The organism is Aromatoleum sp., from assembly GCF_036675785.1.
In the GTDB taxonomy this organism is placed as follows: Bacteria; Pseudomonadota; Gammaproteobacteria; order Burkholderiales; family Rhodocyclaceae; genus Aromatoleum.
The window spans coordinates 1-87,935 of record NZ_JAKFEF010000054.1 but is presented as its reverse complement, the minus strand read 5'-3'; the positions used below and the strand labels follow the sequence as shown (position 1 = coordinate 87,935).

Here is an 87,935-nt window from a genome sequence, read left to right as displayed (position 1 = left end):
GAACGTCTCGCGGGTGGCGGCGACGACGACGGGGACGTTGCGGTGATGGGCGTAGGCGATCGCGAGGACGAGGTTGGTCGCGGCGGTGCCGGCGCGAAGCTCGCCGAGCAGTGCTGCAGTGTCGAAGCTGTGCTCGAGAAACGGCTTGGCGGGGAGCGTCTCGGTCATCGCCTGGGCGAGCGGTCCGAGGCGTCGGCTCGCCTCGGCGCTGCCCTGGCCGGCGTCGTGGATCACGTAGCCGAGGGCGGCCGGTTCCAGGCCGCCGCGCTTCGCCGCATCGGCGAACGCCCCGCGCCATGCGGCCGCCGCACCGGCGTCGCCCACCGGCACGCGGCTCGCGCGGTGGATCCACGCGAGCGGCTCGCGCCCGGTTTCGTAGTCGGGATGTGCGAGCACGAGCAGCGCGCCGGTCTCGTTGAGCTGCTCATCCTTTGGAAACGACGGCGCATCGAACGCGACCACCCAGACGGTCTCGTTGGGGTGGGTTTCGAGATAGTCGAGTGCGGCTTCGAGCGACGCGAAGCCGGCTGCGGGGCCGCCCTGATGCACGCGCACGTCAGGGGGCGTGCCGCTGGGGGAAAACTTCGGGTCGTCGGTGCCGAAGTACCAGACAATTTGCCTGCGAGCGAAGTATGCGCTCTCGTCGGCCGCGAGCTCGTGGGGCAGGCTCAGCTCGACGCGGATGCCGGCGACGTCGCGCCGCGGCTTCCGACCTTGCGCGACTGAGTAGAAGTAGTGTGGGCTCATGAAGTAGCGCTCCCAGAGCTTGCGGAATGTGCCGCAGATATAGTCCTCGTAATAGCCCTCGAAAGTTTGTTTGCCGCGTGTGTTGAATGCGAGACCGCTGACCGGGCCGACTTTGGAATATTTGGCTGGATTTCTCGGAACGATGTCGTCATCCGCGTTGGGTTTGGCGAGGCCGAGGGTCCACAGCGCCTGCCATTCGGTCGGGTAGTCGCGGCGTTGCAACGGGTTGAGCCACTGCAGTCCGACGACCTGGGCGGCGAAGCGCTGGCGTGTGGCGTCGGTCTGCTGCTGCCGGGCCCGCGCGGCGTCGGCCGCCCGCGCCTGCTGCTGCCGTTCGAGTTGGGCGTCGAAGGCCCACGCGATGCTGCCGGCGAGCGCGCCAATCAGTAGCAGTGCGCTCCATTTGATCCAGTTCATTGACGGGTCTCCGAAGTCGAAAAAGGCGGTGGGCGAAGCGGATGGGGCGTCGGTGTGGGGCCAGAGGAGCCAGGCCGCTGCGACGAGCGCCGCGGCCAGCACGACGCCCAATGCGAGGATTCGACGGCGGCTCACAGCAACGCTCCCGGATGCAAGCCCGGCCGGTTCTCACGTTCATCGACGATGCCCGGCGGCAGGGCCGAGGGGTCGTGATTCGCCTTGAACTGTGGATGCTCGTGCAGCGGCTCGAGCGTTTCGCCGTGCTGCCATCGTCCGGTGTCGAAATAGACCCCGAACCGTCTGTGCGGGTGGCCCTGTTCGAGGTCGCGCCACAGTTGCCAGTCCGCCGCGACCCGCAACTCATGCCAGTCCTCGGCCGTGAGCCGGCTCACGCCGACCGGGACATCCCAGGCGAGCACTTTTTCGATATTCGCCGCGCAGGTCATGATCGTGCTGTGGTCGGTCGCATGCTGGTCGATGCTCTCCTTCAGAAAGCTCGTGATCTGTTCGCGCGACCACGCCACCCACTCCGGGGCGGCCTGCTCGTCGGGCAGGTCCGAGGCCGCGGCGTCGCCACCGCGGCGCCGGTCCTTCATGCGCAGGCGCGCGCGATGCTCGTAGCGCAGCCGGGCTTCGGTGTGCTCGTCGCTGCGTGGGGCGTCGGCTGCCGGACTCGCGCGGAACGGCTCGTACGGGTCGTCAGAGTTGGATGGCGTGGCCTCGCCCTTGGCGTGCAAGAGGTCGCGCTCCGGATCCCGATCCTGGTCGAACGCGGTCGGCCGGCCGAGGCGTTCGGCCTGCGGCACGTGCTTCGTCTTCAGCGCCGGCGCGGTGATCGGGATCTCCCAGTTCGCCTCCGGGTCCGCGTTGATCTTGGAGCGCCCCAAGGCGCCGGCGACGCGCAAGACGGCCCAGACGGCAGGGGCGGTCAGCGTCGTGAAGAATTTCGCGACCGCGCTCTCTCCGGCTTCGAGCCCGCGCACGAGATCGAATCGGGCTGCGTGCGGCTCCGGATGCCAGAAGCTCTGGCCGGCTTTGACGTAGGAATAGGAATAGCCGCTGTTCCCGACTTCGTGTCCCTGCGCCCACACGCGCTGCCCCAGCACGCCCGCGGCGCCGGTCGCCTCGATTTCGGCCGCCGACATCCCGCGCCAGCCGATCCCCTGGATGGTCTGCCCGGAGATCACGCGATCGTGCGGATTGCAGTAGAGCGTCACGTACCCTTTCCTCGCGCCTTCGTCCTGCGGGAACCGGTAGGCGGGGCTGCCATCGCGGGGCGAGCCGTTGCCGACCCAGCGCTCGACGTCGTCGGCCGGCTGATCGGATCCTTGGCGCGCCCGGATCAGCGCGAAGAAGTTCGCAAGCGTCCTGCGGCGCGCCTCTCCGGTCTGCCGCCCGCTCTGGCCGTGGGCGTTCGTGGTCTTCCGTTGCGCCCAGTTGTCCATGCCCAGGGCCTCGACGAGGCTGTAGGGCGCATTCGCGAGCACGTAGTTGTCGGCGATCGCGGGGGCGCGTTTGCCATGGCCGTCGGTCACCTCGCCGATTCGCGCGCCATAGAAGGCCGCCGCGAGGCCGATCATGTTGCCCTGGCTGTGGCAAACGAGCGTGATCGGCACGTCGGCCTGCTTCTCGCGGATGCGCCGAACGAGCTCCGTGAGCCGCCAGGCGGCGAACGCGTAGTAGTGCCGCGGCGGGCAGCCGTAGACGTCGCGGCCGGGCTCCGGATTCAGGTGCTGGGCGGTGAGCCACAGGAACAGGCGGTCGTCGAGGCCGTCGCTCCACAGGTCGGCGAGTGCCGTGCAGCCGTTCGCGAACGGCCCGCCGCCCCAGTAGTTGTGCTCGTTGAGCCAGACGTTGGGACCGAAGTCGGAGAGATCGTCGCGGTGCGCCTTGTAGCCCCAGCGGAAGCGGATCACCGGCGAATGGTGCGGCCTGTCGGTGATGAAGCGCCGGCTATCGCGATCCGGGTCCACAAAGCCGCTATCGGTCAGCTCGCGTGCGTAAGTCGCCGGCGTGAGCTGACCGCCGGGGACGCCCTTCGTGTGCATCTGCTCGTCGCGCCGTCCGAGCCGCGTATTGAGGCCGGCGCACAGGCCCCGCTCGGTCGCGTCGAACCACTCGCCGTCGGAGTTGACGCCGTGCACCAGGATGATGACGCCGGGCAGCGCGAGCGGCGCGGTCGCCTCGTGGCAGTCCTTCGCTGGCTGCAGCAGCGCCTCGGCCTGGGCAATCGATCGGAAGAAGGTCATGGTGTTCAGGCCTCGGGCGGCAAGCCGAATTCGACGCGGGCGATGTCGAAGCGGTCGCTCTCGAGCAGCTCGGTTTCGCCGGCGGCGTTCGTCGTGCCTTCGCGGAGGCTGCCGTCGGCGAGAGTGATCCGGTAAGGGAGGTTGCCGAGCGGGCCGCCGTCGGTCGGGCGGAGCAGCCGGAACTTGCGGCCGAGTTCGCCCTCCGCGAAGCGCGGCAGGTCGGTGCCGATCGATCCCGCCCCCTCGAAGCTGTGGGTCGCGGCTTTCACGCTGAAGCGGCCCGGGCAGATCAATTCGATGTTCGCGCCCTTGAGCCGCAGGCCCGCGCCGCCTTCGACGGCGAGCAGAATCTCGTCGTGCGCGAAGGCGATCGTCTTGCCGCGGCTCGCGGTCAGCTTGATGTTGTCGCTCGCGGCGATCTCGGTGTCGCCATGCTGGCTGTGCAGCTGCAGCTTGTCGTGATGCGCGATCGCCTTGAGACCGTCCGCGTGCGAGAAGAGCGAAATGCCGCGGCCGGCGTTCAGACTGAAGCGCTGTCCCGCGGTGAGCTGCAGGTGCTGCTGGGCGACCTGATCGAGGTTCTTGCCGGCATAGCTCAATGACGATTCCGGCGTCGTAAAGGACAATCCGGCCGGCGCGCTGACTCCGATCACCGCCGCGCCGCCCGCTGGTGTTGCGCCGGACGCGGTGTTGCTGCCGTGTTCCCAGTTGCGGAAGGCGTCCTTGAGTTGCGCCTGGGGCGCCGCGTCGACCGGCAGGGCCTGGTGCTCGGCTCCATACGCCCCGAACTGCTTGAACAGATCGAGGCAGGTTTCCATCAGCGACAGCGTTTCGTCGCGCGAAAGCTGCGAGCCGGCGGCGTCGAGGCGTTGCCAGGCGGTCAGTAGCAGGCCCTTGGCCGCACGCAGCGCGCCGGCCTCGTCGGTGCGCAGCTCGAATCCTTCGCCGCGCGGCGCACCGCGCCCGTCGCTGCGCGGGTGCACCAGGTATCCCTGGTTGAGCTGGGTCTTGCCGTGTTCGGACGACAGCTTCGCGCGGATCTCGCCCGTCGTGTCGTCGAAGAGCAGTTCGTTGAAGCGCCGGCCCTTGTGTTCCTTGGATTTGTGCCCCGACAGCGTCTTGTTCGCGGGCAGTTCGCCTGCCCCGGAAAAGGCGGGCGGGCGATGGGTGCCGTTGTAGAGGACGCCGGTGACGAGCGGGCGGTCGATGTCGCCTTCGAGGAACGTGACGACGCACTCCTGGCCCACTCGCGGAATGTATTGTGAACCCCACCCGGCTCCCGCGCTCGGCAGCGCGACCCGCACCCATGTCGAGGAGCGGTCGTCGAAATCCGCGCCGCCGGCGGGATGGTCCTGTTTGCGTTGCCAGTGAAACTGCACCTTGATGCGCCCGTGCTCGTCGGTGAAGATATCTTCACCGTCCGGGCCGACGACGACGGCGGTCGTCGCGACGGGGGCGGTCGGTTTCTGGTGCCGCGTGTCCTCGTACGCCGGCACGACCGGGATGTGGCGGCGCACGGCGGTGAACGTGTTGCGGTACGGAGCGTTCTCAACCGTGACGCCATCCGCGCCCGCCGCGGTGTGCAGTCGCTCGCGTTCCTCCGGCAGCAGGTTGTTGTGCGCCTCGAAAGTCAGGCCCGTGACGAGAAATTGCCGGTCCTCGACCTCGTCCTGGTCGTGCGCCGAATGGTCCTGCAGCTCGAACCAGGTGCCGACCTCGAGCGCTCGCGCGCTTCCGGCGCCGGAAAACGTCTTGTTCGCCAGATCCCGCGCCTGCTGCCGCAGGTCGGCGTAGCGCCCGATTTCGTCGTTGTTTCGCCCGTAGTACGGGCCCTGCGGATCGTAGCTTTCGAGCGTGCGGGTGAGATCGACCCCGGCCTCGCCGTGCCGAATGCGCTGTTCCTGCGCGCCCCGGTAGATGTCGACGGTCTTGTAATCGTAGGAGGATAGGCTCGACCGGCCGGCCGCGAGCTGCCGCCTGCCCTCCCAGCGGTCGATCGCGTCGTCGCTTTCCGTGCCATCGGTGCGGTGGAAGCGGATCGCGGCGGCGTGACCTTGTGGGGGCGCGTAACCCGCGTCGAACAGCACGAGCGTATGCAGGGGGATCTCGCTCCCGACCCCGCCCTGCACCGAGGTGCCGCTGTCGGGGCCGTGGACATGGCGGTAGACGATGCCTTCCTCGAAGAGGAGCCGCTCGATGAATGCGAGATCGCTCTCGCGGTATTGCACGCAGTACGACCGCTTCGGGTAGCTTTGGTCGAGGCGGAGCTCGTAGTTGAAGCTCGCTGCAAGCACGGCGTTGGCCGTGAGATGCTCGTCGAGGATCGACGCGACGATCTCCGGCGCGCTCTTGTCGCTGAACACGCGGCTGTTGTTGCGATGCGCGAGGGCGGCGAGCGCGGGTTCGACTTTGAACCGGTAGCGGGCGAAACCGCCGTCCGCGCCGAGCGCGCGGGCCTCGGTCACGAGACCGGTCAGAAGGCGTTCCCCGCCGTCGGCGAGCCGTAGCGCGATCTCGATCGGCTGGCCGAAAAGGCACTTCAGTTCGACGGACGCGTCGGGACTGAGACAGTCGAGTTCGTAACGGAAGCACGCCGAGAGCCGTTCTTCGCCGCGAATCGTCAGTGGCAGCAGGAGGTCGGGATCGAGGCTGGCGGATTCGGCGAGGCGCAATTTGAGCAGCCGGCGATCGTGGCGGAAGATCGCGGCGCCCAGGGTCCGCAGGTCGGCAAGGATTGAAGATCCCATGAAGAATGCGCGCGGGGTTAGGAGGCGGCATTTTCAATAGGACGACGACATATGTCAAACGCGATGAGCGGGTGCTCGCGTTTGCGGCGCGCTCATGCCGAAGACGTCGCGAAGCCCTTGCAAGGCGGATCGCGCGCCGCGCTGCGCAAGTCTTTCGCCTTGGCACGCCGGTGCGGATTCCCTAGAATCGCCGTCTTGCCGAGGAGCGCTGCGACCCGTGGATTGCCCGGGCCAGGCTCGGCAACCGAACAACGGCGCTCGCAAACCACCACCGGGGTTTGCCGCGCCGTTTGCTTTTGCGCGCGCTTGCGGCCTCCTCCGGTGCCTGAACCGAACGACCGAGGTAGACCATGCAAGCCGACCGCAGCCAAGAACTCCGCGACCTTCTCGCCCGCCGCATCCTGATCCTCGACGGCGCGATGGGAACGATGATCCAGCAGCACAAGCTCGGCGAGTCGGACTACCGTGGCGAGCGCTTCAAGTCCCATCCGAAGGACCTCAAGGGCAACAACGACCTGCTCGTGCTGACGCGCCCCGACGTCGTCGCCGGCATCCACCGCGCCTACCTCGACGCCGGCGCGGACATCATCGAGACGAACACCTTCAACGGCACGCGGGTGTCGCAGGCCGAGTACGGGCTCGCCGAGCTCGCGTACGAGATCAACGTCGAAGGCGCCCGTCTCGTGCGCGAGCTGTGCGACGAATACACCGCGAAAAATCCGGCGAAGCCGCGTTACTGCGCGGGCGTGCTCGGGCCGACGTCGCGCACGCTGTCGATCTCGCCGGACGTGAACGATCCGGGTTTCCGCAACGTCACGTTCGACGCGCTCGTCGACGACTATTTCGAGTCGGCGCGCGGCCTGCTCGAAGGCGGCGCGGACCTGCTGTTGATCGAGACGATCTTCGACACGCTGAACGCGAAGGCGGCGGTGTTCGCGATCGAGAAGCTGTTCGGCGAGCTGGGCCGACGCGTGCCGGTGATGGTCTCGGGCACGATCACCGACGCGTCCGGCCGTACCTTGTCGGGCCAGACCGCGGAAGCGTTCTGGAACTCGCTTGCGCATGCGCGGCCGATCTCGTTCGGACTGAACTGCGCGCTCGGCGCGAAGGAGCTGCGCCAGTACGTCGAGGATCTCGCGCACGTCTGCGACACCCGCGTGTCCGCGCACCCGAACGCCGGCCTGCCGAACCCGCTGTCGCCGACCGGCTACGACGAGACGCCCGAGGCGCTCGCGGCGGCGATCCGCGAGTGGGCGGAAGCGGGCCTCGTGAACATTGTCGGCGGCTGCTGCGGCACGACGCCGGCGCATATCGCGGCGATCGCGGCAGCGGTCGCGGACGTCGCGCCGCGCCAAGTGCCGGACGTCGAGAAGAAGCTGCGCCTGTCCGGCCTCGAACCCTTCAACGTCGGCGCCGACAGCCTGTTCGTCAACGTCGGCGAACGCACCAACGTCACCGGTTCCAAGGCCTTCGCGCGCATGATCCTCGAGGGCCGCTTCGACGACGCGCTCGCGGTCGCGCGCCAGCAGGTCGACAATGGCGCCCAGGTCATCGACATCAACATGGACGAGGCGATGCTCGATTCGCTCGCCGCGATGGAGCGTTTCTGCAAGCTCATCGCGTCCGAGCCGGACATCTCTCGCGTGCCGATCATGCTCGACTCGTCGAAGTGGAGCGTCATCGAGGCGGGCCTGAAGTGCATCCAGGGCAAGGGCGTCGTCAACTCGATCTCGATGAAGGAGGGCGAGGCCGAATTCCTGCGCCAGGCGCGGCTGTGCCGGCAGTACGGGGCAGCGGTGATCGTGATGGCGTTCGACGAGCAGGGCCAGGCCGATACGTTCGAGCGCAAGACCGGAATCTGCAAGCGCGCGTACGAGCTGCTGACCGGCGTCGGCTTTCCGCCCGAGGACATCATCTTCGACCCGAACATCTTCGCGATCGCGACCGGCATCGAGGAGCACGACAACTACGCCGTCGACTTCATCAACGCGGTCGCCTGGATCAAGGAGAACCTGCCTTTTGCCAAGACGTCCGGCGGTGTGTCGAACGTCTCGTTCAGCTTCCGCGGCAACGATCCGGTGCGCGAGGCGATCCACACGGTGTTCCTGTACCACGCGATCCGGGCGGGCCTGTCGATGGGCATCGTCAACGCGGGCCAGCTCGGCGTCTATGACGAGCTCGAGCCGGCATTGCGCGACAAGGTCGAGGACGTCGTGCTGAACCGCGCCGTGGCCAACCCCGGCGGCGCGGGCGAGGCACTGGTCGAATTCGCGCAGAGCGTCAAGGAAGGCAAGGCGAAGAACACCGGGCCGGACCTCGCGTGGCGTGCGCTGCCGGTCGAGGAGCGGCTGTCGCACGCGCTCGTGAAAGGCATCACCGATTTCGTCGTCGCCGACACCGAGGAAGTGCGCGCGAAGCTCGAAGCCGAAGGCCGGCCGCCGCTCGCGGTCATCGAAGGGCCGCTGATGGCCGGCATGAACGTCGTCGGCGACCTCTTCGGTGCCGGCAAGATGTTCCTGCCGCAGGTCGTCAAGTCCGCGCGCGTGATGAAGCAGGCGGTCGCGCACCTGATCCCGTTCATCGAGGCCGAGAAGCTGCGCACCGGCGCGACGTCGAAAGGCCGCATCGTCGTCGCGACGGTGAAGGGCGACGTGCACGACATCGGCAAGAACATCGTCGGCGTCGTGCTCGGCTGCAACGGCTACGAAGTCATCGACCTCGGCGTGATGGTGCCGGCCGAGAAGATCCTGAACGCCGCGCGCGAGCACGGCGCGCAGGCGATCGGTCTGTCCGGACTGATCACGCCGTCGCTCGAGGAGATGAGCCACGTCGCGGCCGAAATGCAGCGCCAGGGCTTCGCCGACGAGGCGCCGCTGCCGCTCTTGATCGGGGGCGCGACGACGAGTCGCGCGCACACCGCGATCAAGATCGCGCCGCACTACACCGGCCCGGTGGTCTACGTGCCGGACGCGTCGCGCGCGGTCGGCGTCGTCACCGCGCTGCTGTCCGAAGGCGGTGCCGAGGATTTCAAGACGCAGCTCGCCGCCGATTACGACAAGATCCGCGCGCAGCACGCGAACAAGAAGGGCGTGCAGCTCGTGAGCCTGGCGGCGGCGCGCGCGAACGCGTTCCGCACCGACTGGGCCGCCGCTCCCGTGGCCGTGTGCAGCAACAGCCACCAGGCCGGGTACCGGCCGTATGTGCCGCCGAAACCGAATGTTCTCGGCGTGCACGCGCTCGACGTGCCGCTCGCCGATCTCGTCCCGTTCATCGACTGGGGCCCGTTCTTCCAGACCTGGGACCTCGCGGGCCGCTACCCGAAGATCCTCGACGACGAAGTCGTCGGCGAAGCCGCGCGCAACGTCTTCCATGACGCGAAGGCGATGCTCGATCGCGTGATCGCCGAAGGCTGGCTCGAGGCGCGCGCGGTGTTCGGCCTCTTCCCGGCGAACAGCCTCGGCGACGACATCGCGTTCTACGGCGACGAGACGCGCTCGGCGGCGCTGATGGTCTGGCACGGCCTGCGCCAGCAGCACGAGCGGCCGAGCGGCAAGCCGCACTATTGCCTCGCGGACTTCGTCGCGCCGAAGGACTCGGGCGTCGCCGACTACGCCGGCGCGTTCGCGGTCACCGCCGGCCTCGGCATCGAGAAGAAGCTCGCCGAGTTCGCGGCCGCGCACGACGACTACCGCGCGATCATGCTGAAGAGCCTCGCCGACCGCCTCGCCGAAGCCTGCGCGGAGTGGCTGCACGCGCGGGTGCGGAAGGAATACTGGGGCTACGCGGCGGACGAGGCGCTCGACAACGACGCGCTGATCGGCGAGGCCTACCGCGGCATCCGTCCCGCGCCGGGCTATCCGGCGTGCCCCGATCACACCGCGAAGGGCGCGCTCTTTGAACTCCTCGACGCCCCGCACAACGCCGGCATGATGCTGACCGAGTCGTTCGCGATGGCGCCGGCGGCGGCCGTCAGCGGCTTCTACCTCGCGCATCCCGACGCGCGCTATTTCGCGATACCGAAGATCGGCCGCGACCAGCTCGAGGACTGGGCGGCGCGCACCGGGACGACCGTCGACGAGGCGGCGCGGTGGCTGGCGCCGCTGCTGTGACCGGGCGGGTGGGACAGGCGGGCCGCTTACGCCTTCTTACCCAGCTTGGGGTGCCCGAGGGAAACAGGGAACGGCGGAAATAGGGAACAGACGGCCGGGGGGAATGAGGGGCAGACCACGAGTTCGTGCAGGAAATCGTGGCCGGTCCCCTATTTCTCCCTATTTCCTTTTTATTCGAACAGCGCTCCGACGCTCTCGCCCGTGTGGATGCGCTCGATCGCGGCGGCGAACAGCGGGGCGACGGTGAGCTGCGTGATCTTCGGCAGGTGCTTGCCGGGCGGCATATGGACGGTGTTCGTGACGACGATCGATTCGATCGGCGCGTCGCGCAGCCGGTCGATCGCCGGCCCGCAGAGCACCGCGTGTGCCGCGCCGGCGTGGATCGAGCGCACGCCGGCTTCGCGCAGCGTGTCGATCGTCGCGAGCAGCGTGCCGCCGGTCGAGATCTCGTCCTCGAAGATCACCGCGTCGCGCCCGGCGACTTCGCCGACGACGCGGCCCTGCTTGACGTCCGTGTCGCTGACGCGCCGCTTGTCGATGATCGCCATCGGGATGCCGAGGCGCTCCGAAAAGCGCCCGACACGTTTCGCGCCGCCGGCGTCGGTCGCGACCGCGACCATCCGCGACAGGTCGTGGTTCTGCCGGAAATGTTCGGCGATCGTCGGGATCGCGGTGAGGTGGTCGACCGGGATGCTGAAGAAGCCATGCACCTGGTCGGCGTGCAGGTCCATCGTCAGCACGCGGTTCGCGCCGGCGGTCGCGAGCATGTCGGCGATCAGCCGGCCGGTGATCGAGATCCGCGGCGCGTCCTTCTTGTCGGAACGCGCGTACGAGTAGTACGGAATCACCGCGGTGACGCGCCGCGCCGACGCGCTCCTCAGCGCATCGAGCGTGATCAGCAGCTCCAGGATGTGCTCGCTGACCGGCTCGGTGAAGGACTGGATCACAAACACGTCGCGCTCGCGCACATTGTCGAGAACCTGCACGCGCAGGTTGTCGTTCGAGAAGCGCGAGATGTGGAGCGGGCTGAGCTGCATGCCGAGCCGCTCGCAGATCTCCTCGGCGAGGGAGCGATTCGAGTTGCAGGCGAAGATGCGGAGGGCGTCTTTCATCGCGTTTGCTCCTGTCGCGTCGATCGAAGGGATCGCCGGCGGAAACGACCGCACCGCCGTCGGGGGAAGAGTCAGCAGCTGCCGATGGCCGATGGCACTCGTCGCGTGAACGCCGGTATTTCCCCGGTAGCGCGATTCGTCGCGGACGCCGGCGTTTCGCTATCCGTGGCGAGCCGCATCGGGTAGAGTTCGGCGCCGATTGTAGGCCTTTCCGTTATCGCCGCAATAACCCGTAACGATGCCGGCCGGGTCGAACGGGCGTTGCGCGCCGTATCCCGAGTCGGCGCGCTTTCCGGCCGCCGGCAGGCGGCGGGACGAAGGGGTCAGCGATACAGCAGGAAAGGCTCGCGCTCCTGCAGCCAGGCCGCTTCGTCGGGTCGCGCGAGCGCGTCGAGATCGGCCGGGCTCGCCACCGGGTCGTCGACCCATTCGCGCAGCAGCTCGCTGCCGTTGATCAGGTCGATCGCGAGGCGGTCGTGCTCGTATTCGTACGCGAAGTCGCGCCACAGCGGGTAGTCGGGCCGCAAGAGGCGCAGCGCCTTGAACGCGAGCGCCTGCAGCCGCCACGGCCGAAACGCGTCGTGGCCGTAATGCGCCGGGTCCTCGACGTGGATCTGCAGGCCGCTGCACAGCTTGCCGGCGTGCTTGTGGAACGTCGGTTCGAACCAGCACTCGCGCAGCACGCAGCCGCCGAGCCAGTCGGGCGCGAGCGCGCGCATCGCGGCAAGCAGCGCGCGCGCGTCGAGGTCCGGCGCGCCGAAGAGTTCGAGCGGGCGCGTCGTGCCGCGGCCTTCGGACAGCGTCGTGCCTTCGAGCATCACCGTGCCGGCGTATGCGCGCGCCATCGACAGGTTCGGTGCGTTCGGGCTCGGGTTGATCCAGCTGCGCTCGCCGAGCGGCCAGCCGTAGCCCGGCGCGGCCTCCGGTGCCCAGCCTTGCATCGCGACGACGTCGCAGTCGACGTCGAGCTTCAGCGTCGCGATGAACCAGCGTGCGAGCTCGCCCATCGTCAGACCGTGGCGCATCGGCAGCGGCCCGGCGCCGACGAAGCTTTCCCAGCTCGACTGCAGGCGCAGTCCTTCGACCGGTCGTCCGACCGGGTTCGGGCGGTCGAGCACCCACACCGCTTTGCCGTGCGCCGCGGCGGCTTCGAGCACGTAGCGCAGCGTCGTGATGAAGGTGTAGATGCGGCAGCCGAGGTCCTGGAGGTCGACGAGCAGCACGTCGAAGCTGTCCATCATCGCGTCGGTCGGCCGGCGCACGTCGCCGTACAGGCTGAACACCGGGATGCGGTGTTGCGGATCGGCGTAGTCCGGCGACTCGACCATGTTGTCCTGCTTGTCGCCGCGCAGTCCGTGCTGCGGGCCGAACGCGGCGGCGAGCCGCAGGTCCGGCAGCGCCGCGAGCGCGTCGAGCGAATGGACGAGGGCGCGGGTCACGGAGGCCGGGTGGGCGAGCAGCGCGACGCGACGCCCGGCGAGCGGGCGGCGCAGCGCGGCGTCTTCGAGCAGGCGGTCGAGGCCGAACTGGATCGGGGCGGTCATGGTTTCCTCGCGGCCGAAAGGCGAAAGGCTTCGTGGCCGGGCGCCAGCACGAAACCGTCGCGGTCGTGAAAATCCGGACGTGCGCCGGGGTGGTGCAGCGCCCAGTACGAAAGTCTGCCGTCGACGGTCTCGACGACGGCGGTCAGGCCGAGCCGCAGCGCGGCGGTCGCGACCGGCGGCAAGCGTCGGGACGGAACGAAGGCTTCGACTTCGAGCCACGCCGCGCCGGATCCGGTCGCGATGCGCGGCGGTTCGACGTCGGCGGGAAGCTCGTACCCGGCATCGCGCTCGCGGTAGCCGCGGAAGTCATAGGCGGCCCATTCGCCCGACGGCGAGAAGTTGAATTCTCGGTAGCGCGCGGAGCCCGCGTCGCCGACGAAGAGTTCGAAGCAGGTATGCGCCCACAGCCCGTCTTTCGGCGCGGGCGGTTGCGGCGCGGGAATGCGCAGGCCGGCAAGCCCACCTTCGATCCGGTAGCGGACCGCGAGCCCGTCCGCCGCCTCCCGGAGCGACGCGAGCACGCGCCAGGCCGGCGCGGAGGCGAGCGGATGCGGGTGCAGGAAGTGGGCCATCACTCGAGCGCGACCGACGCGGTGAAGTACACCGCGTGCGTCGCGAAGTTCGCCGGATGCTCCCGGTGCGCCGGCAGCGCCTGCTCGGTGCGGTCGGCGATCTCCTGATGCTCGTCGCCCAGGTTCAGGGCGGTGACGGCGAAGGTCAGCGGGTTGCCGCGCAGGCGCGTCGCGTAGCGGATGCTCGCATCGACGGTCGTATACGGCTGCGCGACGTAGCGGAAGCGGGGGACGTAGCCGTCGCCGCCGGCGAGCGGGCCGATGCGCAGGACGCTCAGCATGCTCGTCCAGCCGCGGCCGTAGTCCTGCAGCCAGCTGACGCTGGCGGTGTAGGGCGCGCTGCGGTCATCGATGTCCTGCTCGCCGGCGCGGCGGTCGATCAGGCTGTGCGCGACGCGCCATTCGGTGCCGGAGCGCGGTCGGGTGACGAGCTGGTACTCGATGCCGCGCAACGTGATCGGCCGGTCGAGATTCTCGTAGCGGGTCGATCCGAGGAAACCGGACAGCAGCGGCGCCGGATCCGGGTCCGGTTGCGGCACACGCACGATGAAGTCGCGGATGCGTTCGTTGAAGGCCCGTACGTCGAGCGTCGTGTTCCAGGTTTCGAAGCGCCCGAGATAGCCGAGTTCGAGCGCGTCGACGCGCGTCTGGCGCAAGTCCGGGTTCGGCAGGAAGGGCCGCACGAGGGTCGCGCCGCTTGCGGGGTCCGAGGCTCGCACGTCGCCGAAGAGCTCGAACGGAATGCGCTGCCGCCACGCGCGCGAATGGCCGAGGCGCAGCGTGTCGTCCGGCGTCGCCTGCCAGTTCGCGAACGCGCGCGGGCTGAAACGGCCGGGTTCGCCCGAGTATTTTTCGTGCGCGCTGCCGAGGTTCAGCGTCAGCGGCGCGAGCACGCGCCATTCGACGTTGCCGAACAGGCGGTAGAGGTATTGCGGATCCGGGTTGCCGGAGAAGAACAGGAAGGGCGAGTCGACGCGGTCGCGCCGCGCTTCGGCGCCCCATACGAGTTGCAGTGTCGGCGACGGCGTGCTGCGGTGCTGCAGTTCGAGATCGTCACGCTCGCTTTCGCGGTTGCGATCGAGCGGCACCATCGGAAAGAGCGGAGGCGCGCTCGCGGCCCATTCGTCGGTGATGCGTTCGTGATTGCGGTAGTAGTTCACCCGCCACTCGTCGCCCGCGTCCGGGCTGCGCCGCCATTGCAGGTGCACCGTATGGGCGTCGGTGTCGGTGTCGCGCGGCGCGTTGTTTCCGAAGATCGAATCCGCATACCCTTCGCCGCGCCGTCCCGTCGCCGCGGCCGCGCGCAGCAGCAGCGAGTCCTGCGGCGACGGCTGCCAGTCGCCGCGCACGGTCGCCTTGGCGACGCGGCGGCGGTCGTGCAGGTCGTCGAAACCGTCGTCGCGCTGGCTTTCCGCGCCGACCCGCAACGACAGGCGATCTTCGCCGCCGCTCCAGCCGGCCGCCGCGTCACGCACGCCGCGGCTGCCCGCCCGCACGAGGCCGCTCCCCCGCGCGCCGTCGGCGCTGTGGCGCGTGATGATGTTGATGACGCCGAGAAACGCGTTCGCGCCGAAGCTGCTGGCGTTGGTGCCCCGGACGATCTCGATGCGGTCGATCTCGTCGAGCGTCAGCGGCAGCGCGCTCCAGTCAACGCCGCCGAATGCGCTCGCCGTGATCACCGAGCGGCCGTCGATCAAGACCTGCATCTCGGTCGGATTGTCGTTCGACAGGCCGTGATAGGTCACCCACTGCGCATGGCCGCGTTCCTGCCCGACCTGCATCCCGGGGACGAGCCGGAACACGCGGGCGAGGTCGCGGTAGCCGGTCGCGAGGATCATTTCGCGATCGATGACCGTCACCGCGCCGGGCGCTTCGTGCAGCGGCTGCGGCAGGCGCGACGCGGTCAGCACCTGCGGCAGATCTTCGAGATACGGCAGTTCGCCGCTCATTGCTGCCGCGCAGGACGCGGCGAACGCGGCGAGCAGGCCGCCGAAGCTGCGGATCGGGCGAAAGTTCATCGGAGAAGACCTTCCCGTGAAGGCCGGTACTGGAAAACGCCGCGAAGGATAACCGTTCACTACGCCGAACGGGTTATTTCCCGCCGGTGCCGGTATACGGCACCGACGGCGCAGTCGCCTTGCCGTCGCCGCGGCTTTCCGGGCGCTTGCCGTAGGCCTTCGCGCGGCGGTTCGCCGGGTCGCGTTGTAAGCGGCGATGTCGTGCAGGGCCGCCGGGATCGGGATCCGCCGTGCGCGGCTGAAGGTGCACGGCGTTTCTCCCGGCCCCGCGCCCCGACAAATCTCGTAACCAGTCGCCGCGTCGGTATGGAACATCACGTTCCTCGCGGACGTCGGACTTATGAGCCCCCGGATGTTCGCGTTCACGCGGTCGCTCCCGGCGGGCGAGGAGGTCATCATGAACATCAGGACTTGTATTTCCGGTCTCGTGCTGGCCGTCGCGGCCGGCGGTTGCGCAACGTGGGACGGCATGTCGTCGCGAGAAAAAAGTACCGTGATCGGCGCCGGGGTCGGCGGCGCCGCGGGAGCGGTCGCGACCGATGGCGGGGTGCTCGGCACCGTCGGGGGCGCGGCGGTCGGCGGCGTGATCGGCGACCAGGTCGGCAAGCGCAGACGCTGAACTGCCGCGTGGGGTTAATCGACCGCGGGTGCCCGGAAGGGCCCCGCGGTTCGGTTTTTAAAGGGGCCATGTTATATAGGCGGACCCTCATTTCTCGCTGACACCATGCTCGAACTCCTGACCGACCCGCAACTGATCGTCGCCTTCCTGACCTTGACCGCGCTCGAGCTCGTGCTCGGCATCGACAACATCATCTTCATCTCGATCCTCGTCGACAAGCTGCCGCCGGAGCGGCGCGCGTTCGCCCGCCGACTGGGCCTGTTTCTCGCGATGTTCATGCGACTTGCGCTGCTGTCGATCCTCGCGTGGCTCGCCGGGCTGAACAAGGCGCTGTTCGAAATCATGGGCCAGGGGTTTTCGGCCCGCGACATCATCCTGTTGCTCGGCGGCCTGTTCCTCGTGTGGAAGAGCACCGGCGAGATCCACCAGCTGCTCGAAGGCGAGGAAGGCGAGGCGTCGTCGACCGTCAAGGCGACCTTCGCCGCGGTGATCATGCAGATCATCGTGATCGACCTGGTGTTCTCGCTCGACTCGATCATCACCGCGATCGGCATGGTCAATAACCTTGCGGTGATGGTCGCCGCGGTCGTCGCGTCGGTCGGCCTGATGATGGTCGCGTCGGCGCCGATCGGCGAGTTCGTCTCGCGCCACCCGACAGTCAAGATGCTCGCGCTGTCGTTCCTGATGGTCGTCGGCGTCGTGCTGATTGCCGAAGGTTTCGGCCACCACGTGCCGAAGGGCTACATTTACTCCGCGATGGCGTTCTCGGTCATCGTCGAGATGCTCAACATCCGGATGCGCAAGCGCGCGGCGAAGCCGGTCGACCTGCACGAGCCGTACATTCCGCAGAAGGCGGCCGAGCGCGTCTGACCGCGCGGCGCGTCCGGGTCGTCCCCGGCGCGCCCGCCGGCCACCCTCGGCCACCCTCGGCCGCGGCGGTCGCCGGTTATTTGCCGTCGCCCCCCTGTTCGCGTTCCTCGCGCGCGACCGCGGACAGGTCGCGCAAGTACCACGCCGCGTACCCCAAGCCCGCGGCCGCGACCAGCGCGGTGAACACCAGCGTCCCTTCGAACGGCAAGCCGGCGGCGAGGTTCGCGACGACGACGTAGCCGAGATAGCCGGCCGCGACGAGGCCGCCGAGGATGCGGGTGAGGGCGAAAATCTTGCGCTGGCGCAGCGTCGGCGTGGCTTTCGGCATGATGGGGGTGTGTGGTTTCGGACGGCCCGCATCATCGCAGATTTTCCCGCCCTTGCCGCGGCCGCGCGGGATTCTCCCGCGGCCGTCCCTAATTACTTGATAGAATTGGCCTTGTCCCGCCCGGCCACTCGGCTCGGCGGCTTTGTTTTTTTGCGATCCGACGATGTCCGACACCTCCCCCGACACGCCTTTCCCGCCCGAACTGCTGCGCGACGTCGAACGCCGCCGCACCTTCGGCATCATCTCCCACCCCGACGCGGGCAAGACGACGCTGACCGAGAAGCTGCTGCTGTTCGGCGGCGCGATCCAGCTCGCCGGCACGGTGAAGGCGCGGAAGAGCGCACGGCACGCGACTTCCGACTGGATGGAAGTCGAGAAGCAGCGCGGCATCTCGGTGAGCAGCTCGGTGATGCAGTTCGACTACGCCGGGCACACGATCAACCTGCTCGACACGCCGGGCCACCAGGACTTCTCCGAGGACACTTACCGCGTGCTGACCGCGGTCGACGCGGCGGTGATGGTGATCGACGCGGCGAAGGGCGTCGAGACGCAGACGATCAAGCTGCTCGAAGTATGCCGCCTGCGCAACACGCCGATCATCACCTTCGTCAACAAGATGGACCGCGAGGTGCGCGACCCCTTCGACCTGCTGTCGGAGATCGAGGAGGTGCTGAAGATCGACTGCGCGCCGATCACGTGGCCGATCGGCATGGGCAAGACTTTCCGCGGCGTCTATCACCTGCTCGAGGACCGCGTGCTGCGCTTCACACCGGGCGAGGAGAAGCGCAGCGAGGCCGAGGTCATCAAGGGCGTCGCGAACGCACAGCTCGACGCGCTGTTCCCGCTCGAAGTCGGCAAGCTGCGCGACGACGTCGAACTGATCCAGGGCGCGTCGCACCCGTTCTCGCTCGGCGATTTCCTCGCCGGCCGCCAGACGCCGGTGTTCTTCGGCTCCGGCATCAACAACTTCGGCGTGCAGGAGATCCTGCAGGCGCTGCTCGACTGGGCGCCGCCGCCGCAGCCGCGCGTGGCCGGGGTCAATGCGGCCGGCGTCAATGCGGACGACGAGCGCCTCGTGATGCCGGCCGAGGCGCCGTTCTCCGGCTTCGTGTTCAAGATCCAGGCGAACATGGACCCGAAGCACCGCGACCGCATCGCGTTCTTCCGCATCTGCTCGGGGCGCTACAGCTCGGGGATGAAGGTCAGGCACGTGCGCATGGGGCGCGAGATGAAGCTCGCGAACGCGCTGACCTTCATGGCGAACGAACGCGTGCTGAAGGAAGATGGCGTCGCCGGCGACATCATCGGCATCCACAACCACGGCCAGCTGCACATCGGCGACACGCTGACCGAAGGCGAGGCGCTCGGCTACAAGGGCATTCCGTATTTTTCGCCGGAACTCTTCAGCGCGGCGCGGTTGCGCGACCCGCTGAAGTCCAAGCAATTGCAGAAAGGCCTGCAGGAGCTCGGCGAGGAAGGCGCGATCCAGGTGTTCGAGCAGGAAGGCGGCAACATGCTGCTCGGCGCGGTCGGCCAACTGCAGTTCGAAGTCGTCGCGCAGCGGCTGAAGGACGAGTACAAGGTCGACGCGATCTTCGAATCGGCCGACATCCACACCGCGCGCTGGCTGACGTTTCCCGACGAGGTCACGCGCCGCAACTTCGAGCGCGAGCAGGGGATCCGCGTCGGCAAGGACGTCGACGGCAACCCGGTCTATCTCGCGACGAGCCGCTACAACCTAGAAGTGACGATGGAGAAGTGGCCGAAGGTCGGCTTCCACGCGACCCGGGAACACGGGCAGCGACTCGTCTGAGCCTTCGCGGCGCGGGATCGTGCGCACTTCGTCGCGACTTCAGCGCCCGGCCGTCATGCACGCGGCGACGCCGGTCGCGATTTCGCCTGCCATCAGCGCCTGCCGCCGCGCGTCGCGCAGCAGCAGTTCCTCCTCGCGGTGCTTGATCACGCCGGCTTCGAACAGCACCGCGGGCTGCAGCGCGCGGTACAGCACGACCAGATCGTCGTAGTAGTGGACCGCGTGCCGGCGGTCGGCGTAGTCGCGGCGGCGGCTGTTCTTGTGGGTTGGCTCGAAGCCCGCACGCTGAAGCCGCGCGCCGATCGCCGTCGCGCACAGTGCGCTGCGCTCGGGATCGGGGTTGCGCCGTGACACGAACAGCGAATGGCCGGCCCAGCGGTCGTTGTAGCTTTCGGTCCGCCCGTTCCACTCCCAGAAGTCCAGTTCCGACTCGCCGACGGAGTCGTGATGGATCGACAGGAAGAAATCCGCATCGGTCACCTGCGCCGGTCGCGCCGCGAGCGACCCGATCCGGCCGTCGAGGTTGATCACGCGCGTCTTCACGTCGAGGCGATCGAGCGCCGCGAGCACCCGGAGCGCGAGGTCGCGATTGAACTCGAACTCGGTGCGGCCGCGGGCGCTTCGCGCGCCGGAAGCAGAGAGCGTGTGGCCGATGTCGACGGCGACGGTTGCGGGCTCGGCGGGCACGGCGGGCGAAGCGGCCGCAAATACCATCGCCGCGGCGAGGCGAACGATCGCGCGCCCAAGGCCGTCAAGACGAAAGGCGGTCGGCGCGCTGCCGGCGCGACGGCGGCGGCCGATCCTATGGTCCGAGCAGTCTTTCATCGATTCGAGTCAACTTCGCGCTTTTCCGGGTGGAGACGTCAGCCTTGCGCAAAGACCGCCGGAGCGCGCCCGCGAGCAACGGCCGCGTCCGGTCGAACAACGTCGCCTCGCGATTGCTGTTTCTGCGGTCGCTGCAAAACCCGCCGCCCGCGAGGCGGGGCGAGCCTCTCGCGTCCGCGGCCGTTCCGCGCGCCAGTTTGCCGCTAAGCTGAACGGAATGGAACGCAGGAGACGATGGAGATGGACATTCTCTTCCACATGCACGGCGAAGACGCCGAACGCTGGCGCCACGAACTCGCCCGCCGCCTCCCCGACGCGCGGTTCCGCGTCTGGCAGGCGGGCGACGACGCGCCGGCGGACTACGCGCTGGTATGGCGACCACCGGCCGAGCTGCTTCGTGGACGGCACGGACTGAAAGCGGTCTTCAATCTCGGCGCCGGCGTCGATGCGCTGCTCGCGCTGCTGCGCGACGACCCCGACATGCTGGCGCCGGACGTGCCGGTGTTCAAGCTCGACGACGCGGGGATGAGCGAGCAGATGGTGCATTACGCGGCGTATGCGGTATTGCGCCACTTCCGCTCCTTCGACGAATACGCGCGCCAGCAGCAGCGTGCCTGCTGGACGCAACTGCCGACCCGCGAGGCCGCGGTTTTCCCGGTCGGCGTGATGGGTCTCGGCGCGCTCGGTGCGGAGGTGGCGCAGGCGCTCGTCGCGCTCGGCTTTCCGGTGCGCGGCTGGGCGCGCAGCGTGAAGCGCGTCGAAGGCGTGCGCTGCTTCGCCGGCGAACACGAATTCGACGACTTCCTTGCGGGGCTCGAGGTCGTCGTCAATCTGCTGCCGCTGACGGCGGAAACGGAAGGCATCCTCGACCGTCGCCTGTTCGCCCGGCTCGCGCGCGGCGCCCGCGTCGTCAACATCGCCCGCGGCGGCCATCTCGTCGAGGCCGACCTCCTCGCCGCACTCGATGCCGGGCAGCTTTCCGGGGCGTCGCTCGACGTGTTCCGCGACGAGCCGCTGCCGCCGGACCATCCGTTCTGGCGCGACCCGCGCATCGACGTCACGCCGCACGTCGCCGCGCGGACGACGGTCGCCGCGAGCATCGGCCAGATCGCCGAGAGGATCCGCAGCCTGGAACTCGGGCATGCCGTGGGCGGCAAGATCGATCTCGGCCGCGGCTACTAGCGGGGGCGCGCTTCCACGCCTGTTGAAGCCGGCGACGCGTGCACCGCGAGCCACACGGTGTTCATCCCGGTCGACTCGACGCGATGCCGGCAGCGGGCGGGAATCGCGACCCAGTCGCCGCTGCGCAGCGCGAGGTTTCGGCCGTCGGCGAACGCGAGCACGGCTTCGCCCTGCACGATGACGACCCATTCGTCGTGCGGCTGGTCGTACCAGAAGCCTTCCGCGCTCGCGTGGCCGTGCGACACGATGCGCTCGATGCGCACTGCGGGATTCGCGAACAGCGTCTCGAACGCTTCCGCATCCGCCGCGGGCGGCAGGTGTTCGGTCAGGTTTCCGTGGTCGGGCATCGCGGCGTCGCGGGGCGCATCGGGAGCGGGGCGCTTACGTGCCCCGTTTCAGGTCGACGAGCGGCACGATGCCCGGGGGCAGATCGAAGCTCGGGCGGTCCGCCTCGGCTTCGGCGAGCGGATCGCAGCGCTTGAGCGTCGCGAGGCTGCGCACCGTCAGCTCGTGATAGCAGCGCGTGCCGTCGACTTTCCATTCGAGCTCCTGCGCGGTCAGCTCGCGCACGAGCTTCGCGGGCATCCCGGCGGCGAGCATCCGCGGCGGGACGTCCATGCCGGCCTTGACGAACGCGCACGCGGCGACGACCGCGGAGTCGCCGACGATCGCGTTGTCCATGACGACCGCGTTCATGCCGACGAGCGCATTGCGCCCGATGCGGCAACCGTGCAGCACCGCCGCGTGGCCGATGTGGCCATCCTCGCCGACCACGGTGTCGATGTTCGGAAAGCCGTGCATCACGCAGTTGTCCTGGAGGTTCGAGCCCGCCTCGAGCACGATGCGGCCGAAGTCGCCGCGCAGGCTCGCGAGCGGCGCGACGTAGCAGCGCGCGCCGACGTGCACGTCGCCGATCAGCACCGCGTCCGGGTGCACGAAGGCGGTCGGATGGACGACGGGTCGCAGTCCGTCGATCTCGTAGCAGGGCATGGACGGGACCTCGTTCGCCGACTCAGGCTCGCACGACGAGGTTGCGGCCGTTCTGTTTCGCGCGGTAGAGCGCATGGTCGGCGCGGGTGATCAGGTCGTCGGCTTCCGGCGCGCTGCGCTGCAAGGTCGCGAGACCGAAGCTCGCCGTCACTTCGATCCGCTCGTCGCCCGGCCCGATGACTGGTTCGGCCGCGATCAGCGCGCGCGTGCGCTCGGCCCAGATCGCCGCGTTGTCGAGCGTCGTCTCGGGCAGGACGACGAGGAACTCCTCGCCGCCCCAGCGGCAGAAGACGTCGATCTCGCGCAGCCCCGCTGCGACCTTCTTCGCGACCGCCTGCAGCACACGGTCGCCGCACGCGTGCCCGAAGGTGTCGTTGATCTGCTTGAAGCGGTCGAGGTCGAACAGCGCGACGGTCATCGCGTGGTTGAAGCGCAGGCTGCGGCTGATCTCGCTTTTCAGCGCCGAATCCGCGAGGCGGCGGTTGAAGATGCCGGTCAGCGAGTCGTGCGTCGCCGCCCGCGACAGCTCGTCGATCAGCCGCGCGCGCTCGGAGATGTCGCGGATCACCGCCGTCATCTCGATATGGTTGCCGACCCGGATCTTCGCGATCGAGACTTCGATCGGGAATTCGGTCCCGTCGGTACGCAGCCCGCGCACCGCGCTGCGCGACTCCATCGGGCGCGAACTCAGCGGCGAGTCGCGGAACGACGTCATGTATTCGGTGTGCTTGCCGTGGAACCGGGCCGGAATGAAGCGCGACAGCGGCGTGCCGATGACGTCCTCGCCGGCGACGCCGAAAAGGTAGCGCGCCGCCTCGTTCATCAGCTTGATCGATTGCTGCTCATCGACGGTGATCACCGCGTCGTAGCCGTTCTCGACCACCGCTTCGAAGCGCTGGCGCGCGATCTCGAGCTGCTGCTCGAGCAGCTTCCGTTCGGTGATCTCGACCAGCGTCGCGATGACGCGCTGGCGCTCGGCGTCGGCCGGCTTCAGCGGCGAGGCGACGAGCCGCCACCAGCGGCTGGTGCCCGAGCGCTCGACGACGATCTCGATTTCCTGCGGTTCCTGCTCGGCCAGGCAGTGCGCGAGGCATCCCCGCAGCGCTTTCTCGAGGTAGCGCGGCAGGAACTCCGTCAGCGGGCGTTCGATGCAGACCGCGACCGCGCGGCCGCTGATTTCTTCGAACGCCGAGTTCGCGGTGACCAGGATCGCCTGCGAGGGCGAATCCGGCGGCATTTCGAAGATCGCGAAGGCCGCGCCGATCGTTTCGAGCGATGTGGAAAGGGTGTGGTGGGTGCCGATGTTGAGCATGCGTGTGTTCGGTGTCGCCTGTCGGCGCGCAAAAATGAAAAAGGGGCGCCGGCAGCGCCCCGATCCTTCGGCCGGAGGCAGGTCAGTCGATGTGATGGCGACGCTGGACGACGCGGAAGCGGTTCGCGACGAACGCGCTGTCGCTGTAGCTCGCGTTCGCCGCTGGGTTCATGCCGACCCCATGATAGTCGGAGAACGCCGCCGACTGGTTGACGAACACAGCCCCGGTCAGGTTCATCGACAACGCGACGCCGGCGCGCATCGTCGCTTCGGTCATCGCATCGAGGACTTCCGGTTTCGTCGAATAGACGCCGACGGTGAGCGCCCCGTGGTCGCGCACGATGCGTTCGGACAGCGCGACCGCCGCCTCGCCGTCGGCGACGCGGACGACGAACGAGATCGGCCCGAAGCGCTCGACCATGTACTGCTTTTCCTCGGCAGCGTCGCAAGTCAGCAGCACCGGCGTGTGGACTTCGGCATCGGGGAATTCCGGGTGGTCGAGCTTTTTCGACGCGAGCACGACGTCGCCGTATTCGCCGGCCTCGCGGATCCGCCCGAGCGTGTCCTCTGACTGGATCGCGCCGAGCACCGCGACCGCGACGGCCGGGTCGGCGAGGGTTTTCTCGACCGCGGCGGCGAGGTCGGTCGCGACTTCGTCGAAGCTCTTGTGACCCTGGTCGGTGTCGATGCCGCCCGCCGGCACGAGGATCGCCTGCGTCGTCGTGCACATCTGACCGGAATACAGGCATAGCGTGAAGGCAAGGTTGCGCAGCATCGCCTTGTACTGGCCGGTCGACTCGATGACGACGTTGTTCACGCCGGCGAGCTCGGCGTACACCTGCGCCTGCTGCGCGTTGTCGATCAGCCACTGGCCGAACGCGTTGCCGCCGGTGAAATCGATCGACTTCACCGCCGGATCGAGCGCGAGCGCCTGCGTGTCCTCGCGCTTCGCGACGACCGCGAGGCTCACGAGGTTCGGGTCGAGTCCCTGTTCGGCGAGCACTTCGCGGATCACGCGCACCGTGATCGCTGCCGGCAGCACCGCGTTGCCGTGCGGCTTGACGATGACCGGATTGCCGGTCGCGAGCGCGGCGAAGAGGCCCGGGTAGGTGTTCCACGTCGGGAAGGTGCCGCAGCCGATCACGAGCGCGACCCCGCGGCCGACGATCTCGAACTGCTTCATCATCTTCAGCGGCGGGTTCTTGCCTTGCGGCTTCTCCCACACTGCGTCGGCCGGCACGCGGCTCATCTCGTCCCACGCGTAGGCGACCGCTTCGAGGCCGCGGTCCTGCGCGTGCGGGCCGCCCGCCTGGAACGCCATCATCCAGCCCTGGCCGGTCGTCAGCATCACCGCGTGCGCGATCTCGAAACTTCTCCGGTTGAGCCGCTCGAGGATTTCGAGGCAGATGCCGACGCGTCCTTGCGGGCCGATGCGCTGCCAGCCCGGCTGCGCCGCGGCGGCTGCCGCGACGAGCGCCTGCGGGTCGCAAACCGGGTAGCGGATGCCGAGTTCGACGCCGTAGGGCGAGCGCTCGGGCGCGAGCCAGCCGGTCTGCCCGGGCTGATCGAGCGCGAACTCCTTGCCGAGATGCGCTTCGACGGCGCGTTTGCCGTCGTGATTGGCGGTCTCGCCGTAGACCTTCGGGCTCGGCATCTCGGGAAACGGCGTCCAGTAGCCGCGCGTGCGCACGGCGTGGACGGCGGCGTCGAGCGTTGCCTGGTGCTTTTCGAATAGCGGGTGCGTCATCGGGTGTCTCCTCGCGTCGTGGTCGGTAATCCGCCGGGCCTCTGCGGGGCGTTGTTGGCGGCAATTTTCAACTGAAACAAATCGTCAAGCAGAAATCAGTTGTTTTTTGATCTGGATCAACATTACTATTGATTGACCGGTCGGTCAAATCAAGCTAAAACATATAACCCTTCCGACGTCGCTTCAGGTACGACGATGGGCGGCAGGACCGGCCGACCTGCACGACCAACAAGGAGACCTGAATGAGCAGTGAGCTTGACATGCAGGGCGAAACGGTCCGTCTCGACGTGGCCGCCGGCGTCGCGACGCTGACGCTGAACCGGCCGGACCGGCTCAACAGCTTCACGCAGCAGATGCACGAGGAAGTGCGCGCAGCGCTCGCCGCCGTCAGGGCGGGCCGCGAAACGGGCGCGGTGCGCGTGCTGGTGCTCACCGGCGCCGGCCGCGGCTTCTGCGCCGGGCAGGACCTGTCCGACCGGGCCGTGGCCCCCGGCGAGGCACCGGTCGATCTCGGCGAATCGGTCGAGAAGAACTATAAGCCGCTCGTGCTGGCGATCCGCAGCCTCGAGCTGCCGGTGATCGCGGCGGTCAACGGCGTCGCGGCCGGCGCGGGTGCGAGCCTCGCGCTCGCCTGCGACCTGGTCTTCGCCGCGCGTTCGGCGAGCTTCATCCAGTCCTTCAGCAAGCTCGGCGTCGTGCCCGACACCGGCGGCAGCTGGATCCTGCCGCGGCTCGTCGGCCCGGCGCGCGCGCTCGGCATGGCGCTGCTCGGCGAGAAGCTTCCCGCCGAGCAGGCCGAAGCCTGGGGGCTGATCTGGAAATGCGTCGATGACGACGCGCTGATGCCGACGGTTCAGGGCGTCGCCGCGGCGCTCGCGAGCGGCCCGACGTTCGGCTACGCGAAGACGAAGCAGGCGATCTGGGCGAGCTCGATGAACGACTTCGAGACGCAACTCGATCTCGAGCGCGACCTGATGTCGGTCTGCGGCCGTTCGAACGATTACCGCGAAGGCGTCGCGGCCTTCGTCGAGAAGCGCGCGCCGCGCTTCAAGGGGGACTGAGATGCGATGCATCGCAACGCATTCGTGCGACGGAGGCCGGCGATGACCGAGGCCGGCTACCGCGACCTGACGAACGGCCTCGATCCCCAGCGCCTCGCCGAGCACGTGCGCGACGGCATGTCCGAGAACGACCGCACGGTGCGCTCGCTCGGCATCCGCTTCGACGCGGTCGCGCCGGGCTACGCGAAGCTGCGCATGACGGTGCGCGACGAAATGCTGAACGGCTTCGGCATCTGCCATGGCGGCTACATCACGGTGCTCGCGGATTCGGCGTTCGCGTATGCGTGCAACAGTCACAACGAGCAGACCGTCGCGTCGGGCATCAGCGTCGATTTCATGGCGCCGGGACGCCCGGCCGACGTGCTGACCGCCGAGGCGAAGGAAGTGTTCGTCGCCGGGCGCACCGGCCTTTACGACGTCACCGTCGTCAATCAGCGCGAGGAACTCGTCGCGGTGATGCGCGGCAAGTCCTACCGGCTCAAGGGCCGGGCGGTGGTCGAACTGTGAAGAACCGATCCTGACGCGGATCGACGAGAGCGGCGCCGCCTTTGGACGGCAGGATTCCGCTCCGCGAGAAATCCGCGCAGGGTGGGACAACGAGGTGAAGGAGACAACATGCCCGTCAAGAACCCGTCGCCCGGCGAACTCGAAGCGATCGAGACCGTCGGTCGCGACGAACTGCGCGCGCTGCAGCTCGAGCGACTCAAGTGGAGCCTGCATCACGCGTACGAGAACGTCCCGCATTACCGCAAGGCCTTCGACGCGAAGGGCGTGCACCCGGAGGACCTGAAAACCCTCGCCGACCTCGCAAAGTTCCCATTCACCGCGAAGGCGGACCTGCGCGACAACTACCCGTTCGGGATGTTCGCGGTGCCGCGTCACCAGCTCGCGCGCGTGCATGCGTCGTCCGGCACGACCGGCAAGCCGACCGTCGTCGGCTACACGCTGAAGGACATCGACACCTGGGCCGGCCTCGTCGCGCGCTCGATTCGCGCGGCGGGCGGGCGGGCCGGCGACATGGTGCACATCGCGTACGGCTACGGCCTCTTCACCGGCGGGCTCGGCGCGCACTACGGCGCCGAGCGGCTCGGCTGCACCGTCGTGCCGATGTCCGGCGGCCAGACCGAGAAGCAGATCCAGCTGATCCAGGACTTCAAGCCCGACATCATCATGGTGACGCCGTCCTACATGCTGACGATCCTCGACGAGATGGAGCGCATGGGGATCGACCCGAAGTCGACGTCGCTGAAAGTCGGCATCTTCGGCGCCGAGCCCTGGACGCAGGGCATGCGCGAGGCGATGGAGGCGCGCGCCGGCCTCGAAGCGGTCGACATCTACGGCCTGTCCGAAGTGATGGGGCCCGGGGTCGCGAGCGAATGCGTCGAGTCCAAGGACGGCCCGGTCGTCTGGGAAGACCACTTCTACCCGGAGATCGTCGATCCGGTGACCGGCGAAGTGCTGCCCGACGGCGAGGAAGGCGAGCTGGTCTTCACGACGCTGACGAAGGAGGCGATGCCGGTCGTGCGCTACCGCACGCGCGACCTCACGCGGCTGCTGCCGCCGACCTCGCGCAGCATGCGGCGGATGGCGAAGATCACCGGCCGGTCGGACGACATGCTGATCATCCGCGGCGTGAACCTCTTCCCGACGCAGATCGAGGAGCTGATCTGCCACATGCCGCAGCTCGCGCCGCAATACATGCTCGAAGTCGACAAGCACGGCCACATGGACACGCTGACGGTGAAAGTCGAGCTCGATCCCGACGCCCGCGTCGGCCGCCATCCCGAACAGAAGGAGGCGATCGGCGGCGAACTCGCGCACCGCATCAAGACCTTCATCGGCGTGTCGGCGAAAGTCGTCGTCGGCGAGCCGTTCACCATCGAGCGCGTGACGGTCGGCAAGGCCCGACGCGTCGTCGACCGCCGGCCGAAAGAGTAAGAGACGAGGAACCAGCACATGTACACGCAAGCATTGGACATTCCGCAGCAGAACGCCGAGCCGAAAGGCCCGCGCACGCTCGAAAACCCCGCCTACCAGGCCGAGTTCGACGCGAAGATCGACGCCGGCGGCTACATCGAGGCGAAGGACTGGATGCCCGAGTCCTACCGCAAGACCTTGATCCGCCAGATCAGCCAGCACGCGCATTCCGAGATCGTCGGCATGCTGCCCGAAGGCAACTGGATCACGCGCGCGCCGACCCTGAAGCGCAAGGCGATCCTGCTCGCGAAAGTGCAGGACGAGGGCGGCCACGGCCTGTACCTCTACGCCGCGGCCGAGACGCTCGGCGTGTCGCGCGACGAGCTGCTCGAAGCGCTGCACTCGGGCAAGGCGAAGTACAGCTCGATCTTCAACTACCCGACGCTGACCTGGGCCGACATCGGCGTCATCGGCTGGCTCGTCGACGGCGCCGCGATCATGAACCAGATCCCGCTGTGCAAGTGCAGCTACGGCCCGTACGCGCGGGCGATGGTGCGGATCTGCAAGGAGGAATCGTTCCATCAGCGCCAGGGCTACGACCTGCTGCTGACGATGATGAAGGGCACGCCCGAGCAGCGCGAGATGGTGCAGGACGCGGTCAATCGCTGGTGGTGGCCGTCGATCATGATGTTCGGGCCGCACGACAAGGACTCGACGCATTCGGCGCAAAGCGCGCGCTGGGGCATCAAGCGCATCTCGAACGACGACCTGCGGCAGAAGTTCGTCGACGCGACCGTCGAGCAGGCGAAAGTCCTCGGCGTCACGCTGCCCGACGCGGACCTGAAATGGAACGCGGACCGTGGCCACTACGACTTCGGCGCGATCGACTGGGACGAGTTCTGGAACGTCGTCAATGGCTACGGCCAGGGCAACGTCGATCGTCTCGCAGCGCGCGTGAAAGCGTGGGACGACGGCGCATGGGTGCGCGAGGCCGCGCTCGAACACGAACGCAAGCGCGCCGCGTGCGGGCGTGATGCGGCGTGAGTGACGGAGCGAGCCGGGAATGTCGGACGTCGCTTCGCTCGGTCCGGCCTGCGTGAGCCCCGGCAGCGTGCCGGATAGGACGACAAGTAGGTCGGCGTGAGCGTAGCGAAGGCCGACGCGAATACAGGTTTGGAGAACGGCGCCGCGAATGACGGTCCCGCACAGGAGGAGAAGAAATGGAACGCAAGGAATGGCCGCTGTGGGAAGTCTTCGTGCGCAGCCGCAACGGGCTCGATCACAAGCATTGCGGCAGCGTGCACGCGTCCGACGCGAAGCTTGCGCTGCAGGTCGCGCGCGACGTGTATACGCGGCGGCAGGAAGGCGTGAGCATCTGGGTCGTGCAGGCCGACCACATCGTTGCGTCGGACCCGGACGCGAAGCCGGAGCTGTTCGACCCGGCCGAGGACAAGATCTATCGGCATCCGACGTTCTACCGGCTGCCGGACGAAGTGAACCACATGTGAGGCAGGACCCGGAGCGGCCGTCGGCACTCACCGGGCACAAACGGGCGCACCGGCTCTCGCGAGCCGCACGCCCCGCCCGCAGCGGCCACACCGCGGCCCTCCGGTCCCACGGAGACGAAAAATGACCCCGACCCCTGAACATATCGAATACGTGCTGCGCCTCGGCGACAACGCGCTGATCCTCGGCCAGCGGCTGTCGGAGTGGTGCGGCCACGCGCCGGTGCTCGAAGAGGACATGGCACTCGCGAACATGTCACTCGACCTGATTGGCCAGGCGCGGATGCTGCTGACGCACGCCGGCCGGCTCGAAGGCCGCGGCCGCGACGAAGACGGACTCGCGTTCCTGCGCACCGAGCCGCAGTACCGCAACCTGACGCTGTGCGAGCTGCCGAACGAGGACTTCGGCCGCACGATGCTGCGCAATTTCCTGTTCGCGAGCTTCCAGAAGCTGCTGTGGCAGCGCCTCACCGAGTCGGCCGACCCCGAGCTCGCGGCGATCGCGGCGAAGAGCCTGAAGGAGGCGCGCTACCACGCGCAGCATGCGGGCGACTGGGTCGTGCGCCTCGGCGACGGCACCGACGAATCGCATGCCCGCATGCAGGGGGCGCTCGACTACCTGTGGCCTTACACGGCGGAGTTCTTTGCCGCGACGCCCGTGGACGACGCGGTCGTGGCGGGCGGAGTCGGTCCGGCCTGGAGCGACTTCGAAGCCGCGTGGGAGGGGGAGATCGTGCCGGTGCTCCATGCCGCGACGCTGATCATTCCGGCGCGCACGCCGTTCAAGTCCTACGGCAAGTTCGGCCGCCACAGCGAGCATCTCGGGCATCTGCTCACGGAGATGCAGTATCTGCAGCGCACCTACCCGGGTACGCAGTGGTAAGCGTCACGGCCATGCTGACCGAAGCGCAGGCGTGGGACGTGCTCCGTGCCGTGCCCGACCCCGAGATCCCGGCGATCTCGGTGACCGAGCTCGGCATCGTGCGCGAGGTGCTGGCGCGCGAAGGGGGGCTGCACGTCGTCGTGACGCCGACCTATTCCGGCTGCCCGGCGACCGAGGTCATCTCGCAGAGCATCCACGACGCACTGGTCGGCGCCGGCGCCGGCGAAGTTTCCGTCGAGACGCGCCTCGCGCCCGCCTGGACCACGGACTGGATCGCTGAGCCGGCAAAGGAAAAGCTGCGCGCCTACGGCATCGCGCCGCCGCAGGGTGACGCCCCGGCCGGTCCGCAGCCGATCCGTTTCGTACCGAAGAAGCTCACGTGCCCGCGCTGCGGCTCGACCGACACGGTGCGCCTGTCCGAGTTCGGCGCCACTGCGTGCAAGGCGCTGTACCGCTGCCAGAGCTGCCGGGAGCCGTTCGAATATTTCAAACCGATATGAGGAGCGAGTCGCTCGAAGAAGCGATCGAGGAGACAAAACCATGACGACGACGCACAGAACACCGAAATTCCATCCGCTGAAAGTCGCCGAAGTGCGGCGCGAAACGCCCGAGGCAGTCAGCCTGCGCTTCGATGTGCCGAATGAGCTCGCCGACGACTACCGCTTCGTGCAGGGGCAGCACCTGAACCTGAAAGTGAAGATCGGCGGCGAGGAGCTGCGCCGCTCGTACTCGATCTGCGCCGGCGTCGACGACGCAGAACTGCGCGTCGCAATCAAGAAGGTCTCCGGCGGAGCGTTCTCGACCTGGGTCAACGCCGACGGGATCAAGGTCGGCGACGTCGTCGAGGTCATGACGCCCGAAGGCCGCTTCCATACGCCGCTCGACCCGGCGCACGCGAAACAGTACGTCGCGTTCGCGGCCGGCAGCGGCATCACGCCGATCCTGTCGCTGATCAAGACGACGCTGCGGGCCGAGCCGAAGAGCCGATTCACGCTCGTGTACGGCAATCGCCGCCAGTCCAGCGTGATGTTCGCCGAGGCGCTCGAAGACCTGAAGAACCGATACCTCGCGCGCTTGACGCTGTACAACCTGTTCTCCCGCGAGGAGCAGGAAGTGCCGCTGTTCAACGGCCGGCTCGACGGCGAGCGCGTCGCGGCCTTCCTCGACACGCTGATCCCGGTCGATTCGATCGACGAGGCGTTCGTCTGCGGACCGGGCGGCATGATCGACGACGTCGAAGCGGCGCTCGCACGGGCCGGTGTTTCGCCCGAGCATCTCCACGTCGAGCGGTTCGGCGTGCCCGCGAGCGCGCCGGACCACCACGTCGAGCCGGGCGACGCCGTGCAGGCGACGATCACCGTGATCGCCGACGGCCTGAAGCGCGAGATGGAGTTCCGTGCCGAAGACCCGTCGATCCTCGACGTCGCGCTCGCCGCGGGCATGGACTTGCCGTACTCATGCAAGGGCGGCGTCTGCTGCACGTGCCGCGCGAAGGTCGTCGAGGGCAAGGTGCGCATGGACAAGAACTTCACGCTCGAACAGCCCGACATTGAGGCCGGCTACATCCTGACCTGCCAGGCGCACCCGCTGACCGAGCGCGTCGTGATCTCGTTCGACGAGCGGTGACGCAGCGAGCGGCGGCGTGGAACGTAGGTCGGCGTGAGCGCAGCGAAGACCGACGCGGCGAGCATTGGAGCCGGGGACGTCGGACATCGCTGCGCTCAGTCCGACCTACGCAGTAAGCGATGACTGCCCCGGGCTGGTCGACGGCGAACCGTAGGTCGGCGTGAGCGCAGCAGAGGCGGACGCGTAGCGTGACGAGCCGGGGACGTCGGACCACGCTCCGCGGGGCCGGACCCAGGTCGCGGACGGTGGCGGAACGCAGGCGAAGTCGAGGGGGCGGAAAAATCTGGCCCCGATACTTGAAGCTGATTTAATTTAACCTTAAAGAAACGCGGCGGGCCGGTTGGCGACGACGCCCAAGCGACGGAACAGGCATGGCCAGAGGCAAGGCAGCGACATTCGAAACACAGCGCGCGGCGATTCTCGAGGCGGCGGCGGTGCTGTTCGCCCGGAGAGGCTTCCACCACGCGTCGATGGCGGCGCTCGCGGAAGCGTGCGGGGTTTCGAAGCCGCTGCTGTATCACTACTACCGCGACAAGGACCACATCCTCTTTGACCTCGCGGACAGCTACATGGATCGGTTGCTCGCGATCGTCGGCGAAGTCGAGGAGCGGAAGCTCAACGCGGAGGAGCACTTCTCCGCGCTCGTGACCTGTTTCATGGAAGAGTACGAGCATGCGTACGCACAGCACATCGTGCTGGTGCAGGATGTGAAGTTCCTGCAGCGGGAGCTGGCCGACCAGGTCGCCGGGAAGCAGCGTGCGGTCGTCGCGGCGTTCGCCCGGGCGATCGCGCGGATCGAGCCGGGCCTGACGCGTCGCAAGCTCGAACGCCCGGTAACGATGATCCTGTTCGGGATGATCAACTGGACGTTCACGTGGATGCGCGCCGACGGGCGATTGACGTTCCGCGACATGGCGCCGGTCATCACCGGCATCTTCCTGAACGGCGTCCGAGGCTACGTCGAGCAGGAAAAGCGGCTGCCGGCTTGACGGCGGCGCAGCGGGACGGTGTGCGACGGCTTCGGCGCACGAGGGTGCGGGGCGTTCCGCGGAAGTCGCCGGCCGGCGCGGCGGGCCGTTCCGGCGGGTCGGGGGCGACGGGCCTCGGGTGGCGGCGAAGTATTTTCGACCGATAAGTAAATTTTGCTCGCCAGTCACCGATTTGATACACAATAATCCGACACAGCAACAAAAAATGTTGCGCGTGGCCGAAGCACACCTCGGGGCCGGCCACCGATAAACCGAAGAGGAGGAGACATCATGAAGGCTCGCAGTTCAGTGATCGCAGCGCTCGCGCTGGTTGCCGCGTCCGCGGCGCATGCCGACATCAACGTCGGCGTGACCGTGTCGGCCACCGGCCCGGCCGCCTCGCTCGGCATCCCGGAAAAGAACACCATCGCGCTGATGCCGACGACGATCGGCGGCGAGAAGGTCAACTACATCGTGCTCGACGACGCATCCGACACGACGGCCGCGGTCAAGAACATCCGCAAGCTGATCTCCGAGGACAAGGTCGACATCGTGCTCGGTTCGACGACGTCGCCGAACTCGCTGGCGATGATCGACGTCGCCGCCGAAACCGGCACCCCGATGATCTCGATGGCCGCCTCGGCGCGCATCGTCGATCCGGTCGACGAAAAGCGGCGCTGGGTTTTCAAGACGCCGCAGAACGACGCGCAGATGTCGACGGCGATCGTCGAGCACATGACGAACAACGGCGTGAAGACGGTCGCGTTCATCGGCTTCGCCGACGCGTACGGCGAAGGCTGGTACGAGCAGTTCTCGTCGGTCGCCGAGGCGCGCAAGCTGAAGATCGTCGCGAACGAACGCTTCAACCGCAACGACACGTCGGTGACCGGCCAGGTGCTGAAGCTTGTCTCGGCGCGCCCCGACGCGATCCTGATCGCGGGCTCCGGCACGCCGGCAGCGCTGCCGCAGAAGGCGCTGAAGGAGCGCGGCTACACCGGCAAGATCTACCAGACGCACGGCGTCGCGAACAACGACTTCCTGCGCGTCTGCGGCAAGGACTGTGAGGGCACGCTGCTGCCGGCCGGCCCGGTGCTCGTCGCGAGCCAGCTCGCCGACAGCAACCCGGTGAAGAAGAGCGCGATCGACTACATCACGAAGTACGAGGCGGCGCACGGCAAGGGCAGCGTCTCGACGTTCGGCGCGCACGGCTGGGATAGCGGCATGCTGCTCGCCGCGGCCGCGCCCGAGGCGCTGAAGAAGGCGAAACCGGGGACGAAGGAGTTCCGGGTCGCCCTGCGCGACGCCCTCGAGAACCTGAAGGAAGTGCCGGCCGCGCATGGCATTTTCAGCATGAGCCCGACCGACCACCTGGGTCTCGACCAGCGCTCGCGTGTGATGGTGCAGATCCAGAACGGAACGTGGAAGCTGATGCGCTGATTCCTGCTTCGAGTCGTCGACTTCCGTCGGCGCCGCTCGCGCCGCGGAAGCCCGGCGCTCCATCCAGATAGCCCCAGGCGGCCCGCCGAGGTCGCTGGGGTAACGAGGTTCACCGATGGATTTCCAGATTGCTTTGCTGCTCGGGCAGGACGGGATCACGAACGGGGCGATCTACGCGCTGCTCGCGCTCGCCCTCGTGCTCGTGTTCGCGGTCACCCGCGTGATCTTCATTCCGCAGGGCGAGTTCGTCTCATACGGCGCATTGACCTTGGCGATGATCCAGGCCGGGGGCATCCCGGCGACGGTGTGGCTGCTGCTCGGCGCCGGCGTGCTCGCGGCCGCGCTCGACACGCGGCATGCCTTGCGCTCGCGTCAGCCCGGCCGGTTCGTCCAGCTCGTCGGCTGGAACGTCGGGTATCCGCTCGCGCTCATCGGGCTGCTGTACGCGCTGCCGGTCGCGGAGCTGCCGATGCTCGTCCAGGTCCTGTTCGCGCTCGCGGTCGTCGTGCCGATGGGGCCGCTGATGTACCGGTTGATCTTCCAGCCGATCGCGGCGGCGCCGGTGCTGATCCTGCTGATCGTGTCGGTCGCGGTGCACGTCTCGATGGTCGGCCTCGGCCTGCTGTTCTTCGGCGCAGAAGGCTCGCGCACGCCGCCGTTCTCCGAGGCACGCTTCGACGCCGGTCCGCTGATGATCTCGGGCCAGACCATTTGGGTAGTCGTGTCGTCGCTCGTGCTGATCGTCGCGCTGTACCAGTTCTTCGAGCGCACGCTGTACGGCAAGGCGCTGCGCGCGACCGCGATCAACCGCGTCGGCGCGCGGCTGATGGGTATCTCGCCGGCGCTCGCGGGGCGGCTGACGTTCTTCCTCGCGGCGCTGATCGGCGCGCTGTCCGGCGTGCTGATCGCGCCGATCACGACGATCTACTACGACACCGGCTTCCTGATCGGCCTGAAGGGCTTTGTCGGCGCGATCATCGGCGGGCTCGCGAGCTACCCGGTCGCTGCCGCGGGCGCGGTGCTCGTCGGCATCCTCGAGGCGTTCAGCTCGTTCTGGGCGAGCGCCCACAAGGAAGTCATCGTCTTCACGCTGATCATCCCGGTGCTGTTGTGGCGCTCGCTGAAGGGCCGCCACGTGGAGGAAGAGGAATGAAATCCGTGGGCACGAAAACCCTGGAAATCAAGACCGCGGAGCTCGAACCCGCGCAAACGAAGGGCGGCATTCCGCCGCGGCTCGTGCTGGGCGTCTTTCTCGCGCTGCTCGCGGCCGCGCCGCTGATGCTGTCGCCGTTCTACGTCACGCTGCTCAACTACATCGGCCTGTACGCGCTGGTCGCGCTCGGCCTCGTGCTGCTGACCGGCGTCGGTGGCCTGACGAGCTTCGGGCAGGCGGCCTTCGTCGGCCTCGGCGCCTACACGACCGCGGTGCTGACGACCGCGACCGAGCTGCCGTGGTGGCTCGCGTGGGCGGGCGGCTCGCCGTGGCTCGCGCTCGTCGTCGGCCTCGTCTTCACCGCGACGGTCGCGATCGTGCTCGGTTCGATGACGCTGCGCCTGTCCGGGCATTACCTGCCGCTCGGCACGATCGCGTGGGGCATCAGCCTGTATTTCCTGTTCGGCACGCTCGAGACGCTCGGCGGCCACACCGGTCTCAGCGGCATTCCGGCGATCAGCGTGTTCGGCTTCGAGCTCGACGAGGGCAGCGAACTCTATTACCTGATCTGGCTGTTCCTGCTCGCGGCGGTGCTGACGACGCAGAACCTGCTCGATTCCCGCGAAGGCCGCGCGATCCGCGCGTTGAAGGGCGGCATGGTGATGGCCGAGGCGATGGGCGTGAACACCGCGCGCTCGCGGATGATCATCTTCGTGATCGCCGCGCTGCACGCCTGTGCGTCGGGGTGGCTGTACGCGCACCTACAGCGCTTCGTGAACCCGACGCCGTTCGGTCTGCATATCGGCATCGAGTACCTCTTCATGGCGGTCGTCGGCGGCGCCGGCCACGTGTGGGGCGCGCTCGTCGGCGCCGGCGTGATCACCGTCGCGAAGCAGTGGCTGCAGGACATCCTGCCGCAGCTCTTCGGCCAGAGCGGCAACTTCGAGGTGATCTTCTTCGGCCTGATGATGATCGTGATCCTGCAGCGCGCGCGCGACGGCCTGTGGCCGATCCTCGCGCGCCTCGTCCCGGTCCGCGCGCAGCGGCGCGAGCTCGCGCCCGCCGAGGCGCTGTCGAGGAAGCCGCTGCCGGTGGCGGGCGAGGTGATCCTCGAAGCGAAGGACGTCACGCGGAAGTTCGGCGGACTCGTCGCCAACAACAACATGAGCCTCGAAGTGCGCGCCGGCGAGATCCTCGCGTTGATCGGCCCGAACGGCGCCGGCAAGAGCACGATGTTCAACCAGATCTCGGGGGTCGACACGCCGACCTCGGGCGAGGTGCTGTTCCTCGGCAAGCCGGTCGCCGGTCGCGACTCGCGCGAGATCGCGCGGATGGGCATGAGCCGCACGTTCCAGCATGTGAAGCTGTTGCCGAACATGAGCGTGCTCGAAAACGTCGCGATCGGGGCGCATCTGCGCGGCGACAAGGGGGTGCTCGCGTCGGCGTGGCGCCTCGACCGGCCCGAGGAAGCACGGCTTCTCAAGGAAGCCGCGCGGCAGATCGAACGCGTCGGCCTCGCCGAGCATATGTTTGAACCGGCCGGCAGCCTCGCGCTCGGCCAGCAGCGTATCCTCGAGATCGCGCGCGCGCTCGCGGCTGACCCGTGCCTCTTGCTGCTCGACGAGCCGGCGGCCGGACTGCGCTTCAAGGAAAAACAGGCGCTCGGCGAGCTGCTGAAGAAGCTGCGCGGCGAAGGGCTCGGCATCCTGCTCGTCGAGCACGACATGGACTTCGTCATGGGCCTCGTCGACCGGGTCGTCGTGATGGAATTCGGTCAGAAGATCGCCGAGGGCCTGCCGGAGGACGTGCAGAAGAACCCGGCGGTGCTCGAAGCCTACCTCGGAGGCGTCGAATGAATGCGAATATCCATATGAACCAGCTTCTCGTGAAAACCGTCCTCGAAGTGCGCGATCTCACCGTGTCGTACGGCAAGGTCGAGGCGCTGTCGAACGCGAACATCCGCGTCGGCGAAGGCCAGATCGTCACCGTGATCGGGCCCAACGGCGCGGGCAAGACGACGATGCTGTCGGCGATCATGGGCCTGCTCGATTCGAAGGGGAAGGTCGATTTCGACGGCACCGTCGAAGGTGTGCCGGCCGTCGAGCGCATGGTCGCGCGCGGCATGAACCTCGTGCCCGAGAAGCGCGAGCTGTTCGGCGAGATGAGCGTCGAGGACAACCTGCTGCTCGGCGCCTTCCAGCGCTATCGCGGCGGCAAGCGGGACCACGCACAGACGATGGAAGAGGTCTACCAGCTTTTCCCGCGGCTGAAGGAGCGGCGCACGCAGCTCGCCGGCACGCTGTCGGGCGGCGAGCGCCAGATGCTCGCGGTCGGGCGCGCGCTGATGGCGAAGCCGAAGCTCCTGATGCTCGACGAACCGAGCCTCGGCCTCGCGCCGCTGATCGTGCGCGAGATCTTCCGCATCATCACGGAGCTGCGCCGGCGCGGCGTGTCGATCCTGCTCGTCGAGCAGAACGCCCGCGCGGCGCTGCAGGTCGCCGACTACGCCTACGTACTCGAGACCGGCGCGATCGCGATGGAAGGGCCGGCGGCCCAGCTTGCCGACGACCCCCGCGTCATCGACGCTTACCTCGGACTCGGCGGCAAGCACCAGGCGATGCTCTCGACCTGACGCGAGGCGCAAACGCGGATCTCCGACGTCCTGCGGGGAGCGGCGGCAGTCCGTCGGATTTCCGCCGCTGTTGCGCAGGATTTCATCAGCCGTCCGGTTGCACCGCGCGATGCTCTTGGCACAATGACGGCTCGCTTGCGCGGGCGCGTTTTGCGCCCGTCGTCCTTACGATCCCAGGAGACTGCATGACTTCCCGACTGCTTGCGCCCGTCCGCCTCGGCGCGCTCGAACTGCCGAACCGTGTCGTCATGGCCCCGCTGACGCGTTGCCGCGCGGACAACCCCGACTTCGCGCCGACCGAATCGATGGCGCGCTATTACGCGCAGCGTGCGAGTGCCGGCCTGATCGTGTCGGAAGGAACGATCGTTTCGCCGCAGGCGCGGGGCTACCCTTTTACGCCGGGCATCTGGTCCGAGGCACAGGTCGTCGGCTGGCGCCGGGTCACGGACGCGGTGCACGAAGCGGGCGGGCGCATAGTCTGCCAGTTGTGGCATTGCGGGCGCCTGTCCTTGCCCGAGTTCCACGACGGCGAACTGCCGGTCGCGCCGTCGGCGGTCAATCCCGAGTGGAAGATGTTTACGCCGGAGGGAATGAGGACGACGGTGACGCCGCACGCGCTGAGGCGCGAGGAGATCGCCGCGGTCGTCGCCGATTTCGGCCGTGCGGCCCACAATGCGGTGCTGGCCGGTTTTGACGGCGTTGAAATCCACTCGTCGAACGGCTATCTGTTTCACCAGTTCTTCTCTCCGTGCGCGAACCGGCGCGACGACGAATACGGCGGCAGCCACGAGAATCGCGCCCGCTTCTTCTTCGAGGTGCTCGACACGGTTGCCGCGGAATGGTCGCCGTCGCGGATCGGGTTCCGGCTCAATCCGATGATGAACCGCTTTCACGGCATCGCCGTCGATGAAGAAACGCTGCCGATGTTCGAGCACGTCGTCCGGCGCGCGAACGGCTACGGGCTCGCGTTCCTGCATCTCACCGAACCGTATCAACCGGGCCAGCTCGACGGTGCGACCGGCGCGATCGCCGACGTTGCCGGCCATTTCCGCGGCATCGCGACGATGCCGATCATCAGCAACGGCGGCTTCGACCGGGCGAGCGCGGAGGCGGCGCTCGCGTCGGGCTCCTGCGACGCCGTCGCGTTTGGGCGCGCCTGTATCTCGAATCCGGACCTCGTCGAACGCTTCCGCGTCAACGCACCGCTCAACGAGTGGGATGCCAGCACTTTCTATCAGGGCGGCGACCTGGGCTTCATCGATTATCCGGCCCTCGAGGCATGACGATCCGATACAGCCGAACCCCGGCATTTCTTGTTGTATCGACGCTGAAGCCCAATGCGCCAAAGGCAATGACGGTGCTAGAATCCGCCCGTAAAACCCGTATCCCGTACCACACACACACCAATCGAGGAAAAGCATGAACAAAGGTGAATTCGTCGAAGCCCTGGCCGACCGTCTGGATGTATCGCGGGCTCAGGCCGACCGCGCCCTGTCCACCGTGCTGGATATCATCGCCGAGCGCATGGCTGCGGGCGAGAAGGTTGCCTTCACCGGTTTCGGGTCTTTCGAGATTTCGGAACGCGCCGAGCGCACCGGCCGCAATCCGCAAACTGGCGCCTCGATCAAGATCGCCGCGTCCCGCGTGCCGAAGTTCACCGCCGGCGCCACGCTGAAGGGCGCAGTCAACAGCAAGTAACACCCGCGCTCCGTCACACTGGAATCGTGCCCGATGCCGCTCGGCATCGGGCTTTTTTGCATCGCCTCACGCCTTTCCCTTCCCCACGCACGCGATATCGGCTAACATAGCCGGCGTTGTGCAATGCAGCAGCCGGTTTTTACGGGTCCATGCGCGGAATCAGGATTCCGCGGACCCCGCCGCGGGACTGTATCCACAGCCCCATCGCCCCCGACCCTCCCGTCGAACTCCATTCGTTCTTCTGATCGTATGGCATCGCGAATGCCGGTTGGTGCCGATGCACGGTCGTTTTCCGTACTAGACGAGACGAAATCGACCGGCCCATAGCCCATCGCGCGCTCGCCGCCACCGCGTCCGTCCCGGACGGTGCGATGCCTTTTCATAGGTCCGATCCGCCGGACCGAATCCCGTCCCGGCTCGACCACAAGTCCCCGGGCAACAAGGAAGAACTCATGACGTTCAACGAACTCGGCCTCCACGAGGCCTTGCTGCAAGCCATTGCCACGACCGGCTACACCGTCCCGACGCCCGTCCAGCAGCAGGCGATTCCGGCCGCGCTCGGCGGGGCCGACCTGATGGTGTCCTCGCATACCGGCAGCGGCAAGACCGCCGCCTTCACGCTTCCAAGCCTGCATCGCCTGATCGACCGCAAGCTCGCACCGGGCGCCGGCCCGCGCGTGCTCGTGCTGACGCCGACACGCGAACTCGCGCTGCAGGTCGAAAAGGCGGTCAAGACGTACGCCCGCAACCTGCGCTATCTCAACACCGCGTGCCTCGTCGGCGGCGCACCGTTCTTCGCGCAAGTGAAGCAGTTGTCGCGTCCGGTCGACTTCGTCGTCGCGACCCCGGGCCGGCTGATCGACCATCTGACCCGCCGCAAGATCAAGCTGTCGGATATCGAAGTGCTGGTGCTCGACGAAGCCGACCGCATGCTCGACATGGGCTTCGTCGAAGACATCGAGACGATCGTCGCGGCCACCCCGGCGAGCCGCCAGACGCTGCTGTTCTCCGCGACGCTCGACGGCGTCGTCGGCAATCTCGCGCGCAAGCTGCAGCGCAATCCGCAGCGGATCGAGATCGCCGCGACGGTCGAGAACCGCGCGAACATTGAGCAACGCCTGCTGTTCGCCGACAATCTGGTGCACAAGAACCGGCTGCTCGAGTCGCTGCTCGGCGGTGATGACCTGCAGCAGGCGGTGGTCTTTACCGCGACGAAGCGCGGCGCCGAGGAAGTGTCGCTGAGCCTGCAGGAGAAGGGTTTCTCCGCCGCGGCGCTGCACGGCGACATGCACCAGACGGCACGCAACCGCACGCTCGACAAGCTGCGCCAGGGGCGCATCGGCGTGCTCGTCGCGACCGACGTCGCCGCGCGCGGCATCGACGTCGCGGGCATCAGCCACGTGATCAACTTCGACCCGCCGCGGCAGGTCGAGGACTACGTGCATCGCATCGGCCGCACGGGCCGTGCCGGTCGCGACGGTATTGCGATCACGCTGTCCGGCCCGCGCGAGCTCGGCATCATCCGCGCGATCGAGCGTTTCACCGGCAAGCCGCTCGCCGTGCATACGATCGCGGGACTGGAGCCGACCGTGCGCCCGTCGTCCCCGCGCCGCTCGCCGGGCGGTGGCGGCAAGCCCGGCTACGGTCGGTCGTCCGGGGCGCCGTCGTACGGACGCGACAACCGCGACGGACGCCCGGGGGCGGGCAAGGGCTGGTCGTCGGACGGTCCGTCGGGTCCGCGCGGCGGTTACGGCCGGGAAGGCGGCCGCAGTGAAGGCGGGCGCTTCGGCAGCGATCGGCCGGAAGGCGCTCGCCGTCCGCGCCCGGCTGCGCGCGGCTGAGGATCGATCCTCGCGGTCGTTGCTCCGCGGGCGCTTCCGGCACCGCGCGGTCGCAGTTCTGACCGAGCCGGCCGGAAGCGTCACGCCGAAAACGAAAAAGCCCGAATCGCGTCGTCCGCAGTTCGGGCTTTTTTTAAGGCATCGTCTGTCCGGAAACGGAACGAGGCGGCGGCAGCGCTTCAGGGTACGGGGCGGTCAGACGGCGTCCTCATCCCTTCGTGGTGCGGCGCACACCTCCGGCAGCGCCGGTCCGGTCATTCGTCGGTCGGCCTCTTCCCTTCGTCGTGCGGGCGGCTCAACTGCGGCCGGCCGCGATCTCCGTTGCGCGCAGCTTCGCGGCGAGCTTGTCGAGGACGCCGTTGACGAAGCGGTGCCCTTCGGTGCCGCCGTAGCCCTTCGCGAGTTCGATCGCCTCGTTGATGATGACCCGGTACGGCGTGTCGAGGCCGTGCTTGAGTTCGTGCGTGCCGAGCAGCAGGATCGCGCGCTCGACCGGCGACAGTTCGTGCACCGGGCGATGGATGAACGGCTCGAATTCGGCCTGCAGGGATTCGACGTTGTTCAGCGTGCCGCGCAGCAGGCTGACGAAAAGCTCGCGGTCGGCGCGGTCGAAGCCGGTCACTTGCGCGACGTGGTCCTCGATGACCGGGACGGAATTACCCGACAGCAACCACTGGTAGATCCCCTGCAGCGCGAACTCCCGCGCGCGGCGACGGGCAGCTTTGCCGCTCATCGGACTTTCTTGAGCAGGTTGGCCATCTCGACGGCGGTGCGGGCGCAGTCGGCGCCTTTTTCCTGCATCCGCGCGAGCGCCTGGTCGTCGTCCTCGGTCGTCAGCACGCCGTTCGCAATCGGCATGCCCGTGTCGAGGCCGATCCGGTTGATGCCGCTGCCCATTTCGTTCGAAACCAGCTCGAAATGGTAGGTCTCGCCGCGGATCACCGCGCCGAGCGCGATCAACGCGTCGTAGTTACCGCTGCGCGCCATCGCCTGCAGCGTCAGCGGGATCTCGAGTGCGCCGGGCACGGTCGCGATGCGCACGAGTTCGGGCGACACGTCGAGGCGCAGCAGTTCGGCGGTGCAGGCCGACAGCAGGCCTTCGCAGACGTCCTGGTTGAAGCGGCTCATGACGATGCCGATGCGCAGGCCGCGGCCGTCGAGGTCGATGTCCAATTCGGGAATGTTGTCGTAGCGGGGCATCTTCGGTTCTTGCAAAAAGGGACCGGGAGCGCGGCTCGGCCGCGGCTCCCGGTGCGGGTGATTGCGGCTCAGTCCGACTCGACGAAGCCGGTGATTTCGAGGCCGAAGCCGGCCATGCTCGGGATCTTGCGCGGGCTAGCGAGCAGGCGCATCTTGCCGACCTTCAGGTCGCGCAGGATCTGCGCGCCGACGCCGAACAGGCGGGCGTCCCATTTCGGCGCTGCGGCGCCGTCGCCGCGCAGGCCCGCGAGCAGTTCGTTGCCGGATTGCGGGCGGTAAAGCATCACGATGACGCCTTGCTCGGCCTGTGCGAGGCGGGCGAGGGCCTGATTGACGGGGAAGGTGTGGCGGCTGCTGTCGGAGTCGATGAAGTCCACGACCGAGATCGGTTCGTGCACGCGCACGAGGGTTTCGCGATCCGGACGGATCTCGCCGTGGCTCAGCGCGAAATGCACTTCACCGCTCGTCTTGTCCTCGAACGCCGCGAGCCGGAAGCGGCCATGCGGCGTCTCGACGTCCTTCTCGGCGACGCGCTCGATCAGGTGCTCGGTCGCGGAGCGGTATTCGATCAGGTCGCGGATCGCGCCGATTTTCAGGCCATGTTCCTTCGCGAATTCGACGAGATCCGGCAACCGCGCCATCGTGCCGTCGTCCTTGAGGATTTCGCAGATCACCGACGCGGGCTCGAGCCCGGCGAGCGCGGCGAGGTCGCAGCCCGCCTCCGTGTGCCCTGCGCGGATCAGGACGCCGCCCTTCTGCGCCATCAGCGGGAAGATGTGGCCGGGCTGGACGATGTCCGAAGGTTTCCCGTGGCGGGCCACTGCGGCCTCGACGGTGCGCGAGCGGTCGTGCGCCGAGATCCCGGTCGTCACGCCTTCGGCGGCCTCGATCGACGTCGTGAAGGCGGTGCCGTGCGGCGAGCGGTTGTCGCGCACCATCAACTGCAGGCCGAGCTGGCGGCAGCGCGCTTCGGTCAGCGTCAGGCAGATCAGTCCGCGGCCGTGCTTTGCCATGAAGTTGATCGCTTCCGGCGTCACGTGCTCGGCGGCGAGCACGAGATCGCCCTCGTTCTCGCGGTCTTCCTCGTCGACGAGCACCACCATGCGACCGGCGCGGATGTCCTCGATAATTTCGGTGATCGGGGCGAGCGCGCTCGCGCCGCCCGCCGGCCGGGCCGCAGAAGGTCCGGCCGCGTCCGTTTGCGGGAGAAGCTGCGTGTGGGCATTCATTGCGCCGCCTCCTCCTCGCGCCACGCGAGCATGCGTTCGACGTAGCGGGCGATCAGGTCGATCTCGAGGTTCACGTGGCTGCCGGGCGCGAGATGCTTGAGGTTTGTCACCGCCACGGTGTGCGGGATCAGGTTGAGCGAAAAGTCGCGCCCTTCGACCTGGTTCACCGTGAGGCTCACGCCATTGACGGTCGCCGAGCCCTTCTTCGCGATGTAGCCGGCGAGCGACGCCGGGGCGCGGATCACGAGCTCGTGGCTCTCGCCGACCGGCGCGAAGCGCAGGACTTCGCCGACGCCGTCGACGTGCCCCGTGACGAGGTGGCCGCCGAGCCGGTCCGCGAGGCGCAGCGCCTTCTCGAGGTTGACCTCGTTGCCGACTTCGTCGAGCCCGGCGGTGCAGTCGAGGGTCTCGCGCGACACGTCGAACCGGGCGAGCCGGCCGTCGAGCGCGATGACGGTCAGACAGACGCCGCTATTCGCGATGCTGTCGCCGATCTGCACGTCGGAGAGGTCGAGATCGCCGGTGTCCACGGTGAGGCGGACGCCGTCCTGAAGGGGTTCGATACGCTCGATGCGGCCGCACGCGGCGACGATTCCGGAGAACATGGGAGGCACGCTGGCGAAAGGGGGGAGCGGCAATTGTAGGCGAAAGTCGCGGAAAAACGATGGATCGCCAGCAACTTTCCGTCGCCCGGCCGCTTCGGGGAGGGGCGCTGCAGGATGAACTCCGTCGTCGCCGCCGGCGAGGCGGACGGCCGGCGGATCAGACGGGCCGGGTCGGACGCGAAAAGCGGGCGTTCAGCGCAGCGCGCGGTCGAGCAGTTCGGCGAACGGGCCGGCGTCCATGAAGCCGACGACGCGCAGACCGTCGCGTTCGGCGCCGTCGCGGTCGAAGAAGATCGTGCCGGGCGGCCCGAACAGGCTGAAGCGCTTAAGCAAGGCCTTGTCGTCGTCGTTGTTCGCGGTCACGTCGGCCTTCAGCAGCAGCATCCGGTTCATCCGCGCCTGCACCGCGTCGTCGCTGAACGTGAAGCGCTCCATCTCCTTGCACGAGACGCACCAGTCGGCATAGAAGTCGAGCATCACCGGCCGGTCGGCGCTGGCGAGGCGGGCGTCGAGTTCGGCAACCGACGCGACTTTCTCGAAGCGCGGCTGACTCGTGGCCGCCGTGGCGGCGCCGCTGGTGCGCAGCACCGCGAGCGGCTGCAACGGATCGCGCGACCCGGCGAGCGCGCCGACGAGCATCGCGGCGCCGCCGATCAGCATCACGACGCCGACGCCTTTCCAGAAGCGCGACCATCCCTTCGCATTCGCGGGCAGCGGGTCGAGCGCATGCAGGAAGATGCCGGAGAACAGCAGCAGCGCGGCCCACGCGAGCATCGTCGCGACGGTCGGCACGACCGGCGTCAGCAGCCACACCGCGACGCCGAGCAGCATCACGCCGAACGCCTTCTTGACGCCCTCCATCCACGGCCCGACCTTCGGCAGCACCGAGCGCGCCGCGACGCCGACGGCGATCAGCGGCGCGCCCATGCCGAGCGCCATCACGAACAGTGCCACGCCGCCGAGCGTCGAGTTGCCGGTCTGCGCGATGTACAGCAGCGCGCCGGCGAGCGGCGCCGCGACGCAGGGGCCGACGATCAGCGCCGACAGCACGCCCATCACGGCGACGCCGCCCACGTGGCCGCCTTTCTGGTGGTTCGCCGTCGAGCTCAGGCGGCTCTGCAGCGCGGTCGGCAACTGCAGTTCGTAGAAGCCGAACATCGACAGCGACAGCAACACGAACACCAGCGCGAATGCCCCGAGCACCCACGCGTTCTGCAGCGCGGCCGACAGCAGCGTGCCGGACAGCCCCGCAGCGACCCCGGCGAGCGCGTATGCGACCGCCATGCCGAGCACGTAGACGAGCGACAGCGCGAAGGCGCGGCCGCGCGAGATGTGATGACCCTGGCCGACGATGATGCCCGACAGGATCGGGATCATCGGGAAGGTGCACGGCGTGAAGGCGAGCAGCAGCCCGAAGCCGAAGAAGCTCACGAGCACCAGCGGGACGCTCGCGTCACGGAGCAGGCCGGCGATGCGCCCGCTCTCGTCGCCGCTGGCTTCCGTGTTTCCCGCAAGGTTTCCCCGCGCCGACGGCTCGGCATCGCCGCCCGAAATCACGCGGTCAAGGAAGCCGAGGCCGGTGCGCGTCGGTTTCGCGGTCAGGTCGATGTCGGTGCTCTGCGGCGTCGGCGGATAGCAGATGCCGCCGTCCCAGCACCCCTGGCTCGTCGCGGTCAGCCGGAATTCCGTGATGCCGGGCGGGGCGGTCACCGGCAACAGGATCTTCACTTCGTCGCGGTAAGTCTCGACGTCGCCGAAAAATTCGTCGTGCTTGATCTTGCCCGGGGCGCGCTCGGGCGAGCCGAGGACGACGGTGTCGGGGTCCGCGGCGAACTTGAACTTGTCGCCGTAGAGGTAGTAATCGTCCGCGACGTCGAACGTGACTTCGACGGTTGCCGGGTCGAGCGTGCGCGCGGCGAAACGGAAGGCTTTTTCGGGTTCGATCGGCTTGCCCTGGGCGTGAGCGGACAGGGCAACGAGGCTGACCAGTAGGGTCAGCAAGAGCAGGAGGCGACGCATCGGTTCGATAGGGCGTGTCGGAATTTGTTCGATTTTAAGGCGTTGCCGGCAGCGAAAACTGGATCGCGATCAAACCGCTCATCCGCAATCCGGGCGGATCATGGGGTCTGCCCGCTACGGCTGGATGCCGGACTCGTCTCGGCGGCGACCCAATCGAGGTAGGCAGGCAAGCCCCGTCCCAGAGGGACAGCGACGATCTCGGGAAGTTCGTATGGATGCCGGGCGCGGATCTCGGCTTCGAGCGCGGCGTAGCGCTCATCCGTCGTCTTGATCAGCAGCGGCACTTCTTCGGCATCCTCGACCGCACCCTGCCAGCGATAAACCGATCGGCACGGGGCGAGGATGTTCACGCACGCGGCGAGTCGCAGCTCGACGAGCCGCGACGCGAGTGCGTGAGCGGACGCCGCGTCCGGAAGGTTGGTCAGGACGACGAGGGTGTCGGTCAACGGCGGTCTCCGTAAGCTATCGAGCGGGGTATCCGTGTTGTCGCTCCAGCGGGCGGCCGGGCAGATCGAAGGGGACCGTCCGGCACGCGCGCCTCGGAGCTGGTTTCCCGCGGACCGCAACCGGCGGTGGAGCGGGCTCGCGCCCGCTAGTGCTGCAGGATCTTCGCGAGGAAATTTTGCGCGCGCTCGGAGCGCGGCTGACCGAAAAACTCGTCCTTCGGCGCATCCTCGACGATCGCGCCGCGGTCCATGAAGATCACGCGGTGGGCGACCTTGCGCGCGAAGCCCATCTCGTGCGTGACGCACATCATCGTCATGCCTTCGTGCGCGAGTTCGACCATCACGTCGAGCACTTCGTTGATCATCTCCGGATCGAGCGCGGAAGTCGGCTCGTCGAACAGCATGCAGATCGGATCCATCGCGAGCGCGCGCGCGATCGCGACGCGCTGCTGCTGGCCGCCCGAGAGCTGCCCCGGGAACTTCGCCGCCTGGTTCTTCAGGCCGACGCGGTCGAGCAGCTTGAGGCCCTTGTCGACCGCTTCTTCGCGGCGGCGCCCGAGCACCTTGATCTGCGCGATCGTCAGGTTGTCGGTGATCGTCATGTGCGGGAACAGTTCGAAGTTCTGGAACACCATGCCGACCTTCGCGCGCAGCTTCGGCAGGTTGGTTTTCGGGTTCTCGACCGCGATGCCGTCGACGACGATGCTGCCCTTCTGGAACGGTTCGAGCCCGTTGACGCACTTGATCAGCGTCGATTTTCCCGAGCCGGACGGGCCGCAGACGACGACCACTTCGCTCTTCTTCACCTGAGTCGTGCAGTCGGTCAGCACCTGGAAGCTGCCGTACCACTTGGAAATGTTCTTGATCTCGATCACGTCGTAAGACTCCGGGGCGTTCAGCGGATGATCGCGATGCGGCTCTGCAGCCGTTTCACGAGACGCGACAGCGTGAAGCAGATGATGAAATAGACGACCGCGACGGTCGTGTACATCTCGACCGGGCGCAGGTCGCGCTGCGTGATCTTGTCGGCGGCGCCGAAGAAATCGGTCGCGCCGATCGCGTACACGAGCGACACGTCCTGGAACAGGATGATCGTCTGCGTCAGCAGCACCGGCAGCATGTTGCGGAACGCCTGCGGCAGCACGACGAGGCGCATCGTCTGGCCGTATGTGAAGCCCATCGCATAGCCCGCGGCGATTTGCCCGCGCGGCACCGACTGGATGCCCGAGCGCATGATCTCGGAGTAATACGCGGCCTCGAACACGGTGAAGGTGAAGTACGCGGAGTTCGCCGCGCCGATCGGCATCGGCTTGCCGGTGATCGCCTGCAGCGCGAGCGGCAGGATCAGGTAGAACGCGAGGATGACCTGCACGAGCGGCACGCTGCGGAACACGTTCACGTAGCCCGCGGCGAACCATTGCAGCGGCGCGACCGACGACAGGCGCATCAGCGCGAGCAGCGTGCCGATGAGAATGCCGCCGAGCATCGCGACGAGCGTGACCTGGACGGTGTAGCGCAGGCCTTCGAGGAGGAAGCCCCAGTTCTCGAGGATGACCGAGAAGTCGAAGTCCGCCATCTCAGTTGCTCCCCTTGCCGCCGACGATCAGGCCCGGCACGCGGGTGCGGCGCTCGACGAAGGCGAGAAGCCGATTCATCACGAATGCGAGGGCGAAGTACGCGAGGGTCACGACGATCGTGATCTCGAGCACTTGCGAGGTCTTTTCGATGATCTGCTTGTATTGGAAGTAGAGTTCGAGGATGCCGACCGCGTAGGTCACGGCCGAGTTCTTGAAGATGTTCATCGCTTCCGACGTCATCGCCGGGAGCACGATGCGGTAGGCCATCGGCAGGCGTACGTAGCGGTAGGTCTGCCATTCGGTGAAGCCGAGCGCGAGACCTGCCGCGCGCTGACCGCGCGACAGCGAATTGATCCCCGCCTTGACCTGCTCGGCGATCCGAGCCGCGGTGTACAGGCCGAGGCCGACGACGGCGATGACCAAGTACGGCAGGTCCTGCTTCATCCACAGGCCGAGCTTCTCCGGCACGAGTTCGGGCACGACGAAGAACCACATGAAAAGCTGGACGATCAGCGGCACGTTGCGGAACAGATCGACGTAGGCGTCGCCGATCCCGACCAGCCATCGATTCGGCGTCGTGCGCATCACCCCGAGCGCGGAACCGAGCAGCAGCGCGACCGCAAGCGACGCGAGCGATACGACCGTCGTCCAGCCGAGTCCCGACAGGATCCAGTCGTAGTACTTGAGACCGTCGTCGGTTTCCTGGAAGAAGAACATCCAGTTCCAGTGATAGTCCATTCGCGCCTCTTTGCCCGCGGCGGCGCCGCGAAGCGTCGGATGATCGAGGAAGCCGCCGCGCGCGTGGCGCAGCGGCCGCCGTTGCTGTTACTCGACGCCCTTGTCGGTCGGGTTCTCGAAGGCCGCCTTCAACGCGGGACTCATCGGGAAGTTCAGGTTCACGTTGCGCGGCGGAATCGGGTTCATGAACCACTTGTTGTAGAGCTTCTCGGCCTCGCCGGACTTCATCAGGCCGATCAGCGTCTTGTCGATGATCGCCTTGAATGCCGCGTCATCCTTGCGGATCATCGCACCATAGGGCTCGTCCCGGAGCGAGGGGCCGACGATTTCGAATGCGGACGGATTCTTGGAACTCGCGATCAGGCCGGCGAGCAGGATGTCGTCCATGACGAACGCCGCTGCCCGCCCGCTCTCGACCATCAGGAACGAGTCGGCGTGGTCCTTGCCATAGATGTTTCTGACGTCGATCGTCTTGCCCTTCTCGTTCTGCTTGATCAGCTGGTCCGACGTCGTCCCCGTCGTCGTGACCACCGGCTTGCCGTCGAGGTCGCCGATGTCCTTGATGCGCGAGTCCTTGCGCACCGCCATCCGCACGCTGGTAATGAAGTACGCGACGCTGAAGGCGACCTGCTGCTGACGCGCGACACTGTTCGTCGTCGAGCCGCACTCGAGGTCGATCGTGCCGTTCTGGAGTAACGGAATCCGGTTCTGCGACGTGACGGCTTGGTAGTTCACCTTCAGGTTCGGCATCTTCAGTTCGGACTTCACCGCGTCGACGACCTTTGCGCATAGGTCCACCGCATACCCCACCGGCTTCTGCTGCGCATCGAGATAGGAGAACGGCACGGAGGATTCCCGATAACTGAGGGTGATCGCTCCGTTTTCCTTGATCTTTTGCAGTGTTCCCGTCAACTGGGCGTGTGCGGGGGCAGCGAGGCCGGCTGCCGAGAGACTCAGGACGATCACGGTAAGGGTCTTGCGCATGAACGATCTCCAGTCAGTTTATTGTATGAGGCGAACGACACTTTAGCCCGTCGAACTGCAGAAAGGCGTATTGCATGCCCGTTCTTCGCCATCCTAAGCCAATGCGGTCGTGTCGCGTATCGTCCGGGGACCCGAAAATCGCCCGAAGCGGGCGAACCGGGCCTCGAAATGACGGAAAATCGCGTCGGCGACAGTTTTCCGTCGTCGGGCGGTGACGCACCGCGGTGTGGCGAGGACATGAAAAAAGGGGCCGCAGCCCCTTCGCGTCCCCGCCGCCCGCCGTCTCACTTTTCGACGAACGCGTGCTCGATCACGTAGTCGCCGGGGTCGCCGATGCGCTTCGACATCTGGAAGCCGCGCCGGTCGAGCAACTCGCGCGAGTCCTTCAGCATCGCCGCACTGCCGCAGATCATCACGCGGTCGACGGCGGGGTCGAGCGGCGGCAGGCCGATATCGGTGAAGAGCTTGCCGCTCTCGATGAGGTCGGTCAGCCGCCCCTGGTTGCGGAACGGCTCGCGCGTGACCGTCGGGTAGTAGATCAGCTTCTCGCGTACCAGGTCGCCGAGAAACTCGTGCTGCGGCAGTTCGTGCGTGATGTAGTGCTCGTAGGCGACTTCGCTGACGTAACGCACGCCGTGGATTAGGATGATCTTGTCGAAGCGGTCATAGACGTCGAGGTCGCGGATCACGCTCATGAACGGCGCGAGGCCGGTGCCGGTCGAGAACAGATAGAGGTGCTTGCCGGGCAGCAGGTCGTGCAGCACGAGCGTGCCGGTCGGCTTGCGCGACACGAGCAGCTCGTCGCCGGGCTGGATCTTCTGCAGTCGCGACGTCAGCGGGCCGTCGGGCACCTTGATGCTGAAGAATTCGAGGTTCTCCTCGTAGTTCGGGCTCGCGATCGAATAGGCGCGCATCAGCGGGCGGCCGTCGACTTCGAGACCGATCATCACGAACTGGCCGTTCTCGTAGCGCAGCGCGCGGTCGCGGGTCGTCGTGAAGGAGAACAGCGTGTCGTTCCAGTGATGGACGCTGACGATCTTTTCGGTGATAAAAGCGGCCATGATGCGTGCGGAACCTCCGGTGTTTGAGCCGGCGGATTGTACTGCCGCGCTGCGGCGCAGCAAACCATATTGGCTAACCAATAAGTTATAAGTGGGCGGCGCCGGGGGGTTAGCCTTCGAACACAAGTGTCGCGGGCGAAATGAGCACGTCGAACTGTTCGCACCAGATGACGACGCTCGCGTAGGCTGCGAGGTCGACGCCGGCCGGCACCGGATAGCTCTGGCTTCCCCTGAACGCCCTCAGCCTGCCGAGATCGACGAACATCGTGCGGGCGACGTCGGTGTCCGTGCCGACGTCGCGCAGCGGGACGAGATAGACGTGGAATTTCGGCCCGGGACCGACCTGGAAGTCGCTTTCCAGATGGATGATGTCCTCATACACCGTCACGCCGCCGCGTCCGTGGTGAATGGGGTCGGACGGGTTCGCGTGGATGAAGGTGCCGCGGGCGAGCACTTTGCGGGACGCGGCGTCCGCGACCTCTTCGGTCGCCGTGATGTCGGCGAGAAAGATGAACGGATAGACGAAGATCCCGAGCGCAAACCCCGCAGCGAGCCCGAGGGCGCCGCCGGCGAGAAGCGCGAGGATCCAGCGTCTCATCGTTCCACCCTTCGATGGCGCGCATCGCCCGCCCAAGGTGGCGGCGACGCGCGCGGCGTCACCCGGTGGCGAACGCGGCGACGTCGCCGGGCTTGCGCAGCATCTTGTCGACTTCGGCCTGATGCAGTTCCTCGACTTCGACCATGCGCCGCGCGAATTCTTCGAGCGCGACCGAGCGGTCGGCGACGAGCGCGAGAAGGTCGCGGTAGAGCTGCAGCGCGGCCCGTTCCGCGTCGAGCGAGTCGCGCAGGATCGCGCCGATGTCGTGCTTGTGGGCGTCGAGTAGCGCTCCGATCGTCAGCGACGGATAGGCGCCGAGCGTCGTGATCCATTCGCCCACGGCGCGCGCGTGCATCAGTGATTCGTCGGCCTGCTCGCGCAGCCACGAGACGATCGGAATGCGCCCGAACCCGAACACGAGAAACGAGTAATGCGTGTAGCGCACGACTCCGGCAAGTTCGGACTCGAGAATGCGGTTCAGCGCCGCGACGACGGCTTCCTTGTCGAGTTCGGCCATGCGGTCCTCCTTCGCGAGCATCGGCGCGGCACCGGGCCGCGCCTCGCTACACTCTAGACCACGGCTGCCGAGGCTGCCCGCGCGGCCGGTTCAGGCACCGCTTGCCGGCTTCACGAGCGTCACCGGCATGTCGGAGCGCTTGAGCACTTCCTGCGCGACCGAGCCGAGCAGCACCTGCAGCAGCGCGGTGCGCCCGTGCGAACCGAGCACGATCTTGTCGATGCCGCGCTCCTTCGCGTAGCGGATGATCGTGTCGGCGACATGGCCGACGGCGATGTGGTGGGTGTAGGGTACGCCGGCCTCGTCGAGCATGCGGCGCGCGCCCGCGAGCGCGGCGATGCCTTCCTCGCGGTGGTAATCCTCGAGTTCGTCCGCGCTGACGAAGAGCCGCGCGTGGCCCGAGTCGATCGGGATCTGCACGTTCAGCAAGTGGATGTCGACCTGCGCGTCGTTGCGGTACAGCTTGATCACATGCGCGACGGCGCGGTTCGCGGTTTCGGAGCCGTCGACCGGCACGAGTATCTTCAGCATCGGCTTCTCCGTTACGTCTTGCGCGAGGGTTTGTTCGTCGGGGCGACTGCGAGCTCGACGATCGGGGCGGGCGCCTCGCCGCGCAACCGCCGCGCGAGCACGCTGCCGAGCGCGACGACGAAGATCGCACCGGCGACCGACGTCGCGTAATGCAGCCAGGCTGGCGTGCCTTCGAGGTAAGGCTGCAGCACGACATCGCCGACGAACATGCCGCCGCCGATCCAGCCGAGCAGCGCCGCACCGAGCGTGATGACGGCCGGGAAGCGGTCCATCAGCTTCAGCACGAACTTGCTGCCCCAGACGATGATCGGGATGCTGACGACGATGCCGAACACGACGAGCGTCAGGTCGCCCTTCGCCGCGCCGGCGACCGCGATGACGTTGTCGATGCTCATCACCGCGTCGGCGACGACGATCGTCCTGATCGCCCCGAGCAAATGGGCGCTGCCCTCGATGTTGCCGTGCCCGCCCTCGTCCTCCGGCTGCATCAGCTTGACGCCGATCCACAGCAGCAGCAGCCCGCCGACGATCTTGAGCAACGGCAGTTCGAGGAGCTGAAGCGCGAAGAAGATCAGCACGACGCGCAGCGCGATCGCGCCGACGACGCCCCACGCGATGCCCTTGTTGCGCTGCTGCTCGGGCAGCTTGCGGCACGCCAGCGCGATGACGACCGCGTTGTCGCCGCCGAGCAGGATGTCGATCGCGATGATCTGCAGCACGGACACCCAGAACGCGGCGTCCATCATGGATTCGAACACGTATGAAACTCCTTCGCTGACGCGCCGCGCGGCGCTCGCGGGGAGCGGGCGCGGCGATGGAACCCGGATGACGGACGCGCTATGTTCCGTACCGTTGCGATGCTTGGCAAGCGCGACCGTGCGCGAGTTCGCCACGATGCGCGCCACCGCGTCCGCGCGGGAACCCGCCGAGCAAGAAGAAGTCCCGAACCCAGGGCCGGCGATACGACGGCCGATCCCGCACCCCCCGCTGGCGCAGCAATCGTCATGCCGTTATCGATTTTCGACCTCCTTGCCGAGCAGCGCATCGCCGACGCGATCAAGCGCGGCGAGCTGGACGATCTGCCCGGCGCGGGCCGCCCGCTCGACCTCGACGACGATCCGCTGCTGTCGTCCGAGCAGCGGATGGCGAACCGCATCCTGAAGAACGCCGGCGTCGTCCCGGCCGAGATCGGGCTGCGGCGCGAGATCGCGGCGCTGCGGGCGCGGCTCGCCAACGCGGACGACGACAGCCGCGACGCACTGCGCCGGCGGCTCGGCTTCCTGATCGCGCAGCTCGGTGCGCGGCAGCACAAATGAGCGCCGTTCACCGCAGCAGTCGGCGCCGCGTGAGCGCGAGCGCGAGCCAGAACGCCGCCGCCCCGTAGCCGAGCACGACCGCGAGATGCAGCGCGACGTCGTCGGGTGCGCGCCCGAGCAGCAGCGGGCGGGCGAGTTCGATCGCATGGGTCAGCGGCAGCAGGTTCGTCGCGGCCTGCAGCGCCGCCGGCAGCTGCTCGACCGGGAAGAACACGCCCGACAACAGCGTCATCGGCGTGACGAACAGCGTGAAGTAGTACATGAAGAAGTCGTAGCTCGGCGCCAGCGCCGTCATCACGAGGCCGAGCGCGGCGAACGCGAGCCCGACGATGAAGATCAGCGGCGGCAGCCACAGCACGTAGCGCGTCTCGACGATGCCGGCGAGCGAGACGACGAGCAGGATCGCGAGGCCCGACAGCCAGGCCTTCGACGCCGCCCAGACGAGCTCGGCGAAGACGACGTCGTCGAGGTCGACCGGCGCGTTCATGATCGCCTCCCAGGTCTTCTGCACGTGCATCCGCGAGAAGCCCGAATAGAGCACTTCGAACGACGCCGCGTTCATCGTCGAATAGCAGACCATGCCGGCGGCGAGGAAGCTGATGTAGCGCACCCCGCCGACTTCGGGCACCAGCATGCCGATGCCGAAGCCGAGGCCGAACAGGTAGATCACCGGGTCGGCGAGATTGCCGAGCACCGAGGGCAGCGCGAGCTTGCGCCAGACGAGGAAGTTGCGCCGCCACACCGGCACGAAGCGCCGCGACAGCTGCGGCGGTCGCCACGCCGAGCGGACCCGCGCCCGGAGGTCGGGATTCGCGCCGGCGTGCGGGGCGTCGTCGCGCAGCTGCGAAGGTCGGCGGTCCATGCGCTCAGTCCCGCAGCTCGCGGCCGGTGAGCTTTAGGAACACATCCTCGAGGTTCGCCGGACGGTGCAGGTAGCGCAGGCCGGACTGGGCTGCGAGGTGCGCGAGGAGCGGGCCCGCGTCCTCGACGTAGCAGAACGCGGTCTCGCCGCTGACCTCGTGGCGCCGGCAGAACTCCGCCGCGTGCCGCGCGGCCCACGCTTCGGCGTCCCCGCCGCCCGCGCGGTCGCGCCCGCGGCCGTTCCAGTCGCCGTAGACTTCGACGACCTGGGGTTCGATCTCCTTCGCGATGACGTCGCGCGGGCTGCCTTCGGTCAGGATGCGCCCGCCGTCGAGGATCGCGAGGCGGTCGGCGAGCCGCTCGGCTTCGTCCATGAAATGCGTCGTCAGCAGCACGGTCGTGCCCTCGCGGATCAGCTGCTTCAGCCGCTCCCAGATCAGGTGGCGCGCCTGCGGATCGAGACCCGTCGTCGGCTCGTCGAGAATGAGCAGCTCGGGCCGGTTGACGAGCGCGCGCGCGAGCGTCAGCCGCCGCTTCATGCCGCCCGACAACTGCTGGATGCGTGCGTCGCGCTTGCCGTCGAGGCCCGCGAACGCGAGGAGTTCCGGGACGCGGGCGCGGATCGTCGCGTCGTCGAGGCCGAAATAGCGGCCGTAGACGATCAGGTTCTCGCTGCACGTGAAGTCCGGGTCGAGGCTGTCCTGTTGCGGCACGATGCCGACCCGCATCCGCGCCTCGCGCGCCCGGTCCGGCACCGGCAGGCCGGCGAGCCGGAGCTCGCCCGCCGATGGAGTGGTGAGCCCGAGCGCACAGCGCAGCGTCGTCGTCTTCCCGGCGCCGTTCGGGCCGAGCAGCGTGAAGCATTCGCCCGGGCGCAGCTCGAGGTCGATGCCGGCGACGACCTCCGCGTCGCCGTAGCGCTTCCTGAGGCCGCGGATCGACAGCGGCGCGCGCGTCGGCGCGGCCTCGTCGCGCGCTTGGCCGGAGGCACGAACGGTCGTGCCCGACACGCGCTCAGCCCACCGGGGGCTTCGTGTCGGCGAAGCTCGCGCGCGCGAAAAGGCGCTCGGCGAGCGCTGCGAGCCGCGGGTGGCGGGCGCGCCAGTCGAGCTCCGGGCGCCTCAGGTCGAGATACGCGAGCGCGACGCCGACCGCGACGTCGCCGAGGCCGAGGTTGTCGCCATGCAGCCATTGACGGCCGTCGGCGCGCCGCTCGAGTTCGGCGAGGCTGCGCTCGATCTTGTCGAGCTGGCGCGCGGCTTCGCTCTCGCTGCGCTGCGCTTCCGGACGGCGCGCTTCGAGGACGGTGGCGACCGCCGCGTCGACGACCCCGTCGGCGAGGGCCTCGGTCTGGCGCACGCGCACCGCGTCGAGCCGGTCTTCCGGCAGCATCGCGGGCGACGCGTCCAGTGTCTCGAGGTAGCCGGCGATGACCGGCGAATCGAAGAAGATTTCCCCGTCGTCGGTGACGAGCGCCGGCACCTTGCCGAGCGGATTGATGTCGGGGACGCGCGTGTTCGCTTCCCACGGCGAATCGACGACCAGTTCGAACGGCAGGCGCTTTTCCGCGAGGAGGATGCGGATCTTGCGTGCGTAAGGACTCGTCAGCGAGGCGAAGAGCTTCATGTGCGTCTCCTTGTCCGGCACCTACAGCGGCGCCCAGTTGCGCGCGACGATGTCGCGGATCAGATGCAGCTTGCCGTGGAAGAAGTGATCGGCGCCGGGCACGACGATGACCGGGAGGTCCTGCGGCTTCGCCCACGCGAGGACGTTCGCGAGCGGCACGTTCTCGTCGTCGGCGCCGTGGATCACGAGCGTGTCCTTCGGCACGCTCTCGGTCGTGTAGCTGCGCGCGCCGGCGACCGCGCCGGTCGCAGTCCCGACGAGGACGATGCGCCGGGCCGGCGTGACGCCGCCGGCGAGCCGCTGCGTGACGCGCGTCTGCACGAACGCGCCGAACGAGAAGCCGCCGAGCGCGAGCGGCAGGCTGCCCCAGCGCGACTGCGCCCAGCTGATCACCGCGAGCATGTCCTCGGTCTCGGCGTCGCCGTGCTCGTGCCGCCCTTCGCTCTTGCCGACGCCGCGGAAGTTCGGGCGCACCGCGACGTAGCCGAGGTCGCGGAAGCTGCGCGCGAGCGTGTGCGTGATCTTGTTCGTGTTCGCGCCGCCGAACAGCGGGTGCGGGTGGCAGACGAGCGCGATGCCGCGGACGGTTCCGGGCGTGTCGATCAGCGCGTCGATCGCGCCGTCGGGTCCGCGCAGCAGCACGCTTTCGGGAGCGGCCGGCCGGCTCATGACGCGTCGGGCAGGCGCAGGCGGCTCACGACGCGGCCATGGACGAGATGCTCGTCAATGATCTCGTCGATGTCCTCCTGGTCGACGTAGGTGTACCAGACGTTGTCGGGGTAGACGACCAGCACCGGGCCTTCGTCGCAGCGATCGAGGCAGCCCGCCTTGTTGATGCGGATCTTGCCGCGGCCTTTCAGGCCGAGTGCGCCGATGCGATCCTTCGCGTAGGTCTGCATCGCCGTCGCGTTGTGGTTGTTGCAGCAGGTTTCGCCGGGGGCGCGCTGGTTGCAGCAGAAGAACACATGGTGCTTGAAATAACTCATCGACATCTCCGTGGAGGGCGGCGCGGCGGCGGCCGGCCCGTGGACATGCGACCGATTATAGCCGGGGCGTCGGCCCGCCCGCCGCATCGCGCGCGTCGGCCAGATGCTCGCCGCGCCATAGTCCGACGGCCGACAGGTAAGCGAGCGCGAGGAAGGGCCAAAGGTTCGCGGTGAGCTGGGTCACGCCGTGGAAGTTGAGGAAATTGCCGGATTGTTGCAGCGCGGGGCCGAAGACGAGGTAAGGGTTATCGGGCAGCAGATTCGCGAGCGTCGTCGCCGTCAGAAGCGTCAGCCCGGCGAGTGCGTGCTGCAGCAGGCGCGGCAGCAGCAGCGCGATCGCGAGCAGCGCGAGCCCGTACAGCAGGCCGCGGGACGTCCCGGGCGTCAGCCACAGCAGCGCCGCGCTGGGCGCGAAGAACGACGACGTCGCGATCGCTTTCGCGCCGATGCCGAGCAGCAGCAGGAGCACGATCGGCCAGGGGCTCGCTTTCCGCATCATGCAGCGCGCAAAGAGCCCCACCGCGACCGCGGTTGTCGCGACCAGCATCGATTCGAGCTGGATGAAGCGTTCCGGATTGAAATGCAGCGGCGTCGGCAGGCCGAGCATCTGGCGCAGGTCGCCGCTGCCGAACAGCAGGCTGTCGGGCACGAGTTGCGCGAGCAGCCACAGGCCGAGGAGCATCAGTCCGAGGTCGCCCGAGTGTCCGGCGATGATGCGCTCGCTGCGCCACCGATGCAGCCAGCCGCTGCGGTCGAACAGCCCGTGTCCCCACATTGCGCCGAGCAATGCGCCGACGAAGCCGCCGGCGATGTTCATGCCGAGGTCGATGTTCGATGACACCCGGTTGGGCAGGAAATTCTGCGTGACTTCCATCGTGAAGCTCAGCCCGGCGGCAATCAGCGTCGCGACGATGACGGCCCCCGCACGGCCGAGGCGGGCCGGGAGCGCGGGCGCGAGCACGAAGCCGAAGGGCAGGAAGCCGAGCAGGTTGAGCACGATATCCGCGACGCGGTAGTACTTCGGCCACGGCGCCGACAGGAAGTCGAGCAGCGGCAGCCCGGTCGGCCTCCATCCGGCGAGCGGATGCAGGCACGCGTAGACGATCAGTATTCCGTAGGCGACGGCGAGGTGGCGCGGCAGGGCGGAAACGGCGCGCGCGACGGGCATCGGCGGGTCCGGGGGAAGGATTCGGCGAGCTGCATTCTAGCCCGGATGGTGCGCCGCCCGCCGAGCGGAGCCGGGTCGGACAGTAATTGCCCACACTGGGCGGGCGGCTAGTGGAAACAGGCGATCCCCGAACGGCCGGGCGCGGCCCGAACGCGACGGTCGTTCAGCAAGAGGCGGGAGTCGGTGCCGCCGATTCGAATCGAGGCACCGGACAGGCGAAGCGACGCGGGCGAGCCCTGGTGGTCAGAATGGCCGGTTGTCGGCCGTGATGCGGCGGCTGCTCGTGCAGCGGGCGAGCGGGTTTAAGCGTCGCAGGACGTTGCCGGGCGCGTATTCCTTTTGCAGCGCGTCCCAGTCGACGGCGTCGAGCGTGTTCTTGACGAGCAGGCCGAGGTCGGTGTCGCCTTCGGTCAGCAGCCGCCGGCCGAAGAACAGCGTGTCGGCGTCCTCCTCGCGCAGCGCGAGCGCGAGGTAGTCGCGCACGTTCGCGGTCAGCGTCAGGTCGGGCGCGCCCCCTGCGCCGAGCGGGCGGAAGCCGCGCGGGCCGAACGTGAAGTCGAGCGTCAGGCCGGCGTCGCGGACCTTGATCCGCAAGTGGCGGCCGCTCAGCGGTTCGAGGTCGTCGCGCGACAGGACGCGGTCGAGGGCGAGGTTCAGCGCGGTCGTCAGCGCGAAGGTCGGCGGGCGTTGCGGCAGGCGCGCGGCGATGCGGGCGAGCGATGGCGGCAGCGTGAAGGCGGGGATGCTGAGCGTCGACATGGGGGCGTACTCCGGAAATCGGTTCAGGAAGCGACGTACTGCTCGACGCCGGGACGGCCGTGCCAGAAGCCGTTGCACGGAGCCTCGACCATCCACTCCGCGCTGCGCTGGAGCGCCTCCTGCGGCGGGAGTTCGCCTGCCGCCGCGTCGCGGAAAAGTTCGAGCACCTTCACCGTGTTCTCGCCTTGCGGGCTCACGCGCACGACCTGCGCGGACTGGCGCACCGATGGCAGGTCGCCGAGCAGGTTATGCACGCGCGCGGATTGCGTTTGCACGCCATTCAGCGTCAGGAAGGGCTCGCCTTCGCGCGTGCGCAGCATCAGACCGTCGTTGATCCCGAGGCAGCGGAACTCGCAGGTGTCCTTCTGCAGGTTGTAATGGCGCGCCGTGAAGCAGCGGGCGGAATGCGCGAGCGGCAGCCGGCCCCAGCCGAGGACTTCGGTTTCGATCGCCGGCGCGCCGCTGCCGAGGAGTTCGGCGAGCACCGCGCCGGACATTTCGGGCGGCGCGACCCAGCGCGTCGCGCCGGCGTCGGCCATCAGGCCGAGCGTCGCGGGGTTGAAGATGTTCAGCGTCGGGCCGGCGATCCAGTCGCGCCGCCCGGCGGCCGTCAGCAGCCGGACCGCGGACATGTCGTTCGCCTCGACGCGGAAGTCCGCCTGCGCGACGATGCGGCGCAGCGCCTTCAGGTCGGATTCGGATTCGATCAGCGACTGCGACGACATCACCGCTTCCTTGCCGGCGGCCTTGAGCATCGCGGCGACGTCGAGCCAGTCGTCGAGGCGCAGCTCGTGCCGGCGCGAGCAGACGGTCTCGCCGAGATAAACGGTGTGCACCGGGCTGTCGGCGACCTGCGCGTAGAAGTCGAGCGTCGCCTGGCGGGGCCAGTAGTAAAGGAGGGGGCCGAGTGCAATTTTCATCGGTTCATTTCCAACGGATCGCCGTGGCGATCGGACGCGGTTGCGGCGGCAGGCCGCGGGTGGCCTGCCGGGGCGTCATTTCCAGGGGCGGTAGTAGGCGCCCAGCGTGTGGCTGCGCCCTTCGGAGACCTTGTCGAGTTCGGCGATCCACGCCGGCTGCACCGAATAGCCGTCGATGTCGCGCGTCACGCGGTCGAGCGCGTCGCGCCAGACGCGCGTGACCTGGCCGGTGTAGGCCGGGCTGCGCTGGCGTCCTTCGATCTTGATCGCGCGCACGCCGGCGCGGACGAGATCCGGCAGCAGCTCGAGCGTGTTCAGGCTCGTCGGCTCCTCGATCGCGTAATACGTCTCGCCATTGACGTCGAAGCGGCCCTTGCACAGCGTCGGGTAGCCGGCGCGCTCGCCGTCGCCGAAGCGGTCGATCAGGATGCCGTTGAGGCGCGTCTCCATGCCTTGCGGCGTCTGTTCCCAGCGCACGTGCTTGCCGGGCGAGCATGCGCCGTTGCAGTTCGGCGACTCGCCCGTCGCGTAGGCCGACAGCGCGCAGCGGCCCTCGACCATCACGCACAGCCCGCCGAAGCCGAATACCTCGATCTCGACGTTGGTGTTCGCGATGACCTGCTCGACCTGCGGCAGCGACAGCACGCGCGGCAGCACTGCGCGCTGGATGCCGAAGCGCTCGGCGTAGAAATTGATCGCCTCGTAGCTCGTCGCCGAGCCCTGCACCGACAGGTGCAGCCGCAGCTGCGGGTGCGTCCGCTGCGCGTAAGCCATCAGACCGGGGTCGGCGACGATGACCGCATCGATGCCGAGGTCGGCGGCGCGGTCGACCGCGGCGGTCCAGCCGGACCAGTTCGACGCCTGCGGGTAGGTGTTCAGCGCGAGGAGCACCTTGCGCTTGCGGTCGTGCGCGTAACGCACGCCTTCGGCCATCGCCTTCGCGTCGAAGTTCAGGCCGGTGAAGTTCCGCGCGTTGGTCGCGTCCTTGAAGCCGAGATAGACGCAGTCGGCGCCGTGGTCGACAGCCGTCTTCAGCGCCGGCAGGCTTCCTGCCGGGCAGACAAGTTCGATTTTGGTATTGGTCATGTCGGGGGCGGGGAAAAAGCTCCGCCACCATAGTGCGCGCGGTCCGCGGACGCGTTGACCGGCATCAAGGCGAGGTGCCGCGGTGCAGCGAAAAAACCTATCGGGCGCCCGGCGATTCGCCTTGCGGTTCCAGGTGCGCCGCGACGTGCCCGTGGGTCGGCTTGACGAGGGTCTGCGGCAGCAGCGAGCCGGCGATCATCGCGACGATGCCGGCGAGCATGCCGGCGAAATGCGGCGGGACGTCGGCGTCGGGGGCGACGATTTCCAGCAGGACCCAGACCAGCAGGCCGGCGAGGATCGATGCGAGCGCGCCCTGGGTGCTCGCGCGCTTCCAGTACAGGCCGAACGCGAGCGGCACGAACGCGGTCGCAAGCGTCACCTTGTACGCGTTCTCGACCATGCCGTGGATGCTCTCCTCGGTGTGCGTCGCGTACCACGTGATCAGCAGCGCGAACGCGACGACGACGACGCGGGTGAGCCACAGGAAGCCGCGGTCGCTGACCTTGCCGAAGGTGCCGCGCAGGATGTTCTCGGAGAAGGTCACCGACGGCGCGAGCAGCGTGCCCGACGCGGTGCTCATGATCGCCGACAGCAGCGCGCCGAAGAACATCACCTGCGCGAAGAGCGGCGTGTGCTTGAGGATCAGCTGCGGAAGGATCTGCTGGCTGTCGGTTTCCTGGAGTTGCGCGACGAGTGCGGGGTCGATCAGCGTCGCCGAATACGCGATGAAGAGCGGCACGAACGCGAACACGAAGTAGCCCGAGCCGCCGAGCAGTGTGCCGCGCACCGCGGTCTTCTCGTTGCGCGCCGAGTTCACGCGCTGGAATACGTCCTGCTGCGGAATCGAGCCGAAGCCCATCGTCAGGATGCCGGCGAGAAACGCGATGATGTCCTTCGCGTCGAAAGCGGGCAGGAAGTTCAGCTTGCCCGACTCGCTCGCGTGCGTGACGACGGTGCCGACGCCACCCGCCATGTCCCCGACAAGCCACGCGATGTAGAGCAGCCCGACGACGATGATGATCATCTGCATGAAGTCGGTCAGCGCGACCGACCACATGCCGCCGAACAGCGTGTAGACGAGCACGATGCCGGCGCCGATCAGCATGCCGGCCTCGTTCGTGATCGCGCCGTCCGACAGGATATTGAAGACGAGGCCGAGCGCGGTGATCTGCGCGGCGACCCAGCCGAGGTAGGAAATGACGATCGCGAGCGAGCACAGCACCTCGACGGTGCGGCCGTAACGCAGGCGGTAGTAGTCACCCAGCGTCAGCAGGTTGAGTCGGTACAGCGGGCGCGCGAAGAACAGGCCGACGAGGATCAGGCACAGCGACGCGCCGAACGGATCGGACCACAGCCCGCGCAGGCCTTCGTCGATGAAGGTCGCCGAAATCCCGAGCACCGTCTCGGAGCCGAACCAGGTCGCGAACACCGTCGCCGTGACGATGTAGAGCGGCAGGTGGCGGCCGGCGGCGATGTAGTCCGTCGTGCTCTTGACGTGCGTCGCCGCGTAAAGTCCGACCGCGACCGAGAGCAGGAGGTAGGCGACGACGAAGCCGACGAGCATGGGCGGACTCTTCAGGGGAAAGCGGCGTTGGGGGCAAATCGAGCGGGCCGCAGTTTAGCAACGAATTCCGCCGCAGGGGATGGCGAAATCCCTTGGATCCGATGGAATTCTTGCGATGCCGAAGATCGTCCGCGGCGGCGGCGGCGGCGGCGGCGGGTCAGCCGGGCAGCGGTTGTCCGCGCCGTTGCGCGGCATCGCCGAGCGCGTCGAGGATGACGCCGGCGGCTTCGTCGAGGACCGCTTCCTCGATCACGAGCGGCGGCGCGAAGCGCAAGACGGTGTGGTGCGTGTCCTTCGTCGCGATGCCACGCGCGAGCAGCACGCGCGCGCCGGTGACCGCATCGAGTTGGGCGACGTCGAGCTCGATGCCGACCAGCAGGCCGCGCCCGCGCACCGCGGTCACGCAGGGCGGCGCGTCGTCGGAGAACCGCTTCATCAGGCGCTGACCCAACCACGCCGCGCGCTCCCACGGCCGCGTCTCTTCGAGGAGGTCGAGCACTTCGAGCGCGACGGCGGCGCCGAGCGGATTGCCGCCGAAGGTCGAGCCGTGGTCGCCGGGGCGGAACACGTCCATCACCGCCGCGTCGGCGAGGAAGGCCGACACTGGCAGCAGGCCGCCGCCAAGCGCCTTGCCGAGGATCACGCCGTCCGGACGCACGCCGTCGTGCTCGCACGCGAGCAGGCGGCCGGTGCGGCCGAGCCCGGTCTGGACTTCGTCGGCGATCAGCAGCACGTCATGCCGGCGGCAGATCTCGGCGCAGCGCCGCAGATAGCCGTCCGGCGGCACTATGATGCCGCCTTCGCCCTGGACCGGCTCGATGAGGAAGGCCGCGGTATGCGGCGTGATCGCCGCTTCGAGTGCGTCGGCGTCGCCGAACGGGATGCGCGTGAAGCCGGGTGCGAACGGCCCGAAGCCGTCGCGGTACTGCGGCTCCGACGACATGCCGACGATCGTGATCGAGCGGCCGTGGAAATTGTTCTCGCAGACGATGATCTCGGCGCGGTCCGCGGCGACGCCCTTGACCTTGTAGGCCCACTTGCGCGCCGCTTTCAACGCGGTCTCGACCGCTTCGAGGCCGGTGTTGACCGGCAATGCGCGGTCGTAGCCGAACAGCGCCGAGAGCCGTTCGAGCAGCAGCGGGAGGCGGTCGTTCGAATACGCGCGCGACGTCAGCGCGAGCCGCTGTGCCTGGTCGTGCAGCGCACGCACGAGACGCGGGTTGGAGTGGCCGAAGCTCACCGCCGAGTATGCGCTCATCATGTCTAGATAGCGCCGCCCCTCGACGTCCCACAGCCACACGCCGTCGCCGCGGTGGAAGACCGCCGGCAGCGGGTCGTAGTTGTGCGCGCCGAACTGCCGCTCTTTCGCGCGCAGCGCGTCGCTGCCCGGTCCGAGCGCGGCGCCCGCAAGCTCGGCGACCGAGCCCGCGCCGACTTCGGCGCGGTCGAAATCGGGGACGTACTCGACGATCTCGAGCGCGACGAAATCGCGGCAGGCGCGCAGCATGAGCAGGGTGCTGGACAGCTCCTCCGGCAGGATCCCGCCCGCCTCGCGGCAAGTGACCGCCGGGAATGCGGCCGGGTCGAGCGCGTCGAGGTCGATCGTCACGCCGAACGCGGCGGTGTGGCGGCGGACCGCGTCGAGCGCGTCGGCGAACACCGCGGCGAGGCCGCGCCCGCGGATCGCCTCCATGTCGAAGATCGTCACGCCGAGCCGTTCGAGGCGGTCGAATTCTTCGGGCTCCCACGACCGCGCGCCGATGATGCAGATGTTTTCCGGTGCGAGCCGCGGTCCGCCGATACCGGTCAAGAGCGGGCTGCCCTCGCCGAGCAGCGCCGCGAGCGGCATGCCGTGGATATTGCCGGAATGGGTGCTCGCGGTCGTGTGGCTGTCGAGGTGGGCGTCGATCCAGATCAGCCCGAGCGCGCCGCGGCCCGCGACCCGGCCGGCGACGGCCGGCCACGTGCCCATCGCCACCGCGTGATCGCCGCCGAGCACGAGCGGGAAAGCGTCCGCGTCGAGCGCCGCGATGCTGTCAGCGAGGCGCCGCGAGATCCCGCCGACCGCCGCGAGTCGCTCTTCGAGCGTCGCTTCAGCGGACCGCGAGGCGTCCGGCAACAGGGTCTCATGCCAGTCGACATCGATGCCCAGCGCACGCAGGCGTTGCACGAGTCCGGACGCTTCGAGGGCCGCCGGCGCGGCGTCGGGACCGGCGCCGGGCGCGCCGAGCGCGGAGGCAACGCCGATGATCTTCACCGGGGCGTGCGCCCCCGAGTGAGTCGAGACATGAAGCGGTGCCGAATGGGTCATGGCCTTCCTCCCTGGTCGCAGTCGCTGCGGACGAACAAGTCAGAACGATGAAAAGTTCGACGGTGCGGGGAGGGATTCGTTCAGCAAGCCGCGCGCCCGGCGCGGAACCCTGAAATCAGCCGGTCATGCGGTAGAACTCGAGCGCGACGAGGCCGGCGAGAAGCACGCTGACGACGGCGAGCACGCGTCCCTGCCGCCGTTGCGCGGCATCGACGCGCCTCAGCACTTCGCGCTGCTCGGAGAGCTGCCGTTCCGGCGCGAGGAGCGCCTGATGCACGAGGCGCGGCAGCTGCGGCAGCGTGCCCGCCCACGCAGGCGCTTCTTCGCGCACGCCGCGCAGCACCGCGCGCCAGCCCATGCGCTCGTCCATCCAGCGTTCGAGGAAGGGCTTCGCGGTCTTCCACAGGTCGAGTTCCGGGTCGAGCTGGCGGCCGAGCCCTTCGATGTTCAAGAGCGTCTTCTGCAGCAGCACGAGCTGCGGCTGCACTTCCATCTCGAAGCGGCGCGCCGTCTGGAAGAGGCGCAGCAAAGTCTTGCCGAACGAGATGTCCTTCAGCGGCCGGTCGAAGATCGGCTCGCACACCGCGCGGATCGCGCCTTCGAACTCGTCGACGCGCGTCTGCGGCGGCACCCAGCCGGCCTCGATGTGGGCGCGTGCGACGCGGTTGTAGTCGCGCTTGAAGAACGCGAGGAAGTTCTGCGCGAGGTAGTTCTTGTCGACTTCGGTCAGCGTGCCGACGATGCCGAAATCGAGCGCGATGTAACGGCCGTCCTGATGCACGAAGATGTTGCCGGGGTGCATGTCGGCGTGGAAGAAGCCGTCGCGGAACACCTGCGTGAAGAAGATCTCGACACCGGCGCGCGACAGCTGCTTGAGGTCGACGCCCTGTTCGCGCAGCGTCGCGAGCTGGGAGATCGGCACGCCGCGCATGCGCTCCATGACCATCACCGTCTTGCCGCACCAGTCCCAGTAGACTTCGGGCACGACGAGGAGCTTCGAGTCGGTGAAGTTGCGCCGCAGCTGCGAGCAGTTCGCCGCCTCGCGCATCAGGTCGAGCTCGTCGTTGAGGTATTTCGAGAACTCCGCGACGACTTCGCGCGGCTTCAGCCGCCGCGCTTCGGGCCACAGCCGGTCGAGCAAGGCCGCGGCGGACTCCATCAGCGCGAGGTCGTGCGCGATGACGCGCTGGATGCCCGGGCGCAGGATCTTCACCGCGACGTCGGTGCCGTTCGGCAACTTCGCGAAATGCACCTGCGCGACCGACGCCGATGCGACCGGCGTGCGCTCGAAATCGACGAAGACGTCATCGACCGGGCGACCGTAGAAGTTCTCGAGGACCCGCAGCGCTTCCTCGGTCGGGAACGGCGGCACGCGGTCCTGCAGCAGCGCGAGCTCGTCCGCGAGATCGGTCGGCAGCAGGTCGCGCCGGGTGGACAGCATCTGGCCGAACTTGACGAAGATCGGTCCGAGCGATTCGAGCGCGCAGCGCAGCCGCACACCGCGCGGCTCGGTCGGATGGCGCCAGAAGAACACCGCGTGCCACAGGCGCATCAGCCGGCCGCTGGGATCGGCGTCGAGCACCATCTGGTCGAGCCCGAAGCGCAGCCCTACGGTGATGATCTTGGCGAGGCGGAACAGGCGCACGGGGACAGGCACAGGAACGAAAGGCCGGACTTTAGCCGGAAAGGGTCGAGCGCGAAAGCAACGCCGGCCGCGGCTTTTCGATCGACGTCGGGTGGGCGGTAAGCGATCCGCTATAATTTCGCCCTTTTACGATTTGCCGAGTGCCATGAGCGCCGATCCGAAAGCCCAACTCGCCGACCTGTTGCGTGCCGCGCTGAAGAGCGTGGCGCCGGAACTGGCCGACACCGCGATCCACCTCGAGCGGCCGAAGCAGGCCGGCCACGGGGACTTCGCGACGAACCTCGCGTTGCAGCTCGCGAAGCCGCTGCGCCGCAGCCCGCGCGATCTCGCGGCGAAGCTGCTCGACGAGCTGCCCGCCTCGCCGCTCGTCGCGACGACGGAAATCGCCGGCGCCGGCTTCATCAACTTCACGCTCGCCGCCGGCGCGAAGACCGCCGTCGTCGGCGAAGTCCTCGCACGCGGCGAGTCGTTCGGACGCGGCGCCCGCAGCGGCGTCAAGGTCCTGCTCGAATTCGTCTCGGCGAACCCGACCGGCCCGCTGCACGTCGGGCACGGCCGCGGTGCCGCGTACGGCGCGTCGCTCGCGTCGGTGCTCGGTTTCGCCGGCTGCGACGTCACGCGCGAGTACTACATCAACGACGCCGGCCGGCAGATGGACATCCTCGCGCTGTCGACGTGGCTGCGCTACCTCGCGCTCCACGGCGTCGAGGTCGCGTTCCCGCCGAATGCGTACCAAGGCGACTACGTCGTCGCGATGGCGCGCGACCTGCGCGACGCGCACAAGGACCGCTTCGCCGGCTTCACCGCGGCGCAGGTGGTCGACGGCGCGCCCGGCCTGCCGGTTGCCGACCGCAAGGACGACGAAGCGAAGAACCAGCGCGAGGAGCACCTCGATGTGCTGATCGCGAACGCGAAGCGGCTGCTCGGCGAGGACTACCACTTCGTGCATGGCTTCGCGCTCAACGAGCAGCTCGGCGACGGCCGCGAGGACCTCGAAGAGTTCGGCGTACATTTCGACAAGTGGTTCTCGGAGAAGAGCCTCTTCGACACCGGCCTCGTCGAGCGCGCGGTCGCCGAGCTCGAACGCCACGGGCACGTCTATCTGCAGGACGGCGCGAAGTGGTTCCGCTCGACCGCGTTCGGCGACGAGAAGGACCGCGTCGTGCAGCGCGACAACGGCCTGTACACATATTTCGCGTCGGACATCGCGTACCACCTGAACAAGTACGAGCGCGGCTTCGACCGCATCATCGACATCTGGGGCGCCGACCACCACGGCTACATCCCGCGCGTGAAAGGCGCGATCGCGGCGCTCGGCCTGCCGCCGGAGAAGCTCGAAGTCGCGCTGGTGCAGTTCGCGGTGCTGTACCGCAACGGGCAGAAGGCCGCGATGTCGACGCGCTCGGGCGAGTTCGTGACGCTGCGTGAGCTGCGCCGCGAAGTCGGCAACGACGCGTGCCGCTTCTTCTACGTGCTGCGGAAGAGCGACCAGCACCTCGACTTCGACCTCGACCTCGCGAAGAGCCAGAGCAACGAGAACCCGGTCTATTACGTGCAGTACGCGCACGCGCGCGTCTGCTCGGTGCTCCAGCAGTGGGGCGGCGACGTCGCGGAACTCGCCGCCGCCGACCTCGGTCGGCTCGAGAACGAGCGCGAGCTCGCGCTGTGCGCGCGCCTCGGCAGCTTCCCCGAGTTGATCCAGAACGCCGCGGCCGATTACGCGCCGCACCAGATCGCGTTCTACTTGAAGGACCTCGCCGGCGAGTTTCACAGCTGGTACAACGCCGAGCGCATGCTCGTCGATGACGAGGGGCTGCGCGTCGCGCGCCTCGCGCTCGCGGCGGCGGTGCGCTGGGTGCTCGCGACCGGGCTCGCGCTGCTCGGCGTATCGGCGCCGGAGACGATGTGAAACGTCGCGCGACGTCTGAATCCCGTCGATGCCACGGCGACCCGTCCGGAGAATCTCGTGAGTCGTGACCGCAAGCCCCGATCCAGGACATCGAGCCGCCCCGCGAAAAGCGGCGGCGGCGTGATCGTCGGGATCTTCATCGGCCTCGTGCTCGGGGCGCTCTTCGCCGCCGGCGCCGCGTGGTGGTTCACCCGGTCGTCGCCGTTCCAGCCGTCGGCGCCGACGCTGCCGAACCGCGCGCAGCCCTCCGACGCGCCGCGACCGCCGGTGTCGCTGCCCGGAAAGCCGGGCGACCGGCCGGTGACGAAACCGGACTTCGAGTTCTACAAGATCCTGCCGCAGGGCAACGGTGCACCGACCGAAGCGCCGCCGGTGCGCGAGGCGGCGCCCGCGCCGGCGCCCGAGCGCCTGTACCTGCAGATCGGCGCGTTCGAGAACCCGGCCGAAGCGGACAACCTCAAGGCCAAGCTCGCGCTGAACGGTATCGAGTCGAGCGCGCTGCGCGCGCAGCTGCCCGATGGACGCACGATGCACCGGGTGCGCATCGGCCCGTTCGCGAAGCCGGAAGACATGAATCCGGTCCGCACGCGCCTCGCCGAGGCCGGTTTCACCGCGACGGTCGTCAAGGGCAACCCCTGAGCCGGGCGCCGGAATCTACCCGATCCGCATGACGGGAACCGCCTGGCATCGGCGCCGTCAGACACGCTGTCATCAACCCGGGAGTACTGAATGAATCGTCGTCTCGCACTCAAGCAACTTGCCGCGCTCGGCGCGCTGTCCGCGTTCGGCTCCAGCGCGTTGGCGCAGCCCCAGGCGTACCAGACGCTCGGCACGAAGGTGCCGACCGAGGTCGCGGGCAAGGTCGAAGTGATCGAGTTCTTTTCCTACGGCTGCCCGCACTGCCACGACTTCGAGCCGCTGCTGAACAACTGGTCGAAGGGCCTGCCGGGCGACGTGAACTTCATCAAGGTGCCGATCACCTTCAACCGCGCCGAATGGACGACGCTCGCGCGCATCTACTACACGCTCGACGTGATGGGCGAAGCCGGCAAGCGCGGGCCGGCGGTGTTCGCGGCGATCCACGACGAGAAGCGCCCGCTGCACCGCGAGGACGCGCTGATGGAATGGGTCGCGGGCAGCGGCATCGACGCGAAGCGCTTCAGCGACACCTACAAGTCGTTTGGCGTGCAGTCGAAAGTGCAGCGCGCGAACCAGATCGCCGCCGCGTACAAGGTCAGCGGCGTGCCGATGATGGCGGTCGACGGCCGCTACATCATTTCGGCGAGCACTGCCGGGGGCTACGACCAGATGCTGAAGACGGTCGACGAACTCATCGCGCGCTCGCGCACCGAGAAGAAGGGCTGACCGCTCCCGCTTCGGTTGCCTCCGTCGCTGCGCCCTTCGGGGCGCAATGGCGGCCCCCCGCGGCTCGCCCGCGTTTCCCGTCTTGTCCTCTTCCGCCCCCTCAGCGATCCGAGTATGGTTGCCTGAACTTTGTTCGGCGGCCTAGCCGGACCGCGCGGCGAGTCGCGGCACGACCTCCGGGGACGGGAGACCAGCATGAAGTCACGCGAGGCAGAGACGGGCACCGCGCAGTTCGACGCGGTTCTGGAACAGATCGCCAGGAAGCTGCCGGCGGACGAGGCCGCGCTGGTCGAGCCGTTCGCGCGGCGCTGGTTCGGTCAGGTCGCGCCGGAAGATCTCGCCGACCGCACGGTCGATGACCTGTACGGCGCGGTCGTCAGCCACTGGCAGTTCGTGCGCCGGCATCGCGGCGGTGCACGGCTGCGCGCGTACAATCCGAAGCTCGAAGAGCACGGCTGGGAATCGACCCACACGGTGATCGAGATCGTCAATGACGACATGCCGTTTCTCGTCGATTCGATCGCGATGGAAGTCAACCGGCAGGGGCTCACGCTGCACCTGATCATCCATCCGGTGATGCGCGTCGTGCGCGACGGCGCCGGACGCTACCAGCGGCTCGCCGAAGAAGGCGAAGCGGACCAGGGGCATTTCGAGTCGATCATTCACGTCGAGGTCGACCGGCGCACCGAAGCGGACGACCTCGACGCGCTGAGCGACGGGCTCGAGCGCGTGCTCGCCGACGTGCGCGCGGCCGTGACCGACTGGCCCGCAATGCAGCAGCGCGTCGTCGAGATCGCGAAGGGCATCGAGGACAACCGCCCGCCGGTGCCCGCCGCGGAGGTCGCCGAAACGCTCGCGTTCCTGCGGTGGCTGCTCGACGACAACATCGTGCTGCTCGGCTGCCGCGACTACGAACTCGTCGCCGGAAACGGCGAGAGCGAACTGCACATCCGCCCCGGTTCCGGTCTCGGCCTGCTGCGGGAACGCGCGGGCGAGCGCGTGTCGCGCTCGTTCTCCGCGCTGCCCGCGAATCTCAAGGCGACGCTGCCGAACCTGCCGGTGCTCCTGACGGTGACGAAGTCGAACACGCGCTCGACGGTCCACCGCACCGGCTACATCGACCGCTTCAGCGTCAAGGTGTTCGACGAGCAGGGCAACGCGCGTGCCGAGCGGCGCATCATCGGCCTGCTCGCCTCCACCGCGTACAGCGCGAGCCCGCAGGAGATTCCGTTCCTGCGCGGCAAGGTCGCGGCGGTCGTCGAACGCGCCGGCCTGATGCCGAAAAGCCACGCCGCGAAAGCGCTGCTGACGATCCTCGAACGCTATCCGCGCGACGAGCTGTTCCAGATCTCGACCGAGGAGCTCTTCCATCAGGGGATGGGCATCCTGCGGCTCGGCGAGCGCCAGCGCACGCGGCTCTTCGTGCGCACCGACCCGTTCGCGCGCTTCGTCTCGTGCCTGATCTACGTGCCGCGCGAGCACTACACCACCGAACAGCGGCTGCGCATGCAGGCGGTGCTGATGGAAGCGTTCAACGGCAGCAGCTCCGACTTTGACGTGCAGTTTTCCGAATCCGCGCTCGCGCGCGTGATGATCATCATCCGCACGCGCGACTCGTCGATTCCGCCGTTCGACGTCTATGAACTCGAGCAGCGGCTCGTGCGCGCGACGCGGCGCTGGGAGGACGAACTGCACCGCGCGATGCTCGAACATTTCGGCGAGGAACGCGGCATGGCGCTGCTGCGCCGCTACGGCGAAGGCTTCCCGGCGGGCTATCGCGAGGAGTATTCGCCGCGCGTCGCGGTGTTCGACGTCGAGCAGATCGAAGCGCTCGTCGACGACGACGACCTCGGCATGAGCCTCTACATCCCGCTCGAAGCAAGGCCGGGGCGGCTGAATTTCAAGATCTATCGCGTCGGCGCGCCGGTGCCGCTGTCGCAGAGCCTGCCGATGCTCGAACGCATGGGCGTCAAGGTCATCGACGAGAACCCGTCGGAGATCGAGCGCCAGGACGGGCGCTGCGTCTGGATCCACGATTTCGGGCTCGCTTACGAGGCCGCCGAGGAGCTCGACATCGAGCGGCTGCGGCCGCTGTTCCACGACGCGTTCCTGCGCGCATGGCGCGGCGAGATCGAGAGCGACGACTTCAACCGCCTGACGCTGCTCGCCGAGCTGACGTGGCGCGAGATCGTCGTGCTGCGTGCATATGCGAAGCACATGCGGCAGGCGGCGTTCACGTTCAGCCAGGCGTACATGGAGAACACGCTCGCCGCGCATCCGACGCTCGCGCGGGAGCTCGTCGAACTGTTCGCGCTGCGCTTCGACCCGCAGCAGGAAGCCGATCGGGGGGGGCGCAGCGACGCCCTCGTCGCGCGCATCGAGGAAGCGCTCAACGCGGTCGCGAATCTCGACGAGGACCGCATCCTGCGGCAGTTCCTCGCGATGGTGCGGGCGACGCTGCGGACGAACTACTACCAGCGCGACGCCGACGGGCAGCCGAAATCCTGGCTGTCGCTGAAGCTCGACCCGCGGCGCATCCCGAACCTGCCGCAGCCGCTGCCGATGTTCGAGATCTCGGTCTATTCGCCGCGCTTCGAAGGCGTGCATCTGCGCGGCGGGCGCGTCGCGCGTGGCGGCGTGCGCTGGTCGGACCGCATGGAGGACTTCCGCACCGAGATCCTCGGCCTCGTCAAGGCGCAGATCGTCAAGAACGTCGTCATCGTGCCGGTGGGTTCGAAGGGCGGCTTCGTCGTCAAGAACCCGCCGGCGGGCGACCGCGAAGCGCTGCTCGCCGAAGGCATCGCGTGCTACCGGCAGTATCTGCGCGGGCTGCTCGATCTCACCGACAACCGCGTGCAGGGCAAGGTCGTGCCGCCGCGCGACGTCGTCCGCCACGACGACGACGATCCTTATCTCGTCGTCGCCGCCGACAAGGGCACCGCGAGCTTTTCGGACCATGCGAACGCGATCGCGCTCGAATACGGCTTCTGGCTCGGCGACGCGTTCGCGTCCGGTGGCTCGGCCGGCTACGACCACAAGAAGATGGGCATTACCGCCCGCGGCGCGTGGGAGTCGGTCAAGCGGCACTTCCGCGAGTTCGGCCTCGACACGCAGGAGCAGCCCTTCACCGTCGTGGGCATCGGCGACATGTCCGGCGACGTGTTCGGCAACGGCATGCTGCGCTCGCGCAGGACCCAGCTCGTCGCGGCGTTCGATCACCGGCACATCTTCATCGATCCGGCGCCCGATCCGGAGACCTCGTTCGTCGAGCGCGAACGCCTCTTCGCGCTGCCGCGCTCGTCGTGGGACGACTACGACCGGGCGATGATCTCCGAAGGCGGCGGGGTGTGGCCGCGCGCCGCGAAATCGATCCGGCTGTCGCCGCAGGCGCGCGAGGCGCTGGGTATCGCCGCCGACGCGCTGCCGCCTTCCGAACTGGTCCGCGCGATCCTCACCGCGCCGGTCGACCTGCTCTACAACGGCGGCATCGGGACCTACATCAAGGCGACGAGCGAAACCGACGTCGCGGTCGGCGACCGCACGAACGACGCGCTGCGCGTCAACGGTGCCGACCTGCGCTGCCGGGTCGTCGCCGAAGGCGGCAACCTTGGCGTCACTCAGCTCGGCCGCATCGAATACGCGCTGAAGGGCGGGCGGATCAACACCGACGCGATCGACAACTCGGGCGGCGTCGATTGCTCGGATCACGAGGTCAACATCAAGATCCTGCTCGGCAGCGTCGTCGCCGAAGGCGACCTGACCGGCAAGCAGCGCAACGAACTGCTCGTCGAGATGACCGACGAAGTCGCCGAACTCGTGCTGCGCGACAACTACGCCCAGACGCAGGTGCTGTCGGTGACGCGCTTGCGCGGCGTCGCGCTGCTCGACGAGCAGGCGGAATTCATCCGCCGGCTGAGCCACGCCGGGCGCTTGAACCGCAAGATCGAGTACCTGCCGCTCGACGAGGAGATCGCCGACCGGGCGCTCGCGCACACCGGTCTCGTGACGCCGGAACTGGCGGTGCTGCTCGCTTACAGCAAGATCGAGCTTTTCGACGAGGTGCTCGAGTCCGACGTGCCGGAGGATCCGTACATCTCCACCGCGCTGACGCGTTATTTCCCGAAGCCGTTGCGCGAACGCTTCGCCGCGCAGATCCAGCGCCACCCGCTGCGCCGCGAGATCATCGCGACGCACGTCGTCAACAGCATGATCAACCGCGTCGGCCCGACCTTCGTCGGCCGGCTGCACGGGGAGACCGGCGAGCCGATGGCCGAGATCGTCCGTGCCTACATGGCGACGCGCGAAGTGTTCGCGCTCGTGCCGACGTGGCGCGAAATCGAGGCGCTCGACAACGTCGTGCCCGATGCGGTGCAGACCGAGATGATCCTCGAGACGGTGCGCCTGGTTCACCGCGGCACGATGTGGTTCCTGCGCCACCGCAACCGGCTCGGCGACCTGCAGGGGACGCTCGACTACTTCTCGGCCGGCGCCGCCGGGCTGTCGGCGGGCCTACGCGATTTCGTTCGCTCCGCGTATCTCGAAGTCATCGACGGGGTCGCGGCGACCTTCGTCGGGAAAGGCGTGCCCGCGCCGCTCGCGCACCGCATCGCATCGCTCGACGAGCTGTATTCCGCGCTCGATCTCGTCGAAGTCGTCGAGGAGACCGGCCGGCCGGAAGGGACCGTCGCGAAGGTCTATTACGCGCTCGGCGACGAGCTCGATCTGTACTGGCTCGGCCTGCAGATCAGCGCGTTGCCGGCGGACAGCCGCTGGCAGGCGCTCGCGCGCGGCGCGCTGCGCGTCGAGCTGTCGAACCAGGCGCGGATTGTCGCCGCCGATGCGCTGAAACACAGCCCGGGGGTCGAGGCGCCGGAGGACGTCATCGCGGCCTGGCAGGAGCGCAACCGCGTGACCGTCGAGCGCTACCGGCATCTGCTCGCGGACGTGAAGACCGCCGCCGTGATCGACATGGCGATGCTGTCGGTGCTGATGCGGGCGCTGCGCAACCTCGGTTGAGCGGGGGCCGCGGCGCGCCGCCGTCCCGGCCGCGGACGGCGGCTACAGTTCGACTTGCGTGCCGAGCTCGACGACGCGGTTCGGCGGAATGCGGAAGTAGTCCGCGGCGCTGCCGGCGTTGCGGAACATGACGATGAAAAGCTTCTCGCGCCACCGCGCCATGCCCCCCGCGACGCGCGACACCAGCGTCTCGCGGCCGAGGAAGAACGACGTTTCCATCATCTGGAACTTCAGCCCGAATTCGGCGCAGCGTTCGAGCGCGACGGGCAGGTCGGGGTCGTCCATGAAGCCGTAGCTCACGCGCACGCGAAAGAAACCGTAGTCGAGCTCCTCGACCGCGACGCGCTCGCGGTCGGGCACGTGCGGCACGTCGGCGGTTTCGACCGTCAGCAGCACGACGCGGCGATGCAGCACCTTGTTGTGCACGAGGTTGTGCAGCAAGGCGCGCGGCACACCCTCGAGCCATGTCGTCAGAAACACCGACGTGCCGTCGACGCGCGGCGGGGGGCTGGCGAACATCGACTGGATGAAGATGTCGAGCGGCATCGTGTCGCTGCGGATGCGCGAGTTCAGCATGTCCCGGCCGCGTTTCCACGTCGTCAGCAGCGTGAAGATCAGCGCGCCGACGAGCAGCGGGAACCAGCCGCCGGCGAGGATCTTCACGGTCGTCGCGGAAAAGAACGCGGCGTCGACCGTGAGGAACACGGCGAGGAACAGCGCCGCCCGAGCCTTGCCCCAGCCCCACAGCTCGCGCACGACGACGAAGGCGAGCAGCGTGTCGATCATCATCGTCAGCGTGACCGCGATGCCGTACGCGGACGCGAGCGCGCTCGACGACCGGAACCCGACGACCAGCGCGACGACCGCGCCGAGCAGCATCCAGTTGATGCTGGGCACGTAGATCTGGCCCATTTCGCGCTCGGACGTGAAGATCGTCCGCATCCGCGGCGCGTAGCCGAGCTGGATCGCCTGGCGGGTCAGCGAATAGGCGCCCGAGATGACGGCCTGGCTCGCAATGATCGTCGCCAGTGTCGCCATCGCGACCATCGGGTACACCAGCGCGTCGGGAACGAGCAGATAGAACGGGTTGCGCACGTTATCCGGATGATCGAGGATCAGCGCGCCCTGGCCGAGATAATTCAGGTACAGCGCCGGAAACACGACGAGGAACCACGCGAACTTGATCGGTCGCCGGCCGAAATGCCCCATGTCGGCGTACAGCGCCTCACCGCCGGTGATCGCGAGCACAACGGCGCCGAGCGATAGCCACCCGACGAGCGGCATGTCGGCGAAAAAGCGCAGCGCCCAGCGCGGGTCGAGCGCAGCGACGATTTCCGGATGCAGCGTGATGCCGCGGATGCCGAGCACCGCGAGGACGACGAACCAGCACAGCATGACCGGGCCGAAGACCTTGCCGACGCTGCCGGTGCCGCGGCGCTGGATCAGGAAGAGTGCGAACAGCACGACGAGCGCGATCGGCAGCACGTAAGGGCGGAATGCGGGTGTCGCGACTTCAAGGCCTTCGACCGCCGACAACACCGAGATCGCCGGCGTGATCATGCCGTCGCCGTAGAACAGCGCCGCGCCGAACACGCCGAGGACCGACAGCAGCCATGCCTTGCGTCCCGGCGGCACTGCCCGCAGCACGAGCGAGGTCAGCGCCATGATGCCGCCCTCGCCGCGGTTGTCGGCGCGCGTGATGAAGATCACGTATTTCGCCGAGACGACGAAAACGAGCGCCCAGAACACCAACGACAGGATGCCGTACACATTCTCCGGCGTGACCGGCACCGCGTGCGGGCCGTTGAAGACTTCCTTCAGCGTGTAGAGCGGGCTCGTGCCGATGTCGCCGTAGACGACACCGATCGCGGCGACCGCGAGTCCGGCGATTCCCGTACCGGAGCCGTGCTGCGACGCGGGAGCGCCGGCATCGGCGGCGGGCGGCATCGACGGGCCGGGGCCGGATGCCCTTGCAGGGGACGGATCGCCCGCAGGATCGACGGTCGACATGGGAGCTCCGGGAGAAGGGGCGTTAGCGCGGGCGCAGAGCTTACCGCAGCGCAGCACCCGGAGCCAGCCGCGCGCCGTGCGTGTGGTTTGGGCGCCTCACCAGCCCGTCACAACATTTCACCGGCCGGCCGGAACCCGAATCCGAGCGCGGCTGCGACGCCCTTGTGGGTGAGGTGTCCGGCGCATACGTTCAGCCCCTGCAGCAAGTGCGGATCCTGCGCGAGCGCCGCGCGCCATCCCTTGCCGGCGATCGCGAGAACGTGAGGCAGGGTTGCGGTGTTGAGCGCGAGCGTCGAGGTGCGGGCAACGGCGCCCGGCATGTTCGCGACGCAGTAGTGCACGACGCCGTCGACGACGAAGGTCGGGTCGGCGTGCGTCGTCGGACGCGATGTCTCGACGCAGCCGCCCTGGTCGATCGCGACATCGACGATGACCGCGCCCGGTCGCATGCGACGCACGACGTCGCGGCCGACGAGCTTCGGCGCGGCAGCGCCGGCGACGAGCACCGCGCCGATCACCAGATCGGCGTCGACGACTGCGTTCTCGATCGCGTCGGCACTCGCGTGCAGCGTCGCGAGGCGTGGTCCGAAGCGTTCGTCGAGGCGGCGCAGCACCGGCACCGAGCGGTCGATGACCCGCACCGCGGCGCCCATTCCGAGCGCGATCAGCGCCGCGTTGACGCCGACCACGCCGCCGCCGAGGATCGCGACGTGCGCCGGCTCGACTCCCGGTACACCGCCGAGCAGCACGCCGCGCCCGCCCGCGGCCTTTTCGAGACAGTGCGCACCGGCTTGCACGCTCATCCGGCCGGCCACTTCGGACATCGGGGCGAGCAGCGGCAGCCCGCCGCCGGGGCCGGACACCGTCTCGTAGGCGATCGCGGTGACCCCGGACGCGAGCAGATCGCGCGCCTGGTCGGGGTCCGGCGCGAGGTGGAGGTAGGTGAAGAGGACGTGGTCGGCGCGCAGCCACGCACGCTCCTGCGCCTGCGGTTCCTTGACCTTGACGATCAGCTCGGCGCCGGCGAAGACTTCCTCGGGCGCGTCCGCGACGCGCGCCCCCGCCCGCCGGTAGTCGTCGTCGCTCGCGCCGCTGCCGGCGCCGGCGTCATGTTCGACGGTCACTTCATGGCCGGCGGCGACGACCTCGCGGACGCTCGCCGGGGTCAGCCCGACCCGGTACTCATGCACCTTGATTTCCTTCGGCACTCCGACGCGCATCGTGACCTCCCGTTCCGGCGAAACCGGCGCGTGCGGCGGGCGGACGGCGGCCGCCGTCGCCTACAATCGACGCCTTTCACTTCGATCGCGACCTGCCATGGAAGTATCCACCTTCTCCGACGCCTCCGCCGCACTGACCGACGCGGTCGGCACTTGCCACCACCCCGCCCACGGGCCGGTGCGCATCGTGTCGCTCGTGCCGTCGCTGACCGAGCTCGTCTGCGACCTCGGCCTCGGCGACCAGCTCGTCGGGCGCACCGGCTTCTGCATCCATCCGCGCGAAACCTTGAAGCCGATTCCGAAAGTCGGCGGCACGAAGGACGTGAAGCTCGACGTCGTGCGCGCGCTCGCCCCGACGCACCTGATCGTGAACATCGACGAGAACCGGCGCGAGACGGTTGAGGAACTCGCGGATTTCGTCCCCAACGTAATCGTCACGCACCCGTGCCGGCCGGAAGACAATTTCGGGCTGTACCGGATGTTCGGTGCGATCTTCCATCGCGAGGCGCAGGCGGACCGGCTCGTCGCCGATCTCGACGCCGCGTTCGTCGAGGCCGGCGCGGTCGCCGCCGCATTGCCGGTCGAACGCGTGCTGTATCTGATCTGGCGGGCGCCGTGGATGACCGTCTCGCGCGAAACCTACATCTCCGCGGCGCTCGCGAGCGTCGGCTGGCACACGCTGCCCGACGCGACGGCGGACCGCTATCCGGAAGTCGACTGGGACTCGGCGTCGATCGCGGACATCGCGCGCGTGTTCCTGTCGACCGAGCCTTACCGTTTCAGCGCCGCCGACCTCGGCGAAGCCGAGCGTCTCGCGCGCCGTCCAGCCGCGCTGATCGACGGTGAAATGACGTCCTGGTACGGCAGCCGCGCTGCGGCCGGCCTGCGCTATCTCGCGCGCTTGCGTCGCGAACTCGCCGAACGCGACGCGGGACGGCTCGCGCCGGCGTAAGAACGCAGCGAGGGCGCGCGGACCGGCCGCGAGTGCAGCGACGGCCGCCGCGGCGGATTTCGGAAGCCGTGGATGTCGGATGTCGCTGTAGTCGGTCCGACCTGCCGTTCGAGGTGCCCCGACGCGCAGCTTCGGCGTAGGTCGGCGTGCGCCGCAGGCGCGGGCCGACGCGGACGCGGCCGTCCTGCGGTCGTTCTTCAGTCGGTGCCGACCGCCCTCGCGAAGGCTTCGGGCGTGACGACGGCGAAGAACCCGCGCACCAACCGGTGGCGATTGAGCTTCAGCAATGCCTTGTCACGGCTGATCAGATGGCTCGCGCTGCCCTCGCGCGCGACTTCGAGAAATTTCTGGTCGTCGCGGTCGCGGCACGTGGGCAGTGCCGCGAGCGAGGCGGCGCCGTCACCGTCTGGCGCGTCGCCGCGGTCGGCAATCGTCGTCACGCGGGCCATGTAGGCGTCGAGGATGTCGCGCTGACGTTCCGGACTTGCGCCGAATTGCCGGTAGGCGAGCACGCGGCGCAATTCCTCGAGCGTGTCCGCGCGCGCGAGCAGCGGCAGCGCGCGGTGCTCGATCGCGTCCCGCAAGTGCGCGAGCTGGGGGTCTTCGAAGAACCACAGGGCCATGACCGTGTTCGTGTCGAGGACGAGGCGGGGCGACGGGAAGTCCGGCATCGGAAATCGCAATGGAGATTGGGGAACCGGCACGAACCGGGCAGAGGCGAAGGTTCGGAAGGCCGACGGCGGGCGGAAGGGTCGCCTGTGCGCAGAGGCGCGCCCTGCGCGCGGATCGACTCCGACTGTAGGCAGGAATGTCGCGGGTCGTTGCCCGCTCGCCGCAGGCGGGATGCGGCGGCGTAAACAACAGCGAGGGGGCGGTGCCCCCTCGCGTCGATCACGTGCGGTCGGAGATCAGGCGGCGTCCCTCGCGTCGAGACGGATCTTGACGAACGAGCCCGGCGCGTCCTCGAGAACCTTCAGCTTGCCGCCGGACGGGTCGCGCGCGTCGGTCTGTTCGTCATCGTGCGGCGTGACCCACGCCTGCCAGTCGGTCCACCACGACCCCTGCTGGTGCTGCGCGCCTTCGAACCACGCGTCGGCGTCCTTCGCGAGCTTTGCGGCCGGATTCAGCCAGTAGCCGTACTTGTTCGCGACCGGCGGATTGACGATGCCGGCGATATGGCCGGAGCCGCCGAGGACGAAACGCACCGGGCCGCCGAGTCTCTGCGCGCCCATGTAGGTGCTCTTCCACGGCGCGATATGGTCCTCGAGCGTCGAGATGAAGTAGCACGGCACCTTGATCTTCGACAGGTCGATCGGGACGCCGTCGATGACGATGCCGCCCGGCTCGACGAGGCGGTTCTCCATGTACATCGTGCGCAGGTAGAAGCTGTGCATCTTCGCCGGCATGCGCGTCGAGTCGGAGTTCCAGTACAGCAGGTCGAATGGGAAGGGGTCCTTCCCCATCAGGTAGTTATTGACGACGAAGGACCAGATCAGGTCGTTCGCGCGCATCATGTTGAAGGTCCCGGCCATCTCCGAACCTTCGAGGTAGCCGCGCTCGAACATCTTCTTTTCGAGGCTCGACACTTGCCCTTCGTCGATGAAGACGCCGAGCTCGCCCGGTTCGGCGAAGTCCGTCATCGTCGTGAAGAAGGTCGCCGTCGCGATGCGCTTCTGCTTCTTGCCGGCGAGGTAGGCGAGCGTCGTTGCGAGCAGCGTGCCGCCGAGGCAGTAGCCGCACGCATTGATTTCCTTCTCGCCGGTCTGCTTCTCGATCGCGTCGAGCGCGGCGATGATGCCTTCGTGCACGTAGGACTCGAACGTCTTCTCGGCCTGGCGCTCGTCCGGGTTGACCCACGAGACCACGAACACCGTGTGGCCCTGGTCGACGCACCACTTGATGTACGAGTTCTTCTCGCGCAGGTCGAGGATGTAGAACTTGTTGATCCACGGCGGCACGATCAGCAGCGGACGCTTGAGGACCTTGTCGGTCGTCGGCGTGTACTGGATCAGCTGCATCATGTCGGTCTGGAACACGACCTTGCCTGGCGTCGTCGCGACGTTGCGGCCGAGTTCGAACGCGGTCGTGTCGGTCATCTTGACCCGGATCTGGCCGCCGCCGTCTTCCATGTCGCGCAGCAGGTTGTTCAGGCCCTTGATCAGGTTCTGCCCGTTGCTCTTCACCGTCTCGCGGAATACTTCGGGATTCGTCAGCGCGAAGTTCGACGGCGACAGCGCGTCGATGTACTGGCGCGTGTAGAAATTGACCTTCTTCTGCGTCTGCTCGTCGAGACCTTCGACGCAGCACACCGTGTCATGCACGTGGCGCGCGGCGATCAGGTAGGACTGCTTGATGTAGTCGAACAGGAAGTGCTCTTCCCATTGCTCGTCCTTGAAGCGCTTGTCGGACTTCTCCGGCTGCGCGATCGGCGCGCCGTGCATGCCGATCACGCGCAGCATCGAGTGCTGCCACAGCGAGAAGTAATCCCAGACGAGGTTCATCTGCGACTGCGCGAGCTTGTACGGATTCGAAAGCAGCTTGGCCATCATGTCCATGAAGGCCTGGGCGATGCCGAGTTCGTCGCTCGGCGTGGCGACGCCTTTCTTCAGCTGCCGCTGTACGTGCTCGCTGATCAGGTGCGAGGCGCGCTGCGCGACCTCGGCGTACGTCTTCGCGACCTCTTTCGGGTCCGGAAGCTCGGCAAATAGGGTCTCGGGGGCGGGTGCTGACATCTAAGTAATGCTCCTGTTTTTCATGTCATGCGTTCGAATCGGACCGAACCGTTCCGGTCGGCCGATCTACGCAACTCGTTTTTGCCGACCAGGTAATTCAGGTGAGCAATCGCCTCTCCCATCGCAAACATCACCTGATGCGTATCCAGCGGCCGGGGAAACAGCGTCGTCAGAAGGTCGCCGGCAGTGCTTGGCGCAGCCATCGCCCGCAACAATTCGTCACAACGTTCGCGGTGATGCGCTTCGAGCTGCCCGACCCTTGCCCGGATGCCGCGGAATGGTCGACCGTGAGATGGTAGCACGAGCGTGTCGTCCGGCAAGTCCTTGATGCGATTAAGTGATTCGAGAAACCAGCGGAGCGGATCGCCTTCCGGCGTGGCGGCGTAGACGCTGATGTTCGTCGAGATGCGCGGCAGCAGCATATCACCCGAAATGAGTATTCCGAGGCGTTCGCAGTAGAGGCTCGCGTGTTCGGGCGCGTGCCCGTAGCCGACGATCACGCGCCAGTCGTTGTCGCCGATCCGGATCTCGTCGCCGTCGAACAGCCGATGGAAGCGGCCCGGCAGCTCCGGCACCCCGCGACGGTAGGCGTTGCCGCGGGTGGCGAGGGCGTCGAGGCGCGCGTCGTCGAGACCGTGGGCGCGGAACTGGGCCACCATGTCCGGCACGCACATTCCCGGCGTCTGGCTCCAGACCGCGTGGCCCGCCAGGAATTCGCCCTGGGTCATCAGCACCGGTGCGCCGTCGCGGGCAGCAAGCCAGCTGGCGAGACCGAGATGGTCCGGATGATGATGGGTGACGACGACGCGCGACAGCGGGCGTCCGTCGCGCTCGAGAACGGTGTTCCAGTGCGCGCGGACCTCGTCGGCGCCGAGCCCGGCATCGACCGCCGTCAGCGCGTCGCCGTCGTCGAGCAGCCACAGGTTGATGTGATCGAGCGCGAACGGCAGCGGCATCCGCAGCCAGCGCACGCCGGGCGCGACGGCGATGGCTTCCCCGCCGGGCGGCATGCCGTCGAACGGATACTGCAGTTCACCAATGCTGTTCATCGTAATCTCTCCGTTGTGAGGGCCGCGCAATCGCCGATTGCCCAAACCCCTGAATTCTGATTAACTTTTCCGTCTTCCCATAGTGCCGCATCCGGCGGCTCGGGTCGTTTTACTTCGGGCGTCCGCCAATGGCAAGCGAACAAACCTACACGATTACCGAACTGGCGCGCGATTTCGACGTCACGCCGCGCGCGATCCGCTTCTACGAGGACCAGGGCCTGCTGAAGCCCGCCCGCGCGGGGCGGTCCCGCGTCTACACGAAAGCCGACCGCACCCGGCTGAAGCTCACGCTGCGCGGCAAGCGCCTCGGGCTGTCGCTCGCCGAAATCAAGGAGCTGCTCGAGATGCACGGCGGCGTTCGCAATCCGGCCGCGCAACTGCTGCGTTTCCTCGTCGTTCTCGCGGACCGGCGCGAAGCGCTCGAACAGCAGCGCGAGGACATCGAGGCGGTGCTCGGCGAGATCGCGATGCTCGAGAAGCAGTGCTCCGAACTGCTTGGCCACGACGCCGCGAAGGCGGCGGAGGAGCGGGCGAAAGTCGTCCGACGGATGCGCAGCGAAGCTTGATTTTTTTGATGGTTGGTTTACGTTGACGTAAACGTAATAACAACCAAAAAGTTCCGCTGGAGGAGGCCGGATGAATCGCGAGGCGCAAATTTTTCAACCGAAGGACGCTGCGTACGCCGAACGCGTGCGCGAGAGTTTCGGCCTGCAGCAGGCGATGACGCTGATCGGTGCGGAGCTCGCGGTCGTCGAACCGGGCTATACCGAGATTCATCTGCCCTTCAAGCCGGAAATCACGCAGCAGCACGGCGTGATCCACGGCGGCGTCGTCGGCATGATCGCCGATTCGGCCGCCGGCTACGCGGCGAACACCCTGACGCCGGCCGACACGAGCGTGCTGACCGTCGAATACAAACTGAACCTCGTCGCGCCGGCCGACGGCGAGCGCCTCGTCGCGCGCGGCGAAGTCATCAAGCCCGGACGCACCCTGCTGATCACCCGCGCGGAAGTGTTCGTGGTCAAACAGGAGCAATGGACGCTGTGCGCGGTGATGCAGCAGACGATCATGGCGATGCACGGCAAGAAGGAACGGGTCTAGGCGGTCGTCCGCTGCGCATAGCGCGGTGATCGTGGGGCGCGGCAACGGCGGGCGCCCCGGAAGAGCGTCTTTCGCCGAAAGGGCGAACCGCGCTGCTGAAAGGCGGCGCAAACGGAACGGAGTTTCAATGGCAATCGAGCTTCGCCTGGTGGGGGACGAGGACCGCGCCGCGGTCGAGCATGTCCGTCAGTTCTTTCGCAATTACGCCGGCTGGCTGGGAGTCGACCTCGGATTCCAGGGCTTCGGCGAGGAAATGGCGTCGCTGCCGGGCGCGTACTCCGCACCGCAAGGACGCCTCTTTTTCGCCGAAGTCGACGGCAAGGCCGCGGGCTGCGTCGGCATCCGGCCGTTCTCGGAAGGCGTCTGCGAGATGAAGCGCCTCTACGTCGAGCCGGAATTGCGCGGCCTGGGCGTCGGCCGGGACCTCGTGCTCGCCGCGATCCGCGCCGCGAAGGCGATCGGTTACCGCAAGATCATGCTCGACACGCTGCCGGCGATGCGCATCGCCGTGAAGCTCTACCGCGAACTCGGCTTCACCGAGGCGCCGGCTTATTATCCGACGCCGATCGAGGGCACGATCTTCCTCGCGCTCGACCTCGAGAACTGGTCCGAGCAGGACGTCGCGAACGAGAACCTGTTCCACCTGTTCGACTTCAACCGGGCCTGGGCGCAACGGATGCAGCAGGTCGATCCGGGCTTCTTCGAGAAGCTGTCGAAGCTGCAGGCCCCCGAATACCTGTGGATCGGCTGCTCTGATTCGCGCGTGCCGGCGAATCAGATCATCGGCCTGCTGCCGGGCGAAGTGTTCGTGCACCGCAACGTCGCGAACGTTGTCGTGCATACCGACCTCAACTGCCTGTCGGTGGTGCAGTTCGCTGTCGACGTGCTGAAGGTCAAGCACATCATGGTCGTCGGGCACTACGGCTGCGGCGGCGTGAAGGCGGCGCTCGGGCGCGAGCGCATCGGGCTCGTCGATCTGTGGCTGCGTCACGTGCAGGACGTCCACGTCAAGCACCGCGCTGCGGTCGACGCGCTGCCGCCGGAACTCGCGCACGACCGGCTGTGCGAACTGAACGTCCTCGAACAGGTCGTCAATGTCTGCCAGACGATCGTCGTCCAGGATGCATGGAAGCGCGGTCAGCCGCTGACCGTGCATGGGTGGATCTACGGCCTGAAGAACGGACTCGTGCGGGACCTCGGCCTGAACGTCCGCCGCGCTGAAGATTTGATGCCGCGCTACGTCGCGGCGCTCGAAACACTGGCCTGAGAGCCGGATTCCCTTACGTGTTACAGGAGAGAAGCATGGTTGACCCCGTCGTTATCGTTTCCGCCGCCCGCACCCCGATGGGCGGCTTCCAGGGCGAGCTCGCCGGCCTGACCGGCCCGCAGCTCGGCGCGGTCGCGATCAAGGCCGCCGTCGAGCGCGCCGGCATCGCGCCCGATCAGGTGCAGGAAGTGCTGATGGGCTGCGTCCTGCCGGCGGGCGTCGGTCAGGCGCCGGCGCGCCAGGCCGCGCTCGGCGCCGGTTTGCCGCTGTCGGCGGGCTGCACGACGATCAGCAAGGTGTGCGGTTCCGGCATGAAGGCGACGATGCTCGCGCACGACCTGCTGGTCGCCGGCACCAACGACGTGATGGTCGCGGGCGGCATGGAGTCGATGTCGAACGCGCCATACATGCTGCCGAAGGCGCGCGGCGGCTACCGCCTCGGCCACGGCCAGATGCTCGACCACATGTTCCACGACGGCCTCGAGGACAGCTACAAGAAGGAAACCAAGGGCCGCCTGATGGGCACCTTCGCCGAAGACTGCGCGAGCCACTTCGCTTTCACGCGCGCGGCTCAGGACGAATTCGCGATCGCGTCGACGACGCGTGCGCAGAATGCGATCAAGGACGGCAGCTTCGCGTGGGAAGTCGCCCCGGTGACGGTGTCCGGCCGCAAGGGCGACGTCGTCGTCGACCGCGACGAGCAGCCGCTGAAGGCGCAGCTCGACAAGATCGGCAGCCTCAAGCCCGCGTTCGCGAAGGACGGCACCGTGACCGCCGCGAACTCCTCCTCGATCTCCGACGGCGCCGCGGCACTCGTGCTGATGCGCCGCTCGACGGCCGATAAGCTCGGCCTGAAACCGCTCGCGACGATCGTCGGCCACGCGTCGCATGCGCAGGAGCCGGCATGGTTCACGACGGCCCCCGTCGGCGCGATGCAGAAGGTGTTGGCGAAGGCCGGCTGGACGACCGCGGACGTTGACCTGTGGGAAATCAACGAAGCGTTCGCGGTCGTCACGATGGCGGCGATGAAGGAACTCGACCTGCCGCACGACAAGGTGAACGTGCATGGCGGCGCCTGCGCGCTTGGCCATCCGATCGGCGCCTCGGGCGCCCGAATCATCGTCACGCTGCTCGGCGCACTGAAGCAGTACGGCAAGAAGCGCGGCGTCGCGAGCCTGTGCATCGGCGGCGGCGAAGCGACGGCGGTTGCGGTGGAGCTCGCGTAAATGATCCTCACGCAAGAACAGGAAATGATCCGGGATTCACTCCGCGCGTTCGCGCAGGAGCGGCTGGCGCCGTTCGCCGCGGAGTGGGACCGCAACCACACGTTCCCGCGCGAAGCGTTGAAGGAGCTCGCCGAACTCGGCGCGCTCGGCATGGTCGTGCCCGAGCAGTGGGGCGGCGCAGGGATGGACTATGTGAGCCTCGTGCTCGCGCTGGAAGAGATCGCGGCCGGCGACGGCGCGACGTCTACGATCGTCAGCGTGCAGAACTCGCTCGCGTGCGGTATCCCGAACCGCTACGGCAACGACGCGCAGAAGGAGCGTTGGCTGAAGCCGCTCGCGCGCGGCGAGAAGCTCGGCTGCTTCTGCCTCACCGAGCCGCACGTCGGCTCGGATGCGGCGGCGCTGAAGACGACCGCCGT

General features: G+C 67.9%; 76 protein-coding genes, 1 pseudogene and 1 riboswitch. Of the genes and pseudogenes, 32 read left to right on the top strand and 45 right to left on the bottom strand.

The features are described 5' to 3' along the window. From V6M37_RS11935 to V6M37_RS11925, 3 genes are all read right to left on the bottom strand, one after another. Window positions 1-1,164 (bottom strand): hypothetical protein (locus tag V6M37_RS11935; RefSeq protein ID WP_332673541.1); only part of this gene is annotated, 1,164 nt, incomplete at its 3' end. 131 nt (window positions 1,165-1,295) lie between these two features. After that, window positions 1,296-3,413, bottom strand: a complete 2,118-nt coding sequence (locus V6M37_RS11930) for a T6SS effector phospholipase Tle3 domain-containing protein (protein WP_332673540.1) — start codon at window positions 3,411-3,413, stop codon at window positions 1,296-1,298. 5 nt (window positions 3,414-3,418) lie between these two features. Beyond that, window positions 3,419-6,160: a type VI secretion system Vgr family protein gene (locus V6M37_RS11925; RefSeq protein ID WP_332673539.1), complete on the bottom strand. Its 2,742-nt coding sequence runs from the start codon at window positions 6,158-6,160 to the stop codon at window positions 3,419-3,421. 194 nt (window positions 6,161-6,354) lie between these two features. Continuing rightward, window positions 6,355-6,427, top strand: a riboswitch (S-adenosyl-L-homocysteine riboswitch). Window positions 6,428-6,510: 83 nt separating this feature from the next. Here V6M37_RS11925 and metH point away from each other — a divergent pair. Beyond that, window positions 6,511-10,269 (top strand): methionine synthase, encoded by a 3,759-nt coding sequence (gene metH / locus V6M37_RS11920; RefSeq protein ID WP_332673537.1) that lies wholly within the window; start codon window positions 6,511-6,513, stop codon window positions 10,267-10,269. Window positions 10,270-10,439: 170 nt separating this feature from the next. On the opposite strand, the gene V6M37_RS11915 is transcribed toward metH, so the two are convergent. The 4 genes from V6M37_RS11915 to V6M37_RS11900 form a co-directional block, all read right to left on the bottom strand. Then, window positions 10,440-11,381, bottom strand: coding sequence for a ribose-phosphate diphosphokinase (locus V6M37_RS11915; protein WP_332673535.1), 942 nt, complete (start codon window positions 11,379-11,381; stop codon window positions 10,440-10,442). 323 nt (window positions 11,382-11,704) lie between these two features. After that, the gene (locus V6M37_RS11910; RefSeq protein WP_332673533.1) at window positions 11,705-12,925 is read right to left on the bottom strand and encodes an exo-beta-N-acetylmuramidase NamZ family protein; all 1,221 of its coding nucleotides are present in this window, start codon (window positions 12,923-12,925) and stop codon (window positions 11,705-11,707) included. After that, window positions 12,922-13,497: a DOMON-like domain-containing protein gene (locus tag V6M37_RS11905; RefSeq protein ID WP_332673530.1), complete on the bottom strand. Its 576-nt coding sequence runs from the start codon at window positions 13,495-13,497 to the stop codon at window positions 12,922-12,924. Before V6M37_RS11905 ends, V6M37_RS11910 begins: the two co-directional genes overlap by 4 nt. Next, complete coding sequence (locus tag V6M37_RS11900; RefSeq protein ID WP_332673528.1) at window positions 13,497-15,515, bottom strand: TonB-dependent receptor plug domain-containing protein; 2,019 nt, start codon at window positions 15,513-15,515, stop codon at window positions 13,497-13,499. The genes V6M37_RS11905 and V6M37_RS11900 overlap by 1 nt, the downstream gene beginning before the upstream one ends. 397 nt (window positions 15,516-15,912) lie before the next feature. Here V6M37_RS11900 and V6M37_RS11895 point away from each other — a divergent pair, with 397 nt between their 5' ends. Beyond that, a complete protein-coding gene (locus V6M37_RS11895; protein ID WP_332673527.1) occupies window positions 15,913-16,134 on the top strand; it encodes a glycine zipper 2TM domain-containing protein in 222 nt (73 codons plus the stop codon). A 105-nt stretch (window positions 16,135-16,239) separates the two neighbouring features. Then, entirely contained in the window at window positions 16,240-17,004 is a 765-nt protein-coding gene (locus tag V6M37_RS11890; RefSeq protein WP_332673525.1) for a TerC family protein, read from the top strand. Window positions 17,005-17,080: 76 nt separating this feature from the next. Here the strand turns inward: V6M37_RS11890 and V6M37_RS11885 are convergent, their stop codons facing one another. After that, entirely contained in the window at window positions 17,081-17,332 is a 252-nt protein-coding gene (locus V6M37_RS11885; protein ID WP_332673523.1) for a hypothetical protein, read from the bottom strand. A gap of 163 nt (window positions 17,333-17,495) precedes the next feature. Here V6M37_RS11885 and V6M37_RS11880 point away from each other — a divergent pair, with 163 nt between their 5' ends. Continuing rightward, window positions 17,496-19,145: a peptide chain release factor 3 gene (locus V6M37_RS11880; RefSeq protein ID WP_332673521.1), complete on the top strand. Its 1,650-nt coding sequence runs from the start codon at window positions 17,496-17,498 to the stop codon at window positions 19,143-19,145. A gap of 39 nt (window positions 19,146-19,184) precedes the next feature. Here V6M37_RS11880 and V6M37_RS11875 read toward each other — a convergent pair whose 3' ends face one another. Then, window positions 19,185-19,859 carry an N-acetylmuramoyl-L-alanine amidase gene (locus V6M37_RS11875; RefSeq protein ID WP_332673547.1) on the bottom strand — a complete coding sequence of 225 codons (675 nt, stop codon included), beginning with the start codon at window positions 19,857-19,859 and terminating at the stop codon, window positions 19,185-19,187. Between the two features lie 351 nt (window positions 19,860-20,210). Here V6M37_RS11875 and V6M37_RS11870 point away from each other — a divergent pair, with 351 nt between their 5' ends. Next, complete coding sequence (locus tag V6M37_RS11870) at window positions 20,211-21,152, top strand: 2-hydroxyacid dehydrogenase (RefSeq protein WP_332673520.1); 942 nt, start codon at window positions 20,211-20,213, stop codon at window positions 21,150-21,152. Here V6M37_RS11870 and V6M37_RS11865 read toward each other — a convergent pair. The 4 genes from V6M37_RS11865 to paaN form a co-directional block, all read right to left on the bottom strand. After that, window positions 21,149-21,499, bottom strand: a complete 351-nt coding sequence (locus tag V6M37_RS11865) for a cupin domain-containing protein (protein WP_332673518.1) — start codon at window positions 21,497-21,499, stop codon at window positions 21,149-21,151. The two genes, V6M37_RS11870 and V6M37_RS11865, sit on opposite strands and share 4 nt — an antisense overlap. Window positions 21,500-21,533: 34 nt before the next feature. Beyond that, the gene (paaY, locus tag V6M37_RS11860; protein ID WP_332673517.1) at window positions 21,534-22,142 is read right to left on the bottom strand and encodes a phenylacetic acid degradation protein PaaY; all 609 of its coding nucleotides are present in this window, start codon (window positions 22,140-22,142) and stop codon (window positions 21,534-21,536) included. Window positions 22,143-22,164: 22 nt separating this feature from the next. After that, complete coding sequence (locus V6M37_RS11855) at window positions 22,165-23,454, bottom strand: sensor domain-containing diguanylate cyclase (protein WP_332673516.1); 1,290 nt, start codon at window positions 23,452-23,454, stop codon at window positions 22,165-22,167. 82 nt (window positions 23,455-23,536) lie between these two features. Next, window positions 23,537-25,201 carry a phenylacetic acid degradation protein PaaN gene (paaN, locus tag V6M37_RS11850; RefSeq protein WP_332673514.1) on the bottom strand — a complete coding sequence of 555 codons (1,665 nt, stop codon included), beginning with the start codon at window positions 25,199-25,201 and terminating at the stop codon, window positions 23,537-23,539. Window positions 25,202-25,443: 242 nt separating this feature from the next. Here paaN and paaG point away from each other — a divergent pair, with 242 nt between their 5' ends. The 16 genes and pseudogenes from paaG (at window position 25,444) to V6M37_RS11770 (ending at window position 41,922) form a co-directional block, all read left to right on the top strand. Next, the gene (gene paaG, locus V6M37_RS11845) at window positions 25,444-26,262 is read left to right on the top strand and encodes a 2-(1,2-epoxy-1,2-dihydrophenyl)acetyl-CoA isomerase PaaG (protein WP_332673513.1); all 819 of its coding nucleotides are present in this window, start codon (window positions 25,444-25,446) and stop codon (window positions 26,260-26,262) included. A gap of 42 nt (window positions 26,263-26,304) precedes the next feature. Continuing rightward, complete coding sequence (gene paaI / locus V6M37_RS11840; protein WP_332673512.1) at window positions 26,305-26,769, top strand: hydroxyphenylacetyl-CoA thioesterase PaaI; 465 nt, start codon at window positions 26,305-26,307, stop codon at window positions 26,767-26,769. Between the two features lie 108 nt (window positions 26,770-26,877). After that, window positions 26,878-28,200, top strand: a complete 1,323-nt coding sequence (paaK, locus tag V6M37_RS11835) for a phenylacetate--CoA ligase PaaK (RefSeq protein WP_332673510.1) — start codon at window positions 26,878-26,880, stop codon at window positions 28,198-28,200. A gap of 18 nt (window positions 28,201-28,218) precedes the next feature. Further along, window positions 28,219-29,223, top strand: a complete 1,005-nt coding sequence (gene paaA / locus V6M37_RS11830) for a 1,2-phenylacetyl-CoA epoxidase subunit PaaA (protein WP_332673509.1) — start codon at window positions 28,219-28,221, stop codon at window positions 29,221-29,223. A 176-nt stretch (window positions 29,224-29,399) separates the two neighbouring features. Next, window positions 29,400-29,687 carry a 1,2-phenylacetyl-CoA epoxidase subunit PaaB gene (gene paaB, locus V6M37_RS11825; RefSeq protein WP_332673507.1) on the top strand — a complete coding sequence of 96 codons (288 nt, stop codon included), beginning with the start codon at window positions 29,400-29,402 and terminating at the stop codon, window positions 29,685-29,687. Between the two features lie 121 nt (window positions 29,688-29,808). Beyond that, on the top strand, window positions 29,809-30,567 hold the full coding sequence (paaC, locus tag V6M37_RS11820; protein WP_332673504.1) for a 1,2-phenylacetyl-CoA epoxidase subunit PaaC: 759 nt from the start codon (window positions 29,809-29,811) through the stop codon (window positions 30,565-30,567). 11 nt (window positions 30,568-30,578) lie between these two features. After that, window positions 30,579-31,067, top strand: coding sequence for a 1,2-phenylacetyl-CoA epoxidase subunit PaaD (gene paaD, locus V6M37_RS11815; RefSeq protein WP_332673501.1), 489 nt, complete (start codon window positions 30,579-30,581; stop codon window positions 31,065-31,067). Between the two features lie 40 nt (window positions 31,068-31,107). Beyond that, a complete protein-coding gene (gene paaE / locus V6M37_RS11810) occupies window positions 31,108-32,193 on the top strand; it encodes a 1,2-phenylacetyl-CoA epoxidase subunit PaaE (RefSeq protein ID WP_332673498.1) in 1,086 nt (361 codons plus the stop codon). Between the two features lie 371 nt (window positions 32,194-32,564). Beyond that, the gene (locus tag V6M37_RS11805; RefSeq protein WP_332673496.1) at window positions 32,565-33,182 is read left to right on the top strand and encodes a TetR/AcrR family transcriptional regulator; all 618 of its coding nucleotides are present in this window, start codon (window positions 32,565-32,567) and stop codon (window positions 33,180-33,182) included. 270 nt (window positions 33,183-33,452) lie between these two features. After that, complete coding sequence (locus V6M37_RS11800; RefSeq protein ID WP_332673494.1) at window positions 33,453-34,598, top strand: ABC transporter substrate-binding protein; 1,146 nt, start codon at window positions 33,453-33,455, stop codon at window positions 34,596-34,598. 115 nt (window positions 34,599-34,713) lie between these two features. Further along, complete coding sequence (locus V6M37_RS11795; protein WP_332673491.1) at window positions 34,714-35,751, top strand: branched-chain amino acid ABC transporter permease; 1,038 nt, start codon at window positions 34,714-34,716, stop codon at window positions 35,749-35,751. Window positions 35,752-35,876: 125 nt separating this feature from the next. Then, window positions 35,877-37,607 (top strand): branched-chain amino acid ABC transporter ATP-binding protein/permease, encoded by a 1,731-nt coding sequence (locus V6M37_RS11790; RefSeq protein ID WP_332673546.1) that lies wholly within the window; start codon window positions 35,877-35,879, stop codon window positions 37,605-37,607. After that, window positions 37,604-38,383 (top strand): ABC transporter ATP-binding protein, encoded by a 780-nt coding sequence (locus V6M37_RS11785; RefSeq protein WP_332673489.1) that lies wholly within the window; start codon window positions 37,604-37,606, stop codon window positions 38,381-38,383. Before V6M37_RS11790 ends, V6M37_RS11785 begins: the two co-directional genes overlap by 4 nt. Before the next feature lie 185 nt (window positions 38,384-38,568). Next, the gene (locus tag V6M37_RS11780; protein WP_332673488.1) at window positions 38,569-39,666 is read left to right on the top strand and encodes an alkene reductase; all 1,098 of its coding nucleotides are present in this window, start codon (window positions 38,569-38,571) and stop codon (window positions 39,664-39,666) included. A gap of 133 nt (window positions 39,667-39,799) precedes the next feature. Then, window positions 39,800-40,081 (top strand): annotated as a pseudogene (locus V6M37_RS11775) (HU family DNA-binding protein); the annotation flags it as partial. 452 nt (window positions 40,082-40,533) lie between these two features. Then, window positions 40,534-41,922, top strand: coding sequence for a DEAD/DEAH box helicase (locus tag V6M37_RS11770; protein WP_332673486.1), 1,389 nt, complete (start codon window positions 40,534-40,536; stop codon window positions 41,920-41,922). Window positions 41,923-42,217: 295 nt separating this feature from the next. Here V6M37_RS11770 and nusB read toward each other — a convergent pair whose 3' ends face one another. The 15 genes from nusB to V6M37_RS11695 form a co-directional block, all read right to left on the bottom strand. Then, a complete protein-coding gene (gene nusB, locus V6M37_RS11765; protein ID WP_332673484.1) occupies window positions 42,218-42,655 on the bottom strand; it encodes a transcription antitermination factor NusB in 438 nt (145 codons plus the stop codon). Further along, the gene (gene ribH / locus V6M37_RS11760) at window positions 42,652-43,122 is read right to left on the bottom strand and encodes a 6,7-dimethyl-8-ribityllumazine synthase (protein WP_332673482.1); all 471 of its coding nucleotides are present in this window, start codon (window positions 43,120-43,122) and stop codon (window positions 42,652-42,654) included. The genes nusB and ribH overlap by 4 nt, the downstream gene beginning before the upstream one ends. A 68-nt stretch (window positions 43,123-43,190) precedes the next feature. Then, window positions 43,191-44,351 (bottom strand): bifunctional 3,4-dihydroxy-2-butanone-4-phosphate synthase/GTP cyclohydrolase II, encoded by a 1,161-nt coding sequence (gene ribBA / locus V6M37_RS11755; protein WP_332673479.1) that lies wholly within the window; start codon window positions 44,349-44,351, stop codon window positions 43,191-43,193. Further along, the gene (locus V6M37_RS11750) at window positions 44,348-44,956 is read right to left on the bottom strand and encodes a riboflavin synthase (protein WP_332673477.1); all 609 of its coding nucleotides are present in this window, start codon (window positions 44,954-44,956) and stop codon (window positions 44,348-44,350) included. The genes ribBA and V6M37_RS11750 overlap by 4 nt, the downstream gene beginning before the upstream one ends. A 192-nt stretch (window positions 44,957-45,148) precedes the next feature. Next, window positions 45,149-46,975, bottom strand: coding sequence for a protein-disulfide reductase DsbD (gene dsbD / locus V6M37_RS11745; protein WP_332673475.1), 1,827 nt, complete (start codon window positions 46,973-46,975; stop codon window positions 45,149-45,151). Window positions 46,976-47,073: 98 nt separating this feature from the next. Continuing rightward, entirely contained in the window at window positions 47,074-47,421 is a 348-nt protein-coding gene (gene cutA, locus V6M37_RS11740) for a divalent-cation tolerance protein CutA (protein WP_332673473.1), read from the bottom strand. Between the two features lie 146 nt (window positions 47,422-47,567). Next, entirely contained in the window at window positions 47,568-48,296 is a 729-nt protein-coding gene (locus V6M37_RS11735; RefSeq protein WP_332673472.1) for an amino acid ABC transporter ATP-binding protein, read from the bottom strand. Window positions 48,297-48,316: 20 nt separating this feature from the next. Continuing rightward, window positions 48,317-48,997, bottom strand: a complete 681-nt coding sequence (locus tag V6M37_RS11730) for an amino acid ABC transporter permease (RefSeq protein WP_332673471.1) — start codon at window positions 48,995-48,997, stop codon at window positions 48,317-48,319. Window position 48,998: 1 nt separating this feature from the next. Continuing rightward, window positions 48,999-49,736, bottom strand: coding sequence for an amino acid ABC transporter permease (locus tag V6M37_RS11725; protein ID WP_332673468.1), 738 nt, complete (start codon window positions 49,734-49,736; stop codon window positions 48,999-49,001). An 87-nt stretch (window positions 49,737-49,823) separates the two neighbouring features. Further along, window positions 49,824-50,720 (bottom strand): transporter substrate-binding domain-containing protein, encoded by an 897-nt coding sequence (locus tag V6M37_RS11720; protein WP_332673465.1) that lies wholly within the window; start codon window positions 50,718-50,720, stop codon window positions 49,824-49,826. Between the two features lie 284 nt (window positions 50,721-51,004). After that, window positions 51,005-51,781: a ferredoxin--NADP reductase gene (locus V6M37_RS11715; protein WP_332673463.1), complete on the bottom strand. Its 777-nt coding sequence runs from the start codon at window positions 51,779-51,781 to the stop codon at window positions 51,005-51,007. Between the two features lie 109 nt (window positions 51,782-51,890). Then, entirely contained in the window at window positions 51,891-52,379 is a 489-nt protein-coding gene (locus V6M37_RS11710; protein ID WP_332673460.1) for a DM13 domain-containing protein, read from the bottom strand. 58 nt (window positions 52,380-52,437) lie between these two features. Beyond that, complete coding sequence (locus tag V6M37_RS11705; RefSeq protein WP_332673459.1) at window positions 52,438-52,896, bottom strand: ferritin-like domain-containing protein; 459 nt, start codon at window positions 52,894-52,896, stop codon at window positions 52,438-52,440. A 90-nt stretch (window positions 52,897-52,986) separates the two neighbouring features. Continuing rightward, complete coding sequence (locus V6M37_RS11700; RefSeq protein ID WP_332673457.1) at window positions 52,987-53,427, bottom strand: universal stress protein; 441 nt, start codon at window positions 53,425-53,427, stop codon at window positions 52,987-52,989. An 11-nt stretch (window positions 53,428-53,438) separates the two neighbouring features. Continuing rightward, the gene (locus tag V6M37_RS11695; protein WP_332673456.1) at window positions 53,439-54,185 is read right to left on the bottom strand and encodes a TerC family protein; all 747 of its coding nucleotides are present in this window, start codon (window positions 54,183-54,185) and stop codon (window positions 53,439-53,441) included. A 246-nt stretch (window positions 54,186-54,431) separates the two neighbouring features. On the opposite strand from V6M37_RS11695, the gene V6M37_RS11690 reads away from it, so the two are divergent. Further along, window positions 54,432-54,743 (top strand): J-domain-containing protein, encoded by a 312-nt coding sequence (locus tag V6M37_RS11690; RefSeq protein WP_332673454.1) that lies wholly within the window; start codon window positions 54,432-54,434, stop codon window positions 54,741-54,743. A gap of 7 nt (window positions 54,744-54,750) precedes the next feature. Here V6M37_RS11690 and V6M37_RS11685 read toward each other — a convergent pair whose 3' ends face one another. The 12 genes from V6M37_RS11685 to ubiB all read right to left on the bottom strand — a co-directional run bounded on the left by V6M37_RS11685 (window position 54,751) and on the right by ubiB (window position 67,669). Then, window positions 54,751-55,605: an ABC transporter permease gene (locus V6M37_RS11685; RefSeq protein ID WP_332673452.1), complete on the bottom strand. Its 855-nt coding sequence runs from the start codon at window positions 55,603-55,605 to the stop codon at window positions 54,751-54,753. A 4-nt stretch (window positions 55,606-55,609) separates the two neighbouring features. Then, on the bottom strand, window positions 55,610-56,614 hold the full coding sequence (locus tag V6M37_RS11680; RefSeq protein ID WP_332673450.1) for an ATP-binding cassette domain-containing protein: 1,005 nt from the start codon (window positions 56,612-56,614) through the stop codon (window positions 55,610-55,612). A gap of 4 nt (window positions 56,615-56,618) precedes the next feature. Beyond that, window positions 56,619-57,230 (bottom strand): glutathione S-transferase, encoded by a 612-nt coding sequence (locus tag V6M37_RS11675; protein ID WP_332673447.1) that lies wholly within the window; start codon window positions 57,228-57,230, stop codon window positions 56,619-56,621. A 21-nt stretch (window positions 57,231-57,251) separates the two neighbouring features. Next, window positions 57,252-57,899 carry an alpha/beta hydrolase gene (locus tag V6M37_RS11670; protein ID WP_332673444.1) on the bottom strand — a complete coding sequence of 216 codons (648 nt, stop codon included), beginning with the start codon at window positions 57,897-57,899 and terminating at the stop codon, window positions 57,252-57,254. After that, window positions 57,896-58,216, bottom strand: a complete 321-nt coding sequence (locus tag V6M37_RS11665) for a (2Fe-2S) ferredoxin domain-containing protein (RefSeq protein ID WP_332673443.1) — start codon at window positions 58,214-58,216, stop codon at window positions 57,896-57,898. Before V6M37_RS11665 ends, V6M37_RS11670 begins: the two co-directional genes overlap by 4 nt. Window positions 58,217-58,271: 55 nt before the next feature. Then, a complete protein-coding gene (locus V6M37_RS11660; RefSeq protein WP_332673441.1) occupies window positions 58,272-59,384 on the bottom strand; it encodes a VanZ family protein in 1,113 nt (370 codons plus the stop codon). Window positions 59,385-59,627: 243 nt separating this feature from the next. Then, window positions 59,628-60,143 carry a ubiquinone anaerobic biosynthesis accessory factor UbiT gene (gene ubiT, locus V6M37_RS11655; RefSeq protein WP_332673439.1) on the bottom strand — a complete coding sequence of 172 codons (516 nt, stop codon included), beginning with the start codon at window positions 60,141-60,143 and terminating at the stop codon, window positions 59,628-59,630. Between the two features lie 23 nt (window positions 60,144-60,166). Next, on the bottom strand, window positions 60,167-61,063 hold the full coding sequence (locus V6M37_RS11650) for a U32 family peptidase (protein ID WP_332673437.1): 897 nt from the start codon (window positions 61,061-61,063) through the stop codon (window positions 60,167-60,169). Window positions 61,064-61,138: 75 nt separating this feature from the next. After that, entirely contained in the window at window positions 61,139-62,149 is a 1,011-nt protein-coding gene (gene ubiU, locus V6M37_RS11645; protein ID WP_332673436.1) for a ubiquinone anaerobic biosynthesis protein UbiU, read from the bottom strand. Between the two features lie 97 nt (window positions 62,150-62,246). Further along, window positions 62,247-63,713 (bottom strand): sodium:solute symporter family protein, encoded by a 1,467-nt coding sequence (locus tag V6M37_RS11640; RefSeq protein ID WP_332673435.1) that lies wholly within the window; start codon window positions 63,711-63,713, stop codon window positions 62,247-62,249. Window positions 63,714-63,870: 157 nt separating this feature from the next. Further along, complete coding sequence (gene rocD, locus V6M37_RS11635) at window positions 63,871-66,024, bottom strand: ornithine--oxo-acid transaminase (RefSeq protein ID WP_332673434.1); 2,154 nt, start codon at window positions 66,022-66,024, stop codon at window positions 63,871-63,873. A 115-nt stretch (window positions 66,025-66,139) separates the two neighbouring features. Then, on the bottom strand, window positions 66,140-67,669 hold the full coding sequence (ubiB, locus tag V6M37_RS11630; protein ID WP_332673544.1) for a ubiquinone biosynthesis regulatory protein kinase UbiB: 1,530 nt from the start codon (window positions 67,667-67,669) through the stop codon (window positions 66,140-66,142). A gap of 145 nt (window positions 67,670-67,814) precedes the next feature. Here ubiB and argS point away from each other — a divergent pair, with 145 nt between their 5' ends. The 4 genes from argS (at window position 67,815) to V6M37_RS11610 (ending at window position 75,959) form a co-directional block, all read left to right on the top strand. Further along, a complete protein-coding gene (gene argS, locus V6M37_RS11625) occupies window positions 67,815-69,578 on the top strand; it encodes an arginine--tRNA ligase (RefSeq protein WP_332673433.1) in 1,764 nt (587 codons plus the stop codon). Window positions 69,579-69,635: 57 nt separating this feature from the next. Then, the gene (locus V6M37_RS11620; protein WP_332673431.1) at window positions 69,636-70,217 is read left to right on the top strand and encodes an SPOR domain-containing protein; all 582 of its coding nucleotides are present in this window, start codon (window positions 69,636-69,638) and stop codon (window positions 70,215-70,217) included. A 90-nt stretch (window positions 70,218-70,307) separates the two neighbouring features. Then, window positions 70,308-70,943, top strand: coding sequence for a thiol:disulfide interchange protein DsbA/DsbL (locus V6M37_RS11615; RefSeq protein ID WP_332673429.1), 636 nt, complete (start codon window positions 70,308-70,310; stop codon window positions 70,941-70,943). A 195-nt stretch (window positions 70,944-71,138) separates the two neighbouring features. Further along, complete coding sequence (locus V6M37_RS11610) at window positions 71,139-75,959, top strand: NAD-glutamate dehydrogenase (RefSeq protein ID WP_332673427.1); 4,821 nt, start codon at window positions 71,139-71,141, stop codon at window positions 75,957-75,959. A 42-nt stretch (window positions 75,960-76,001) separates the two neighbouring features. Here V6M37_RS11610 and V6M37_RS11605 read toward each other — a convergent pair whose 3' ends face one another. Together V6M37_RS11605 and ald are read right to left on the bottom strand one after the other, a co-directional pair. Further along, window positions 76,002-77,906 carry a potassium transporter Kup gene (locus V6M37_RS11605; RefSeq protein WP_332673542.1) on the bottom strand — a complete coding sequence of 635 codons (1,905 nt, stop codon included), beginning with the start codon at window positions 77,904-77,906 and terminating at the stop codon, window positions 76,002-76,004. 170 nt (window positions 77,907-78,076) lie between these two features. Beyond that, window positions 78,077-79,189 carry an alanine dehydrogenase gene (gene ald / locus V6M37_RS11600; protein WP_332673425.1) on the bottom strand — a complete coding sequence of 371 codons (1,113 nt, stop codon included), beginning with the start codon at window positions 79,187-79,189 and terminating at the stop codon, window positions 78,077-78,079. 97 nt (window positions 79,190-79,286) lie between these two features. Here ald and V6M37_RS11595 point away from each other — a divergent pair, with 97 nt between their 5' ends. Continuing rightward, window positions 79,287-80,141, top strand: coding sequence for a helical backbone metal receptor (locus V6M37_RS11595; RefSeq protein ID WP_332673423.1), 855 nt, complete (start codon window positions 79,287-79,289; stop codon window positions 80,139-80,141). 197 nt (window positions 80,142-80,338) lie between these two features. Here V6M37_RS11595 and V6M37_RS11590 read toward each other — a convergent pair whose 3' ends face one another. The 3 genes from V6M37_RS11590 to V6M37_RS11580 all read right to left on the bottom strand — a co-directional run bounded on the left by V6M37_RS11590 (window position 80,339) and on the right by V6M37_RS11580 (window position 83,922). After that, the gene (locus tag V6M37_RS11590; protein WP_332673422.1) at window positions 80,339-80,812 is read right to left on the bottom strand and encodes a putative toxin-antitoxin system toxin component, PIN family; all 474 of its coding nucleotides are present in this window, start codon (window positions 80,810-80,812) and stop codon (window positions 80,339-80,341) included. Window positions 80,813-81,049: 237 nt separating this feature from the next. Continuing rightward, the gene (locus V6M37_RS11585; protein ID WP_332673420.1) at window positions 81,050-82,873 is read right to left on the bottom strand and encodes a PHA/PHB synthase family protein; all 1,824 of its coding nucleotides are present in this window, start codon (window positions 82,871-82,873) and stop codon (window positions 81,050-81,052) included. A gap of 20 nt (window positions 82,874-82,893) precedes the next feature. Beyond that, window positions 82,894-83,922, bottom strand: coding sequence for an MBL fold metallo-hydrolase (locus V6M37_RS11580; RefSeq protein ID WP_332673417.1), 1,029 nt, complete (start codon window positions 83,920-83,922; stop codon window positions 82,894-82,896). A gap of 128 nt (window positions 83,923-84,050) precedes the next feature. Between V6M37_RS11580 and V6M37_RS11575 the strand changes: the two genes are divergently transcribed. The 5 genes from V6M37_RS11575 to V6M37_RS11555 form a co-directional block, all read left to right on the top strand. Beyond that, window positions 84,051-84,488 carry a MerR family transcriptional regulator gene (locus tag V6M37_RS11575; RefSeq protein WP_332673415.1) on the top strand — a complete coding sequence of 146 codons (438 nt, stop codon included), beginning with the start codon at window positions 84,051-84,053 and terminating at the stop codon, window positions 84,486-84,488. 70 nt (window positions 84,489-84,558) lie between these two features. After that, complete coding sequence (locus tag V6M37_RS11570) at window positions 84,559-85,023, top strand: PaaI family thioesterase (RefSeq protein WP_332673413.1); 465 nt, start codon at window positions 84,559-84,561, stop codon at window positions 85,021-85,023. Between the two features lie 25 nt (window positions 85,024-85,048). Beyond that, complete coding sequence (can, locus tag V6M37_RS11565) at window positions 85,049-86,290, top strand: carbonate dehydratase (protein WP_332673412.1); 1,242 nt, start codon at window positions 85,049-85,051, stop codon at window positions 86,288-86,290. A 35-nt stretch (window positions 86,291-86,325) separates the two neighbouring features. Then, window positions 86,326-87,516 carry an acetyl-CoA C-acetyltransferase gene (locus V6M37_RS11560; RefSeq protein WP_332673411.1) on the top strand — a complete coding sequence of 397 codons (1,191 nt, stop codon included), beginning with the start codon at window positions 86,326-86,328 and terminating at the stop codon, window positions 87,514-87,516. Further along, window positions 87,517-87,935: acyl-CoA dehydrogenase family protein (locus V6M37_RS11555; RefSeq protein WP_332673410.1), on the top strand; the 419-nt coding region annotated here is incomplete at its 3' end.

Bases quoted from the DNA above. Each gene is read 5' to 3' on its own strand.
- V6M37_RS11750 (WP_332673477.1), bottom strand. From the start codon at position 44,956: ATGTTCTCCGGAATCGTCGCCGCGTGCGGCCGCATCGAGCGTATCGAA.
- V6M37_RS11885 (WP_332673523.1), bottom strand. From the start codon at position 17,332: ATGCCGAAAGCCACGCCGACGCTGCGCCAGCGCAAGATTTTCGCCCTC.
- ald (WP_332673425.1), bottom strand. From the start codon at position 79,189: ATGCGCGTCGGAGTGCCGAAGGAAATCAAGGTGCATGAGTACCGGGTC.
- dsbD (WP_332673475.1), bottom strand. From the start codon at position 46,975: ATGCGTCGCCTCCTGCTCTTGCTGACCCTACTGGTCAGCCTCGTTGCC.
- ribH (WP_332673482.1), bottom strand. From the start codon at position 43,122: ATGCCCCGCTACGACAACATTCCCGAATTGGACATCGACCTCGACGGC.
- V6M37_RS11870 (WP_332673520.1), top strand. From the start codon at position 20,211: ATGGACATTCTCTTCCACATGCACGGCGAAGACGCCGAACGCTGGCGC.
- paaA (WP_332673509.1), top strand. From the start codon at position 28,219: ATGTACACGCAAGCATTGGACATTCCGCAGCAGAACGCCGAGCCGAAA.
- V6M37_RS11905 (WP_332673530.1), bottom strand. From the start codon at position 13,497: ATGGCCCACTTCCTGCACCCGCATCCGCTCGCCTCCGCGCCGGCCTGG.
- V6M37_RS11790 (WP_332673546.1), top strand. From the start codon at position 35,877: ATGCTGTCGCCGTTCTACGTCACGCTGCTCAACTACATCGGCCTGTAC.
- V6M37_RS11770 (WP_332673486.1), top strand. From the start codon at position 40,534: ATGACGTTCAACGAACTCGGCCTCCACGAGGCCTTGCTGCAAGCCATT.
- V6M37_RS11650 (WP_332673437.1), bottom strand. From the start codon at position 61,063: ATGAAAATTGCACTCGGCCCCCTCCTTTACTACTGGCCCCGCCAGGCG.
- paaG (WP_332673513.1), top strand. From the start codon at position 25,444: ATGAGCAGTGAGCTTGACATGCAGGGCGAAACGGTCCGTCTCGACGTG.
- V6M37_RS11795 (WP_332673491.1), top strand. From the start codon at position 34,714: ATGGATTTCCAGATTGCTTTGCTGCTCGGGCAGGACGGGATCACGAAC.
- V6M37_RS11900 (WP_332673528.1), bottom strand. From the start codon at position 15,515: ATGAACTTTCGCCCGATCCGCAGCTTCGGCGGCCTGCTCGCCGCGTTC.
- V6M37_RS11855 (WP_332673516.1), bottom strand. From the start codon at position 23,454: ATGCTCAACATCGGCACCCACCACACCCTTTCCACATCGCTCGAAACG.
- rocD (WP_332673434.1), bottom strand. From the start codon at position 66,024: ATGACCCATTCGGCACCGCTTCATGTCTCGACTCACTCGGGGGCGCAC.
- V6M37_RS11615 (WP_332673429.1), top strand. From the start codon at position 70,308: ATGAATCGTCGTCTCGCACTCAAGCAACTTGCCGCGCTCGGCGCGCTG.
- paaD (WP_332673501.1), top strand. From the start codon at position 30,579: ATGCTGACCGAAGCGCAGGCGTGGGACGTGCTCCGTGCCGTGCCCGAC.
- paaN (WP_332673514.1), bottom strand. From the start codon at position 25,201: ATGACGCACCCGCTATTCGAAAAGCACCAGGCAACGCTCGACGCCGCC.
- V6M37_RS11610 (WP_332673427.1), top strand. From the start codon at position 71,139: ATGAAGTCACGCGAGGCAGAGACGGGCACCGCGCAGTTCGACGCGGTT.
- V6M37_RS11570 (WP_332673413.1), top strand. From the start codon at position 84,559: ATGAATCGCGAGGCGCAAATTTTTCAACCGAAGGACGCTGCGTACGCC.
- V6M37_RS11730 (WP_332673471.1), bottom strand. From the start codon at position 48,997: ATGGCGGACTTCGACTTCTCGGTCATCCTCGAGAACTGGGGCTTCCTC.
- V6M37_RS11880 (WP_332673521.1), top strand. From the start codon at position 17,496: ATGTCCGACACCTCCCCCGACACGCCTTTCCCGCCCGAACTGCTGCGC.
- V6M37_RS11925 (WP_332673539.1), bottom strand. From the start codon at position 6,160: ATGGGATCTTCAATCCTTGCCGACCTGCGGACCCTGGGCGCCGCGATC.
- V6M37_RS11800 (WP_332673494.1), top strand. From the start codon at position 33,453: ATGAAGGCTCGCAGTTCAGTGATCGCAGCGCTCGCGCTGGTTGCCGCG.
- paaK (WP_332673510.1), top strand. From the start codon at position 26,878: ATGCCCGTCAAGAACCCGTCGCCCGGCGAACTCGAAGCGATCGAGACC.
- V6M37_RS11710 (WP_332673460.1), bottom strand. From the start codon at position 52,379: ATGAGACGCTGGATCCTCGCGCTTCTCGCCGGCGGCGCCCTCGGGCTC.
- V6M37_RS11675 (WP_332673447.1), bottom strand. From the start codon at position 57,230: ATGAAGCTCTTCGCCTCGCTGACGAGTCCTTACGCACGCAAGATCCGC.
- nusB (WP_332673484.1), bottom strand. From the start codon at position 42,655: ATGAGCGGCAAAGCTGCCCGTCGCCGCGCGCGGGAGTTCGCGCTGCAG.
- metH (WP_332673537.1), top strand. From the start codon at position 6,511: ATGCAAGCCGACCGCAGCCAAGAACTCCGCGACCTTCTCGCCCGCCGC.
- V6M37_RS11915 (WP_332673535.1), bottom strand. From the start codon at position 11,381: ATGAAAGACGCCCTCCGCATCTTCGCCTGCAACTCGAATCGCTCCCTC.
- V6M37_RS11685 (WP_332673452.1), bottom strand. From the start codon at position 55,605: ATGGACCGCCGACCTTCGCAGCTGCGCGACGACGCCCCGCACGCCGGC.
- V6M37_RS11580 (WP_332673417.1), bottom strand. From the start codon at position 83,922: ATGAACAGCATTGGTGAACTGCAGTATCCGTTCGACGGCATGCCGCCC.
- V6M37_RS11780 (WP_332673488.1), top strand. From the start codon at position 38,569: ATGACTTCCCGACTGCTTGCGCCCGTCCGCCTCGGCGCGCTCGAACTG.
- V6M37_RS11725 (WP_332673468.1), bottom strand. From the start codon at position 49,736: ATGGACTATCACTGGAACTGGATGTTCTTCTTCCAGGAAACCGACGAC.
- paaE (WP_332673498.1), top strand. From the start codon at position 31,108: ATGACGACGACGCACAGAACACCGAAATTCCATCCGCTGAAAGTCGCC.
- V6M37_RS11785 (WP_332673489.1), top strand. From the start codon at position 37,604: ATGAATGCGAATATCCATATGAACCAGCTTCTCGTGAAAACCGTCCTC.
- paaC (WP_332673504.1), top strand. From the start codon at position 29,809: ATGACCCCGACCCCTGAACATATCGAATACGTGCTGCGCCTCGGCGAC.
- V6M37_RS11715 (WP_332673463.1), bottom strand. From the start codon at position 51,781: ATGGCCGCTTTTATCACCGAAAAGATCGTCAGCGTCCATCACTGGAAC.
- V6M37_RS11910 (WP_332673533.1), bottom strand. From the start codon at position 12,925: ATGACCGCCCCGATCCAGTTCGGCCTCGACCGCCTGCTCGAAGACGCC.
- paaY (WP_332673517.1), bottom strand. From the start codon at position 22,142: ATGCCCTGCTACGAGATCGACGGACTGCGACCCGTCGTCCATCCGACC.
- argS (WP_332673433.1), top strand. From the start codon at position 67,815: ATGAGCGCCGATCCGAAAGCCCAACTCGCCGACCTGTTGCGTGCCGCG.
- V6M37_RS11640 (WP_332673435.1), bottom strand. From the start codon at position 63,713: ATGCTCGTCGGCTTCGTCGTCGCCTACCTCCTGCTCTCGGTCGCGGTC.
- V6M37_RS11585 (WP_332673420.1), bottom strand. From the start codon at position 82,873: ATGTCAGCACCCGCCCCCGAGACCCTATTTGCCGAGCTTCCGGACCCG.
- V6M37_RS11875 (WP_332673547.1), bottom strand. From the start codon at position 19,859: ATGGTATTTGCGGCCGCTTCGCCCGCCGTGCCCGCCGAGCCCGCAACC.
- ribBA (WP_332673479.1), bottom strand. From the start codon at position 44,351: ATGAATGCCCACACGCAGCTTCTCCCGCAAACGGACGCGGCCGGACCT.
- V6M37_RS11805 (WP_332673496.1), top strand. From the start codon at position 32,565: ATGGCCAGAGGCAAGGCAGCGACATTCGAAACACAGCGCGCGGCGATT.
- V6M37_RS11705 (WP_332673459.1), bottom strand. From the start codon at position 52,896: ATGGCCGAACTCGACAAGGAAGCCGTCGTCGCGGCGCTGAACCGCATT.
- V6M37_RS11890 (WP_332673525.1), top strand. From the start codon at position 16,240: ATGCTCGAACTCCTGACCGACCCGCAACTGATCGTCGCCTTCCTGACC.
- V6M37_RS11930 (WP_332673540.1), bottom strand. From the start codon at position 3,413: ATGACCTTCTTCCGATCGATTGCCCAGGCCGAGGCGCTGCTGCAGCCA.
- paaB (WP_332673507.1), top strand. From the start codon at position 29,400: ATGGAACGCAAGGAATGGCCGCTGTGGGAAGTCTTCGTGCGCAGCCGC.
- V6M37_RS11865 (WP_332673518.1), bottom strand. From the start codon at position 21,499: ATGCCCGACCACGGAAACCTGACCGAACACCTGCCGCCCGCGGCGGAT.
- V6M37_RS11895 (WP_332673527.1), top strand. From the start codon at position 15,913: ATGAACATCAGGACTTGTATTTCCGGTCTCGTGCTGGCCGTCGCGGCC.
- V6M37_RS11575 (WP_332673415.1), top strand. From the start codon at position 84,051: ATGGCAAGCGAACAAACCTACACGATTACCGAACTGGCGCGCGATTTC.
- V6M37_RS11660 (WP_332673441.1), bottom strand. From the start codon at position 59,384: ATGCCCGTCGCGCGCGCCGTTTCCGCCCTGCCGCGCCACCTCGCCGTC.
- V6M37_RS11595 (WP_332673423.1), top strand. From the start codon at position 79,287: ATGGAAGTATCCACCTTCTCCGACGCCTCCGCCGCACTGACCGACGCG.
- V6M37_RS11700 (WP_332673457.1), bottom strand. From the start codon at position 53,427: ATGCTGAAGATACTCGTGCCGGTCGACGGCTCCGAAACCGCGAACCGC.
- V6M37_RS11670 (WP_332673444.1), bottom strand. From the start codon at position 57,899: ATGAGCCGGCCGGCCGCTCCCGAAAGCGTGCTGCTGCGCGGACCCGAC.
- V6M37_RS11690 (WP_332673454.1), top strand. From the start codon at position 54,432: ATGCCGTTATCGATTTTCGACCTCCTTGCCGAGCAGCGCATCGCCGAC.
- V6M37_RS11605 (WP_332673542.1), bottom strand. From the start codon at position 77,906: ATGCCGCCCGCCGCCGATGCCGGCGCTCCCGCGTCGCAGCACGGCTCC.
- V6M37_RS11665 (WP_332673443.1), bottom strand. From the start codon at position 58,216: ATGAGTTATTTCAAGCACCATGTGTTCTTCTGCTGCAACCAGCGCGCC.
- ubiT (WP_332673439.1), bottom strand. From the start codon at position 60,143: ATGTCGACGCTCAGCATCCCCGCCTTCACGCTGCCGCCATCGCTCGCC.
- paaI (WP_332673512.1), top strand. From the start codon at position 26,305: ATGACCGAGGCCGGCTACCGCGACCTGACGAACGGCCTCGATCCCCAG.
- V6M37_RS11720 (WP_332673465.1), bottom strand. From the start codon at position 50,720: ATGCGCAAGACCCTTACCGTGATCGTCCTGAGTCTCTCGGCAGCCGGC.
- V6M37_RS11590 (WP_332673422.1), bottom strand. From the start codon at position 80,812: ATGCCGGACTTCCCGTCGCCCCGCCTCGTCCTCGACACGAACACGGTC.
- V6M37_RS11560 (WP_332673411.1), top strand. From the start codon at position 86,326: ATGGTTGACCCCGTCGTTATCGTTTCCGCCGCCCGCACCCCGATGGGC.
- ubiU (WP_332673436.1), bottom strand. From the start codon at position 62,149: ATGACCAATACCAAAATCGAACTTGTCTGCCCGGCAGGAAGCCTGCCG.